At 71.6% G+C, this 111,845-nt stretch carries 105 protein-coding genes and 3 pseudogenes (1 of these 108 running past the window's edge); 41 read left to right on the top strand and 67 right to left on the bottom strand.

Annotated features, from left to right (window positions below):
* The 4 genes in view from AB0898_RS05375 to argC are tightly spaced (each overlapping or abutting the next) and all read right to left on the bottom strand, a layout consistent with a single transcriptional unit that may run on beyond the window.
* Positions 1 to 557, bottom strand: the beginning of a protein-coding gene (locus AB0898_RS05375; RefSeq protein WP_366801490.1) for an acetylornithine transaminase. It extends 658 nt beyond the left edge of the window; the window shows 557 of its 1,215 coding nt (coding positions 1–557); the start codon lies at positions 555 to 557; its stop codon lies beyond the left edge, outside the window.
* Positions 554 to 1,471 (bottom strand): acetylglutamate kinase, encoded by a 918-nt coding sequence (argB, locus tag AB0898_RS05370; RefSeq protein WP_366801489.1) that lies wholly within the window; start codon positions 1,469 to 1,471, stop codon positions 554 to 556. The genes AB0898_RS05375 and argB overlap by 4 nt, the downstream gene beginning before the upstream one ends.
* The gene (gene argJ / locus AB0898_RS05365; protein ID WP_366801487.1) at positions 1,468 to 2,619 is read right to left on the bottom strand and encodes a bifunctional glutamate N-acetyltransferase/amino-acid acetyltransferase ArgJ; all 1,152 of its coding nucleotides are present in this window, start codon (positions 2,617 to 2,619) and stop codon (positions 1,468 to 1,470) included. The genes argB and argJ overlap by 4 nt, the downstream gene beginning before the upstream one ends.
* Positions 2,616 to 3,644, bottom strand: coding sequence for an N-acetyl-gamma-glutamyl-phosphate reductase (gene argC / locus AB0898_RS05360; RefSeq protein WP_366801485.1), 1,029 nt, complete (start codon positions 3,642 to 3,644; stop codon positions 2,616 to 2,618). The genes argJ and argC overlap by 4 nt, the downstream gene beginning before the upstream one ends.
* Before the next feature lie 104 nt (positions 3,645 to 3,748).
* On the opposite strand from argC, the gene AB0898_RS05355 reads away from it, so the two are divergent.
* Both AB0898_RS05355 and AB0898_RS05350 read left to right on the top strand, forming a co-directional pair.
* The gene (locus AB0898_RS05355) at positions 3,749 to 4,285 is read left to right on the top strand and encodes a hypothetical protein (protein ID WP_366801484.1); all 537 of its coding nucleotides are present in this window, start codon (positions 3,749 to 3,751) and stop codon (positions 4,283 to 4,285) included.
* A 116-nt stretch (positions 4,286 to 4,401) separates the two neighbouring features.
* Positions 4,402 to 5,343, top strand: coding sequence for an RNA-binding protein (locus tag AB0898_RS05350; protein ID WP_366801483.1), 942 nt, complete (start codon positions 4,402 to 4,404; stop codon positions 5,341 to 5,343).
* Between the two features lie 320 nt (positions 5,344 to 5,663).
* On the opposite strand, the gene AB0898_RS05345 is transcribed toward AB0898_RS05350, so the two are convergent.
* Positions 5,664 to 6,206, bottom strand: a complete 543-nt coding sequence (locus AB0898_RS05345; RefSeq protein WP_366801482.1) for an XRE family transcriptional regulator — start codon at positions 6,204 to 6,206, stop codon at positions 5,664 to 5,666.
* Positions 6,207 to 6,326: 120 nt separating this feature from the next.
* On the opposite strand from AB0898_RS05345, the gene AB0898_RS05340 reads away from it, so the two are divergent.
* On the top strand, positions 6,327 to 6,818 hold the full coding sequence (locus tag AB0898_RS05340; protein ID WP_366801481.1) for a YbaK/EbsC family protein: 492 nt from the start codon (positions 6,327 to 6,329) through the stop codon (positions 6,816 to 6,818).
* 61 nt (positions 6,819 to 6,879) lie between these two features.
* Here the strand turns inward: AB0898_RS05340 and AB0898_RS05335 are convergent, their stop codons facing one another.
* Positions 6,880 to 7,494 carry a hypothetical protein gene (locus tag AB0898_RS05335; protein WP_366801480.1) on the bottom strand — a complete coding sequence of 205 codons (615 nt, stop codon included), beginning with the start codon at positions 7,492 to 7,494 and terminating at the stop codon, positions 6,880 to 6,882.
* A 532-nt stretch (positions 7,495 to 8,026) separates the two neighbouring features.
* Between AB0898_RS05335 and AB0898_RS05330 the strand changes: the two genes are divergently transcribed.
* Positions 8,027 to 8,914: an AraC family transcriptional regulator gene (locus AB0898_RS05330; protein WP_366801671.1), complete on the top strand. Its 888-nt coding sequence runs from the start codon at positions 8,027 to 8,029 to the stop codon at positions 8,912 to 8,914.
* 9 nt (positions 8,915 to 8,923) lie between these two features.
* Positions 8,924 to 9,409, top strand: coding sequence for a DUF6314 family protein (locus tag AB0898_RS05325; protein WP_366801479.1), 486 nt, complete (start codon positions 8,924 to 8,926; stop codon positions 9,407 to 9,409).
* Here the strand turns inward: AB0898_RS05325 and AB0898_RS05320 are convergent.
* On the bottom strand, positions 9,391 to 9,984 hold the full coding sequence (locus AB0898_RS05320; RefSeq protein ID WP_366801478.1) for a histidine phosphatase family protein: 594 nt from the start codon (positions 9,982 to 9,984) through the stop codon (positions 9,391 to 9,393). The two genes, AB0898_RS05325 and AB0898_RS05320, sit on opposite strands and share 19 nt — an antisense overlap.
* A 146-nt stretch (positions 9,985 to 10,130) precedes the next feature.
* Positions 10,131 to 11,564, bottom strand: a complete 1,434-nt coding sequence (locus AB0898_RS05315) for a PLP-dependent aminotransferase family protein (protein ID WP_366801477.1) — start codon at positions 11,562 to 11,564, stop codon at positions 10,131 to 10,133.
* Here AB0898_RS05315 and AB0898_RS05310 point away from each other — a divergent pair.
* Together AB0898_RS05310 and AB0898_RS05305 are read left to right on the top strand one after the other, a co-directional pair.
* Positions 11,563 to 12,480: a DMT family transporter gene (locus tag AB0898_RS05310; RefSeq protein ID WP_366801476.1), complete on the top strand. Its 918-nt coding sequence runs from the start codon at positions 11,563 to 11,565 to the stop codon at positions 12,478 to 12,480. The genes AB0898_RS05315 and AB0898_RS05310 overlap by 2 nt on opposite strands.
* 20 nt (positions 12,481 to 12,500) lie before the next feature.
* Entirely contained in the window at positions 12,501 to 12,698 is a 198-nt protein-coding gene (locus AB0898_RS05305) for a DUF1918 domain-containing protein (RefSeq protein WP_161181674.1), read from the top strand.
* Positions 12,699 to 12,785: 87 nt separating this feature from the next.
* On the opposite strand, the gene AB0898_RS05300 is transcribed toward AB0898_RS05305, so the two are convergent.
* Entirely contained in the window at positions 12,786 to 14,141 is a 1,356-nt protein-coding gene (locus tag AB0898_RS05300; protein ID WP_366801475.1) for a family 10 glycosylhydrolase, read from the bottom strand.
* A 167-nt stretch (positions 14,142 to 14,308) separates the two neighbouring features.
* On the opposite strand from AB0898_RS05300, the gene AB0898_RS05295 reads away from it, so the two are divergent.
* Together AB0898_RS05295 and cutA are read left to right on the top strand one after the other, a co-directional pair.
* Entirely contained in the window at positions 14,309 to 15,184 is an 876-nt protein-coding gene (locus AB0898_RS05295; RefSeq protein WP_366801474.1) for a 3-hydroxybutyryl-CoA dehydrogenase, read from the top strand.
* Positions 15,185 to 15,355: 171 nt separating this feature from the next.
* Positions 15,356 to 15,679, top strand: a complete 324-nt coding sequence (gene cutA / locus AB0898_RS05290; RefSeq protein WP_366801473.1) for a divalent-cation tolerance protein CutA — start codon at positions 15,356 to 15,358, stop codon at positions 15,677 to 15,679.
* Here the strand turns inward: cutA and AB0898_RS05285 are convergent.
* Positions 15,676 to 15,963: a hypothetical protein gene (locus AB0898_RS05285; RefSeq protein WP_366801472.1), complete on the bottom strand. Its 288-nt coding sequence runs from the start codon at positions 15,961 to 15,963 to the stop codon at positions 15,676 to 15,678. The genes cutA and AB0898_RS05285 overlap by 4 nt on opposite strands.
* A 214-nt stretch (positions 15,964 to 16,177) precedes the next feature.
* On the opposite strand from AB0898_RS05285, the gene AB0898_RS05280 reads away from it, so the two are divergent.
* The 4 genes from AB0898_RS05280 (at position 16,178) to AB0898_RS05265 (ending at position 19,597) form a co-directional block, all read left to right on the top strand.
* Positions 16,178 to 17,425: a helix-turn-helix transcriptional regulator gene (locus AB0898_RS05280; protein ID WP_366801471.1), complete on the top strand. Its 1,248-nt coding sequence runs from the start codon at positions 16,178 to 16,180 to the stop codon at positions 17,423 to 17,425.
* A 123-nt stretch (positions 17,426 to 17,548) separates the two neighbouring features.
* Entirely contained in the window at positions 17,549 to 18,088 is a 540-nt protein-coding gene (locus AB0898_RS05275; protein ID WP_366801470.1) for a hypothetical protein, read from the top strand.
* A 188-nt stretch (positions 18,089 to 18,276) separates the two neighbouring features.
* Positions 18,277 to 18,405: a hypothetical protein gene (locus AB0898_RS05270; RefSeq protein WP_366801469.1), complete on the top strand. Its 129-nt coding sequence runs from the start codon at positions 18,277 to 18,279 to the stop codon at positions 18,403 to 18,405.
* Between the two features lies 1 nt (position 18,406).
* The gene (locus AB0898_RS05265) at positions 18,407 to 19,597 is read left to right on the top strand and encodes a methyltransferase domain-containing protein (RefSeq protein WP_366801468.1); all 1,191 of its coding nucleotides are present in this window, start codon (positions 18,407 to 18,409) and stop codon (positions 19,595 to 19,597) included.
* A 64-nt stretch (positions 19,598 to 19,661) separates the two neighbouring features.
* Here the strand turns inward: AB0898_RS05265 and AB0898_RS05260 are convergent.
* A pseudogene (locus AB0898_RS05260) lies at positions 19,662 to 19,793 on the bottom strand (helix-turn-helix domain-containing protein); the annotation flags it as partial.
* 294 nt (positions 19,794 to 20,087) lie between these two features.
* Here AB0898_RS05260 and AB0898_RS05255 point away from each other — a divergent pair.
* Positions 20,088 to 20,417 carry a hypothetical protein gene (locus AB0898_RS05255; RefSeq protein WP_366801467.1) on the top strand — a complete coding sequence of 110 codons (330 nt, stop codon included), beginning with the start codon at positions 20,088 to 20,090 and terminating at the stop codon, positions 20,415 to 20,417.
* A 213-nt stretch (positions 20,418 to 20,630) separates the two neighbouring features.
* Positions 20,631 to 20,876 (top strand): hypothetical protein, encoded by a 246-nt coding sequence (locus tag AB0898_RS05250; RefSeq protein WP_366801466.1) that lies wholly within the window; start codon positions 20,631 to 20,633, stop codon positions 20,874 to 20,876.
* Here AB0898_RS05250 and AB0898_RS05245 read toward each other — a convergent pair.
* Positions 20,828 to 21,657 (bottom strand): annotated as a pseudogene (locus AB0898_RS05245) (IS5 family transposase). The gene AB0898_RS05250 and the pseudogene AB0898_RS05245 sit on opposite strands and share 49 nt — an antisense overlap.
* A 56-nt stretch (positions 21,658 to 21,713) precedes the next feature.
* On the opposite strand from AB0898_RS05245, the gene AB0898_RS05240 reads away from it, so the two are divergent.
* From AB0898_RS05240 to AB0898_RS05225, 4 genes and pseudogenes are all read left to right on the top strand, one after another.
* Positions 21,714 to 22,811 (top strand): XRE family transcriptional regulator, encoded by a 1,098-nt coding sequence (locus AB0898_RS05240; protein ID WP_366801670.1) that lies wholly within the window; start codon positions 21,714 to 21,716, stop codon positions 22,809 to 22,811.
* A 110-nt stretch (positions 22,812 to 22,921) separates the two neighbouring features.
* Positions 22,922 to 23,062, top strand: a pseudogene (locus AB0898_RS05235) (ATP-grasp ribosomal peptide maturase); the annotation flags it as partial.
* A complete protein-coding gene (gene tgmC / locus AB0898_RS05230) occupies positions 23,059 to 24,183 on the top strand; it encodes an ATP-grasp peptide maturase system methyltransferase (RefSeq protein ID WP_366801465.1) in 1,125 nt (374 codons plus the stop codon). The pseudogene AB0898_RS05235 and the gene tgmC, both read left to right, overlap by 4 nt.
* Positions 24,184 to 24,361: 178 nt before the next feature.
* Entirely contained in the window at positions 24,362 to 25,495 is a 1,134-nt protein-coding gene (locus AB0898_RS05225; protein WP_366801464.1) for a protein-L-isoaspartate(D-aspartate) O-methyltransferase, read from the top strand.
* Positions 25,496 to 26,103: 608 nt separating this feature from the next.
* On the opposite strand, the gene AB0898_RS05220 is transcribed toward AB0898_RS05225, so the two are convergent.
* The 3 genes from AB0898_RS05220 to AB0898_RS05210 all read right to left on the bottom strand — a co-directional run bounded on the left by AB0898_RS05220 (position 26,104) and on the right by AB0898_RS05210 (position 28,451).
* The gene (locus AB0898_RS05220; protein WP_366801463.1) at positions 26,104 to 26,784 is read right to left on the bottom strand and encodes a hypothetical protein; all 681 of its coding nucleotides are present in this window, start codon (positions 26,782 to 26,784) and stop codon (positions 26,104 to 26,106) included.
* Positions 26,781 to 27,407, bottom strand: coding sequence for a hypothetical protein (locus AB0898_RS05215; RefSeq protein WP_366801462.1), 627 nt, complete (start codon positions 27,405 to 27,407; stop codon positions 26,781 to 26,783). The genes AB0898_RS05220 and AB0898_RS05215 overlap by 4 nt, the downstream gene beginning before the upstream one ends.
* 192 nt (positions 27,408 to 27,599) lie before the next feature.
* On the bottom strand, positions 27,600 to 28,451 hold the full coding sequence (locus AB0898_RS05210) for an aminoglycoside phosphotransferase family protein (protein ID WP_366801461.1): 852 nt from the start codon (positions 28,449 to 28,451) through the stop codon (positions 27,600 to 27,602).
* Positions 28,452 to 28,725: 274 nt separating this feature from the next.
* Here AB0898_RS05210 and AB0898_RS05205 point away from each other — a divergent pair, with 274 nt between their 5' ends.
* The 4 genes from AB0898_RS05205 to AB0898_RS05190 are packed head-to-tail and all read left to right on the top strand — an operon-like array spanning position 28,726 to position 31,292.
* Positions 28,726 to 29,481 carry a GNAT family N-acetyltransferase gene (locus tag AB0898_RS05205; protein ID WP_366801460.1) on the top strand — a complete coding sequence of 252 codons (756 nt, stop codon included), beginning with the start codon at positions 28,726 to 28,728 and terminating at the stop codon, positions 29,479 to 29,481.
* A 50-nt stretch (positions 29,482 to 29,531) separates the two neighbouring features.
* Positions 29,532 to 29,756: a translation initiation factor IF-1 gene (gene infA, locus AB0898_RS05200; protein WP_161181672.1), complete on the top strand. Its 225-nt coding sequence runs from the start codon at positions 29,532 to 29,534 to the stop codon at positions 29,754 to 29,756.
* 46 nt (positions 29,757 to 29,802) lie between these two features.
* Positions 29,803 to 30,630: an ATP-binding cassette domain-containing protein gene (locus AB0898_RS05195; RefSeq protein WP_366801459.1), complete on the top strand. Its 828-nt coding sequence runs from the start codon at positions 29,803 to 29,805 to the stop codon at positions 30,628 to 30,630.
* Positions 30,627 to 31,292, top strand: a complete 666-nt coding sequence (locus tag AB0898_RS05190) for a hypothetical protein (protein WP_366801458.1) — start codon at positions 30,627 to 30,629, stop codon at positions 31,290 to 31,292. Before AB0898_RS05195 ends, AB0898_RS05190 begins: the two co-directional genes overlap by 4 nt.
* A gap of 39 nt (positions 31,293 to 31,331) precedes the next feature.
* On the opposite strand, the gene AB0898_RS05185 is transcribed toward AB0898_RS05190, so the two are convergent.
* The 9 genes from AB0898_RS05185 to infC all read right to left on the bottom strand — a co-directional run bounded on the left by AB0898_RS05185 (position 31,332) and on the right by infC (position 41,164).
* Positions 31,332 to 31,868 (bottom strand): NUDIX hydrolase, encoded by a 537-nt coding sequence (locus AB0898_RS05185; protein ID WP_366801457.1) that lies wholly within the window; start codon positions 31,866 to 31,868, stop codon positions 31,332 to 31,334.
* Positions 31,869 to 31,969: 101 nt separating this feature from the next.
* Entirely contained in the window at positions 31,970 to 33,310 is a 1,341-nt protein-coding gene (locus AB0898_RS05180; protein ID WP_366801456.1) for a transcriptional regulator, read from the bottom strand.
* Positions 33,311 to 33,657: 347 nt separating this feature from the next.
* Complete coding sequence (pheT, locus tag AB0898_RS05175; protein WP_366801455.1) at positions 33,658 to 36,171, bottom strand: phenylalanine--tRNA ligase subunit beta; 2,514 nt, start codon at positions 36,169 to 36,171, stop codon at positions 33,658 to 33,660.
* Positions 36,171 to 37,292 carry a phenylalanine--tRNA ligase subunit alpha gene (gene pheS, locus AB0898_RS05170; protein WP_366801453.1) on the bottom strand — a complete coding sequence of 374 codons (1,122 nt, stop codon included), beginning with the start codon at positions 37,290 to 37,292 and terminating at the stop codon, positions 36,171 to 36,173. Before pheS ends, pheT begins: the two co-directional genes overlap by 1 nt.
* 161 nt (positions 37,293 to 37,453) lie before the next feature.
* Positions 37,454 to 38,587, bottom strand: a complete 1,134-nt coding sequence (locus tag AB0898_RS05165; protein ID WP_366801452.1) for an ATP-binding protein — start codon at positions 38,585 to 38,587, stop codon at positions 37,454 to 37,456.
* A gap of 51 nt (positions 38,588 to 38,638) precedes the next feature.
* The gene (locus tag AB0898_RS05160) at positions 38,639 to 39,514 is read right to left on the bottom strand and encodes an RNA methyltransferase (protein WP_366801451.1); all 876 of its coding nucleotides are present in this window, start codon (positions 39,512 to 39,514) and stop codon (positions 38,639 to 38,641) included.
* A gap of 154 nt (positions 39,515 to 39,668) precedes the next feature.
* Complete coding sequence (gene rplT / locus AB0898_RS05155) at positions 39,669 to 40,052, bottom strand: 50S ribosomal protein L20 (protein ID WP_162469411.1); 384 nt, start codon at positions 40,050 to 40,052, stop codon at positions 39,669 to 39,671.
* A gap of 106 nt (positions 40,053 to 40,158) precedes the next feature.
* Positions 40,159 to 40,353: a 50S ribosomal protein L35 gene (rpmI, locus tag AB0898_RS05150; protein WP_018549118.1), complete on the bottom strand. Its 195-nt coding sequence runs from the start codon at positions 40,351 to 40,353 to the stop codon at positions 40,159 to 40,161.
* A gap of 109 nt (positions 40,354 to 40,462) precedes the next feature.
* The gene (infC, locus tag AB0898_RS05145) at positions 40,463 to 41,164 is read right to left on the bottom strand and encodes a translation initiation factor IF-3 (RefSeq protein ID WP_366801450.1); all 702 of its coding nucleotides are present in this window, start codon (positions 41,162 to 41,164) and stop codon (positions 40,463 to 40,465) included.
* Positions 41,165 to 41,567: 403 nt separating this feature from the next.
* Between infC and AB0898_RS05140 the strand changes: the two genes are divergently transcribed.
* The gene (locus AB0898_RS05140) at positions 41,568 to 41,924 is read left to right on the top strand and encodes a DUF1844 domain-containing protein (RefSeq protein WP_366801449.1); all 357 of its coding nucleotides are present in this window, start codon (positions 41,568 to 41,570) and stop codon (positions 41,922 to 41,924) included.
* Between the two features lie 3 nt (positions 41,925 to 41,927).
* On the opposite strand, the gene AB0898_RS05135 is transcribed toward AB0898_RS05140, so the two are convergent.
* Positions 41,928 to 42,707, bottom strand: a complete 780-nt coding sequence (locus AB0898_RS05135) for an SseB family protein (protein ID WP_366801448.1) — start codon at positions 42,705 to 42,707, stop codon at positions 41,928 to 41,930.
* Positions 42,708 to 42,865: 158 nt separating this feature from the next.
* On the opposite strand from AB0898_RS05135, the gene AB0898_RS05130 reads away from it, so the two are divergent.
* Positions 42,866 to 43,825: a serine hydrolase gene (locus AB0898_RS05130; protein ID WP_366801447.1), complete on the top strand. Its 960-nt coding sequence runs from the start codon at positions 42,866 to 42,868 to the stop codon at positions 43,823 to 43,825.
* On the opposite strand, the gene AB0898_RS05125 is transcribed toward AB0898_RS05130, so the two are convergent.
* The 3 genes from AB0898_RS05125 to AB0898_RS05115 form a co-directional block, all read right to left on the bottom strand.
* A complete protein-coding gene (locus AB0898_RS05125) occupies positions 43,809 to 44,663 on the bottom strand; it encodes an alpha/beta fold hydrolase (protein ID WP_366801446.1) in 855 nt (284 codons plus the stop codon). The two genes, AB0898_RS05130 and AB0898_RS05125, sit on opposite strands and share 17 nt — an antisense overlap.
* Before the next feature lie 101 nt (positions 44,664 to 44,764).
* Positions 44,765 to 46,027 carry a type VII secretion-associated serine protease mycosin gene (mycP, locus tag AB0898_RS05120; RefSeq protein WP_366801445.1) on the bottom strand — a complete coding sequence of 421 codons (1,263 nt, stop codon included), beginning with the start codon at positions 46,025 to 46,027 and terminating at the stop codon, positions 44,765 to 44,767.
* Positions 46,024 to 47,529 (bottom strand): hypothetical protein, encoded by a 1,506-nt coding sequence (locus AB0898_RS05115; protein ID WP_366801444.1) that lies wholly within the window; start codon positions 47,527 to 47,529, stop codon positions 46,024 to 46,026. The genes mycP and AB0898_RS05115 overlap by 4 nt, the downstream gene beginning before the upstream one ends.
* A gap of 273 nt (positions 47,530 to 47,802) precedes the next feature.
* Here AB0898_RS05115 and AB0898_RS05110 point away from each other — a divergent pair, with 273 nt between their 5' ends.
* Entirely contained in the window at positions 47,803 to 49,005 is a 1,203-nt protein-coding gene (locus AB0898_RS05110; RefSeq protein ID WP_366801443.1) for an amino acid deaminase/aldolase, read from the top strand.
* A 28-nt stretch (positions 49,006 to 49,033) separates the two neighbouring features.
* Here AB0898_RS05110 and AB0898_RS05105 read toward each other — a convergent pair whose 3' ends face one another.
* The 4 genes from AB0898_RS05105 to AB0898_RS05090 are packed head-to-tail and all read right to left on the bottom strand — an operon-like array spanning position 49,034 to position 53,863.
* The gene (locus AB0898_RS05105; protein ID WP_366801441.1) at positions 49,034 to 50,275 is read right to left on the bottom strand and encodes a haloacid dehalogenase-like hydrolase; all 1,242 of its coding nucleotides are present in this window, start codon (positions 50,273 to 50,275) and stop codon (positions 49,034 to 49,036) included.
* 25 nt (positions 50,276 to 50,300) lie between these two features.
* Positions 50,301 to 51,083: a 3-oxoacyl-ACP reductase gene (locus tag AB0898_RS05100; RefSeq protein WP_366801440.1), complete on the bottom strand. Its 783-nt coding sequence runs from the start codon at positions 51,081 to 51,083 to the stop codon at positions 50,301 to 50,303.
* Positions 51,080 to 52,453: an aldehyde dehydrogenase family protein gene (locus AB0898_RS05095; RefSeq protein WP_366801439.1), complete on the bottom strand. Its 1,374-nt coding sequence runs from the start codon at positions 52,451 to 52,453 to the stop codon at positions 51,080 to 51,082. Before AB0898_RS05095 ends, AB0898_RS05100 begins: the two co-directional genes overlap by 4 nt.
* 48 nt (positions 52,454 to 52,501) lie before the next feature.
* Positions 52,502 to 53,863, bottom strand: coding sequence for a glutamine synthetase family protein (locus AB0898_RS05090; RefSeq protein ID WP_366801438.1), 1,362 nt, complete (start codon positions 53,861 to 53,863; stop codon positions 52,502 to 52,504).
* A gap of 95 nt (positions 53,864 to 53,958) precedes the next feature.
* Between AB0898_RS05090 and AB0898_RS05085 the strand changes: the two genes are divergently transcribed.
* Both AB0898_RS05085 and AB0898_RS05080 read left to right on the top strand, forming a co-directional pair.
* Positions 53,959 to 54,756: an FCD domain-containing protein gene (locus tag AB0898_RS05085; protein WP_366801437.1), complete on the top strand. Its 798-nt coding sequence runs from the start codon at positions 53,959 to 53,961 to the stop codon at positions 54,754 to 54,756.
* Between the two features lie 124 nt (positions 54,757 to 54,880).
* Positions 54,881 to 55,588 (top strand): gamma-glutamyl-gamma-aminobutyrate hydrolase family protein, encoded by a 708-nt coding sequence (locus AB0898_RS05080; protein WP_366801436.1) that lies wholly within the window; start codon positions 54,881 to 54,883, stop codon positions 55,586 to 55,588.
* A gap of 12 nt (positions 55,589 to 55,600) precedes the next feature.
* Here the strand turns inward: AB0898_RS05080 and AB0898_RS05075 are convergent, their stop codons facing one another.
* A complete protein-coding gene (locus AB0898_RS05075; protein WP_366801435.1) occupies positions 55,601 to 56,506 on the bottom strand; it encodes a LysR substrate-binding domain-containing protein in 906 nt (301 codons plus the stop codon).
* 70 nt (positions 56,507 to 56,576) lie between these two features.
* On the opposite strand from AB0898_RS05075, the gene AB0898_RS05070 reads away from it, so the two are divergent.
* Positions 56,577 to 57,734 (top strand): C4-dicarboxylate ABC transporter, encoded by a 1,158-nt coding sequence (locus AB0898_RS05070; RefSeq protein WP_366801434.1) that lies wholly within the window; start codon positions 56,577 to 56,579, stop codon positions 57,732 to 57,734.
* Here the strand turns inward: AB0898_RS05070 and AB0898_RS05065 are convergent.
* From AB0898_RS05065 to AB0898_RS05050, 4 genes are all read right to left on the bottom strand, one after another.
* Entirely contained in the window at positions 57,646 to 58,365 is a 720-nt protein-coding gene (locus tag AB0898_RS05065) for a helical backbone metal receptor (RefSeq protein WP_366801433.1), read from the bottom strand. The genes AB0898_RS05070 and AB0898_RS05065 overlap by 89 nt on opposite strands.
* Positions 58,365 to 58,937 carry an XRE family transcriptional regulator gene (locus AB0898_RS05060; protein WP_366801432.1) on the bottom strand — a complete coding sequence of 191 codons (573 nt, stop codon included), beginning with the start codon at positions 58,935 to 58,937 and terminating at the stop codon, positions 58,365 to 58,367. Before AB0898_RS05060 ends, AB0898_RS05065 begins: the two co-directional genes overlap by 1 nt.
* Positions 58,938 to 59,440: 503 nt before the next feature.
* Positions 59,441 to 62,056, bottom strand: coding sequence for an ABC transporter permease/substrate binding protein (locus tag AB0898_RS05055; protein WP_366801431.1), 2,616 nt, complete (start codon positions 62,054 to 62,056; stop codon positions 59,441 to 59,443).
* Positions 62,049 to 63,137, bottom strand: a complete 1,089-nt coding sequence (locus tag AB0898_RS05050; RefSeq protein ID WP_366801430.1) for a betaine/proline/choline family ABC transporter ATP-binding protein — start codon at positions 63,135 to 63,137, stop codon at positions 62,049 to 62,051. Before AB0898_RS05050 ends, AB0898_RS05055 begins: the two co-directional genes overlap by 8 nt.
* 176 nt (positions 63,138 to 63,313) lie before the next feature.
* On the opposite strand from AB0898_RS05050, the gene AB0898_RS05045 reads away from it, so the two are divergent.
* Positions 63,314 to 64,234 carry a 5'-3' exonuclease gene (locus AB0898_RS05045; RefSeq protein ID WP_366801429.1) on the top strand — a complete coding sequence of 307 codons (921 nt, stop codon included), beginning with the start codon at positions 63,314 to 63,316 and terminating at the stop codon, positions 64,232 to 64,234.
* Positions 64,235 to 64,368: 134 nt separating this feature from the next.
* Positions 64,369 to 65,217: a siderophore-interacting protein gene (locus AB0898_RS05040; protein ID WP_366801428.1), complete on the top strand. Its 849-nt coding sequence runs from the start codon at positions 64,369 to 64,371 to the stop codon at positions 65,215 to 65,217.
* 30 nt (positions 65,218 to 65,247) lie between these two features.
* Here the strand turns inward: AB0898_RS05040 and AB0898_RS05035 are convergent, their stop codons facing one another.
* Complete coding sequence (locus AB0898_RS05035) at positions 65,248 to 65,829, bottom strand: GNAT family N-acetyltransferase (RefSeq protein WP_366801427.1); 582 nt, start codon at positions 65,827 to 65,829, stop codon at positions 65,248 to 65,250.
* A 76-nt stretch (positions 65,830 to 65,905) separates the two neighbouring features.
* Between AB0898_RS05035 and AB0898_RS05030 the strand changes: the two genes are divergently transcribed.
* Entirely contained in the window at positions 65,906 to 66,862 is a 957-nt protein-coding gene (locus AB0898_RS05030; protein ID WP_366801426.1) for an RluA family pseudouridine synthase, read from the top strand.
* A gap of 36 nt (positions 66,863 to 66,898) precedes the next feature.
* Here the strand turns inward: AB0898_RS05030 and AB0898_RS05025 are convergent, their stop codons facing one another.
* The 16 genes from AB0898_RS05025 to AB0898_RS04950 form a co-directional block, all read right to left on the bottom strand.
* The gene (locus AB0898_RS05025) at positions 66,899 to 68,425 is read right to left on the bottom strand and encodes a cytochrome P450 (RefSeq protein ID WP_366801425.1); all 1,527 of its coding nucleotides are present in this window, start codon (positions 68,423 to 68,425) and stop codon (positions 66,899 to 66,901) included.
* 53 nt (positions 68,426 to 68,478) lie between these two features.
* Positions 68,479 to 69,111 (bottom strand): ATP/GTP-binding protein, encoded by a 633-nt coding sequence (locus AB0898_RS05020; protein WP_366801423.1) that lies wholly within the window; start codon positions 69,109 to 69,111, stop codon positions 68,479 to 68,481.
* Positions 69,092 to 69,517, bottom strand: a complete 426-nt coding sequence (locus AB0898_RS05015; RefSeq protein WP_366801422.1) for a DUF742 domain-containing protein — start codon at positions 69,515 to 69,517, stop codon at positions 69,092 to 69,094. The genes AB0898_RS05020 and AB0898_RS05015 overlap by 20 nt, the downstream gene beginning before the upstream one ends.
* Entirely contained in the window at positions 69,514 to 69,921 is a 408-nt protein-coding gene (locus AB0898_RS05010) for a roadblock/LC7 domain-containing protein (RefSeq protein ID WP_366801421.1), read from the bottom strand. The genes AB0898_RS05015 and AB0898_RS05010 overlap by 4 nt, the downstream gene beginning before the upstream one ends.
* On the bottom strand, positions 69,918 to 71,552 hold the full coding sequence (locus AB0898_RS05005; protein ID WP_366801420.1) for an ATP-binding protein: 1,635 nt from the start codon (positions 71,550 to 71,552) through the stop codon (positions 69,918 to 69,920). The genes AB0898_RS05010 and AB0898_RS05005 overlap by 4 nt, the downstream gene beginning before the upstream one ends.
* Positions 71,553 to 71,874: 322 nt before the next feature.
* On the bottom strand, positions 71,875 to 74,730 hold the full coding sequence (locus tag AB0898_RS05000; RefSeq protein ID WP_366801419.1) for a DEAD/DEAH box helicase: 2,856 nt from the start codon (positions 74,728 to 74,730) through the stop codon (positions 71,875 to 71,877).
* A gap of 133 nt (positions 74,731 to 74,863) precedes the next feature.
* Positions 74,864 to 75,811, bottom strand: coding sequence for a twin-arginine translocase subunit TatC (tatC, locus tag AB0898_RS04995; protein WP_366801418.1), 948 nt, complete (start codon positions 75,809 to 75,811; stop codon positions 74,864 to 74,866).
* Positions 75,812 to 75,856: 45 nt separating this feature from the next.
* Complete coding sequence (tatA, locus tag AB0898_RS04990; RefSeq protein WP_366801417.1) at positions 75,857 to 76,138, bottom strand: Sec-independent protein translocase subunit TatA; 282 nt, start codon at positions 76,136 to 76,138, stop codon at positions 75,857 to 75,859.
* 264 nt (positions 76,139 to 76,402) lie between these two features.
* On the bottom strand, positions 76,403 to 76,597 hold the full coding sequence (locus AB0898_RS04985) for a hypothetical protein (RefSeq protein WP_366801416.1): 195 nt from the start codon (positions 76,595 to 76,597) through the stop codon (positions 76,403 to 76,405).
* A gap of 75 nt (positions 76,598 to 76,672) precedes the next feature.
* Positions 76,673 to 76,942, bottom strand: coding sequence for a hypothetical protein (locus AB0898_RS04980; RefSeq protein ID WP_366801669.1), 270 nt, complete (start codon positions 76,940 to 76,942; stop codon positions 76,673 to 76,675).
* A 53-nt stretch (positions 76,943 to 76,995) separates the two neighbouring features.
* Entirely contained in the window at positions 76,996 to 78,063 is a 1,068-nt protein-coding gene (locus AB0898_RS04975) for a WYL domain-containing protein (RefSeq protein WP_366801415.1), read from the bottom strand.
* Between the two features lie 20 nt (positions 78,064 to 78,083).
* Positions 78,084 to 79,037 carry a WYL domain-containing protein gene (locus AB0898_RS04970; RefSeq protein WP_366801414.1) on the bottom strand — a complete coding sequence of 318 codons (954 nt, stop codon included), beginning with the start codon at positions 79,035 to 79,037 and terminating at the stop codon, positions 78,084 to 78,086.
* Positions 79,038 to 79,210: 173 nt separating this feature from the next.
* Positions 79,211 to 79,591, bottom strand: a complete 381-nt coding sequence (locus AB0898_RS04965; RefSeq protein ID WP_366801413.1) for an FKBP-type peptidyl-prolyl cis-trans isomerase — start codon at positions 79,589 to 79,591, stop codon at positions 79,211 to 79,213.
* 90 nt (positions 79,592 to 79,681) lie between these two features.
* Positions 79,682 to 80,683, bottom strand: a complete 1,002-nt coding sequence (locus tag AB0898_RS04960; protein WP_366801412.1) for an FKBP-type peptidyl-prolyl cis-trans isomerase — start codon at positions 80,681 to 80,683, stop codon at positions 79,682 to 79,684.
* Between the two features lie 144 nt (positions 80,684 to 80,827).
* Entirely contained in the window at positions 80,828 to 82,189 is a 1,362-nt protein-coding gene (gene pafA / locus AB0898_RS04955; protein ID WP_161182302.1) for a Pup--protein ligase, read from the bottom strand.
* A gap of 9 nt (positions 82,190 to 82,198) precedes the next feature.
* Positions 82,199 to 83,458 (bottom strand): MFS transporter, encoded by a 1,260-nt coding sequence (locus AB0898_RS04950; RefSeq protein WP_366801410.1) that lies wholly within the window; start codon positions 83,456 to 83,458, stop codon positions 82,199 to 82,201.
* An 81-nt stretch (positions 83,459 to 83,539) separates the two neighbouring features.
* Between AB0898_RS04950 and AB0898_RS04945 the strand changes: the two genes are divergently transcribed.
* Positions 83,540 to 84,601 (top strand): LacI family DNA-binding transcriptional regulator, encoded by a 1,062-nt coding sequence (locus tag AB0898_RS04945; protein ID WP_366801409.1) that lies wholly within the window; start codon positions 83,540 to 83,542, stop codon positions 84,599 to 84,601.
* 83 nt (positions 84,602 to 84,684) lie between these two features.
* Here AB0898_RS04945 and prcA read toward each other — a convergent pair whose 3' ends face one another.
* The 6 genes from prcA to arc all read right to left on the bottom strand — a co-directional run bounded on the left by prcA (position 84,685) and on the right by arc (position 90,870).
* Positions 84,685 to 85,437, bottom strand: coding sequence for a proteasome subunit alpha (gene prcA, locus AB0898_RS04940; protein WP_366801408.1), 753 nt, complete (start codon positions 85,435 to 85,437; stop codon positions 84,685 to 84,687).
* An 80-nt stretch (positions 85,438 to 85,517) separates the two neighbouring features.
* Positions 85,518 to 86,363: a proteasome subunit beta gene (gene prcB, locus AB0898_RS04935; RefSeq protein WP_366801407.1), complete on the bottom strand. Its 846-nt coding sequence runs from the start codon at positions 86,361 to 86,363 to the stop codon at positions 85,518 to 85,520.
* Entirely contained in the window at positions 86,315 to 86,803 is a 489-nt protein-coding gene (locus AB0898_RS04930) for an endonuclease VII domain-containing protein (RefSeq protein ID WP_407078288.1), read from the bottom strand. Before AB0898_RS04930 ends, prcB begins: the two co-directional genes overlap by 49 nt.
* Positions 86,804 to 86,969: 166 nt before the next feature.
* Complete coding sequence (locus AB0898_RS04925; protein ID WP_161182296.1) at positions 86,970 to 87,188, bottom strand: ubiquitin-like protein Pup; 219 nt, start codon at positions 87,186 to 87,188, stop codon at positions 86,970 to 86,972.
* A gap of 167 nt (positions 87,189 to 87,355) precedes the next feature.
* On the bottom strand, positions 87,356 to 88,867 hold the full coding sequence (gene dop / locus AB0898_RS04920) for a depupylase/deamidase Dop (RefSeq protein ID WP_366801405.1): 1,512 nt from the start codon (positions 88,865 to 88,867) through the stop codon (positions 87,356 to 87,358).
* A 236-nt stretch (positions 88,868 to 89,103) separates the two neighbouring features.
* Positions 89,104 to 90,870: a proteasome ATPase gene (gene arc / locus AB0898_RS04915; RefSeq protein WP_366801404.1), complete on the bottom strand. Its 1,767-nt coding sequence runs from the start codon at positions 90,868 to 90,870 to the stop codon at positions 89,104 to 89,106.
* A 533-nt stretch (positions 90,871 to 91,403) separates the two neighbouring features.
* Between arc and AB0898_RS04910 the strand changes: the two genes are divergently transcribed.
* A complete protein-coding gene (locus AB0898_RS04910; protein ID WP_366801403.1) occupies positions 91,404 to 91,706 on the top strand; it encodes a ferredoxin in 303 nt (100 codons plus the stop codon).
* Positions 91,707 to 91,816: 110 nt separating this feature from the next.
* On the opposite strand, the gene AB0898_RS04905 is transcribed toward AB0898_RS04910, so the two are convergent.
* From AB0898_RS04905 to AB0898_RS04895, 3 genes are all read right to left on the bottom strand, one after another.
* The gene (locus tag AB0898_RS04905; protein ID WP_366801402.1) at positions 91,817 to 92,401 is read right to left on the bottom strand and encodes a hypothetical protein; all 585 of its coding nucleotides are present in this window, start codon (positions 92,399 to 92,401) and stop codon (positions 91,817 to 91,819) included.
* A gap of 231 nt (positions 92,402 to 92,632) precedes the next feature.
* On the bottom strand, positions 92,633 to 93,535 hold the full coding sequence (locus AB0898_RS04900; protein ID WP_018549169.1) for a tRNA (adenine-N1)-methyltransferase: 903 nt from the start codon (positions 93,533 to 93,535) through the stop codon (positions 92,633 to 92,635).
* A 47-nt stretch (positions 93,536 to 93,582) separates the two neighbouring features.
* Positions 93,583 to 95,052, bottom strand: a complete 1,470-nt coding sequence (locus tag AB0898_RS04895; protein ID WP_366801401.1) for a site-2 protease family protein — start codon at positions 95,050 to 95,052, stop codon at positions 93,583 to 93,585.
* 175 nt (positions 95,053 to 95,227) lie between these two features.
* Here AB0898_RS04895 and AB0898_RS04890 point away from each other — a divergent pair, with 175 nt between their 5' ends.
* Entirely contained in the window at positions 95,228 to 96,184 is a 957-nt protein-coding gene (locus AB0898_RS04890) for a PD-(D/E)XK nuclease family protein (protein WP_366801400.1), read from the top strand.
* 15 nt (positions 96,185 to 96,199) lie between these two features.
* Positions 96,200 to 96,874, top strand: coding sequence for a response regulator transcription factor (locus AB0898_RS04885; protein ID WP_199585922.1), 675 nt, complete (start codon positions 96,200 to 96,202; stop codon positions 96,872 to 96,874).
* Positions 96,875 to 96,970: 96 nt separating this feature from the next.
* Here AB0898_RS04885 and AB0898_RS04880 read toward each other — a convergent pair whose 3' ends face one another.
* The 4 genes from AB0898_RS04880 to metH all read right to left on the bottom strand — a co-directional run bounded on the left by AB0898_RS04880 (position 96,971) and on the right by metH (position 105,023).
* Complete coding sequence (locus tag AB0898_RS04880) at positions 96,971 to 98,551, bottom strand: ABC transporter substrate-binding protein (RefSeq protein ID WP_366801399.1); 1,581 nt, start codon at positions 98,549 to 98,551, stop codon at positions 96,971 to 96,973.
* Positions 98,552 to 98,613: 62 nt separating this feature from the next.
* Positions 98,614 to 100,218, bottom strand: coding sequence for an ABC transporter substrate-binding protein (locus tag AB0898_RS04875; RefSeq protein WP_366801398.1), 1,605 nt, complete (start codon positions 100,216 to 100,218; stop codon positions 98,614 to 98,616).
* Positions 100,219 to 100,589: 371 nt separating this feature from the next.
* Entirely contained in the window at positions 100,590 to 101,312 is a 723-nt protein-coding gene (locus tag AB0898_RS04870) for an HAD family phosphatase (protein WP_366801397.1), read from the bottom strand.
* Positions 101,313 to 101,507: 195 nt separating this feature from the next.
* A complete protein-coding gene (gene metH, locus AB0898_RS04865) occupies positions 101,508 to 105,023 on the bottom strand; it encodes a methionine synthase (protein WP_366801396.1) in 3,516 nt (1,171 codons plus the stop codon).
* Positions 105,024 to 105,341: 318 nt separating this feature from the next.
* Here metH and AB0898_RS04860 point away from each other — a divergent pair, with 318 nt between their 5' ends.
* The 5 genes from AB0898_RS04860 to AB0898_RS04840 all read left to right on the top strand — a co-directional run bounded on the left by AB0898_RS04860 (position 105,342) and on the right by AB0898_RS04840 (position 111,727).
* Positions 105,342 to 106,106, top strand: coding sequence for an IclR family transcriptional regulator (locus AB0898_RS04860; RefSeq protein WP_366801395.1), 765 nt, complete (start codon positions 105,342 to 105,344; stop codon positions 106,104 to 106,106).
* A gap of 366 nt (positions 106,107 to 106,472) precedes the next feature.
* Positions 106,473 to 107,264 carry an MIP/aquaporin family protein gene (locus AB0898_RS04855; protein ID WP_366801394.1) on the top strand — a complete coding sequence of 264 codons (792 nt, stop codon included), beginning with the start codon at positions 106,473 to 106,475 and terminating at the stop codon, positions 107,262 to 107,264.
* Between the two features lie 97 nt (positions 107,265 to 107,361).
* Positions 107,362 to 108,900 (top strand): glycerol kinase GlpK, encoded by a 1,539-nt coding sequence (gene glpK / locus AB0898_RS04850; RefSeq protein WP_366801393.1) that lies wholly within the window; start codon positions 107,362 to 107,364, stop codon positions 108,898 to 108,900.
* Between the two features lie 52 nt (positions 108,901 to 108,952).
* On the top strand, positions 108,953 to 110,569 hold the full coding sequence (locus AB0898_RS04845; protein WP_366801391.1) for a glycerol-3-phosphate dehydrogenase/oxidase: 1,617 nt from the start codon (positions 108,953 to 108,955) through the stop codon (positions 110,567 to 110,569).
* A 162-nt stretch (positions 110,570 to 110,731) separates the two neighbouring features.
* Positions 110,732 to 111,727, top strand: a complete 996-nt coding sequence (locus tag AB0898_RS04840; RefSeq protein WP_366801390.1) for a PAC2 family protein — start codon at positions 110,732 to 110,734, stop codon at positions 111,725 to 111,727.
* Positions 111,728 to 111,845: the final 118 nt, after the last annotated feature.

The raw sequence follows: 111,845 nt of genomic DNA, 5'->3' as shown, positions 1-111,845 counted from the left end.
ATGGCGGTGTCGTCGGTGACGGCGTCGGCGAGCGCGCGGGCGTCGCCGTAGGGCACGTGGGTGACGTCGCCGGGCAGCGGCAGGAACGGCGTCTGCTTGGCGGGCTGGCCGGTCAGCGCGAGGGCGCCCATGGTGCGGCCGTGGAAGCCGCCGGTGGTCGCGACCATGTGGGTGCGTCCGGTCAGCCGGCCGATCTTGAGGGCGGCCTCGTTGGCCTCGGCGCCGGAGTTGCAGAAGAACACCTTGCCGTCCCGGCCGAACAGGCGCAGCAGGCGCTCGGCGAGGGCGACGGGCGGCTCGGCGACGAAGAGGTTGGAGACATGCCCGAGGGACGCGATCTGCGTGCTGACGGCCTCCACGATCGCGGGGTGGGCGTGGCCGAGGGCGTTGACCGCGATGCCGCCGACGAAGTCGAGGTACCGCTTGCCGTCGGCGTCCCACACGGCGGTGCCCGCGCCGCGCACCAGGGGCAGGCGCGGGGTGCCGTAGTTGTTCATGAGGGCGCCCTGCCAACGGGCGGTCAGGTCGGCGTTGTTGACGGTGCTCGTGTCGCTCATGACTCCCCCGGGGTGTCCGGCTCGTCGTCGGGCACGACCATGGTGCCGATGCCCTCGTCCGTGAAGATCTCCAGCAGGATCGAGTGCTGGACCCGGCCGTCGATGACGCGGGCGGTGTTCACGCCGTTGCGTACGGCGTGCAGGCAGCCCTCCATCTTGGGCACCATGCCCGAGGAGAGCTCGGGCAGCAGTTTCTCCAGCTGGGTGGCGGTGAGGCGGCTGATCACCTCGTCGGAGTGCGGCCAGTCCTCGTAGAGGCCCTCGACGTCGGTGAGGACCATGAGGGTTTCGGCGCCCAGCGCAGCAGCGAGTGCCGCAGCCGCCGTATCAGCATTGACGTTGTAGACATGACCGTCGTCCTCGGAGCGGGCGATGGAGGAGACGACCGGGATGCGGCCGTCCGCGAGCAGGGCCTCGATGGCGCCGGTGTCGATGTCGGTGATCTCGCCGACGCGTCCGATGTCCACGAGTTCGCCGTCGATACGGGGCTGGTGGCGGGTCGCGGTGATGGTGTGGGCGTCCTCGCCGGTGAGGCCGACGGCGAGCGGGCCGTGCGCGTTGAGCAGGCCGACCAGTTCGCGCTGGACCTGCCCGGCGAGCACCATCCGTACGACGTCCATGGCCTCCTCGGTGGTGACCCTGAGCCCTGCCTTGAATTCGCTGACGATGCCGTGCTTGTCGAGCGCGGCGCTGATCTGCGGGCCGCCGCCGTGCACGACGACCGGCCTGAGCCCGGCGTGCCGCAGGAAGACGACGTCCTGCGCGAAGGCGGCCTTCAGCTCCTCGTCCACCATGGCGTTGCCGCCGAACTTGATGACGACGGTCTTGCCGTGGTGCCGGGTGAGCCAGGGCAGCGCCTCCACGAGGATGCGGGCCTTGGGGAGCGCGGTGTGCTTCCGCGTCGGGCTGCTCATGAGCTGTACGCGCTGTTCTCGTGGACGTAGTCCGCGGTCAGGTCGTTGGTCCAGATGGTGGCGGTCTCGGTGCCCGCGGCGAGGTCGGCGACGATGTGGACCTCGCGGTAGCGCATGTCGACCAGGTCGCGGTCCTCGCCGACCGAGCCGTTCTTGCAGACCCAGACGTCGTTGATGGCGACGTTGAGCAGGTCGGGGTCGAAGGCGGCCTTCGTGGTGCCGATGGCGGACAGGACGCGGCCCCAGTTGGGGTCCTCCCCGTGGATGGCGCACTTGAGGAGGTTGTTGCGGGCGATGGAGCGGCCGACCTCGACGGCGTCCTCCTCGGTGGCCGCGTTGATCACCTCGACCTTGATGTCCTTGCTGGCGCCCTCGGCGTCGCCGATGAGCTGGCGGCCGAGGTCCTCGCAGACCTTGCGGACGGCCTCGGTGAACTCCTCCTGGCCGGGCGTGATCCCGGAGGCGCCGGAGGAGAGCAGCAGGACGGTGTCGTTGGTGGACATGCAGCCGTCGGAGTCGACCCGGTCGAAGGTGACCTTGGTGGCGGCGCGCAGGGCCGCATCGAGTCCCGCGGTGTCCACGTCGGCGTCGGTGGTGAGGACGACGAGCATGGTGGCGAGGCCGGGGGCGAGCATGCCGGCGCCCTTGGCCATGCCGCCGACCGTCCAGCCGTCGCCGCTGACCACGGCCGTCTTGTGGTGCGTGTCGGTGGTCTTGATGGCGATGGCGGCCTTCTCGCCGCCGTGCTCGCTCAGGGCGGCGGCGGCCGTCCCGATGCCGGGCAGCAGCTTGTCCATCGGGAGGTGCACGCCGATGAGCCCGGTGGAGCAGACGGCGACCTCGATCGCCCCGCGCCCGAGGACCTCGGCGGCCTTCTCGGCGGTGGCGTGGGTGTCCTGGAAGCCCTTCGGACCCGTACAGGCGTTGGCGCCACCGGAGTTGAGGACGACGACGGAGACCTCGCCGCTCTTGATCACCTGCTCGGACCAGAGCACCGGGGCGGCCTTCACGCGGTTGGCGGTGAAGACTCCGGCGGCGGCTCGGCGGGGGCCGGTGTTGACCACGAGGGCCAGGTCGGGGTTGCCGTTGCCCTTGATCCCGGCGGCGATGCCCGCCGCGGTGAATCCCTTGGCCGCTGTGACGCTCAAGGCGCGACTCCGATCGTGGAAAGCCCGGTGGTCTCGTCGAGCCCGAGGGCGATGTTCATGCTCTGTACGGCACCGCCCGCGGTGCCCTTGGTCAGGTTGTCGATGGCGCTGATCGCGATGACGCGGTGGGCGTCGGGGTCGTACGCGACCTGCATCTGGACGGCGTTGGAGCCGGTGACGGAGCCGGTCGCGGGCCACTGCCCCTCGGGGAGCAGGTGGACGAACGGCTCGTCGGCGTACGCCTTCTCGTAGGCGGCGCGCACCGCCTCGGCGTCCACACCCGGGCGCGCCTTCGCGCTGCACGTGGCGAGGATGCCGCGGGGCATGGGCGCGAGGGTGGGTGTGAACGAGACGGAGACGCGCTCGCCCGCCGCCGCGCTCAGGTTCTGGATCATCTCCGGGGTGTGCCGGTGGCCGCCGCCCACCCCGTACGGCGACATGGACCCCATGACCTCGCTGCCGAGCAGATGCGCCTTGGGCGCCTTGCCCGCGCCGGAGGTCCCGGAGGCGGCGACGATCACGGCCTCGGGCTCGGCGAGGCCGGCGGTGTACGCCGGGAAGAGCGCGAGGGAGACGGCGGTCGGGTAGCAACCGGGCACCGCGACGCGCTTGGACCCCTCCAACGCGGCGCGGGCACCCGGGAGTTCGGGGAGGCCGTACGGCCAGGTACCGGCGTGCGGGCTGCCGTAGAACCGCTCCCAGTCCCCGGCGTCCTTCAGCCGGAAGTCCGCGCCCATGTCGATCACGAGCACGTCGGGACCGAGCTGCTCGGCGACGGCGGCGGACTGTCCGTGGGGCAGCGCGAGAAAGACGACGTCGTGCCCGGCGAGGGTCCCGGCGCTGGTCTCTTCGAGCACCCGCCCGGCGAGCGGCACCAGCTGCGGCTGCAGCGCCCCCAGCCGCTGCCCGGCATTCCCGTGCGCGGTCACGGCCCCGACCTCGACCGCCGGGTGCCCGAGCAGCAGCCTCAGCACCTCTCCCCCGGCATACCCACTGGCACCGGCGACAGCTACGCGGACTGTCATGTCAGCCTCCTTCATTGGCATGACTATACGTAGTGCTGCACTTTTATGCAATGACGTGCTGGAGGGCCGACACCGACCGGGCCTGACCCCTCTAGACTCCGACGATGATCGAGATCCTCGAGAACCTGGACCTGCTGTCCCGGCCGAACCTCGACCTCGCCGGTGTCGAGGTGAACGGCATCGCCCTGGGGGCGCCGGCCACCGCCGTTCCACGGCAGCACATCGTGGAAGGCCTGTCCTCCGTCGTCGCCCGGTATCGCGGTGGGACCGACCTCGAAAGCGAGTACTACGACGCCGAGGGGCGGAGACTGACACTGGACGAGGTCATCGACGACGTCGTCCGGTCGGACGGATTCCTCTACGGCACTGACGAGATCAACTACAAGGTGCGCGCCGGAGCGGTGGTCGGCTTCGCGATCGGCGGCCCACATCTGTCCCACTTCGCACACCTGACCTCGTACGAGGAGTTCCTGACGGTGTTCGGCCGGCCTGACCGGATGCGCGAGAACGAGGCGTACGGCGACCTCATGAGCTACGAGACCTACTACTGGGGCGCTCGGAAGCATGTGACCTGGGACACCTGGGAGCACCGGGTGAGCTTCATCAACCTGGGCGACTTCGAGGGGAACAGCGGCCCCTGACCAGACGGGCCGGCTCAAGCGCTCAGTCACGCTGTGTGAAACTGAGCGTGACAGTTGGGCTCCTGAGTGCGATGGCCGGTACGCAGGGCGCCCCTTCCCCCTGCCCTTGGAGCAGTGTGCCGCCGTCTTTCGTCCACCGGATCACCAAGTACGACCCCGCCGACCGCGATGAGCACGGCCATTACACCGGCGACCAGGACACGGTCAGCGACCACGGGCCTGTCGAAGCGGCGTACCTGGAGGCGGTCGCCGCGTTCGCGAGGGCCTCGGGCGTCGACCGGCTGGAGATCCGCGAGCCCTCGGTCACCGGTTTCGTCCACTTCGGTGCGGAGCCGCCCGTCGAGGGGCACGGCCTCGGCGGGCTCTTCCCGCCCGACCTCACCGGCTACCACGACGGGGCCCAGGTCTCCCTCCCGGTCGCCCTGGAACTGGTCCGGGCCATGCTCCGCGACCAGGGCGCCTGGTGCCGGCTGGAGGTCGGGGACGCGTTCACCGTGCACGTCGGGTGGGACCAGTACGTGTACGTGGGCAGCGACCGGCCCTGCGCGGACGCCGTGGCCCGTACCCGGGAACTCGGCCTCTTCCCGGAACCGCTGACGGTCTCGCCCTACGCGGCCGAGTTCGACGAAGCGGAGGTCACGGAGCCGGCCGACGACGACTTCTGGACGCGCGTACACACCGCGCTCGCCTCACGGCGGACGCTGCTCCTTGAGGAGACCTACGTCCGCAACGCCGTACGCCGGCACCGCCTCACACCGGAGAACCTCGACACAGTGCGCGCCGCTCTCGGCCCCCGCGCCCTCCTCACCGTCTGGCCCGATCTGACCCCTGACATCGACGCGGTCCTCGCCGCACTCCCCGAGGAGGAATCCGTGGAGTTCCTCTGGGAGACCCGGGACGGAACGATCAGCCACGCGATCGTCGACGACACCGACTACCACCGACTCGCCCCCCAACTGACCGCCGCCCGAGCCGCCTACGCCCGCCCCCTCGACGAACCCCCGCTGCTCCGCGCCACGTTGCCGGACGGCGACGGGGTGCTGCGGGCCCGATGGTGAACGGATTCGCGCGCGCCGCGCGGAACAGCCGGGTGCCGTGTCACCCGGGTGTGGGGGCGTCGTGGGCCCAGGTGTGCAGGATGAGGGCTCGGTCTTTCCCTTCCACCTGTTCGGGCTCATCGTCGGTGGGGTGGAAGCCCAGGGCCCGTGCGACGGAGATGCTGGGGTGGTTGTCGGCCTCGATCTCCAGCAGGACTCGGGGGAGTTGCAGGACCTGGTGGGCGTAGTCGGTCAGGAGTCGCGCGGATCGAAGGGTGAGGCGAGCGGGATGCGGAGCCTCTTCGGGAGAGCCTGTCGGCGGACCGCTGGGCGGGGGGCTGTCATCGTAGCCCCGTCTCCTCGCCTCGCTGCGGGTGGCGTACGACCAGCAGGGCCTCGACGTCTCCGGCGGGTGCCTCGTACAGGTGCGGGACGTCGGCGGGCCAGGTGGCGTGCGCGCCCGGGCCGACCAGGACGGGGTCGGTGAGGCGGCCGACGCGTGCCGTGCCGGTGAGGACGATGAGGTGCTCGGTCGTACCCGGGGAATGGGCGGCGGACTCCTGCGCCGCTCCGGAGCGGAGGCGAACCCGGTAGGTCTCCGTGACGGAGGCGTCGGCCTCGAACCGCTCGACGAGGACGGCTTCGACGACGCGACCGGAGATCCTGGCCGGAGGCGCGAGATCCCGCAGCGCGGTGCTCAGAGGCACCTTGAGTGCCGCCGTGAGGGCGTAGAGCGTTTCCAGTGTGGGGTTGCGCCGGCCGCTCTCCAGTTCGGAGATCGTCCCCTTGCCGATCTTGGACCTGCGCGCCAGTTCGGACAGGGACATCCCCCGCGCCTCGCGCAGCTCCCGTACCCGCAGGCCGACGCCGGCGGCCAGATCCATGGAGCCCCTTCCCCTGTCCCGAAGCCGGTTGATCCGAGCCCTTCGCGGGCCCTATCGTTCCATACACAGAACGTTCCGTATACGGAACGAACGAGGGTTCACGCTGCACGAAGGAGTCACATGGCGCCCCAGGAAGGCACATCCCTGCCCGCCCGCAGCAAGGAGGTGGCCCGCGTCCTCGCCGAGGCCGGAATCGAGGGCCGGGTACGCGAGTTGGCCGCCTCCGCGCGTACGGCTGCCGAGGCCGCCGAGGCCCTCGGCTGCGAGGTGGGCGCGATCGCCAACAGCCTCGTGTTCATCTCCGACGACGAGCCCGTTCTGGTGCTGACCAGCGGCCGGCACAAGGTGGACACCACGGCGCTCGCCGACCGGTGGGGGCGCGGCAAGCTCCGGCGTGCCACTCCGGAGCAGGTGCGTGAGGCCACCGGGCAGGCGATCGGGGGCGTGGCTCCGGTGGGCCACCCCCGGACGCTTCCCACCGTGGTGGACGCGGCTCTCGGCGACTACCCCCGGCTGTGGGCCGCCGCCGGAACGCCCCACACGGTCTTCCCGACCACCGCAGGTGAACTCCTCCGGCTCACGGGCGGGCTCGTGCTTCCCGTCGGGCCGTGACTGGTCCGGCCAGGTCCGCGAAGCCCTTTCCGGTGCGGTCCGCGAAGCCCTCGTGCGCCCGTCAGGCGTGGGGCCGGCGGACGGGATGGCCGTCGGGGCCGGGGACGAGCCAGGAGCCGTCGCCCAGGGGGGTCAGGTCGTACGGGTCGGACACCTCGGTGGTGATCTCGCCGCCGATCGTGCCCGTGCGCACGTCGACCAGGTGGTGCCGGAACCACTCGTCCCCGTCCTCGGTCTCGCCGCCCAGGGTGACGACGGCCGTGTCCGGGGTGAGGTAGCCGCCGGACCATTCCACGAACGTCTCCTCCGGGTCGTAGCCGAAGTCCTCGACGGAGAGGGCCAGGAGGACGTCTCCGCCGGGGTGTGCGTGGAAGGCGACGTCCGTCTGGCCGTGTTCGACGGACATGAACCGCTCCCCGCCAGGCGCGAGGCCGATCAGGCAGCGGTCCGACCAGGGGTAGGTCGTGAACTCCGGTACGCCGTCGGCGCCGAGCGTCCCGCGCACGGTGACCACGCCGTCCTGGCCCTCGCCGATGTCGAGGTAGACGCTGCCGTCCAGGGGGTGTACGTGGTGGAAGGCGCCGTGCCCCACCGTCTCCAGCTGCCTGCGGGCGAGCACCTCCCCGCTGTCGGCGTCGTACACCACCCACTGGTCGCAGCCCCCGCGTCCCGCCATCGCGTCCGGCCGGTAGACCCATACCGTCCGGCCGTCCAGGAGAAGGCACAGCCGGGGCGGTGGCCATGGCGCTCCTCGGAGCGCGGCTCGAAGTCCGACGCCCACACCGGGTCACCGGCGCGGGTGAGGCAGACGACGCCGTTCAGGGTCGTGTAGACGGCTCGCGACAGATCGGGGCGCACCGCCGACTCCACGACCTCGTCGCCGGGCCGGGGCCGGAAGACCACCACGGGCTCCAGCGGCCCGAAGACGTCCGGGTCCGCCGTCGGACGGTAGGCGCGGATCTGTCCGTCGCGGTGGCGCGTGACGACCTTCGGAGGGGGCGTGGGAGTCATCCGGAGAGGCTAGCGCCCGTGGTCGCCGTCCGGCTCCGGCGGGACAGCCCGGCGCACACCTACGAGCTGCCGGCCGCCGCTTCCGCCCACACCCCCGAGCGGTCACCGGCGCCCCGACATCATCGGGCACCAAGAGTCGGGTCCGGGGTCGCCCGCCCCGCCTAGCGTCGTCCATGTCAAGAGGAAGGAACCGGGACGTGCTGGAGCGGCTCAATCAGGTGATGGACCGGATCGAGCGGGGGCTCGACGGGACCGTGGACGTCGAGGAGCTGGCGCGGATCGCGGCCACCTCCGTGTATCACCTGCGGCGGATGTTCTCCGCGCTGGCGGGGATGCCGTTGTCGGAGTACGTGCGGCGCAGGCGGCTCACGCTGGCGGGGGCCGAGGTGGTCGCGGGGCGGGAGACGCTGCTCGACATCGCCGTGCGGTACGGCTACGGCTCGGGTGAGGCGTTCGCGCGGGCGTTCCGCGCGATGCACGGCGTCGGGCCGGGTGAGGCCCGCCGCAGCGGAGCCACGCTCAGTTCGCAGCCCCGGATGTCCTTCCGCCTCGTGATCGAAGGGAGCGGCGGTATGCGGCATCGGATCGTGAAGAAGCCGGAGTTCGGCGTGGTCGGGTTCAAGGCGCGGGTGCCGTTGGTGCACCTGGGGCCGAACGAGGCGATCATCGACTTCGTCCGGGGGATCGACAAGGAGGAACTGGCGCGGCTGGCCAAGCTGTCGGACCAGGAGCCGGAGGGCGTCGTCGCGGTCTGCGACGACCTGGACCCGAGCCGGGCCGAGGGCACGGAGCTGGACTACTACCACGGGGTGGTCACCTCGGCCCCCGCGCCCGGTCACCTCGCGAGCCTGACCGTCCCGGCCGGCACCTGGGCGGTGTTCGGCGTCTCCGGGCCCATGCCGGACGCGGTGCAGCTGCTGTGGCGGGACGTGTTCACGCAGTGGTTCCCGTCCAACCCGTACGTGAGCCGTCCCGGACCGGAGATTCTGCGGGTCCGGCCCACCAAGGACGGCACCGGGGCCGACTGCGAGCTGTGGCTGCCGGTGGAGGAGGCGGGGCGGTACGCCGGGGGCGGGCGGCCGTAAGCTCGGGGCATGGATGCGGGAAGCGCCACGGCGGCGGAGCGAGCGGACGGCCACCACCTGCCCGTACCCGATGTGCTGGCCCACCTCGCCGGCCGCTGGCGCGTGACCCGTGAGGTGCGGGACCTCGCGAGCGGGGACACCGGCCGTTTCGAGGGCACCACCCTCTTCGCTCCCCTGCCGGACGGCGGACCCGGGCTGCTGCACGAGGAGTCCGGGGAGTTCACCTGGCAGGGCGTGACCCGGCCCGCGACGCGCACGCTGCGTTTTCTGCCGGGGCACGAGCCGGGTACGGCGGACGTACGGTTCGCCGACGGGCGGCCCTTCCACGAGCTGGATCTGCGGACGGGGCACTACCTCGCGGGCCACCCCTGCTCCGCCGACTTCTACCGGGGCGAGTTCACCGTCACGGACGCCGACCGCTGGCGTTCGGTGTGGCGGGTCGGCGGTCCGGCGAAGGATCTGGTGCTGACCACCGACTACGTGCGCGAGGGCTGAGCGGACACCCCGTCCAGGTGGAGGTTCCAGCGGCCCGAGCCGCCCAGGACGGTGGTGGCGGACAGCGGGCGTACGTCGATGTTCCAGTAGGTGGCGGGCGGCGCCTTCAGCGCGTACACCAGGGCCGCGCGGATCACGGCGGGCTCGGCGACGGCGACGATCCGGCCGTACTCGTCCACCGGGCGGGTGTCGAGCCAACCGCCGACGCGGGAGATGAACGCCAGCAGGGATTCGCCGCCGTGCGGTGAGGAGCGCGGGTCGGTCAGCCAGGCGTCCACCGCCTGCGGCTCGCGCGCCATCGCCTCGCCCAGGGTCAGCCCGCGCCAGCGGCCCATGTCGCAGTCGCGCAGGGCGAGTTGGACCAGCGGGGCGTACCCGAGGGCGTCGCCGGTGGCGCGGCTGCGCGGGGTCGGGGAGCAGTAGCGCAGCTCGGCGGCGGCCAGCGGGAGCAGGTGCCCGACCATCCGCTGCACCTCGTCCCACCCGGCCTGGTCGAGCGGCCGGTCGTCCCCGAAGCGCTCGGCGTACGAAGGGGAACCGGGGGCGGCCGCGACGAACGTCACCCGAAGTGGCATGGGCCGATGGTGGGCCCAGGACGGGTACCGGTCAAGGGCGATCAGGCCCCCGCCACGCGGAGTGACCGGAAAACACCGCCGCGCCGGGCGTCAGCCTCCCTTCACCAAAAGGGACTTGTGGGGTTCCAGCCCACTTCGTCGCGGCTTCAGCCCACTTCGTCGTACGCCGCCCGCAGCCGCCGTACCCCCTCCGCGATCTCCCCCGTCCCCGCGACCGCCGCGAAGCTCAGCCGGATGTGGGCCGCCGGGGGCTCCGCGCTGAAGTAGGCGCGTCCGGGGGTGACGGAGACGCCCGCGCGCAGGGCGGCGGCGGTCAGGGCCGGTTCCGTGACCCCCTCGGGCAGCCGGAGCCAGAGGTGGAAGCCGCCCAACGGGATGTGGGACACGGTGAGTTCGGGGAGCCGGAGCGCGAGCGCGCCGGTCATCGCCTCCCGTCGTGCCGCCAACTCGGCCGAGAGCGACCGCAGATGGCGCGGCCAGGCCGGGGAGCCGACGAGTTCGAGTGCCGCCTCCTGGAGCGGCCGGGGCACGAAGAAGCTGTCCACGATCTGGATGGCGCGCAGCCGTTCGAGGACCGGGCCGCGCGCGGCGAGCGCGGCGACCCGGAAGCTGGGCGAGGTGGCCTTGGTGAGCGAGCCGACGTGGACGACGACGCCGTCCGGGTCGTCGGCGGCGAGCGGGCGGGGCAGCGGGGGCGCGTCGGCGTGCGCGAGGCGGCGTACGTAGTCGTCCTCGATGACGAAGGCGCCCGACGCGCGGGCGATGCGCAGCACCTCGGCGCGGCGGTCGGGGGCGAGGACGGCGCCGGTGGGGTTCTGGAAGAGCGGCTGGCAGACGAACACCCGGGCGCCGGTGGCGCGGAAGGCGTCGGCGAGCAGGTCGGGGCGTACACCGTCGCGGTCGACCGGCACCGGTACGGGCCTGAGCCCGGCGGCGCGGGCGAGGTCCAGCATGCCGGGGTAGGTGGGCGACTCGACGAGGACGGGGGCGCCGGCCGGGGCGAGGGCGCGCAGCGCGGTGGCGAGCGCGGACTGGCCGCCCGCCGCGATCAGCACTTCGGCGGCGGTGACGGCGCCGCCGATGCCGCGCGCGAACCATTCGCGCAGCTCGGGCAGCCCCTCCAGGGGCGGGCGGCCCCAGGCGCCGGGGCGCCGTCCGGCGCGGGCGAGGGCGGCGGCCATGGCCTGCTCGGGCTGGAGGCCCGGGTGCGGGTAGCCGCCGCTCAGCTCCAGGACGCCGGGCGGCGGGGCGGGCAGCGAGATCATGACGCCGGAGGCGTCCACGGTGCGGGGGACGACGTCGCCGGTGCCGTCCGCGCTGAGCGCGACCTCCTGCCAGGAGGTGTCCCCTGCGGGCGCGGGTGTGGTGTGCGGCCGGGCGCGGAAGGCGCCGGCGCCGGGCCGGGTGACGACGAGCCCCTCGGCGGCGAGCTGGGCGAGCGCCCGCGAGACGGTCACCGGGCTGACCCGGAAGCGTTCGACCAGCGCCCGGCTGGACGGCAGCTTCTCGCCGGGCGAGTAGCGGTTCAGCTCCCGTCGCAGCTGTTCCGCCAGCTCACGCACACTGCTACGCTCGTTCATGAGAGCACAGAGTAGCGCTACCGCCACGACCCCGATAACGGTCACCACGCCCGCGCCGCGCGAGCCCCGGCTCATGGGCAGCGGCCTCGCGGCCCTCGGTGTCGTCGCCTTCTCCCTCACCTTCCCCGCCACCGCCTGGGGCCTGGAGAGCTTCGGCCCCTGGTCGCTCACGGCGGTCCGGGGCGTCCTCGCGGCGCTGGTCGCGGGCGGCTGTCTGCTGTTCCTGCGGGTGCCGCTGCCCGCCCGGCGCCATCTGCCGGGGCTCGCGGTGGTCGGGGCCGGTACGGTGCTCGGCTTCCCACTGCTGACCACGCTCGCGCTCCAGACCTCCACCACCGCGCACGCGGCCGTCGTCGTGGGCCTGCTGCCGCTGACGACCGCCGCGATGTCCGCGCTGCGCGTCGGGTCCCGGCCCTCGCGCCGCTTCTGGACGGCGGCGCTGGCGGGCGCGGCGGCGGTGGTCGCGTTCACGATCACCCAGAGCGGCGGCGCCCTGACCAGGGCGGACGCCTACCTTTTCGCGGCCCTGCTGGTGTGCGCGGCCGGTTACACCGAGGGCGGCAGGCTGGCCCGGGTCATGCCCGGCTGGCAGGTCATCGGCTGGGCGCTGGTGCTGTGCCTGCCGCTGAGCGCGCTGGGCGCGGCGCTGGCGCTCGGGCACGAGCCGGTACGGCTCACCGCGCACGGGGTGGCGGGCGTGCTGTGGGTCGCGCTGGGCTCGCAGTTCCTCGGCCTGGTGCTCTGGTACCGGGGCATGGCGGCCGTGGGCATCCCCCGGGCCAGCCAGTTGCAGTTGGCTCAGCCCCTGCTCACACTGGTGTGGTCGGCACTGCTACTGGGCGAGCACGTCACCGCGGCGGCTCCGCTGACCGCGCTCGCCGTGCTCGTGTGCATCGCCGTCACCCAACGGTCATGACCGTGAGGAGGGTTCCGAAGATGCGTGCGCACAAGGGGGATCACCTTGTCCAGCACGGGCGGGTGGTCGGACAGCACGACCAGGTCTCGGAAGTGGTGGAAGTGATCGGCGAGGAGGGCGCACCGCCCTACCGCGTCCGCTTCGAGGACGGCCACGAGGCCATCATGTCGCCCGGCCCGGACTGCCAGGTCCAGCACCCCGAGGACGAACAGAAGTAGAGCGGGACGCGGCGGGCGGACCCGGGCGGGTTCAGCGCGGCGGGCGGACCCGGGCGGGTTCAGCGCGGCGGGCGGACCCGGGTGGGTTCAGCGCGGGGGTCTCGCCGGCCGCCGGTAATGGTCGGCGACCACCCGTGCCATCGCCCCCAGGGGGTCGCGGGCCACGTCCTGGGCGGCGAAGAAGACATGGCCGCGCACCTGCGGATACCCCGCCGCCAGCGTGAGGTGCCGGGACAGCTCGGACGGGTCCTGCCAGGCCGGGGGCTGTCCGGCGGCGCCCGCCTTGTACAGCGCCTCGCCGATGTGGAGCCGGGTGCGGCTGCCGTCCGCCTGCCGGGCCCACCAGTCGACGAGCTTCGCGTAGTCGGCGGCCGCGAAGCCGATGTTCCAGTACACCTGCGGGACGATGTAGTCGATCCACCCCTCGCGCACCCATTTCCTGGTGTCCGCGCACAGGTCGTCGTACGTCTGCACGCCCGCCGTGGTGTCCGAGCCGCGCGGGTCGGTGGCCGCGTTGCGCCACACCCCGAAGGGGCTGATCCCGAAGCGGGCGGAGGGGCGTACGCGCCGGATGCCGGCGGCCATCTCGCGGATCAGCTTGTCGATGTTGGCGCGCCGCCAGTCGGCGCGGATGGGGAAGCCCGCGCCGTGTTCCGCGTACGCCGCGTCGTCGTCGAAGGTCTCGCCGGCCACCGGGTACGGGTAGAAGTAGTCGTCGAAGTGCACGGCGTCGACGGGGTAGCGGCGTACGGCGTCGAGCATGGCCCTCTGGACGAAGTGCCGTACCTCCGGCAGTCCGGGGTTGTAGTAGAGCTTCCCGCCGTAGGTGACGGTCCAGTCGGGGTGTCTGCGGGCCGGGTGCCAGGGGACCAGGCGGGTGGGGTCGGTGTGGTTGGCGACGCGGTACGGGTTGAACCACGCGTGCAGCTCCAGGCCGCGCGCGTGGGCCTCCTCCACCGCCGTGGCCAGCGGGTTCCAGCCGGGGTCGGCGCCCTGGGCGCCGGTCAGATATTCGGACCAGGGCTCGTACGGCGAGGGCCACAGCGCGTCGGCGGTGGGCCGTACCTGGAAGATCACGGTGTTCAGACGGTCCCGTACGGCCCGGTCGAGGTGGGCGGTCAGCTCCGCGCGCTGCTCGTCGGGCGGCAGACCCGGGCGGGAGGGCCAGTCGCGGTTGGCGACGGTGGCGAGCCAGACGCCGCGCATCTCGGTGCGGCGGGTGGGGTGCGGCGGCCGGGCGTGGGGTACGAGGGCCTGGGCCGACTGGACGCCCTGGGCCGCCGCGAGGGCGGTGACGGCGCCCAGCGTGAACGCTCTGCGCGAGACGGCGGAGGCCCGCGAGTGGCCCCCGGGGCCGGGCTCGGAACCGGCCCCGGAACCGGCCCCGGACTCGGGCCCGGAACCGGCCTCGGACCCGCGATCGGACTCCGTGCGAATCACCATGTCCACCCCCACACGCTCCGAATCCGCCCCATGACGGACCGTCCCGACGGTACGGCTTGCCCCTACCCCGTCGATCGATCATCGATACTTGGCGGTAACGTGCACGCTCGGAGCAGGCACCGATTCCGGAGGCCCTGCGAGAGTCAAGAACCAGCGAAGGGGACGATGTGACGGACTTCCGAGCCGGAGACATCTCGCGCGTCGGAGTCGTGGGCTGCGGCCAGATGGGCGCGGGCATCGCGGAGGTGTGCGCCCGGGCGGGCCTGGACGTGAAGGTCGCGGAGACCACGGGCGACGCCCTGGAGATCGGCCGGACCCGGCTGCACAACTCCCTGGCCAAGGCCGCCGAGCGGGGCAAGATCAGCGAGGAGGAGCGGGACGCGTCGCAGGCGCGGCTGAGCTTCACGACCGACCTCGGCGAGTTCGCGGACCGCGACCTCGTGATCGAGGCCGTCGTGGAGAACGAGCAGGTGAAGACGGAGATCTTCCGCGTGCTCGACCAGGTGGTGACCCGCCCGGACGCGATCCTCGCCTCCAACACCTCCTCGATCCCGCTGGTGAAGCTGGCGGTCGCCACGTCCCGCCCGGACCACGTGATCGGCATCCACTTCTTCAACCCCGCGCCCGTGCAGAGCCTGGTCGAACTGATCCCGGCGCTCACCACGTCCGAGGGCACCCTGAGCCGCGCCCAGCTCTTCGCCGAGAAGGTCCTCGGCAAGCACGCGATCCGCGCCCAGGACCGCTCCGGCTTCGTGGTCAACGCGCTCCTCGTGCCGTACCTCCTCTCCGCGATCCGCATGTTCGAGTCCGGCATCGCCAGCCGCGAGGACATCGACAACGGCATGGAGATGGGCTGCGCCCACCCCATGGGCCCCCTCAAGCTCTCCGACCTCATCGGCCTGGACACGATCGTCTCCATCGCCAACTCGATGTATACCGAATACAAGGAGCCCCTCTACGCCGCTCCCCCGCTGCTCCAGCGCATGGTCGAGGCGGGCCGCCTGGGCCGCAAGACGGGGTCGGGCTTCTACACGTACGCCTGACCTGGGCGTTCGCCCTCTGGCTTCACTGACGCCCGCAAGGATCGTCTGGGAGCTCAGGGAAGTCTCACTTGAAGCTGGAGTTGAGCCCCTGGCGGCTGTGAACTGGCCCCGCTCTCCACACCGGAGGGCGGGGCTTCTTTTCTGTCTCTGCAGGGCGGCTACGCTCGCGGAATGGCTGACTACGTACAGGTCTCGACAGCTACAGAAACCCGCGACCAGGCCGCCAAGTTGGCGGAGTCGGTGGTGCGTTCCCGGCTTGCCGCCGGTGCGCAGATCGTTGGCCCAGTTACCAGCGTGTTCTGGCACAACGGCGAGTTCGGCACTGGCGAGGAGTACAGGCTCCTGCTCACGACGACGGCCGCCCGGTACCCGGAGCTGGAGGCCCATCTGCTTGAGCACCATCCGTGGCAGAACCCGGAGGTGTGCGCCGTACCGATTGTCGCGGGAGCGGCCGCGTGCCTGGAGTGGATCGAGAAGTACACGGCCGCCGACTAGGTGGTGCGCTCGGCGAGTTCGGCGACCGCTGGGACGGCGGCGTGCTCGAGAGCGAGGGCGGACACGACGTGCCGGATCCGCTGTTGCGGCCGGACGGAAGCCACGCCGTCGGCGAGGTCTGCGGCCCGGGCCGCGACCCGGGCCGCCTCTTCGACTTCCCCGGCCGTCGCGTAGGCCTCCGCCAGCCATGTGGAGTAGAGAGCCTTGTCCCGCGCGTGCTCGTCATCGAACGCGGCAAGACCGCGCAGGGGGCGGCGGAGCTCCGTCCAGCAGCGGCACGCCATGATGTCCAGCTCGACGGGGGTGACCCACGACGACCAGTGTGGCTGCGGAGTGTCGGCGTCATCCGCCGCGAGCGCGCCGCAGGCTGCGGCGAGCGCCTCCTCGGTGGCGGCCGCGTCGCCCGCGACGGCATGCGCGTATGCGGCTCGCTCCCACAGAAAAGGGCCCCGCCCCTACTCTGGCAGTGCGAGCTGTTCAGAGTGGAGGGGCGAGACCTTGTCATCTGATGCCACCCCGGGCGAGACACTGACCGCTGATGTCCTGGCAACACTCCCATTCGGGAAACGTGTCCAGCGCGCCCGCGAGCGAACCGGCCGTACACGCGCCTACGTTGCCGACGTCATGGGGCACAGCGTGGAATGGGTCAAGGCGATTGAGACCGGCCGCATCGGGATGCCTGCACTGCCGAAGCTGCTGCGCCTGGCGCAGGTCCTCGGGGTTGATGACATCACCGAGTTGACCGGGGACGACCGGATCGCCGCCGCTTCGTACACCAAGCAGGAACACAAGGCGCTCCCCGTGATGAAGGCCGCCCTCACCCGGTATCAGATCACCCCCATCGACACGCCACCGGAGCCTGTCGCGGTGCTCAACGCCCGGCTGAGAAGCGCGTGGAGGCTGTGGCACGCGGCGGGGGAGAACCGCAGCCAGATCGTCGCGCTGCTGCCAGCGCTCCTGGCTGACTGCCAGCACGCCGCGCGCACCCTGGACGGCACCGACCGAAGGCGTGCTCTGGTGGCGCTCGCGGAGACCTACCATCTGGCCCAACTCTTCCTCGCCTTCCAGCCGGTCCCCAGCCTGGTCACGCTGACCGGGGACCGGGCGATGACAGCCGCTCAGGAAGCCGACAGCCCGCGCGCGATCGCGACGGCGGTCTGGTACCTCGGGCACATCCACCGGGACGCGGGGGATGCCGTGGAGGCCCGGGTGGAAGCCGCCGAGCAGGCGGTGTCTCTGCTGCCGGCAGACGATGACCCGGGACACATCGCCAGGCGCGGCCTGCTCCACCTGGCGGCCGCTCTGTCCTACGCGAAGACGGGACAGGCCGGAGACGCGAAACGCTACTGGGACAAGGCGGACAAGGCATCCAAGCAGCTCGGGGACTACACGCACCCGTGGCTGATCTTCGGGAAGGGCATCGTCCAGGGCTACGCGATCACCATGCACAACCATCTCGTCCAGCCCGTCGCCGCGCTTGAAGCCGCAAGCACCCTCGACCTCGCGTCGATCCCGTCCGCCACCCGGCGCTCCTACCACTTGATCGAAACAGCCCGCGCCCACAACCTCCTCGGGGAAGGCGCCGCCGCGCTGGGCTATCTGACGAAGGCATACCAGGAATCCCCGGAGACAGTGCAGTACAACCTGCACACGAGGGCCGTCCTGCCGGGACTCGCGAAGACCGGGCCCCGGATGATCCGCGAGGACGCCGCGGCCCTGGCCCGAGAGCTGAGCATCCCCGTGTGATCGCGTAAGGGGTAGGAACCGTACCCCCGGACGAGGGGGTACGGTTCCTACCCCTTGGACTGCACCAGCGGCCCTACGGTCACGGATGTGAGACGCGCCACCGTGACTAGGAGAGGCATCGCCGTGCCGCAGGAAACTGACGATCTGCCCGTGCCGCCGTTCCTGTCGCCGCTCGGCGGGGCGCCCTACGTCCGCTCTGAGCCTGACCCGCCCGAGGCGGTCATCTCCTGGCTGTCCGGCACGCACACGCAGCCGCACGGAGTGCTCGGCAACTGGGCCAAGTACGGTAGCGCGCTGCTGCCCCTGGGCGGGCGTATCGCGGCGGTGCGCATCCCCGCCGGCATCCTGCACGCCGCCGTGGACAGCGACGACGACCAGGTACTCGCCACCGTCGCCCGCGACACCCTGCGCGGCCCGCTCATCGCCGGAGCGTTCGCCCGCCGGCGGACCTACTGGGCGCTGGTCCCCTGGCGGCCGCTCACCTACTGGCCCGACTTCCTCACCAGCACCCCGTACCTGGGCCCGGGCCACTACCTGACCGTACCCGCCCTCACGAGAACCAGCCCACCCATCCCGTACTGGATCGCGCCACCGCGATACCGCTACGACCTCTGCTCCCGCGAGCACGTCTTCAACCTCATCCTGCGCGGCCGCCGGTCCTGACGGTCACCGTTGTGCCCCGTTGCCGGGAGGCCCCCCCGCGGCCGCTTCGGGGCGACGCCGCCCATGCTCCCCTCCGACGGGGGCTCACAGACTCCCGGTCCTCCGGCGACATCACCTGGAGGACCGGGGCGCCACCTTCCCAACCCGGGCTGGCGGCACGGACGATGAACACACCGAAGGAGAATGCGATGGAGGAAACGCTCACCTGGCGGATGGCCGGAGGCGGAGGCGACGGCGGGGACAGCCTGCCCGGCGAGCCGTGGCCGGGCCCGGAGGAGCCCCCGTCCCCCGACGGCGGCCCGCGGTACATCCGCTGAGATGACACTCACCGGAGTGGAGGAGGGGCGGTCCGAGCTGGGCCGCTCCCTTCTGGAACGCAAGCACATGTCGGCCGACTGGCTCCCGGCGTTCGCCGCCGTGCCCCGCTCGGCCTTCCTGCCCGACCTCATGTGGCCGCACGACATGGACACCGGGGCCACCGTCACCGTCGACCGGCGCGACGAACCGGACCGGTGGATGTCGTACGCCAACGCCGACGTGCCGATCGTCACCCAGTGGGACGACGGCGTGGGCGACGAGCAGGACAGCGTGCGCCGGGAACAGGGCACGGTGCCGACGTCGTCGGCGTCCATGCCCTCGGTCGTCTTCCGGATGCTGGCGGCCCTCGAGGTCGAACCCGGGCACCGGGTGCTGGAGATCGGCACCGGGACCGGCTGGAACGCGGGGCTCCTCGCCCACCGGCTCGGCACGGACAACGTGGTGAGCATCGAGGTCGACGCAACGGTGGCCGACGCCGCCCGTGAACGTCTGCGGGAGCAGGGGCTGCTCGGCCAGGTCCTCACCCGGGACGGCACGGAAGGCGACGAGGCAGGCGCCCCGTACGACCGGATCGTCTCCACCGCCGGGGTCCGGCAAATTCCCCGGGAGTGGCTCCTCCAGGCGCGGGAGGGCGGGATCATTTTCGCGCCGTGGGGGACGCACTTCGGCAACGGAGACGCCCTCGTACGGCTCCGCCGGAGCGAGGACGGCGGCCGCGCCGAGGGCCGCTTCCTGGGGCCCGTGGAGTTCATGAAGCTGCGGTCCCAGCGGTCCCCGTTCGTCGGTCACGCCGCCTACGTGCCCAACGGGGTGGGCGCCGCCGACCGCTCCACCACGGCCATCACCGAGGAGCAGCTGCTCGGCGACGGCCGGTTCGCCGTCACACGGTTCGCCGTGGGGCTGCGGGTGCGGAACTGCCACCACCAGGCGTCGGACAAGCGCGGCGGCGACAGGCCGGTGTGGTTCTACGGTCTGACCGACCGGTCCTGGGCCTGCGTCATGTTCCGTGACGGCGAGGCGGAGGCCACCGTGTGGCAGTCCGGGCCCCGCAGGCTGTGGGACGAGGTGGCGGACGCGATTGCCTGGTGGCGAGCGGCCGGCGAACCGGGCTACGAGCGGTTCGGGCTCACCGTCACCGTGTACGGCCAGGATGCGTGGCTGGATCGTCCGAAGAACTCCTGGGTCCTCTGACACCGGCGCCGCTCACGTGCTCCCCGTAGCACGCGAGCGGCGCCTCCCCGATCGAACCTGTGATTCAGCCGACCACCTCTGACAGAGGTACACCGACAGCCCGCGCGACACGTGGCAGCTTCTCCAGCCTGGGATTCTCGCGGCCGGCCTCCATGCCCTGGCAGTAGGTCCGGCTGATCGACGCAGCGAGGTAGACCTTCTCTCGCGTCCTCTGGCTTCACTGACGCCCTCAATGATCGTCTGGGAGCTCAGGGAAGTCTCACTTGAAGCTGGAGTTGAGCCCCTGGCGGCTGTGAACTGGCCCCGCCCTCCACACCGGAGGGCGGAGCTTTTTTTCTGTCTCTGCAGGGCGGCTACGCTCGCGGAATGGCTGACTACGTACAGGTCTCGACAGCTACAGAAACCCGCGACCAGGCCGCCCAGTTGGCGGAGTCGGTGGTGCGTTCCCGGCTTGCCGCCGGTGCGCAGATCGTTGGCGCATACTTCCCGAGTGGAGATGCAAGCCGAGGAGGCAGCGCGGCGTTGGCTGGCTGGCTGGCTGGCTGGCTGGCTGGCTGGCTGGCTGGCTGATCAGGGTGTCAGCCAGGTGCGTGACGGGTGGGTGAGCGACGAGAAGCCGGACGCGTTGCTCACCGCCAACGAGGTAGCGCACTCCTGGACCGCTGATGTGTTTGCCGAAGACCTGGATGCAGCCGACCAGGTGAGGTTGGCTTTCGGGCTGCTGGACCTCCTCGACGAGCACTGGGTCACGTGCGAGATCCGGTTCGCGAGCGCGGGGGCGGGGGGTCCCCTGCCGGCCGACGTGCTGTGGGACGGCTAGCGTCAGCGGCTGGAGGCGGACCGGGACGCTGAGGCCGTCACCTACTCGCTGTGGACGGACTGGTTCGAGGACTACGCCACGTCCGCGACGGCCTTCGCCGAGGTTCTCGGTAACGACATCGACCGGGGGGTATCTGAGCAATCGGAGTCCCTGCTCCGCCGAGCTCGTCGGGTTCTGGAGTGCTCGGGCCCGGTGCGCTGGACGGTGAAGGAGATGACGTATCGCACCGCCATGCGACTTTCCGCCCTGCACTCGGCCCTCTTCCGCAGCCTCCTGGCGAGCTTCCACGACGTCTACGGCGACCTGGAGCCGACTGCCGCACTAACCTTCCTCGCCCAGCTGGATCTCCCCACGAACACCCAGCACCTTGCCGAACTGCGCCACGTACTCGCCGCCGGGCACAAGAACCACTACCGCAGCCCTGGCGCCTGGGACGATGCGCTTCGCTCCTGCTCCTGAGCCGTTGGCCTGGCAGACCAAAGAAAGCTGCCCGCGACGTAGAGTCCGGCCGGTAGACGGTTGCGGTCTTCTCGTAACGGGTGGCGATGCCCCGCCACTGCTTCAGGCGGTTGATGCAGCGTTCAACGGTGTTGCGCTGCTTGTACGCCTCGCGGTCGAAGGCGGGCGGCTCACGGATCGCGCGTGAAGAGTACGCCTTGTCGGCCAGGACCACGTCCGGCCTGGTCCGGGGACGTCCTCGCTGCCGAGGGACGCGGAGGCGGCCCATGACGTGAGGGAAGACGGGCGCGTCGCCGGCCTGTCCGGCGGTGAGCACGAAGGCCAGCGGCCGACAGTGGGCATCGGAGGCGAAGTGGACCTTCGTAGTCAGTCCACCGCGAGACCGTCCGATGGAATCGTCATCGGGTTCGCCGGCCGGTGTCCTTTTTTACGGGCCCCGGCTGCGTGCTGGTGAGCGCGCACGATAGTGGAGTCGACCGAGACGGCCCGACCGAGATCCTCCTCGGCATCGGCCTGCGCGATCAGCGCGGTGAACACCCGCTCCCAGGTGCCGTCAAAGGCCCACATCCGCAACCGGTTGTAGACGCCCCCAGTTCCCGTACTTCTCGGGAAGGTGGACCCACTGCGATCCGGTCTGGAACTTCCAGGCAATCGCATCGATCACCTCACGGTGATCCCGCGACCGGCCGCCCCGCCGCGGCGTCCGGTCTGGCAACAATGGCTCGATCCGCGCCCACTGCACGTACGGCTCCGCCGGGGGAGGACAGAGCCGCTTCGTGATGTCCAGGTGGTGACGTGAAGCGGAAGGCACCCACAGAAAAGGGCCCCGCCCCTACTCTGGCAGTGCGAGCTGTTCAGAGTGGAGTGATGCGGATCGCGGAAGCGCTGCGAGTCCGTGACCTTGCCGACCTCACTGGACTACCGGACACGCACGTGGATCTCTTCGTCGGGCCCGGCCATCCCCGGCTCGCCGCCGTCAAGGCGGCCATCGACAGTCTCTCCGTCGGAACGAGCACGGAGCCGCCGCGCGTCCCCCATCTCGAGGCCCGGCTGCGAGCGGCCTGGAAGGCACGGCATCAGGCTCCCAACCACCGTGAAGTGATTGGTGCCTTGCTCCCCGGGCTGATCCGGGATGCTCAGGTCCTCGCCCGGCACGCCGATAGCACGGCGGACCGGCGTGCGGCGCAGGCGCTCCTTGCCCAGACTTACTCCCTGGCCCAGTTCTTCCTCTCTTACCAGCCCGACGCCGCCCTGCTGTGGCGGGTGGCTGAGCGCGGCATGATCGCTGCGCAGGGGTCCGACGACCCGCACGCCATTGGCGTCGCCGCGTGGCTCCCCGGGCAAGCACACCGTGATTCCGGGCGCCGCCACTTCGACGCCGCCGACGCCATCAACGAGCAGGCGCTCGGCTACCTGCGTCCCCTGCTTCCTGACGCAGACGATGACGTCCTCGCCATCGCAGGCGCCTTGGAGTTCGAGCTTGGCTACACCGCCGCCCGGCGTCGGGACACCGGGACTGCGTGGAGGCACTGGGACAAGGCCAACGATGTGGCCAAGCGTCTGCCCGCCGACTACTACCACCCCGTCACCTCGTTCTCGCGGGCGGTCATGGGCGCGCACGCTGTCACCACTGCTGTAGAGCTGCACCAGGGTGGCGAGGCCGTCCGGCAGGCTGCCCGCGCGGACGAGCTGACGATCCCCTCGCGGCCGCGTCAAGCACGTCACCGGATCGAGGAAGCGCGCGGCTACCAGCTCGACGGGCAACCGGACGTCGCGATCGCCACGCTGGAGGAGGCGTACAAGGCGGCGCTGGAGACGATCCGGTACAACGGCTACGCCCGCGCCCTCATCCGTGAAGAGGTCGAGTCGAAACAGGCGTCACGGCGGCGGCGCGCGGCCGAGCTGGCGGTGCAGGTGGGAGTCCTCACCGCGTAGGGACCGGATTCCGGTCCTCGGTACCGCGCCAGCGGCTCTACGATCACGGATGTGAGACGCGCCACCGTGACTGGGGGAGGCATCGCCGTACCGCAGGAAACTGACGATCTGCTTTGGACTTCTGCGTCGGCGAGGACGGGCGATGGTGGTTCCTGGAATGCAACCCGTCCGGCCAGTGGTACTGGCCGGAGGAAGCGACCGGCCTGCCCATGCTCTCGGCCTTGGCCGACCTCCTGGAGACGACATCGTGATCACACTCGACGCTCTGCAGCAGCAGCTCATCAACAGCATGACGCACAGCGGCGCCGTGCGAACGGAACCGTGGAAGAAGGCCGCCGCGGCCGTCCACCGTCACGAGTTCCTCCGCGGCGGGTACTTCCGGCCGGTCCCCGGCACCTCCCCGACGGCTTGGGCCCCCGTCTTGGAAACCGACGAGGAGTGGCTCGCCGGCTGCTACGCCGACCAGTCCCTCGTGACCCAGATCGCCGGCACCATCCGGCCCGAGGACGTCCAGGGCACGATCACGCGGCAGCCCACGAGCTCAAGCACGCTGCCCTCCCTGGTCCTGCGGATGCTCGAAGCCCTCCACGTCGGACCGGGAATGCGCGTCCTGGAGATCGGAACGGGCACCGGCTATTCCACCGCCGTCCTCGCCGCGCGCCTGGGCGAGGACAACGTGACCTCCGTGGAGTACGACGAGGACGTCGCTTCTCGGGCCCGTCGCGCCCTCGCGCAGCACGGCACTTGGCCCCTCCTGGTGACGGGCGACGGCCTTGAGGGATACGCCGCGTCCGCACCGTACGACCGGATCATCGCGACATGCGGAGTGCGCACGGTCCCCGCCGAGTGGCTCCGGCAGACACGGCCCGGCGGCGAGATCCTTACGACTGTCGGCGGTTGGCTCGGCGCCTCCGACCTGGTGCGCCTCACAGTTCACGACGACGGCACCGCGCAGGGCCCCGTCCTCGGCGGCCAGGTCGAGTTCATGCTCGCCCGCCCCCACACGCCCCCGCCGCTCGGCCTGCTCCCGGACCTCAGCGGGGGCGAAGAGCGGGAGGCGTTGGTCGGCGCGGATGTCCTGGCCGACTGGACGACGCGCTTCATCGCGCAGTTCGGTGCGCCCTCGGTCCAGCGCCTGGCCCTACAGGTCGACGGGCGCACCGAGGATGTCCTGCTCGACGTCGAGAGCGAGTCGTGGGCCTCTCTGTACCAGGACAGGGACCGGTGGATCGTCCGTCAGAGCGGACCCACCCGCCCGTGGGACGCGATCGAGGAACAGCTCGGCAGATGGCACGCCGCCGGAACACCCGCCATTGAGGACGCCACAGTCCGCGTCACGCCCGAAGGCCAGAGCCTCCACTGGCAGAAGTGAAAATAACGTGGCCGCCGGGATGGGCCGCCTCATGCGCCGACTCAAACCGGCTTACGGCGCGGCCGACTTCGTGGACGTTCCTGGAGGTCAACCCCTGCGGGCAATGGGACTGGATCCAGGCCGAGACCGGCCTGCCGATCGTCCAGGCGCTCGCCGACGAGCTGCAAGGAGTCAGCTGATGCACGTGGACTGGAAGCCGTACGCCGCCAACCTCGCGGCCGAGGCCGCCCATCCCTCCTCGCACTGGTGGGCACCGGTCACCGAGACCCCGCGCCACGTCTTCGTCCCGCGCTGGTTCGTGCCGGGTGGAGGCGGCTGGACCACCGTGGACGGTCCCGCCGACGAGGAGACGTGGGTGAAGGCCGTGTACTCGGACACCACGCTCGTCACCCGCGTCGGGCCCACGCACGCCGACCACATCCCCGGCGGGCACGTGACGACCGGACACCCTACGTCGTCGTCCACGCTGCCCGGTCTGGTCGTCTCGATGCTCGAACACGGCCGCGTCACGCCGGGCAACCGTCTGCTCGACCTGGCCACCGGCTCCGGCTACAGCGCCGCCCTCGCCTGCCACCTCATCGGTGACGAACGGGTGACCACCATGGACATCGACCCGTACCTCACCGAAGCCGCCGCCGACCGCCTCGACCACATCGGCCGGCACCCGGAGGTACGCACCGGTGACGCGACCGGTGAACTCCCCGGTGTCTTCGACCGGATCGTGTCCATGGTGTCCGTGCCCCGCATCCCCGCCACCTGGCTCCAGGCCCTCGCACCGGGCGGCCGCCTGGTGACCACTCTCGCGGACACCGGCCTGATCGTCACCGCCGACAAGACCCCGGACGGCGGCGCGTCCGGCCGGGTCGAATGGGACCGGGCGGCGTTCATGACCACCCGCACCGGCGCCGACTACCCGCCCCCGCTGAACGACCTGTTCACCACGGCGACTACCGACGACGGCGAGGTCACCACGTCGCCGTTCCCCGTCCTCGACGTGACGCAGGCCTGGGAGGTGTGGTCCATGCTCTCCCTGACCGCACCCGGCATCGAGCACCGCAACGGCACCGACGACGGCGCCCGCATGACCTGGATGCTGCACCCCGACGGCTCCTGGGCCCGCGCCCGCACCACCCCCGGCGAGCGCACGGCGACCGTTCACCAAGGCGGCCCGCGTCGCTTGTACGACATCCTCGACCAGATCCGCCGGCGTTGGGTGGAGACCGGCCAGCTTCCGGTCTACGGGGCGAAGGTCACCGTCACGCCCGACGACGAGACCACGCTGGCGCGGGACGGATGGACGGCCACGCTCTAAAAGCCGCCCTTCCCGCAGTCGAAAGACCCGCATGAGACTTCGACGACGGCTACGCACTCACCCGGCGACCGCCCTGACAAGCTGCTCTGTACGATCACCGAATACTGGGCGCTGGTCCGCCTGTCCTGTGCGGAGATCAGCAAGTGGTGCCCTGTCCGGACAGTTGAGGGAGTTGGCAGGTGTCCGTTTTGGACTTCTGCGCTCACGTCGCCGTGTGCGGTGAGGTCCTGGGAGTGGGACTCGGTGCCGACCCTGAAGCCTGGGAAGCCGCCCTGGGGGCGACATGCCTCGATGTTCCCGGTGGTGGCCTGCTGCGGCGGGACTACGGGCTCGTGGAGATCAACTTCTCGCCGGACCAGCCAGGGCGGCAAGGGCAGATGGACTGCTACCGCGTATCCGCGTCCGCCGCCCGCATCCACGTCGTCGCTGGCCCTGACCCGTACGGGTCAGGCGCCCCAGATCCAAGCGGACATCACAGGGGCGACGTCTGGTCCGTCGACGTGTGGTGACCAGCCGGCGACCTCCCAGCAGCGTGCGTGATATCTCTTCGCTACGAGCAGCGGCGGGCAACGGTCCGAAGAGCGCGCCACCCGGCTGATCGTCCGCACTCAAGCCCCCGTGCCGCATCCAACCGGCCAGCCCGCAGGCCAATGTGGGTTCGGCATGCCGTCATCGCCCATGTGTGCCCGCTGCCAGATCCCTTTCCAGTGGAACGGCGTCTCCGGGACGAACCGGTGCGGCTGTCCGCACGGGCATGGCGCCAGCACCCACGCGCACGCACGGCACAGCTCCACCCAGCCGTGCCCGGTCGAGTTCGACACCGGCGGTCTCTCGTCCCCGCAGGCGGGGCAGCCGGGGAGGTCGGCGCCGTCCAGAATCGCGTTCTGTCGCCGGACGTACTCAGGCAGCCGCAGCGACGGATGGCGAAACGGGTCTTCGTACCAGGCGCGGTTCGGGCCCTCCCACCAGCTCCGCAGCCACCATGGTCGCGGATTCACTACAGCCCGCCGCCCCGCCCGCTTCTCCGCCCGGCGTTGCGCGGCGTACTCCTCCGCTCGCGTGAGCCACAGCACCCGCGCCTCACGCAGTTCTTCCACCGCCCGCACCAGCGCGTCCGGGTCCGCCTCCAGTTGCCGGGGGATCGCGGCGCTGAGCGTGAGGTGGTGGTACGTCGCCCGGAAGCCGTACGGAGCGAAGAGGGTGACGCAGGTCCGCAGCGCGCTGTGGCGGCGGAGGAGGGGGAGCCGGTCGTCGTGCACGTGCGCTCGGTGGGTCAGGAAGCCGGTCATCGTGCGGGCGCCAGGTCCAGTGCCCGTGCCAGGGCGGCAGTGATGGCGGCGGCGTGTGCCGGCAGGTGTTGTTCAGCCCAGCTTCCGGCAAGACCGAGGAAGTCCTGCATATCCTGCCGGGCGCCTGCGACGAGCCGGCGTGCCTGGTCCACCGGCAGCTCGGTCACCGGGCTGCCGTCCGTCCCGTAAACGTCGAACGTCAGCCGGACAATGTCGCCAACGCGTTCGGCCACCGACGACGGATCGTGGCCGAAGTAGGAGCAGCCGGTGCCGTCGAGCACCTCCAGCCAGTCCCGCCAGGTCTCCAGGCCGTTGCAGCAGCCCGGCTCGACGAAGACGGTGTCGGTGGCGTTCTCGGTTACCCGGAACCCTCCGGCGGCGAACAGGTCCGGCATGGTGAGCAGCCCGTGCAGGAATGTGCCGAGCGGGTCGGTCGGGCACGGCCCGTGCTCCTCCTCCGGCTCAAAGGCGTTGCAGTCGGCGATCTGCCTGACCGCCGTGCCGACCTCCGCCGGGGTGAGTTCCCCGTTCAGCACGAGGTAGCGGTATGACTCGTGCTCGCCAACCGGCCAGAGCGCGAAGTCGTCAGCGGCGGAGATCTCCAGAACGGGTTGCATCACCATCACCTGGGGATGATGCCGGACCCCGCTGCTGCACCGCCATGGGCTTTCAGCCGGCATCGGGCTCGGAGCGGGCCCGCGGAAGATCTGGGTCGAGGGCGGTCTTCCGGCTGTTTCCCCAGCCTCACATCGAGGGCCGCTCACTGGAATCCCAGGGGCGGCCCTCAACGGCGTGCGGCAGTGGTGAAGCCGCACTCAGCCAAGCGTGTCCCTGCCGTCGCGGTCGAGTGCCGTCCTGATCCGGCCGAGCCACTCCGTGCCCAGTCGGGGGCCGTCCGGGAGCTGGTCGTCGCGGTCCCACCGCCAGGCGGTGACGATCGCCAGGACGAGAGTCCGGCACTGGCGCAGCAGTACGTGATCCACGCCGGGATACCGCTCCCCCACTTCCTCGGGCGCGTGGGCGAGGTCGAACTCGACGGGGCCGTGGCAGCACGTCTCGAAGTCGATGAACACGGGCCCGCTCTGCGTGGCGAGCACGTTGCCGGGGTGCGGTTCTCCGTGCAGGAGTTGCTCGGGCGCGCCACGGGCGGCGATCGCTCGGCCCAGGTCTCGTAGCGTGCCGGCGAGCAGTTCCCGGTCGGCGTCGGCGAGTGCCGGGGTGCGGTCGTGGTCCGCCACGAGTCGGCGGGCCTGCTCGACGCGGTCGGTGAACCGGGGGGCCGGTACGTCCAGGGCGCGCATGCCGGCGTGCAGCCGCTGGAGCGCGTCGGCGTAATCACAGAGCGGGAGTTCGTGGGGCGGCGCGGGGGCGTAGTACGTCCAGAGGGTGATCGCGAAGCCGTCGCGCTCGTGGACGCGCGGTTCCAGGCCCGGCGCGAGCGCGGCCACCGGGCTGCCGGACCGGGCGAGGCGCCGGGCGATCCCGACCTCGAACCGGGCGACTTGACGTGCCGGCGGGGCGACCCGGGCGACGACGTCGCAGGGCAGCAGTCGCAGGGTGAGTTTGTTGGAGTCGTGCAGGACGATCGCGTCGTCGGAGCGAAGACCGAGCGCCGAGGCGGTCGACAGGGCGGCGGCCGTCGCGCGCCGGCGCTCTGGTGCCCGCATCCCCTGCCCCCTCCCCCGGGCGCCGTCAGGACGATCCCGTCGACGCGGCTCCGGCACCGTACCAACACGTCGCGGAGGGCGCCGCCGGGAAAAGAGTTGGCCCCGGACCTGGTCGGGCTGGTAGCTTGCGGGGGACCGTGGCTTGGATTGAGGAGGTGAGACCCATGAACGCTGTAGTGAAGTGGGTGCTCCCTCTGTGTGTCACGGTGTGCGACTGATCCAGGTGTCGTCGGGAGCGTCTGTTCGACAAGGCATTCCTGAAAGGCGAACACCTATGGACACTGTGCACATCACGCGGGCCGACGAGGCGCGCTGGGAGGCCGTGGACGACGGCCGGACCGTCGGACACGGCGATGTCTCGCACCGCCCCGACGGGCGGGTCTTCATCAGCGTCGACGTATGGCAGGACGCGGTCTTCGACGAGCTCGCCGCCGCGATGCTGGCCGGTCTCACCGGACCGGTCCACACCCTGGCCGGCGAGGACGACCACGAGCTGACGGCGAAGTGGGAGCGACTCGGCTTCACCGTCGCACGCCGTGAGCGGGAGTACGTGCTGCCCACCGGCCCGGACCAGGACACACCGCCGCTTCCGGCGGGCGTGACCGTCCTGCCCGCGGGCCAGGCGGACGAAGCCCGGCTGCGCGCGCTGGACCGTGTGATCCGCGAGGAGGTCGAGGCCACCGTCGGCTGGCACACCATGCCCGCCGAGGTGCGCCCCCGCCCGGCCGGGGACACCCTGGTGGACCCGTCGAAGTACGCGGTGGCGGTCCGGGACGGCGAGTACGCCGGGCTGGTCCGGGTCGTGCCCGTCCGTACCCGTGCGAGGATCGGTCTGCTCGCCGTACGGTCCGGCCTGCGCCGCCACGGCATCGGGCGCGCCCTGCTGGCCCACGCGCTGGGCGCGCTGCACCGGGACGGCATCGGCTCCGCCTGGGCCGAGGTGGACGAGACCAACACCGCGGCGATCGTGCTGGCCGAGAGCGCCGGCGCCCGGCGATCGGGCGGCTATCTGGAACTGGTGCGCCGCTGACCCGAGCACGCACCGAGACAACAACCCCGACAAGAGAGAATCGAGCGACCTTGGCAAGAACACCGAAGGGCCTGGAACTTGAGGGCACCGTCCTCGAATGCCTGCGCAACGCCAACTTCAAGGTGGAGCTGCAGAACGGCCACCACGTACTCGCGCACATCAGCGGCAAGATCCGGAAGAACTACATCCGCATCCTCCCGTACGACCGCGTCCTCGTGGAACTCAGCCCGTACGACCTGACCCGCGGCCGTATCCTCTACCGCTACCGCAACTGACCGGCGGGAAACGCACCGGGCCCGCCGCCCTCCCTATGCTGACCCGATGAGGCTTGAGGAAGTCGGGCTGCGTTACGGGTGGCGTGGGCCCTGGGTGCTGCGTGATGTCCGACTGGACGTGCCCGCAGGTGAACTGATCCGCGTTCAAGGGATCAACGGCTGCGGGAAGTCCACCCTGCTGCGTGTCGTCGCGGGGGCCGTACGGCCCGCGCGGGGGCGCGTGGTGGGACGGGCCGGCCGGGCCGCGTACGTACCCGAGCGGTTCCCCGCCACGCTGCCGTTCACCTCCGTGCAGTACCTCCGGCTCATGGGCCAGGCTCACGGGCTGGCCCCGGCGGAGGCCGAACGGCGCGGGAGACGGCTCCTTGAGCGCTTCGGCGCCGGGGCGTACGCGGAACAGCCGCTCGCCCGGCTCTCCAAGGGGACCTGTCAGAAGGTGGCGGTCGCACAGGCGCTGCTCGGCGAGCCCGCGCTGCTGGTGCTGGACGAGGCGTGGACCGGCCTCGACGCGGAGTCGCGCGGTGAGCTGGACGAGGCCGTGGAACAGCGGGTGGCCGACGGCACGACCGTCGTCTACGTCGACCACGCCCCGGCCCGGCTCGCGGACCACACCCGTCTGCGGTGGGCGGTCGGCGACGGCACGGTGACCGCGACCCGGCAGGCCACCACCCCCGTGGTGTCGATCGAGTACACGGGCGGCCCCGACGACCCGGCCGCGCTGCCGGGCGTGCACGCGGTGACCGCCCTGCCGGACGGCGCCGTACGGCTGCGGACCGACGAGGACCACTCCGACGCCCTGCTCCGCGCACTGCTCACCGCCCCGCCGGGCGGCGACGGCACCCATATCCGCCGGGTGAGCGGCGGCCGGCGATGAGGGCCCTGCTCCGCTATCAGACCGCTCTTCTCGTGCGCTCCCAGCGCTGGCTGCCGCCCGTCCTGCTCTATCTGGGGCTCCTCGCGATCTCCCTGGACGGTCAGTCCTCGCTGGGCAGCCAGCTCGGCTGGAACGCGGCCGCGCTGGTGCCCGCCCTCGCCTGGCTCACCCGGGCGCTCCCGGCGGCGGAGCCGCCCGCCGCGCGGGCCTGTCTCGCCGCGGCGGCCGGTGCGCGCCGGCCGCAGTACGCCGCGCTGGCCGTCACGTTCGCGGTCGGTCTGCTGCTGGTGCTGGTCGCGGCGGGGGCCGCGCTGCCGGCCTGCCGGGTGCCCCGGGGCATGGCGGGCGTGACGGTGCTCGGTGACGGGCTGGCCGTGGGGCTGGTCTGTCTGCTGGCGGGCAGCGCGCTCGGCGCGGTCTGCACCCCGTCGCTGGTGCGTACGACGGCGGGCGCGGCGGGCGCGCTGATCGTCGGCTCGGTGCTGCTGCTGGTCCTCTCCGGTTCCCCGGCGAACGCCGCCGTCCGCGCGGCCTACTCCTCCGGCGCGCATTTCCCGGCGCTGCCCCTGCTGCTCGCGCTCCCCCTGGCCGCCGCCTGCTGGTGGGCCTCCGCCTGGGCGGCGGGGCGCGGGGCGGCCGCGGCCGACCGGGAATCGGGCTGAGGACCGCCGCCTACGACGGTCCCCCACCCCCGAGCGCCCTCACCCCTCCGTCAGCCGCAGATGGTGCAGCAGCAGTAACGCGGCCGCCATGTTCGCCGCCGGGACCTCGCCCCGGGCGATCAGGTCCGGGACGATTTTCAGGGGCACCCACTCGCGCCGGTCGGACTCGAAGTCGTCGACGGGCGGGCCGAGATACTCGCCCCGGTCGGACCAGTAGATGTGGTGCCGGGCGTCGGTGAGGCCGTTGGACGGCTCGACGCTCATGAGGTGGTGCAGCGGGCCGGGGCGCCAGCCCGTCTCCTCCTCCAGTTCCCGGGCGGCCGCGCCCGCGATGTCCTCGCCGTCCTCCACCACGCCGGCGGGCAGTTCCCAGCCCCAGCTGTCGGTGATGAAACGGTGCCGCCACAGCAGGAGGACCTCGTTGGCCTCGTTGACCACCGTGGCGACGGCGACCGGCCGCAGCCGGATCATGAAGTGATCGAGGTGCCTGCCGTCCGGCAGCTCCACGTCCGCCAGGTTGACGCTGAACCAGCGGTTTGCGTACACAGTCTGCTCGTTCTGTTTCGTCCACTGCACGGTTCTGCCACCTTCCGCCGAGTCAGTGGCAATATCGCAGCAGGGACAAGGACCGGCCTACCGTGCGCCCGGCCACCTGCATCCACACGCCCCGCCTGCTTCTACAGGGGCACGCGCAGCGCCCCGTCGATCAGTTCCGCCGCCTCCGCCGCCCCGGCCGAGCCGAAGCGCACCAGATGTTCGCGCACCTCTCTGAGTCTCTCCCGCAGCCGGCGCGACTCCATGCCACGCGCCTGCTCGGCCATCTGAACGGCGGTCGCGACGGCGTGCTCGGCATCGCCCTGGCGCAGCTCGATCGTGCTGAGCATGGCGAGTCGGTGCACGCGGCCCCGGTCGTGCGCCGGGTTGTCCACCGCGGCGGCGGCGTGCTCGCGCGCGGCGGCGAGTTCCCCGAGGCTGAGCAGCGCCTCGGCCACCTGGACGTTGACCAGACCGGGCTGGACGTACCCGGTCTCGTCGGGCTCGTGCCCGCGCCGGATGTGCTCGGCCGCCGTCTCCGCGCGCCGGATGCAGGACAACGCGCCCCCGGTGTCGCCGAGATGGGCGTACGCCTTGGCCTGCATCGCGTACAGGTCGGAAGCGAGCGCCGGGGTGATGTGCCGCCCCGCCGCCCGCAGCGCCGCCTCCGCGAAGGCGACCGCCTGCCGGAACTCCCGCATGTGCAGGGACTGGTTGACCAGCAGCGCTATGACGTAGGCCCCAAAGCCCCGGTCCCCGCTGGCCTTTGCGAGCCGCAGCGCCTGGTGGAAGTAGCGCTGGGCGAGTCCATGGGCGTCGGAGTCGTAGGCGCAGATGCCGGCGACGGCCACCAGTCCGCCGGTGGCGCGGTGGAGTTGGCGGCCGGTGGCGTCGGTGTAGCTGCCGCGCAGGAGCGGGGCCGCCTCGGCGTTGAGGAAGCCGATGATGCGGGTGCGGGTCGCGATGCCGCCCGCCTTGCGGTACATCTGCTCGTAGTGGGCGCGGGCCGCGCGCAGGGTGTCCAGGTCGGTCTGGGTGACCCGGTGGCGGCCGCCGCGCGAGACGTCGGTGTCCTCGGGCGGGTTCTCCCACTCCCACACCGGCATCACGGCGGGCGTGCCGGTCACGGCCGGCGCCCCCAGGACGTGCGGGCGCTGCTGTTCGTCCGAGCGCCACAGCGCGGTGGCGCGCTCCACGAACCCGGAGAGCGAACCGGCGTGCGCCACGGCCACCCCGCCGGGCACCCCGAGCCCGATGTCGTCCAGCGTGACCGGCCGCCGCAGCCGCAGGGCCAGCACCTCGCAGATCAGGTCGGGCACCTGGCCGCGCGGCCGCTGGCCCTTCAACCACCGTGCCACAGCGGTGTGTTCGTACCGCAGTACGAGGCCGCGGCCGCGGCCCGCCTGGTTGACGCGCACGGCGAGACCGGCGTGCGAGACGCCCGCCTCGTCCAGGATCGCGTCGAGCAGAGTGTTGGGCTGCATGGCATCGCCCCCCGGGGTGGCCTGGTGCCGTAAGCGTAGTGCGTTCGGCTTCACACGGGGTGTGAACGGAATACGTCCACCCATGCGGTGTGCGCGCTGTCGCCGGGTGGGGCGGAGCGGGTTCACTGGGTGCCTCGCGCGAGGCCGGCCGGGTCGCCCGCTCCCCCTCAAACGGCGGCGGCCCGGTCTTCTCGGCCCGCGCGAGAGCCGGGGCGCGGACCTGAGACCGGTTGCCGCGCGCCCGGCGAGACCGCCCCGAGGGGGCCGGAAACGGCGGCGGCCGGTCGTGGGACTTCCCACGACCGGCCGCCGCCGTCACATGCGCTCCGACGAAGCACCCCGAAAGGTCAGCCCCGCAGGACCGCCCCCGTGCGCTCGCCCGCGAGGGCGACCGCCGCGTCCCGCGCGGCCGACGCCTCGTCCACCGTCAGCGTGCGGTCGGCGGCGCGGAAGCGCAGCGCGTACGCGAGCGACTTGCGGCCGTCGCCGAGCTGCTCGGCGTTCTCGTAGACGTCGAACAGCCGGATGGACTCCAGGAGTTCACCCGCGCCGTCGCGCAGCGCGGCCTCGACCTCGGCGGCCGGCACGGGCTTGTCGACCACGAGGGCGACGTCCTGCGTGGCCACCGGGAAGGCGGAGATGCCCGGCGCCTGCGGGGTGTCGTCGCCGACCCGCTCCAGGGCATCGAGGTCCAGCTCCATCGCGGAGGTGCGCTCGGGCAGGCCGAGGGCCTTGAGCACGCGCGGGTGCAGCTCGCCCGCGTGACCGACGACCCGCTCGGCGCCGTCCTCGACGACGAGCAGCTCGGCGCAGCGGCCGGGGTGCCACGGGCCGTACTGGCCCTTGCGGATGACGAGTTCGGCGCCCGCCTCGCGGGCGACGGTCCGCGCGGCCTCGATCGCGTCGGCCCAGTCGGCCGGGCGGCCCTTGCCCCACCAGCCGGCCTGCTCGCGCGCCCCGGCGAGGACGGCGGCGACATGGCGCGGCTGCTCGGGCAGCGCGGCGTTCAGCTCGGCGAGCTGCTCGTCGGTGGGCCGGCGGTCGGCCGGCGGGTGCACGGCGGCGGCGCGCCCGGCGCGGGGCAGGAAGACCAGACCCGTCTCGAAGAGCGCCAGGTCGTGCGAGCCCCGGCCGTCGTTGCGGCGCAGCGCGCCGAGCAGACCCGGCAGCAGCGTGGTGCGCAGCACGGGCTCTTCGTCGTTCAGCGGGTTGGCGAGCCTCACGACCCGTCGGGCCGGGTCCTCGGCGTCCAGGCCCAGCTGGTCGAAGACCTGCTCGGAGACGAACGGGTAGTTCGGCGCCTCGACGTACCCGGCGCCGGCCAGCGCGCGGCCGGCCTTGCGGTGCAGCCGCTGGCGGTGCGTGAGACCGCGCCCGGAGGTGGGCCGGGGCAGCGTGGAGGGCAGGTTCTCGTAGCCCTCCAGGCGGATGACCTCCTCCGCGAGGTCGTTGGCCTCGGCGAGGTCGGGCCGCCAGGACGGGACGGTGACGATCAGCTCGTCCTGCCCGTACACGTCGCAGCCGATCTCCTGGAGCCGGCGGACGACGGTCTCGCGGCCGTACGTCACGCCCGCGACCTTGTCCGGGTGGTCGGCCGGGATGGTGATGCTGTGCGGCGCGGAGGGCGCGATGATCTCGGTGACCCCGGCCTCGGCCGTGCCGCCCGCGAGCAGCACGAGGAGGTCCACGGTCCGCTGCGCGGCGGCCGCGGTGGCCTGCGGGTCGACACCGCGCTCGAAGCGCCGGGACGCCTCGGAGGACAGCTTGTGGCGGCGGGCGGTGCGCGCGACCGAGACGGCGTTGAAGTGCGCGGCCTCGATGACCACGTCGGTGGTGGAGTGCGCCTCGTCGTCGTGGTCGGCGATCTCGGTGTTGCGGCCGCCCATGACACCGGCGAGGCCGATCGGGCCGCGCTCGTCGGTGATGACGAGGTCCTCGGCGTGCAGCGTGCGCTCGACGCCGTCGAGGGTGACGAGCTTCTCGCCCTCCTCGGCCCGGCGCACGCCGATGGTGCCCTGGACCAGCGAGCGGTCGTAGGCGTGCAGCGGCTGGCCCAGCTCGGTCATCACGTAGTTGGTGACGTCCACGGCGAGCGAGACCGGGCGGATGCCGACCTTCTGCAGCCGGCGGCGCAGCCAGATCGGGGAGCGGGCCTCGGGGCTCAGACCGGTGACGGTCCGGGCGGTGAAGCGGTCGCAGCCCATCGGCTCGGAGACCTTGACCGGGTAGCCGAAGGCGTTCGGCGCGGGCACGTCGATCAGGGCGGGGTCGCGCAGCGGCAGGCCGTAGGCGATGGCGGTCTCGCGGGCGACGCCCCGGATGGACAGGCAGTCGCCGCGGTTGGCGGTGACGGCGATGTCCAGGACCTCGTCGACCAGTTCCAGGAGCTCGATGGCGTCCTGGCCGGTCTCGGTCTCCGGCGGCAGCACGATGATGCCGTGGGTGCCGTCGTCGCCCATGCCCAGCTCGTCGGTGGAGCAGATCATGCCGTGGGAGGTCTTGCCGTACGTCTTGCGGGCGGCGATCGCGAAGTCGCCGGGCAGGACGGCGCCGGGCAGCACCACGACGACCTTGTCGCCGACGGAGAAGTTGCGGGCGCCGCAGACGATCTCCTGCGGCTCGCCGGTGCCGTTGGCGGTGCCGACGTCGACCGTGCAGAAGCGGATCGGCTTCTTGAAGCCCTCCAGCTCCTCGATGGTCAGCACCTGACCGACGACGAGAGGGCCCTTGAGGCCGGCGCCGAGCTGCTCGACGGTCTCGACCTCGAGGCCGGAGTCGATGAGCTTGGCCTGTACGTCACGGCCGGTCTCGGACTCCGGCAGGTCGACGTACTCCCGCAGCCAGGAAAGCGGGACACGCATCAGATCTCCATCCCGAACGGCCGGGTGAACCGGACGTCACCCTCGACCATGTCTCGCATGTCTTCGACGTTGTGGCGGAACATCAGCATCCGCTCGATGCCGAACCCGAAGGCGAACCCGCTGTACTTCTCGGGGTCGACGCCGCAGGCGGTCAGCACCTTGGGGTTGACCATGCCGCAGCCGCCCAGCTCGATCCAGCCCTCGCTGGAGCAGGTACGGCAGGGCCGGTCGGGGTTGCCGACGGAGGCGCCCCGGCAGACGTAGCAGACCATGTCCATCTCGGCGGACGGCTCGGTGAACGGGAAGAAGTTCGGCCGCAGCCGGGTCTTCATGTCCGGGCCGAAGAGCGCCTGGACCATGTGGTCCAGGGTGCCCTTGAGGTCGGCCATGGTCAGGCCCTCGTCGATGGCGAGCAGCTCGACCTGGTGGAAGACCGGGGTGTGGGTGGCGTCCAGCTCGTCGGTGCGGTAGACGCGGCCCGGGCAGATCACGTAGACCGGCGGCTCGCGGTCGAGCAGCGAACGGATCTGGACCGGCGAGGTGTGGGTGCGCAGGACGACGCCGGACTCGGCCTCGCCCTTCTCGCCCCGCACGAAGAACGTGTCCTGCTCACCTCGGGCCGGGTGGTCCGGGCCGATGTTGAGAGCGTCGAAGTTGAACCACTCGGCCTCGGCCTCGGGGCCCTCGGCGACCTCGTAGCCCATGGCCACGAAGACGTCCTCGATGCGCTCGGAGAGCGTGGTCAGCGGGTGGCGGGCACCGGCGGGGACGCGGTCGTACGGCAGCGTGACGTCGACGTCCTCCTCGACCAGCACGCGGGCGTCCCGCTCGGCCTCCAGCTCCACCTGGCGGCCGGCCAGCGCCTTGTTCACCGCGCCACGGGCCATGCCGACACGCTTGCCGGCCTCGGCCTTGGCGTGCGGGGGCAGGGCGCCGATCTCGCGGTTGGCCAGCGACAGCGGGGAGGCGGGGCCGGTGTGGGCGACCTTGGCCTCGTGCAGCGCGTCGAGGGAGTCCGCGGCACGGAAGGCGGCGAGCGCCTCGTCCCGCATACGCTCGATCTCTTCCGGTTTCAACGCCTCGACCTCGACCGGGTCGTACGACTTATTCGGTGCCGACATCTCTTCCTGTGCTTCCGATTGGCCCCCAGCTACGGCTGGGAGGTGCCCCGGCTGATGGTCCCCGTCACCGGCGCCGGGACTCGCCAGGGCCGCGTGCGGGACACAAAGGTGCCAGGGGCCGAGTCTAACGGGGACGGGGTGGGCGGATGGCCCGTGGGCGCCTAGGCCAGATAGGCCGGGGTGCTCACGGGCAACGTAAATCGGAACTGCGCGCCGCCGCCGGGGGCGCGGCCGACCGTGATGGAGCCGCCGTGGGCTTCGACGATGCCCTTGACGATGTAGAGCCCGAGGCCGGTGCCACCGCGCTTGCTGCCCCGCCAGAAGCGGGTGAAGACGCGGTTCATGGATTCCTCCGGGATGCCGGGCCCCTCGTCGCTCACCGTGACCGACGTGCCTGTCTCCTCGCCCTCGCGCGGGGAGGGCGCGGGCGTGACGTCGATTGTGACGGTTCCGGCGCCGTGGCGCACGGCGTTTTCCAGCAGGTTGCTCAGCACCTGGTCGACCTTGTCGGGGTCGGCCCACAGGCCGGGCAGCGGGTTCTCCACGCGCAGCAGGAACCGGTCGGCCGCCTGGCCCGCGGCCACATGGGCCTGGATGTGCCGTCCGACGGCGGCGCCTATGTCGACGGGCTGACGGCGCACCTCCAGGCGGCCGCTGTCGATGCGGGAGATGTCGAGCAGCTCGGCGATGAGCCGGGTGACCCGGTCGGCGTCGGCGTCGACGGTCTCCAGCATCAGCCGCTTCTGGTCGTCGGTGAACCGCTCCCACTTGGCGAGCAGGGTCGCGGTGAAGCCCTTGACGGAGGTCAGCGGGGAGCGCAGTTCGTGGGCGACGGTGGCGATCAGCTCGGCGTGGCTGCGCTCGGTGCGGTGCCGGGCCTCGGTGTCACGCAGGGTGACGACGAGGCGCTGGACGGGGCCGAGGGGCTCGGCGCGCACGTACCGTGCGGAGACCAGCACCTCGCGGCCGCCGGGCAGCAGCAGGTTGCGCTCGGGCTGGCGGACGCGGATGGCGAGGCCGCCGTACGGATCGGTGAGCTGCCACCAGCGCCTGCCCTCCAGGTCCTCCAGCGGCAGCGCCTTCTCCAGGGGCTCGCCGAGGGCGTCGGCGGCGCGTACGGCGGTGACGCGGGTGGCGGCGGCGTTGAAGCAGACGACCCGGCCGTGCTCGTCGGCGACCACCAGGCCGTCGGGCAGCTGGTCGGGGTCGATACCGGCCGGGGCCTGGAACGCGGCTCCGGGCGCGCGGCGCAGCTCACGCCCGTCCGGCGCGGTGCTCGTGCCGACCACACTCATCCCCGTACCCCACCTCTCAGGCTGCGCAGGGCCCCCGAGTGGGTCACCCTACTAGCTGTTGGTGACGGAACGGCACCCTCCGGGGGCGCGCTGTGCACGGGCCGACGCGTAGAGACATACGGCGGCGGCGGTGGCGAGGTTCAGGCTCTCGGCCTTTCCGTGGATGGGGACGCTGACCACGGCGTCGGCGAGCGCGCGGGTCTCCTCCGGGAGTCCCCACGCCTCGTTGCCGAACACCCAGGCGGTGGGGTCGCCCATCGCGCCCTTGTCCAGCTCCTCGTCCAGGTCGCGGTCTCCGGCGCCGTCGGCGGCGAGGATGCGCACCCCGGCGTCCTTCAGCCCCTGGACGGCCTGCTCGACGGGGACGCCCACGGCGACGGGCAGATGGAACAGGGAGCCGACGGAGGCGCGGACGGCCTTGGGGTTGTACAGGTCCACGGAGGCGTCGGTGAGGATCACGGCCTCGGCGCCCGCGGCGTCCGCGCAGCGCAGCACGGTGCCCGCGTTGCCGGGGTCGCGCACGTGGGCGAGGACGGCGACGAGCTTGGGCCGGGCGGCGAGGACGTCCTCGAACGGGGTGTCCAGGAACCGGCACACCCCGACCAGGCCCTGCGGGGTGACGGTGGTGGAGATGTCGGCGATGACCTCCTCGGAGGCCAGGTGCACCCGGGCTCCGGCGTCCCGCGCCTCGGCGACGATGTCGGCGTAGCGCTCCGCGGCCTCGACGGTGGCGAACAGCTCGACCAGCGTGGCCCCGCCGTCGGTCCCCCGGTGCGCGGCCCCCTCCCGCACGGCCTGCGGCCCCTCGGCGAGAAACAGCCGGTCCTTCCCCCGGAAGTTCCGCCGCGCGAGCCGCCGGGCGGCACTGACGCGTGAGGACCGGGGGGAGATCAGCTCGGGGGTGGCGTCGGGGGTTTCGGGGGCCATCAGAAATTTCACCTCGGGTTGTCCCGTCGCGACGGCGCTCGACCACGACGGCGGATTTCGACGGTGCCGAACCAGCTGCACCACACACAGAGAACGGACCCGCAGGCCGAAGCCCGCGGGTCCGTAGTCACGTCGGCTCAGAGCCAGCGCAGCGTCACGCAGCCTTGGGGGCGTTGACGTCGGCCGGGAGGGCCTTCTGCGCGACCTCGACGAGCGCGGCGAACGCGCCGGCGTCGTTGACGGCCAGCTCGGCCAGGATCTTGCGGTCGACCTCGACGTTCGCGGCCTTCAGACCCTGGATGAGGCGGTTGTACGTCATGCCGTTCTGGCGGGCCGCAGCGTTGATGCGCTGGATCCACAGCTGACGGAAGTCGCCCTTGCGCTTCTTGCGGTCGTTGTAGTTGTAGACCAGCGAGTGGGTGACCTGCTCCTTGGCCTTGCGGTACAGGCGCGAACGCTGACCGCGGTAGCCGGAGGCCGCCTCGAGGATCGCCCGGCGCTTCTTGTGGGCGTTGACTGCCCGCTTGACGCGTGCCACTTTTTTAACTCCTTGTAGCGGGGCCGTGGAGTGGACTCAGACTCGCACGACCCGGAAACGATTGGGTCCCGGTGAAGACGTACGGCGCTTGGTCAGCGCCGAGGCGTCACTTGCCGAGAAGCTTCTTGATCTTCGCGGCGTCGCCCGGGGCCATCTCGGCGGTGCCGGTCAGACGGCGCGTCACGCGGGACGACTTGTGCTCGAGCAGGTGGCGCTTGCCGGCGCGCTCACGGAGCACCTTGCCGGAGCCGGTGACCTTGAAGCGCTTGCTGGCACCGCTGTGCGACTTGTTCTTCGGCATAGCGCCGTTATCTCCTCGTCGGTGGCGCTCCGGTGCCCGGTCGTGAAACCGGGCACGGTGGAGCGTCGCTCTTGTGTGGGGTTGTTCCCCGGGGCTCGCGCCCCCGGGATCACGCCTCGGCGGGGGCCTCGGCGGCGTCCTCGGCAGGAGCCTCGACGCTCTCGGCGTCCTCGACGCTGTCGGCGTCCGCGGCGTTCTGCGACTTGCCGGGGTTGGCCTTCGCGTCCGCCTTGCGGGCTTCCTGAGCCTGGCGGGCCTCGGCCATCGCCTCGGTCTTCTTCTTGTGCGGACCGAGGACCATGATCATGTTTCGGCCGTCCTGCTTCGGGTTCGACTCGACGAACCCGAGGTCCTGGACGTCCTCCGCGAGGCGCTGCAGCAGTCGGTAGCCCAGCTCGGGGCGGGACTGCTCACGGCCACGGAACATGATCGTGATCTTGACCTTGTCGCCCTGCTTGAGGAACCGGACGACGTGACCCTTCTTGGTGTCGTAGTCGTGCGGGTCGATCTTCGGCCGGAGCTTCATCTCCTTGATGACCGTGTGCGCCTGGTTCTTGCGCGCCTCACGGGCCTTCATGGCCGACTCGTACTTGAACTTCCCGTAGTCCATGAGCTTGCACACGGGCGGACGGGCGTTCGCCGCGACCTCGACCAGGTCCAGGTCGTACTCCTGCGCAAGCTCCAGTGCCTTGGCCAGCGGGACAATGCCCACCTGCTCGCCACTGGGACCGACAAGTCGCACCTCGGGAACGCGAATCCGGTCGTTGATGCGGGGCTCGGCGCTGATGGATCCTCCTCGGTAGCACCACACGGCGGTCTGGCGGACAGCCGCGTAACGTCTGTGTTCGTAAGACCTAACCGCGCCGAAGCACAAAAAATGCCCCGGACGATCACAGGCGGGTTCCTCGAACTACCGGAACACCGCCGCGATGGTCGCGGGGCGCGCTTCGGACGGACGCCGTCGGCAGAGCCGCGGTCCGTCTGACCGGTGACCCGCCGCCCCAGGGGCGGTCAGGTGGGAGTTCGAAGCCTCCACTTGTGGGCCGGATCGCTCGCCGCAGGGCGTGCTTGTCCGGCCGGTCGGATACCAGGTTAGCAGGCTTGCTTTGCCGGCACTAATCCTGGCTTTGCCGACACTGACCGGGGAACGCCCGGCCGGCCGTAATCGTGCCCGGCCCGAAGCCCGCGCGACCCCGCCGCCTATCGTGTGGGGTATGAGTGAGACCCCTCCTGAGAACACCGACTTCGACGCGATGACGCGCGACATCGCCGAGGTCCCCGCCGTCGAGGTGATTGTCACGGTCGCCGTCAACCTGATGAGCGCCGCCGCCGTGAAGCTCGGGCTGAGCGAGGAGGGCGAGCAGTACAAGGACCTGGACGAGGCCCGCAAGCTGATCACCGCGCTCGCCGGTCTGCTCGACGCCAGCACCACCGAGGTCAGCTCCTTCCACGCGGCCCCGCTGCGCGACGGCCTGAAGTCGCTCCAGCTGGCGTTCCGCGAGGCGTCCCTGGTCCCGGACGACCCGGGCCAGGGTCCCGGCGAGAAGTACACCGGTCCGGTGTACGGCTAGCCGTCAGTCGCGTACATACAAGGGCTCGCCCGGAGGCGTCGTCCCGGCCGGCAGCAGTGCCAGGTCGAGGCCGCGCACCAGGCGGGCCCTCAGTGTGTCGTCACCGGCGAGCCGCTCGGCGACCGCGCGGGCGGCCTCGGCGGGAGCGGCGGCGGGGTCGAGCACGAGGGCCAGGGTGCCGTCGGCCTGCCCGGGACCGAGGTGGGCGCGCAGCACGGCGGGCTCGGCGGCCACGGCGGCGCGTACCGCGTCCCGTACGGCCGGGTCGGCGAGCGGATCGACGCTGGTACGGCCCTCCGCCAGCGCGAGCAGCGCGGGTCCGGTCAGCTCGAAGGGCACAGGGCCGGCCAGGTCCAGCACGACCGTGTCGGCTTTCTCGTGCGCGGCGGCCTGGAGCGCCTGGTGCAGCGGTACGGCGACGGGCCGGGCGGCGGCGTCCCAGCGGGCGAGCGAGTCCGTGGAGGTGAAGGCGGGCAGCGCGGTGCGGCCCTGCGCCTTCAGCGTGGGCACGGCCATGTCGCTGGTCTTCTCCCGGCGCAGCCCGCCGCCCCGGCGCTCACCACCGCCCTTCCGAGGAGCTTCGTGCCCCTCCTCACTGTCCTCCTCGACCTCGCCCAGCACGGCGACGACGGGCACGAGCAGCCGGGCGCCCTTCAGGGCCTCCAGTACGGGTCCGACGGCGGTTCGGTCCTCGGCCCAGGCCGCGAGCGCGGCGGTCAGCCGGGGGTCGGCGGAGCCGTCGTCGTCGGAGAAACCGGGGTCGGGAATGTTCTTGTTCGCCACGGTGCCCGAGCCTAGCGGGGGCGGGGCCGGGGGAAGTCGGTGGGTTTGCGCCGCGCGGTAACCCGTTCGTCACCGGGCTCACAGGAAGCCGGGATTCGCTGACCTGGCTCTCACGTCCGCCTAACGGAACGCACAGTCCGCGCCCCCAGCATCGCGGCATGGAGTCCTCCCGGGGCGGCACGGGCCGCCGTCGCCGCCGTGCCCGCCGCCGTCCGCTGCTGTACGCCGCGCTGGTGGCCGTCGTGATCGGCGGGGTGACGGCGGGCGGCACGGTCTATGTGAAGGCGCGGGCGCACGACGGCGGGCGGGCCGTATCGTCGTCGGCGTCGCCGTCGGCCTCGTCCCCGGCGGTCGAGGAGGAGGCTTCGGTGGAACCCGTGACGCAGCCCGCCGTGGACCGTACGGCGCTGCTCGCCCAGGCGATGAAGGCGGTGGACGTGCCCTCGGGCGCGGCCGTGTCGGCGGCGGTGCTCGACCTGGACTCGGGGCAGAGCGCGGTGTACGGCGAGGCGGACTTCGCCACCGCCAGCATCGTCAAGGTGGACATCCTCGCCGCGCTGCTGCTCCGGGCGCAGGACGAGGACCGGCGTCTGACGGCGGCGGAGAAGGCGTACGCCGTGCAGATGATCGAGGCCAGCGACAACGCCTCCGCGAGCGCGCTGTGGCACGTCATCGGCGGGGCGGACGGGCTCGACACGGCCAACAAGCGCTTCGGGATGGCGGAGACCTCGGCCGGCGCGGACGGGCTGTGGGGGTTGACCCGCACGACGGCGGCGGACCAACTCACCCTCCTTCAGCAGGTGTTCGGCACCGACTCGCTGCTGAGCGCCGCCTCTCGGGCGTACCTCCGCGAGCTGATGGAGTCCGTGCACGCCGATCAGCGCTGGGGCGTCTCGGCGGCCGCCTCCGGCGGTACCACGGCCCTGAAGAACGGCTGGCTGCCCCGCAGCACGACGGGCCTGTGGGTGGTGAACAGCATCGGCCGGATACGGGCGTCCGACGGCACCTTCTGCCTGGTCGCGGTGCTGTCCAGTGGGACGGCCAGCCAGGCGAAGGGGATCTCGCTGGTGGAGTCGGCGGCGGGGGCGGCGGTGTCGGCGTTCACCACGGACACGTAGCGGCCTGGGTGTTCCGCTGGAGGAAGTCGGCGAGCAGGGACGTGAGTTCGGCGGGGGCGTCCTCCTGGACGAGGTGTCCGGCCCCGGCGATGGGTTCGAGCCGCGCGCCCGGGACGCGGGCGACGAGTTCCCGTCCCTTCGCCACGGGGATCCAGGTGTCGTCCTCGCCCCAGCACACCAGCGTCGGGATGCCGATCTCCCCGTACCGGTCCTGGATCTCGTCGGTGTGGCGCTGGTCGGCCTGGGCGATCTGGCGGTAGAAGGCGGCCTGGCCTGGGTCGCCGAGCCAGGGTTCGACGAGCCGTTCGAGGACGGCGGGGTGCAGGCCCGGGCTGCTGGCCGAGCTCACGTACTCACGGACCAGCGCCCGGTGCAGGGCGGGCGGCAACTGCTCGAAGACCTCGGGGTGCCCGCCCACGAGCCGGAAGAACGGGGACCCCCAGGGGGCCAGCGCGACCGGGTCGACCAGGGCGAGCGCGCGGTAGCGGGCGCCGTGCAGCAGATGCGCCCGCAGGGAGACGGCGCCCCCGAAGTCGTGGGCGACCACTAGGGGCTCAGCGAGGCCCCAGTGCGCCAGCAGCTCGGTGAAGACTTTGCCCTGGGCGGCCAGGGAGACGTCCTGCCCGGGGGCCTTCTCCGACGTCCCGTAACCGGGCATGTCCCACACGAACACCTCGTGGCGGCGGGCGAGCGCGCGGGCGACACCGCGCCAGACGTACGACGAGAAGGGGGTGCCGTGCAGGAGCACGACCGGGTTCCGGCCGGGGTCTCCGAGGCGCCCCCAGCGGACATCGCCCGACGTGCTGGGGAACGTCTCGGGAAGCTGCCATTCGGTCACGGGGCCGTCCTCTCCGTGGTCTCCGTCGTCGCCGGCGGTCCGGCACCGGCAGCGACTCCTACCCCGGAGACGCCCGGAAGCACGTGGGACATGGAAACCCCCTAGGGGATCAGGCTCCCGGTGTTGTTCTCGCGGCGGGTGCGCCACAGCACCGCCGCCGCCACCAGGAGGACCCCGCCCGTGCCGCCCGCGAGCGGGGCCGCCCAGTCGGTCGCGCTGGTCGCGGACTTGGGGGTGTCGGGGCCGGCGCCGAAGTACTTGCCGCCGTACGCCGTCGAGTTGAGGCCCTGGGCCTTGAGGCCGGTCGCGGACTTGAGGGCGGCGGCCGGGTCGATCATGCCGAAGCCGCGTGAGTCGTCGCGGCCGCCGGCCGGGGCGTTGCGGGCGGTGTCCTCCAGGAGGTTCTTGACCTGGGCGGGGGTGAGGTCGGGGTGGGCCGCCTTGATCAGGGCCGCCGCGCCGGAGACGAAGGCGGAGGCGGCCGAGGTGCCCCAGCCCTCGTAGTAACGGTGATCGGGGTCGGCGATCACGACGTCCACACCGGGCGCGCTGACCGTGGCGTACCAGCGGCGGGTCGAGAAGGAGGCGCGGGTGCCGTAGCGGTCCACGGCGGTGGCGACGACGACGCCGGGGTAGGCGGCCGGGTAGGAGACGTGGTCGCCCTTCTCGCCGCCGTTGCCCGCGGAGGCGACGACGACCACGTTCTTACCGAGGGCGTACTGCACGGCCTCGTCCTCGGTGGGCTCGGGGTGCGCGGAGTCGGAGTCGTCGCCGAGGGAGAGGTTGATGACGTCGGCGCCGTGGTCGGCGGCCCAGCGGATGCCCTCGGCCAGCGCGTTGGCGCGGGTGGTGCGGGCCTTGGCGCGGGCGGGGTCGCCGTCCTCCAGGATGACCCGTACGGGGAGGATCTTGGCCTTGGGCGCGACGCCCATGACCCCGGCCGCGTTCCCGGGTCCGTGGCCGTGCCCGGCGATGATGCCCGCCATCGCGGTGCCGTGCCGGGCCCAGGCGCGGTCACCGGGTCCGGCGCCGAAGCCGATCATGTCCTTGCCGGTCAGCACGTTCCCGGCGAGGTCCGGGTGGTCGTCCTCCACCCCGGTGTCCAGGACGGCGACGGTGACGCCCTGCCCCTGGGTCGTACGCCACGCCTCGTCCAGGTGCATCGCGTCCAGGCCCCACTGCTGGGCCCGGATGCCGTCCGCGTGGGCGGCGGTCGCCGGGAGCAGGACGAGGGAGGCGGCGGCGAGCAGGCTCAGCGCGGGACGGGTGACGGCACGGGCGGCGCGCAGGGTTCGGGCGGCGCGCGGGGAGCGGCCCGGGTGCGCGGGGCTGACGGTTTCGGCGGTGCGGGTGGGGCGCCTCATGCGGGTTTCTCCGTGGCCGGTCCGACTTTCTGCCGCAGCCGCCGCTCGACGCGGTCGGCCAGGCCCTGTGCCTCGTTGCCGAGGCCCGCCTGGGCCGGTGCGGTGGTGGCACCGGCGCGTACGGCGTCCGCCGCGGGCTGGGGCGCGTCGACGGTGCGGCCGTCGGCCCAGCCGGAGACGGCGAAGGCGATGGCCGGGGCGTCGGTGAGCACGTCGATGGTCCAGCTGGCGCGCTGCGGATCGCCGAACTCCGCCGCCGCGGTGCCCTTGGCGGCGTACGGGCGGGGCAGCAGGTCGGTGCGCCGGTCCAGGTGCTCGCCGCGGAAGCGGTTGGCGAGCGAGGTCATGGCGGCGGGGTCGGCCTTGGTGAAGAGGAGGCCGACGGTGGTGACGTAGCTCTGGGTGGCGTCGGTGTAGGTGGCGCGCAGCAGTCTGCGGCAGCCGACGGGGGCGAGGGCCTTGCGCAGCAGCGGGTCGAAGGCGTCGGCGCAGCCGCTGTCGGGGGCGACGGCGACGCGGGTCCAGGTGCGGTCGGCGCCGCCGGGTCCGGCGCCCTTGCCGTCGAGGGTGGGCGGGAAGAGCGTGTCCACGGGCACACTGTGCCAGAGGCCGCCGGCGGCTTCATAGGCGCTCGCGGGCGCGGGCACGCTCTCCTCCCCGGTGAGCCAACTACCCACGGCCGCACCGCCGATGAGCCCGAGCCCGAGGACGACGCAGACGGCGGCGCCTACGACACGGCCCCGCATCCAGGACATCGCCCCGGAGGTCTTCGTCCCGTCGAACGGCTCCGGCTCCCCGAACGTCCCGAGCGACCACGTGGGCGCTCCGGCGGTCCAGGAGTAGGCGGGGTCGGGCGAGGGGGCGGGGGCGGTGGGGCTCCACGCGGTACGGGAGTCGGGGGCGGTGAAGGCGGGGGGCGCGGGGGCAGCAGGGGCCGTGGGGGCTGCCTGCGCCCTAGCGGCTGCGGCAACTCCGTTACCAAAGACGGGAGTTGACACCTCGCGCACCTTGGGGGCGGGCGGCACGGGACGCAGCCGGGTCGTGGTCTCCTCGGGCGTCTCGGCGGGAGCGACGGGCTGCCGGACGGGAGGCGGCGACGCGGCGGGACGCGGCGAGGCAACGGGGGGCGGCGAGGCGGGGGCCGTGGGTGCGGCAGAGGCCGTCGGCGTGGCAGGGGCCGTCGGCGCGGCAGCCCGCGCGGCGGGGCGCGCCTGGCCACCGGCCCGCTCGGCCGGGCGCGAGGGCGCCCTCTCCCCCACCCGGTTCGCGCCGGGCGGCGCATCGGGGAAGCGGGCCGAGGCCGGCGGCGGAGGCGGGCTCGCCGGCGCGTCCGGGGCGGGCACGGTGGCCGTCGGCTTCCTCTCCGCGCGCGGGCGCGGGGTGAACACGGAGCGCTCGGCCTCGGCGCGCTCCCGCACCACACCGCTCTCGGTCGTACCCGTGGACGCACTGCCGGAGTCGTCGGCCTCGGAGGACGGGGCGCGACGCGCTTCCGTGCTCATGCACCCCCCGTTTCCTGTTGCCCGGGCCGACTGCTCGTGCGCGGGCCGTTCTGAATGGTCGGCCGGCCCGGCGGGCGAGTTCCGTCCGGGCACGCATACCCGTACGGCCGGACGGGCATCCCTGTTCAGCCGAGGCGACCGGGGGCGTTCCGCCGTACGTGCCCGTCACTCTACGGGCTGCCCCGGCTTCGGACGGAACCAGTCGGCGCCCCGGAGGCATCTGCCCGGAACGTCCCCCTACCCTGTGGTAATCGCGTCTGGCAGGCTGCCGTCATGACTGCGCGTGCCGCCGACCGGGCCCGGTACGACCGGGCCACCGCCGCTCTCGACGCCCCCTTCGCCCTCGTGGATCTGGACGCCTTCGACGCCAACGCGGAGGACCTGCTGCGCCGGGCTCAGGGGAAACCCGTACGGGTCGCCAGCAAGTCGGTCCGCTGCCGGGCGCTCCTTGAGCGGGTGCTCGCGCGGGACGGCTTCCAGGGGATCATGTCGTTCACGCTGGCGGAGTCGCTGTGGCTCGCGCGCTCCGGGTTCGACGACGTGCTGCTGGCCTATCCGTCCGCCGACCGCGCGGGGTACGCGGAGCTGGCGTCCGACCCGAAGGCGGCCGCCGCCGTCACGGTGATGGTGGACGACGTGGCACAGCTGGACCTCATCGACGCGGCCCGCGAGGGCGGTCGCGAAGTCATACGTGTCTGCCTGGAGTTGGACACCTCGCTGCAGCTGCTGGGCGGCCGCGTGCGCGTCGGCGCCCGCCGCTCCCCGCTGCACTCCCCCGCCCAACTGGCCGAGCTGGCACGGTCGGTGGCGCGGCGGCCGGGGTTCCGGCTGGTGGGGATCATGGCGTACGAGGGTCATGTCGCCGGGGTCGGGGACGCGTTGGCCGGGCGGCCGCTGCGTTCGCGGGCGATCCGGCTGATGCAGGCGGCGGCGCGCCGCGAGCTGGCCGAGCGGCGCGGGGCTGCGGTGCGTGCCGTGCGGGCGGTGGCGCCGGAGCTGGAGTTCGTCAACGGCGGCGGCACGGGCAGTGTGCAGTACACGGCCGCCGAGGACGCGGTCACCGAGATCGCGGCCGGTTCGGGGCTGTACGTGCCCCGCCTCTTCGACAACTACACGTCTTTCAGGGGCCGTCCGGCCGCCCTGTTCGCGCTGCCCGTCGTACGGCGGCCGGGCGTCGGGGTCGTCACGGTGCTGGGCGGCGGCTATCCGGCGTCCGGCGCGGCGGGCCGGGACCGGCTACCGGAGCCGTATCTGCCGGAGGGGCTGCGCTACGACCCGCAGGAGGGCGCCGGCGAGGTGCAGACCCCGCTGCTCGGCTCGCCCGCCGACGATCTGCTGATCGGCGACAAGGTGTGGTTCCGGCACGCGAAGGCGGGCGAGCTGTGCGAACGGTTCGACGTACTGCACCTGTTGGAGGGGGACACGGTCACGGCGACCGTGCCCACCTACCGGGGCGAGGGGCACACCTTCCTCTGACGCTCCCTCAATAGGCCTTGTTCATACGTCAGTAGACGGTGTCCGCCTGGTCCGGCACCACCGAGCCGTCCGGCCGCAGCACCGGAGTGCGGCTGCCGTCAGGGGCGTTGTAGGCGGTGGTGGAGCAGGGGTACGGGTCGGTCTTGCGGGGCAGCGGGTCGATGAACATGGGGTTGACGACCCAGCGGCCGTCGGCGTTGTCGTAGGCCCGGCACATCACCTCGGCCTTGTTGCGGTTGAGCACGAGGTGGGCGCCGGTGGCGTCGCCGACGAAGGTGACGTCGGTGTCGGCGTCGCCGCCGCCGATCGCGATGCGCTTCGCCGCGGGCTGCTTCTTCCAGGCGTCGGGGCCGTGGATGCCGTAGATGTCCTGGTTGATCCAGCAGCGCTTGCCGTCGATGTACGGGATCGCGGTGCCCTTGCCGGCCGGGACGCCGCCGCAGCCCTCGTTGGCGTAGGTGATGCGGCCGTGGCGGTCGAGGACCGAGCGGATGGCGATGGTGTGCGCGGCGTCGATACCGATGGGGCGTGACCAGACCTCGGTGACGGGTTCGGAGCCGGCCGAGACGATGTAGACGCGGAATCCGGCCCGTTGGAGGGTGCGGACGAGGTCGCGCTGCTGGTCGTAGTAGCGGACGTAGGCGGGGACGGTGTGGGTGCCGAGCGTGCGGGTGGCGCCGATGGGGGCGGCGAGGGCCTCGCGGCGGGCGGCGCTCGCGTAGGAGGTGAGCCGGCCGACGGTGCGGCCCGCGAAGAGCTGGGGCACCCAGGCGTACTGCGGGACGGTGTGCCGGTGGTTCCAGGTGCCCGCGAAGGCGGGGGCACCGCTCATCGTCTTGGCGTTCTCGCGGATTTCCAGGATCTCGTCGGTGCAGCGGGGAAGCTTCGAGGTCCGCAGGGGGACGCCCGCGCCGGTGCCGCAGGCCGCCGTGAGCGCGCGGTCGGCGGCGTCGGTCATCCAGGCGCTGGTGTCCTTCCAGCGGGCCGGGCGGAGCAGGACGTCGTGACGCAGCGCCCAGGAGATGGTCGCGTCGGTGACGTCGTTCTTGGTGACGGTGTTGTCCCAGTCGAACGCGGCGACCGCGCCCCGGTGTCCGGAGCAGGTGCCGTACGTGTCGATGACGTGTTGCAGTCGAGCGCGGTTGTCGCCGTACCAACTGGTGCTCAGTCTCGGGCAGTTGGAGTCGGCTGCCGCGGCGGTGGGGGCGAGGGGCGGGGCGGCCGCCAGGGCGGCGGCCGCGGCCAGGGTCCAGGCGAGAAGCTGTCGCATAGGACGGGGACCGTACACCCTTGTGCTACAGCGGTGTTACGTACGCGCCGGAGATTCCTCCGTCCACCAGGAAGTCGCTCGCGTTGACGAAGGAGGAGTCGTCGCTGGCCAGGAAGGCCACGGCGGCGGCGATCTCCTCGGCCTCCGCGAACCGGCCGAGCGGAATGTGGACGAGCCGGCGGGCGGCCCGCTCGGGGTCCTTGGCGAACAGCTCCCGCAGCAGCGGGGTGTTGACCGGTCCGGGGCACAGCGCGTTGACCCGGATGCCCTCGCGGGCGAACTGCACGCCGAGTTCACGGGACATGGCGAGCACGCCGCCCTTGGAGGCGGTGTACGAGATCTGGGAGGTGGCCGCGCCCATCCGGGCCACGAAGGAGGCCGTGTTGATGATGGAGCCCTTGCCCTGGCGGCGCATGTAGGGGATGGCGGCCTTGCAACACAGGTACACGGAGGTGAGGTTGACCTCCTGGACCCGCTTCCACGCCTCAAGTCCCGTGTCGAGGATGGAGTCGTCGTCGGGCGGCGAGATGCCCGCGTTGTTGAAGGCGATGTCGACGCTGCCGTAGGTGTCGAAGGCGGCCTGGAAGAGCGCCTCGACCTGCTCGGGGTCGGTGACGTCGGTCTTGACGAAGAGTCCGCGGGTCTCCTCGGCGGCGGCCTTTCCGGCGGCCTCGTCGATGTCGGCGCAGACGACGTGCGCGCCCTCGGAGGCCAGCCGGCGGGCGGTGGCGAGGCCGATGCCGCTGCCGGCTCCGGTGACGACGGCGGTACGGCCGACCAGGCGGCGGCAGACGGGGTTCTCGGTCACTGTGCGGGGCCCTCCGTACTGATGAAGACGTTCTTGGTCTCGGTGAAGGCGGTCAGGGCGTCGGGGCCGAGTTCCCGGCCGAGCCCGGACTGCTTGAAGCCGCCGAACGGGGTCCAATAGCGGACACTGGAGTGGGAGTTGACGGACAGGTTGCCCGCGCGGACGGCCTGCGTCACCCGCAGGGCGCGGCCGAGGTCGCGGGTCCAGACGGACCCGGAGAGCCCGTAGGGGGTGTCGTTGGCGAGCCGGACCGCGTCCCGCTCGTCGGTGAAGGGCAGCAGGACGGCGACGGGCCCGAAGATCTCCTCGCGGGCGGCCGGACCGTCCGGCGGTACGTCGGTGAGGACGGTCGGCGGAAACCAGAACCCGGGCCCGTCCGGCGCGGTGCCGCGCAGCGCGGGGGCGTCGTCGGGGACGTAGGAGCGGACGCGGTCCAGCTGGGCGCGGGAGATGAGCGGGCCCATCTGCGTCTTCTCGTCGGCGGGGTCGCCCACGACCACGGCGGCGAGCGCGTCGGCGAGGAAGGCGCGGGCCTCGTCGTAGATCTCCTCCTGCACGAGGATGCGCGTGCGGGCGCAGCAGTCCTGGCCGGAGTTGTCGAGGAAGGAGAAGGGGTCGAGGGCGGTCTTGAGGTCGGCGTCGGCGAAGACGACGTTGGGGCTCTTGCCGCCCAGCTCCAGGGTGACCGGCTTGACCTGCCGGGCACAGCGTTCCATGACCTCGCGGCCGGTGCGGGTGGACCCGGTGAACACGATCTTGGCGACACCGGGGTGCTCAACGAGAGCCCGTCCGGCGGTCCCGCCGTACCCCGGCAGCACCTGGAAGAGATGCTCGGGCAGGCCCGCCTCCAGGGCGAGTTCGGCCAGGCGGAGCGCGGTGAGCGGGGTGGTCTCGGCGGGCTTGAGGACGACCGCGTTGCCTGCCGCGAGGGCCGGGAAGGAGCCCCAGGCCGCGATGGGCATGGGGAAGTTCCAGGGGGCGATGACGCCGACCACGCCGAGGGGCTCGTGGAAGGTGATGTCCCAGCCGCCGGGTACCGGGATCTGCTTGCCGAGGAGCCGTTCGATGCCGCCGGCCGCGTAGAGGAGGAGGTCACGGGCGTTGCCGGCCTCCCAGCGGGCGTTGCCGATCGTATGACCGGCCTCGCGGACCTCAAGGCGGGCCAGCTCCTCGGTGTGCGCGTCGACGGCGTCGGCGAACCGGCGCAGCAGCCGGGCGCGGTCGGCGGGGGCGAGGGCGGCCCAGCTCTCCTGGGCGCGGGCGGCGCGGGCTACGGCGGCGGCCACGTCGTCCTCGCTCGCGGCGGGGACGGTGGTGAGGAGTTCCTCCGTGGCGGGGTTGACCACCTGGAGTTCGTGCGGGTCCGTCAAGGGGTGACCTTTCGCGGGTCCGGTTCACGGGGGTCGGGGATGTGCGGTTCAGAGCCGTTCGAACGATCGCCGCAGCTCCCAGTCCGTCACCGCCGCGTCGAAGGCGGCCAGTTCGACGCGTGCCATGTTCAGGTAGTGCGCGACGACCTCCTCCCCGAACGCCTCCTTGGCGAGCGGACTCGCGGCCCATACGTCGGCGGCCTCGCGCAGGGTCGCGGGTACGTGGTCGTACTCGGCGGCGTAGGCGTTCCCCGCGCAGGGCTCGGGCAGTTCGAGGCCCTGCTCGATGCCGTAGAGCCCGGCCGCGACGAGCCCGGCGACCGCGAGGTAGGGGTTCACGTCGCCGCCCGGGAGGCGGTTCTCGAAGCGGAGCGAGCGTCCGTGGCCGACGACGCGCAGCGCGCAGGTGCGGTTGTCGTGGCCCCAGGCGACGGCGGTGGGCGCGAAGGAGCCCGGCTGGAAACGCTTGTAGGAGTTGATGTTGGGCGCGTAGAGCAGGGAGAAGTCCCGCAGCGTGGCGAGCTGTCCGGCGAGGAAGTGCCGCATCACGTCGGACATGCCGCCGTCGGACCCGGCCATCGCGTTGCCGCCGGAGGCGTCCGCCAGCGAGAGGTGGATGTGACAGGAGTTGCCCTCGCGCTCGTTGAACTTCGCCATGAAGGTCAACGAGACGCCCTCCTGCGCGGCGATCTCCTTCGCGCCGGTCTTGTACAGCGCGTGCTGGTCGCAGGTGACCAGCGCCTCGTCGTAGCGGAAGGCGATCTCGTGCTGGCCGGGGTTGCACTCGCCCTTGGCGGACTCGACGGTGAGCCCGGCGCCCGCCATGTCGTTGCGCAGCCGGCGCAGCAGGGGCTCGACGCGGCCGGTGCCCAGGATGGAGTAGTCGACGTTGTACTGGTTGACCGGGGTCAGGCCCCGGTAGTCGGCGTCCCAGGCCTGCTCGTAGCTGTCCTTGAAGACGATGAACTCCAGCTCGGTGCCGACCTGGGCGGTGTAGCCGAGCGCGGCGAGCCGGTCGAGCTGGCGGCGCAGGATCTGGCGCGGGGCGGCGGTGACCGGGGAGCCGTCCTCCCAGGCGAGGTCGGCGAGAAGGAACGCGGTGCCGGGGTGCCAGGGCAGCCGGCGCAGGGTGGCGGGGTCGGGGCGCATGGCGAAGTCGCCGTAGCCCCGGTCCCAGGAGGACATCGCGTAGCCGTCGACGGTGTTCATCTCGGTGTCGACGGCGAGGAGGTAGTTGCAGCCCTCGGTGCCGTGGCCGAGTACCTCGTCGAGGAAGAAGCGCGCGGCGAACCGCTTGCCCTGGAGCCGCCCTTGCATGTCGGGGAAGGCGAGGACGACGGTGTCGATCTCGCCGCCGGCGACGAGCGCCCGCAGTTCCTCGACGGTCAGCGGGGGTGTGCGGTCTGCCACCAGAAAGCCTCCTTAGGCTCCTTCGCGCGGTGTGGCCGGGCAGGTGGCCATAAGGTATTGCCGGAGACCATTGCTTGGGAAGGGGGCGCGGCCGGATGCCGCGGGAGACCGACATACGGGAGACCCACGTACGGGAAGCGGGCGCACGGGAAACCGGCGTACGGGAAGCCGGCGCGCGCGAGCCCGCCGACCGCCTCGGCGCGGTGCTGCGCCCCGTCCGCGCGGGCAACGGCTTCGAGGAGGCCCTGGAGCAGATCCTCCAGGTGGTCCGCCTCGGACTGGTGCCCGGCGGTGAACGGCTGCCCGCTGAGCGGGAGTTAGCCGAACGTCTCGGGATCAGCCGGGTGACCCTGCGCGAGGTCCTGAAGGTGCTGCACGACCAGGGCCTGGTCGAATCGCGGCGCGGCCGCTACGGCGGCACGTTCGTACGGCCCCGCGCGGACGCGGGCGGCGAGGACGAGCTGCGGCGCCGGATCGCCGAGGTGGACATCGAGGACGTCCTGCGCTTCCGTGAGGTGCTGGAGACCGGCGCGGCCGGGCTGTGCGCGGCACACGGGCTCACCGAGGAGGGCGCGGCCCGGCTGCGCCACGCCCTGGAGCGCACCCACGACGCGCCCCTCGCCGACTACCGCCGCCTGGACACCCTGCTGCATCTGACCCTGGCCGAGCTGTGCGGCTCGCCCTCGCTGGCCGCGCAGTACGCGGCGGTGCGCGCGGGCGTGAACGAACTCCTGGACTGCATCCCCCTGTTGGTCCGCAACCTTGAGCACTCCCAGCGCCAGCACGCCGCCCTGGTCGAGGCGGTGCTCGCCGGGGACGCGGAGGCCGCGCGGGAGATCGCGCGCGAGCACTGCGCGGGCACGGCGGCCCTGCTGCGGGGCTTCCTGGCGTGAGCCGCCCTCCGCACCCGAGCCGCCTTCTGGACGCGAGCTGCCCGCTGTACGTGAGCCGCCTTCGGCACGCGAGCCGCCTTCTGCAAAGGTAGGAGGGGATACCTTTGCACGACGGGAGCGCAGTGTGACTGTACGACGGGTGACCGGACAGCCGCCCTTGATCGGCGTGAGCACCTATCTGGAGGGCGCCGCCCGCTGGGGCGTGTGGGAGCTGCCCGCGGCCCTGCTGCCCGCCGCCTACCCCCGCCTCGTCCAGCGCGCCGGAGGCATCGCGGCCATGCTCCCGCCGGACACCCCCGACCGCGCCGCCGCCACCGTGGCCCGCCTCGACGGGCTGGTGATCGCGGGCGGCCCCGACGTGGACCCGGCCCGCTACGGCGCGGAGCGCTCCCCCCGCACCGGCCCGCCCGCCCCCGAGCGGGACGCCTGGGAACTGGCCCTGATCGAGGCGGCGTTGGCGGCACGCGTACCGCTCCTCGGCATCTGCCGGGGCATGCAGCTCCTGAACGTCGCCCTGGGCGGCACCCTCGTGCAGCACCTGGACGGCCACGTGGTGGAGACCGGCGTCTTCGGCACGCACCCGGTGACCCCGGTGCCGGGCACGCTGTACGCCAAGATCGCCCCGGAGGAGACGGCACACGTGCCGACGTACCACCACCAGTGCGTGGACCGCCTGGGCCGGGGCCTGGTCCCCGCCGCCCACGCGGCCGACGGCACGGTGGAGGCCGTCGAACTCCCGTCGGCCGAGGGGTGGGTGCTCGCCGTGCAGTGGCACCCCGAGATGGGCGAGGACGTGCGGGTCGTGCGGGAACTGGTGGAGGCGGCCTCCTGAGCCCGGTGCGGCTCAACTCCGCGTGAGCGCCAGCAGTTCACGCGCCGGACCCGTCGGCCGGTGCCCGGTCGGCCACACCGCCCGCAGCTCGCGGCGCAGGGCGAGGCCCGCCACCGGAATCCCCACCAGCCGCCGGGTCGCCAGCTCCTCCCCCACGGCCAGCTCGCTGAGCACGGAGGGCCCCGCCCCGCCGACGGCCGCCGCCTTCACCGCCGTGGTGGAGGACAGCTCGATCAGCGGGCGGGCGAGGCCGCCGAGGGCCGCGTGCAGGACCTGCCGGGTGCCGGAGCCGCGCTCGCGCAGGATGAGCGGGGTGGCGGCCAGTTCCCCGGGGTCGAGCGGGCGGCTCCGGCGGGCCCACGGGTGGGTCGGCGCGGTGACGACGACCAGACGGTCCCGGGCGACGACCGCCGAGTCCAGCGCCGGCGGCACGGTCAGCCCCTCCACGAAACCGAGGTCCGCCTCGCCCGCGAGGAGCAGTTCCGCGACCCGCGCCGAGTTGCCCGCGAGCAGCGACACCGCCGTACCCGGGCGTCCGGCGTGCAGGGCGAGCAGCCAGCCGGGCAGCAGATACTCCGCGATGGTCATGCTGGCCGCCACCCGCAGCCGCGAGTCCCGCCGGTCGCGCAGCGCCCGCGCCCCCGCGTCGAACGCCTCGGCCGCCTCCACCACCCGCCGCGCCCAGTCGGTGACCAGCGCGCCCGCGTCGGTCAGGCGCGAGCCGCGCGGCGAGCGGTCCACCAGGGCCACCCCGAGCTGCCGTTCCATGGACCGCAGCCGGCTGCTGGCGGCGGGCTGGGTGATGCCCAGCTCCCGCGCCGCCGCGCCGAGACTCCCGAGCCGCGCGACGGCGAGCAGCAGCTCCAGCGCGCCCAGGTCGGGCACCCGGTGCGCCAGCGGAACCTCGCGCTCACTCATAAACCCAGCTTATGTGCCGATAGAGACAAGGTCCCTGGTCGGGCCGGTTCCGGGCGGGAAAGCTGGCCCCATGGTCACCCCCGCCCTCTGTCCGCCGGCCCCACGCGCGACCCGCGTACGGCACCTCGGCCCCCACTGGTACTCCGCCGTCATGGGCACCGCCGCCCTCGCCGGAGCGGGCGCCGCACTGCCCGCGCACGTCCGCCCTCCGCAGGCCGTCCTCGCCACCGCGTGGACGCTGTCCCTCGCGCTCCTGGCCGCCCTCCTCGCCGCCCGCGCCCTGCACTGGACCCACCACCGCGACCAGGCCCGCGCCCACCTCCTCGACCCCGCGACGGCCCCGTTCCACGGCTGTCTGTCGATGGCGCTCCTCGCGGTCGGCGGGGGCGCCCTCACGGCGGGCCGGTACCTGCTCGGCCCGGGTACGGCGGTCGCGCTCGACGCCGTGCTCTTCACGGCGGGTACGGCGGTCGGGCTCGCGGCGGCGGTCGCGGTGCCGTATCTGATGGTCGTACGGCACCGGATCGAGCCCGGTCAGGCCACCCCGGTCTGGCTGCTGCCGCTGGTCGCCCCGATGGTGTCGGCCGCGCTGGGCCCGGCCCTCGTACCGTGGCTGCCGCCGGGCCAGCCGCGCGCAACCCTGCTGCTCGGCTGCTTCGCGCTGTTCGGGCTCAGCCTGCTCGCCACCCTGCTGATGCTGCCGCTGATCCTCGGACGCCTCCTCCTCATGGGCCCGCTGCCGCTCGCACTCACCCCGACCCTGTTCCTGGTGCTCGGCCCGCTGGGGCAGTCCACCACCGCGACCGGCGCCGTCGCGGACCTGGCGCCCGGGGTCGTTCCGGAGCCGTACGCGCACGGGCTCGCGGTGTTCGCGGTGCTCTACGGCGTGCCGGTCATGGGCTTCGCGCTGCTGTGGCTGGCGTTCGCCGCCGCGCAGGTGGTCCGGGCGCGGCGGCTCGGGATGGGGTTCTCGCTGACGTGGTGGGCGTTCACCTTCCCAGTGGGCACGTGTGTCACGGGTGCGGCCTCGCTCGCCCGGCACACGGGGCTGACGGTGTACGCGGTCCTGGCGGGCGCGCTGTACGTCCTGCTGCTGGCCGGCTGGGCCGCCGCCGCGTCCGGCACCCTGCGCGCTCTGCTCAGTGGACGGCTGCCCGCAGCGCCCGCGCCAGTGCGCCCGGAGCCTCGGCCAGTGAGGGTCCGTACCAGGTCAGATGCCGTCCGCTGACCAGGGCGCAGGGCAGTCCGGGGAAGGACTCGGGGCCGTCGTCGGGGGTGAAGCGGTAGGGCTCGTCGGGGAGGACGACGAGGTCGGGCGCGGTCGCGCACAGCTCGGGCAGCGGGATACGCGGATAGCGCTCGGGGTGGCCGGCGTAGGCGTTGCGGACGCCGAGGCGGGCCAGGACGTCACCGGCGAAGGTGTCGCGGCCGAGGACCATCCAGGGGCGGCGCCAGATCGGTACGACGGCGGTGGCGGGCGTCTCCGGCGCGGGAAGCCCGGTCCAGGCGGCCTCGGCCTCGTCCAGCCAGCGGGGGCGGCTGCGGGCGCCGCAGGCGGTGAGCACGCGGTCCAGTTCGCGGAGCGCCTGCGGGAGGGTGCGCACCTCGGTGACCAGCACCTCCAGGCCCGCCGCGCGCAGGGCGGCCAGGTCGGCGGCGCGGTTCTCCTCCTCGTTGGCGATCACCAGGTCGGGGGCGAGGGCGGTGATCCGCGCGACGTCCGGGTTCTTGGTGCCGCCGATGCGGGTGACGGCCAGGTCCGCCGGGTGGGTGCACCAGTCGGTGGCGCCGACGAGCACGCCCGGCAGCGTCGTGGCCACCGCCTCCGTGAGGGACGGGACCAGGGAGACCACCCGCACTAGCGGGACCGGTCCTTGACCGCCTCGATGTGCTCGGCGACGGCCACCACGATCACCCGGGTGTCCGGCACGGTGGCCCGCCAGCGGTGCCGTACCCCGCCGGTCAGGTAGAGGGTGTCGCCCTTGCCGAGGCGGTAGGCGCGGCCCTCGGCCTCGATCTCCACGGCGCCGTCGGCGACGTACATCAGCTCGTCGTTGCGGTGCCGGAACTCGCGGCCCGCGTCGTGGTCGCCGATGAATTCGGAGGCGTGCAGCTGATGGTGTCCGCGCACCAGCGGGCGGGTGCGCGGCGCGAAGTCGCCGTCCTCGACGTGCTCGGCGCGTACGACGTCGACGCTGCACGCGGGGTCGGCGGCGGCGAGGAGTTCCACGGCGGTGGTGCGCAGCGCGTCGGCCAGCTTCTCCAGGGAGGTGCGGCTCGGGCGGGCCCGGTCGTTCTCCACCTGGCTGAGGAAGGGCACCGACAGGCCGCTGCGCTCCGACACGACCGCGAGGGTGAGTTCGAGCGCGCGACGACGCCGCCGGACGGCCGCGCCGACCCGCACGGGCTGTCGCTCTTTGTGGTCGCCCATCGCTGCGGCTCCCTCCTTCAGGCGTCGCGCGGCTGCCCGGGTACCCATTCGGAGGCACCCCTGTCCAAAAACGTTGTCCGCAAGGTTGTCTGCACCCTACGCATGTTCGGCAAACCGTTTCGCGCGTCTGTCGCATCGATGTCATACCGGTCACGGCCAACACAACGGTTCACGCCACCGGGTCCGGTCTCGCGGGCGTGGGGCCCGTGACCACGGGTCCGTTGTCCGGTGACCGGTGTCCGGCCGGTCCTTCCACCGGGCCCGCCGGACAGCCCCGGCCTACCGTTCAATGCCTTCGCGGCCCGTGGTGTTCCCTGGTACACGCCGTCCGCCCGGCACCTGGGACGGTGCCGGGCGGACGGGTGGTGTGCGGTGCCCTGGGCTCCGCGTCGCGCTGTGTGGTTGGCCGGATTCCTACCGTGCACGGGCTCGGGAGGGGGCGCGCGCTCAGCGCGGTGCGCGGGCCCCGCTCACTGCGGGGCCCATGTCACCTCGGGCCCCGGTCACTGCGGGGTCATGCGGCGTACGACCTCCGGGTGGTCCTTCACCCAGGCGGCCACGGCCTGCTCGGTCTTGCCCTGGCCCGCCTTGGTGATCCGCGCCTCCAGGCTGCCCAGCTCGCCCTCGCTCATCTTGAAGCCCTTGATCCACTTGGTGAGCTGCGGGTACCGCTCCGGGAACTTCTCGCTGGAGATCGTACGGATGGTGTTGCCCACGCCGAACGCCTTCTTCGGGTCGGCCAGCTTGGTCAGGTCGTACTCGCTGTACGCCCAGTGCGGCGACCACAGCACCACGGCCACGGGCTCCTTCTTGGCGTAGGACCGCTTCAGCTCGGCCAGCATCGCCGGGGTGGAGCCGTCGACGACCTTGTACTCCTTGTCCAGGCCGTAGCCGGGCAGCACCTTGGTCTTGAGCAGGTTCATCTCACCGGTGCCGGGCTCGATGCCGATGATCTTCCCGTGGAACTGGGAGGACTTGCCCTTGAGGTCGGCCAGGGACTTCACGCCCTTGACGTAGGAGGGCACGGCCACTTCCAGGGAGGTGGGCTTGTACCAGGTGCCGAGGTCCTTGAGCCGGTCCTTGCTCTTGTCCCAGAAGTTCTTCTGGGCGTACGGCAGCCAGGCGTCGAAGTTGACGTCGAGGTCGCCGGAGGCGAGGCCGGTGTAGACCGGGCCGACGTCCATCTGCTTCAGGTTCAGCTGATAGCCGCGCCGCTCCAGGGCGTTCTTCCACAGGTAGGTGACGGCGACGTCCTCGTCCCAGGGGAACCAGGCGACGTTGACCGGGCGCTTGGCCTCGGCGGGCGTGGCGCCGCCGGCGTCCTTCACCGGGGCGAGCTTGTCGACGACGCCGGGGTTCTTCTTGAGCCAGGCGCGGACGGCGTCCTGCTGCTTGCCCTTGCCGGCCTTGTTGATCTCGGCTTCCAGGCCGGTGAGCTGCTTCTCGCTCATGGTGAAGTTCTTCAGCCACTCGCCGACGACGGGGTTGTCTGCCGCGAAGCCCTTGCGGCTGAGGGTGTGCACGCCGTCGCCCTTGCCCCAGGCGCCCTTGGGGTCCTTGAGCTTCTTCAGGTCGTAGTCGCTGTAGGCCCAGTGCGGCGACCAGAGCGTGACGACGATCGGCTGCTTCTTGGCGTAGGCCCGCTTCAGCTCGGCGAGCATCGCCGGGGTGGAGCTGTCGACGACCTTGTACTTCTTGTCGAGGCCGTAGGCGGGCAGGATCTTGGACTTGAGCAGGGCCATCTCGCCGGCGCTGGACTCGATGCCGGTGATCTTCCCGCCGAACTGCGACGCCCGGCCCTTGAGGTCGGCGAGGGAGTCGACGCCTTTCAGGTAGGAGGGCACCGCGAGCTCCAGGGAGGTCTGGTCGTACCAGGAGCCGAGGTCGTCGAGCTGCTTGCCGTACTTCTTCCAGTACTGCGCGTGGGTGGTGGGCAGCCAGGAGTCGGTCTCGAAGTCGACGTCGCCCTGGGCGAGCGAGGTGTAGAGCGGTCCGGCGTCGAACTGCTTGGCGTCCACCTCGTAGCCGCGCCGCTCCAGGATCTCCTTCCAGAGGAAGGTGGAGGCGACGCCCTCGTCCCAGGGGATGTAGCCGATGCTGATCTTCTTGCCCTGGCCGACGTTCCCGGCGTCCGCAGTGGTGGTGGAGCCGCCGCTGCCGCCGAAGATCCCCATGCCGCCCGCGACCAGCGCGAGGACGACGATGCCGATCACGGCGACGGCCGGACGCGGCCGGTAGGAGCCGATGCGCACCCCGCGCGCGGCGCGCAGCTTGGCGGCGGCGCGGCGGCCCATCGGGGAGACCTGGGTGCCAAGGGCGCTGGTCATCCGGTCGAGGTAGATCGCGAGGATGACGATGGCGATGCCCGCCTCGGAGCCGAGGCCGACGTCGAGCTGGCCGATGGCCTCGTTGACGTCGCCGCCGAGGCCGCCGGTGCCGACCATGCCGGCGATCGCGGCCATGGACAGGCCGAGCATGATGACCTGGTTGACGCCGGCCATCACGGTCGGCAGGGCCAGCGGGAGCTGGACGCGCAGCAGGGTGTCGCGGGGCGTGGTGCCGAACGCGTCGGCCGCCTCGACCAGTTCCTTGTCGACCTGGCGGATGCCCAGCTCGGTCATGCGCACGCCGGGGGCGAGCGCGAAGATCAGGGTGGCGACGATGCCGGCCGGGGCTCCGGTGCCGAAGAACAGGATGGCCGGGATGAGGTAGATCATCGCGGGCAGCGTCTGCATGAAGTCCAGCACGGGCCGGATCAGCCCGCTGACGCGGTCGGAGCGGGCCGCCCACACGCCGAGGGGTACCGAGATCACCAGGGCGATGATCGTGGCGACGAGGACCAGCGCCAGGGTGACCATCGCGTCGTCCCACAGCCCGAGGGAGTCGATGAAGGCGAATCCCGCGAAGGTGAGGACACCGGCGACGGTGCCGCGCAGCCAGAAGGCGACGATCGCGAGGATGCCGGCGAGGATCAGTGGCGGGGGCGCCTGGAGGACGGTGTCGATGCCGTCGTAGGTGCCCTGGAAGACGGTCTTGAAGAAGTCGAACAGCCACGCCATGTGGCCGGTGAGCCAGTCGACGACGTCGTTGACCCAGCTGCCGAGCGGAATCCTAGGCATGGGCGGTCACCTTCTTCCCGCCCTGGTCGCGCCGGTTGTCGCAGGGTTCGGGGCCGCCCTCCTCCTCGCCGAGGAAGCCGACGAGCCGCTGCCGGGGCACGACCCCGACGAGCCCGCGCGAGCCGTCCACGACGGCCACGGGGTGCGAGAGGCGGGCGCTGATCGCGCACAGGTCGGTGAACGGCGTGTCCGGCGTGGCCGTCTCGCAGTCGCAGTCGGCCTCGTCGCCGCGCACGTCGGTGTCCATCACGGCCCCGGCGGTCAGCACCCGGGCCCGGTCGACGTCCTGGGTGAAGGAGGCGACGTAGTCGTCCGCGGGGCGCAGCAGGATGTCCTCGGCGGTGCCGGTCTGGACGACGCGCCCGTCCCGCATGACGGCGATGCGGTCGCCCAGGCGCATGGCCTCGTTGAGGTCGTGGGTGATGAAGACGATGGTCTTGCGCAGCGTCTTCTGCAGTTCCAGGAGCTGGTCCTGCATGTCACGGCGGATCAGCGGGTCGAGGGCGCTGAAGGATTCGTCCATGAGGAGCAGGTCGGCGTCGGTGGCCAGCGCCCGGGCGAGGCCGACGCGCTGCTGCATTCCGCCGGACAGCTCGTCGGGCCAGGAGTCCTCCCAGCCGGCCAGTCCGCACAGGGCGAGGGCCTCGTCGGCGCGGCGCTCGCGCTCGGCGCGGGGTACGCCCTGGACTTCGAGGCCGTAGGCGGCGTTGGCGCGGACGCTGCGGTGCGGGAAGAGCGCGAAGTGCTGGAACACCATGCTGATCTTGCGGGCGCGGACCTCGCGCAGCTGGGACGCGGTGAGCGCGGTGAGGTCCTGGCCGTCGAAGGAGACCTGACCCGACGTCGGCTCCAGCAGGCCGTTGAGCATCCGCAGCAGAGTGGACTTGCCGGAGCCGGACAGGCCCATGACGACGAAGATCTCTCCCGGCTCGACGGAGAAGGAGGCGTCGATGACGGCGGCGGTGACGCCCTCCGCCCTCAACTCCTCGCGGTCTGCTCCCTGTTCGAGTCGTTGTACTGCCTGGTCCGGTTCCGGTCCGAACACCTTGTACAGATGCTCGGCGGCAAGTCTGGCGGACATGCATACCTCTCGTCTCGGCGGCAAGATGGGGAGACGAGCGGTCGTTCTGTTGTTTACATGAGCAACTACTCCACTCCGTGGCGGCGCCTGCCCGGACGCTTACGCGACAAACACAAGAGTGATCCAGGTCACATGACGGGCGTCGCGTTGTCGGTGCCGTACGGCATGATGCGAGCGTGACCGGACGACTCATGCTCCTCGACACCGCCTCGCTCTACTTCCGCGCCTACTTCGGCGTGCCGGACTCGGTCCGGGCACCGGACGGCACGCCGGTGAACGCCGTGCGCGGACTGCTCGACTTCATCGACCGGCTGGTGAAGGACCACCGCCCGGACCGGCTCGTCGCCTGCATGGACGCCGACTGGCGCCCGGCCTGGCGGGTGGAGCTGATCCCCTCCTACAAGGCGCACCGGGTCGCCGAGGAGCAGCCGTCCGGCCCGGACACCGAGGAGGTGCCGGACACCCTGACGCCCCAGGTCCCGGTCATCGAGGAGGTCCTTGACGCACTCGGCATCGCACGCGTCGGCGTCCCCGGCTACGAGGCCGACGACGTGATCGGCACCTTCACCGCGCACGCGGACGGCCCGGTCGACATCGTCACCGGCGACCGTGACCTCTACCAACTGGTGGACGACGCGCGGGAGATCCGCGTGCTGTACCCGATCAAGGGCGTCGGCACCCTCCAGCTCACCGACGAGGCGGTGCTGCGCGAGAAGTACGGCGTCGACGGGCGCGGTTACGCCGATCTGGCGCTGCTGCGCGGCGACCCGAGCGACGGTCTGCCGGGCGTGCCCGGGGTCGGCGAGAAGACGGCGGCCAAGCTGCTCGCGGAGTACGGCGACCTGGCCGGGATCGTCGCGGCGGCCGAGGACCCCGCCTCGCGGCTCACCCCGGCCCAGCGCAGACGGCTGACCGAGGCGCGCGGCTATCTGGAGGTGGCGCCGAAGGTGGTCCGGGTGGCCGGTGACGTCCCGCTGCCCGCCGTGGACACCGCGCTGCCGCGCACCCCGCGCGACCCGGCGGCACTGGAGGCGCTGGCGGCCCGCTGGGGTCTGGGAGGTTCCCTGCAGCGGCTGCTGGGCACACTCGGCGAGTGACGGCGCACGGCGCGGGGCGAGCGGCGGGAGCCGGGGATTCCCCGGACGAATCCGGCCGGCCTCGCGCCCGGAGCGTGTCCCTTGAATCGGGATGCTAAGTTAGGTAAACCTAACCAAGGCAGCAGGAGGCCGTCATGGCAGAGCGTCCGGGGCGAAAGCCGCGCAAGCTCCATACCGCCCAGGTGGTGCGCACCGAGCGGCTGAGCCCGCACGTACAGCGCGTCGTGGTCGGCGGCGACGGCCTCGCCGACTTCTCGGCCGACACCTGCACCGATCACTACGTGAAGCTGCTGTTCGCCCCCGACCCCGGGATCGGCTACCCCGAGCCCTTCGACCTGGACCGCATCCGCGCCGAACTCCCGCGCGAGCGCTGGCCGGTGACGCGTACGTACACCGTCCGCGACTGGGACGCCGAACAGCGCCTGCTCACGCTGGACTTCGTCATCCACGGCGACGAGGGCCTGGCCGGTCCGTGGGCCATCCGGGTGCGCCCCGGCGACACCCTGCGCTTCATGGGCCCCGGCGGCGCCTACGCCCCCGACCCCAGCGCCGACTGGCATCTGCTCGCCGGCGACGAGAGCGCGCTGCCCGCGATCGCCCGCTCCCTGGAGGCCCTGGCGCCGGGCACGCGCGCGCACGCCTTCGTGGAGGTGTCCGGGCCCGAGGAGGAGCAGAAGATCGACTCCGACGTGGAGGTCGTCTGGCTGCACCGGGGCGAGCGGCCCGTGGGCGAGGCCCTGGTGGAGGCCGTCACGGGGCTGGAGTTCCCCGAGGGCCGGCCGCACGTCTTCGTGCACGGCGAGGCGTCCTTCGTGAAGGAGCTGCGCCGGGTGCTGCGCGTCGAGCGGCAGCTCCCGCGCGAGGACCTGTCCATCTCCGGGTACTGGCGCCTGGGCCACAACGAGGACGGCTGGCAGGCCTCCAAGCCGGAGTGGAACGCGCGCATCGAGGCCGAGCAGGAGAGCGACGGCACCCCGGCCTGACCCCTCCCCCGGCCCGCCGTCAGGGCCGGGTCAGCCCTCGTTCACGCGCGCGTGCAGATGCATGTCGTGCCAGCCGTCCTGGTGCAGGACGAAGCTGCGCCGGGTGCCCTCCAGGTCGAACCCCGACTTCGTGGCGACCCGGCAGGACGCCTCGTTGGCGGTGGAGTGCGTGAGTTCCAGACGGTGGAAGCCGATCTCCTCGAACGCCCAGCGGGTGAGCGCCCGCGTGGCCGTCACCGCGACGCCCCGCCCGCGCGAGCGCGCCACCGTCCAGTAGGCGACCTCCGCGCAGCCGTCCTCCAGATGGATCTCGCGCAGCGCTACCCGGCCCACCACCTCGCCGGTGTCCGCGTCGGCCACGGCCCAGTTGGCCCGGCTCTCCCCCGGCCAGTCCCGCCGCCAGCGCTCGATCCACTCCGCGGCCTCGCCCTCGGACGCGGTGAACCTGCCGTGCCACTGGCGCTGCACCGGGTCCTGGAAGGCCGCGTGCACACCGGGGGCGTCCTCCTCGCGCCAGGGACGCAGGAGCAGACCGTCATCGGCCGGGATCACGGGCTGCGCAAGACGCGCGAGGGTTCCGGCGGGCAGTACCGGGGGTACGAGAATCGGCATGCGGGGCATCCTGCCAACGCCGCGCCCGCGGCGCACCGGGATTTCACCGGCGGCCGCCCCCGTACCCTTGGACCCGATGAGACGCCGTACCCCGCCCCCGCCCGCCCCGCTCCCCCAGCGCGGGGGAATCGACCCGGTGCGGGTGCGGCTGCCGGCCGGCGGGGCCTGGGCCACCGTGCGGGAACACCTGGTGGAACGGCTGACGGGCGCCGGGCCCGGGACGGTCGCCGCGATGTTCGAGGCCGGGCTGATCGTGGGGGCCGACGGACGCCCGGTCGCGCCCGACGCGCCGTACGAGCCGGGGATGTACGTGTGGTTCCACCGCGAGCATCCGCCGGAGGTGCCGGTGCCCTTCGCGGTGGAGGTGGTGTACCGGGACGAGCACATCGTGGTCGCCGACAAGCCGCACTTCCTCGCCACCACCCCGCGCGGCAGCCATGTCACCGAGACCGTGCTCGCCCGGCTCCGCCGTGACCTCGCACTGCCCGCGCTGAGCGCCGCGCACCGCCTGGACCGGCTCACCGCCGGACTGGTGCTGTTCACGGTGCGGCCCGGCGAACGGGGCGCCTACCAGACGCTGTTCCGCGACCGCCTGGTGCGCAAGGAGTACGAGGCGATCGCCCCGTACGATCCGGGGCTCGCCCTGCCCCGGACCGTACGCAGCCGGATCGTGAAGGAGCGCGGCACGCTGGCCGCGTTCGAGGTGCCCGGCGAGCCGAACGCCGAGACGCTGGTGGAGTGCGCCGAACACCGCGGGCGGGACGGCCTGGCGCGCTACCGGCTGCTGCCGCGCACCGGCCAGACCCACCAGCTGCGGGTCCATCTGAACACCCTCGGCGTCCCCATCCTCGGCGACCCGCTGTACCCGGAGGTGGCCGCCCCCGAGGTACCCGGTGCCTTCCGGCGCCCGCTGCAACTGCTCGCGCGCGAGCTGGAGTTCACCGACCCGGTGACGGGGGCGCGGCACGCGTTCACCAGCGGCCGCACGCTCCAGGCGTGGTCCGCACCCGACGCGTGGGCCGGGGCGGACTGACCCGGACCGGGCCCGCCCGCCCCCGCGCCGCCGGTGTCACTCGCCGACCCACCAGCGCATCAGCCGCCGCCACACGCTCTCCCGCCCGGACCCGGCGGCACCGGCCGGCTCCGGAACCCGGGCCGGCTCCGGGACCCGGGCGGACTCCGGGACCCGCGCGGACTCCCGTACGGGCACCGTCTCCCGCCGCGGCTCCGGCACCGCCGCCCTGACCGGCGCCGAGACCTGCCACTCCTCGCGCCGGCGCGGGACCGGGGACTGGCTGGGCGGCAGACTGACGTCCTGCTGGAGCGCGGGCTCGAACCGCACCGGCAGCGAGACCAGATGCCGGGAGGCGATGGAGGAGCGCCATCGCAGCTCCTCCTCCGGACAGTCCAGCCGGATGTCGGGCAGCCGGGTCAGCAGGGCGTCCACGCCGACGTCGGCGATGGCACGGCCGATGTCCTGCCCCGGGCACTCGTGCGGGCCGCCGCCGAAGGCCAGATGGGAGCGGTTGCCCTTCATCTGGGCCCGGGGATCGGACCGTACCCGGGGATCGACGTTTCCGGGGGCGGGTGCGAACAGCAGCCCGTCGCCCCTGCGGATGCGCTGGCCGCCCAGCTCGGTGTCCTGCTTGGCGTAGTAGCCGAGGACGGTGGAGAACGGCGGCTCGTCCCACAGGGACTGCTCGATGGCCTCGGCCACCGTCATCTGACCGCCGTTGAGCCGGGCGCGGAAGCCGGGCTCGGTGAGCACCATGCGCAGGGCGTTGGCGAGCAGGTTGGCGGTGGCCTCGTAGGCGGCGAAGAGGACGAGCCGCAGATGTTCGCGGACCTCGTCGTCGGTCAGGCCCGCCTCGTGGGTGACGAGGTGGCTGGTGAAGTCGTTCTCGGGGCGGGCGCGGCGGCGCAGGGTGAGCCGGCCGAGCGCCTCCATGACGTAGGCGTGGCTCTGGATGGCGGTGTCGGTGCCCTTGAGCGCGTCGCGGGCGGCCTGCACCATCCGGTCGTTGTACTCCTCGGGCATGCCGAGGATCGCGCACAGCGTGGCCATCGGCAGATGCTCGGCGAACTGCGGGACGAGGTCGGCGTGGCCGCGCTCGCAGAAGGCGTTGACCAGGCCCTGGGTGTAGCGGCCGATGGTACGGCGCATCTCACGGTGGTCGATGGTGGCCATCGCCGCGGTGACCGCGTCGCGCAGCCGCTGGTGCTCGGCGCCCTCGGCGTGCGAGCAGATGGGCTGCCAGGCGATGTGCGGCATCAGCGGGTGGTCGGACTTGACCTGGCCGTCGAGCAGCGGGGTCCAGATGCGGCTGTCGCGGCTGTACTGCGAGGGGCTGCGCACCATCTGGAGGTTCTCGGCGTGTCCGAGGACGACCCACATCGGCACGTCCTCGTGGAGGAGCGCGGGGGCCACCGGGCCGTACTGCTCGCGCAGGCATGCGTAGAGGTCGTCCAGGTCCTCGGCGCCGGGGCCGTGGAGCCGGTGCAGGGCGCCGGGCCCGAGGCCGTGCGCGGGGCAGCCGGGCGGCGGCCCGGCGGCCGGATCGTGGGTGCCGGTCGGGGGGTGGGGTTCAGGCGTCACAGTGTCGCTCCGGGACGGATGCGGATTACGGATGCGGGTCGGTGGGACGCGGGTCAGACCAGGGCTCCGGAGAGCGCGAGCGAGTGCAGGAACCGCATGAGGGTCAGCAGCACCTCCTTGCTGGAGGCCCGCCGTCGTACGTCGCACTCGACGATCGGGATGTTCTCGGCCAGGTCGAGCGCGGTGCGCAGCTCCTCGACGGGGTGCCGGGGCGCGTCCGGGAAGGAGTTGACGGCGACCACGAAGGGCACGCCGCGCTCCTCCAGCCGGCCCATGACGTCGAAGCTGACCTCGAGTCGGCGGGTGTCCACCAGGACGACCGCGCCGAGGGCGCCCTCGAAGAGCCGGTTCCACAGGAACCAGAAGCGCTCCTGGCCGGGGGTGCCGAAGAGGTAGAGCACCAGCTGCTCGGTGATGCCGATGCGGCCGAAGTCCATGGCCACGGTGGTGGCCGTCTTGGTGTCGGAGCCGTAGTCGTCGTCCACGCCGATGCCGGCCTGGGTCATGGTCTCCTCGGTGGTCAGCGGCCGGATGTCGCTGACGGAGCCGACCATGGTCGTCTTGCCGACGCCGAAGCCGCCCACGATCACGATCTTCACGGCGGCCTGCGCCGTGTGCGGGAGCCGGTCCTCGGTGCGCGGGCCGGGGATCGGGGCGCTCCGGGAGTCAGAGCCGTTGAAGTCCATGCATCACCGCTTCGAGGATGGAACGGTCGGGCCTCGCCTGCCGCACGATCGGGGCGCGCACCTGCACCAGTTCGGCCGTGATCAGTTCGGTGATCAGTACAGTCATCGCGCTGAACGGCAGTTTCAGATAGGCCGACAGTTCGGCCACGGACAAGGGGCTGCCGCAGAGCCGGAGCACGGCCGCCTGCTCGGGGGTGCCCGAGCGCGGCGGGGCGGAGCGCGCCACGACCAGGGTGACCAGGTCGAGGTGCATCCGTCCGCCGTCGCTGAGCCCGGTGAGGGCGTACAGCCGCTCCGGGTTGCCGGGGTTCTCCTCGCCCTCCGCGGGCGCGGCCGGCGTGGCGGCCACGGGCGGCGGGGAGGGCGGTTCCTTCGGCGCCCGCCGGGTGCGTCGCGGTGGAGTCATACGGTCTGCCCGTCCCGCCGGGGCGGACTGGTGAGGTGGGCACCGATCCGGACGACGAGGTCGCGCATCATGCCGCTCATCCGGCCCGGTTCGCACACCACGTCGGCGAGCACCGCGAGGTAGGCGTTGTCGCCGGCGGCCATGAGGTAGAAGTAGCCGCCGTCGATCTCGATGACGACGAGCTTCATCTCCCCGCTGCTGCCGGGCAGTTCCTGGGCGACGGCCCCGGCCAGGCTCTGAACTCCCGCGCAGGCGGCGGCCATCCGGTCGGCGGCGTCCGGGTCGCCGCCGTAGCGGGCGATGCGCAGTCCGTCCGCGGAGAGGACCACGATCATCTCGATGCCCGGCACACCGTCGTGCAGCTGCTTGAGCATCCAGTCGAAGTTCGCGCGCTGCTGGATCACTTGAGGTCCCCCTCGTCGCCGGCTTCCGTGTCGGCCGAGTCGTTGATCAGATGCAGATAGGCGGTCGGGTTCCGCGTGAAGTCGGTCGGGTGAACCCCCGGGTTGTCCTTCTTCAGCCCCTCCCAGAAGGCGTCGACCCACAGACCGGGCTCCCGGTCGAGCAGCTTCTGCCGCTCGGGGTCGATCTCGGGCTCCGGCTCCGGCTTGGGCTGGGACCAGATGGTGGGCCTGCCCTCGGCCTCGGCGCGCTCGATGGCCTCCTGCTCGGCGTACCGCTGGGCGAGCGGGGTCTTCACCCGGCTGCGGCGCTGCGGCAGCCCGCCCGCCGTCCACTCGGTGACCTCGGGGACGTCGTCCTCCAGGGAGACACCGGCGGGGATGCGGGGGCTGGTGGGGCGGCGCTTCTTGGGCGGCCGCTTGGGGCCTTCCAGGGCGCCGAGTTCGGGCATGGGTACGGCGGTGGCGCCGATGCCGTGGGCGACGCCCACACCGGGTTCGGTGGTGGTCATGTTGCGCGGCACCATGAGGATGGCGCGGACGCCGCCGTACGCGGAGGCGCGCAGCGAGACGTCCATGTGGAACGAGGTGCACAGCCGGCCGACGACCGCGAGGCCGAGCCGGGGGTTCTCACCGAGGGAGTCGGCGTCGTCCGCCTGCTTGGCGTCGTCGATCATCTTCTCGATGCGGGCCCGGGACTCCTCGCTGAGGCTGACGCCCGCGTCCTCGATCTCGATGACGACACCGCTCTGCACCTCCACGGCGGTGACGTGCACCTTGGCCGTGGGCGGCGAGTAGCGCGTGGCGTTGTCGAGGAGTTCGGCGGCCGCGTGGATGATCGGCTCGACCGAGGTGCCCTTGATGTTGATGTTGACGATCGAACTCAGGTTGATGCGCGGGAACTCCAGGATGCGGGACATCGCACCGCGCAGCACGCTGTACAGCGACACGGGCTTGGGCCACTGACGCCCGGGGCGGCCGCCGCCGATGACGGAGATGGTGTCGGCGAGGCGGCCGATCAGCGCGGTGCCGTGGTCGATGCGCAGCAGGTCGTCGAAGACCTCGGGGCTGCGGCCGTGGTCCTCCTCCATCTCCCTGAGTTCCTTGGCCTGTTGGTGCACGATGGCCTGGACGCGGCGGGCGATGGTGACGAACGCGCGCTCGGAGGCGTCGCGCATCGAGATCTCGCGGTCCACGGCGCGCAGGGTCGCGCGGAGCAGATCGCGCTGCGAGCGGGGCATGTCGCGCAGTTCAGGGCTGTTGAGGACTCTGGGCATGACCTCGTGGTAGATGTCGCCGCCGCGCAGCCGCCGTACCGCCTCCGGCAGCACCTCGTTGGTCAGCCGGTCGAGCTGTGCGTCATGGCCGGCGACGCGCTGCTCCAAGTAGGCGGTGTGCCGGGCATGTTCGGCCCGCACCGCCCGCAACTCCCGCGCGCGCCGCACGGCTTCACCGGCCGTGACGAGCACCAGCAGCGTGGCCACGGCCCCGCAGCAGGCGACGGCGATGCGGGCGGCGGCCGGCACCAGGGCGACGGCCCCGGCGGTCACGGCGATCATCAGCAGACCGGGTGGCAACAACACGCGTGCGTAAGGACGTTCACGGACACCGGGAGGTTTCTGAACACTCACCATGGATGCCTTCTGGGACGAACCGTATGTTTGGGTACAGGCACCCGAATTCATCTCAACCGGGTGCGCCGCGGGCGAGCTTAGTCCGACCGGATCATCGCGGTGTCATATTCGGCAAGCACCTGAAATCGCCCCGGTACCGGGAGTAACCTCAACCCCATTTACACGCAGGGAAGTTAATCGAACACACTAGGTAGTGACGTTCGGGCATGCGAAAGGCCAACCGCCACATCTCAAGACAGAGAAGGACAGTTGGCCTTTCTTTTTCAGGGGCGCGGGGAACTGCGCGACAAGCCGCACACAACCCGCACCCTCCCGACGACGATCACCCCACGGACGAGTAGGCCACCACACCCCGCAGCAACTGATCAACAGCCTTACGCGCGTTCTTGGCCACCGTCGATCCCTCCGAAGGAGGAGCCGCCGCGGAGATCTGACCCAGCACGTCGATCACCTGCTTGGTCCACCGCACGAAGTCCCCCGCTGGCATCTCCGCCTCCCGCAGCACCTCGTCGAGCCCCTTCCCCGAGGCCCACTGATGGGCGACCCACGCGAACCCGAGATCCGGCTCCCGCTGCCCCACACCCTCCGTCTGGCTGATCCCGAAGTCCTCTTCGAGCGCGTCGAGCCGCCCCCAGATCCGCACCATCTCGCCGAGCGCCGCCTTCGCGTTGCCCGAGGGCAGCTTGGGTGCCATCGCATCGTCCGCGACACGCGACTCGTACACCAACGCCGAGACGCACGCGGCGAGTTCGGCCGGGCTGAGCCCCTCCCAGACGCCCTCGCGCAGACACTCGCTGGCGAGCAGGTCGAGTTCGCCGTAGAGCCGGGCGAGCCGGCGCCCGTGCTCGGTGACCTCGTCGCCGCGCAGATAGTCCAGCTCGGTCAGCAGCGCCACGATCCGGTCGAAGGTGCGCGCGATGGTGTTCGTACGGCCCTCGATGCGCCGCTCCAGCTGCGAGGTGTCGCGCTGCAGCCGGTGGTGGCGCTCGGCCCAGCGGGCGTGGTCCTCGCGGTCGTCGCAGCCGTGGCAGGGGTGGGCGCGGATGGCCGTGCGCAGCCGGGCGATCTCCCGGTCGTCGGCGGCCTGCGAACGCTTCTTGCGGGCCCGCTCCGGCGGGATGTGCCCGGCCTTGGTGCGCAGCGCGGAGGCGAGGTCCCGGCGGGACTGCGGGGAGCGCGCGTTGAACGTCTTCGGGATGCGCATCCGGTCCAGCGCCTCCACCGGGACGGGGAAGTCGATGGACGCCAGCCGCTTGACCTGCCGTTCGGCGGTGAGCACCAGCGGGCGGGGCCCGTCGTGGTGGTCGAAGCCGCGGTGGCCGCCGGTGCGTCCGGCGGGCAGGCCGGGGTCGAGGACCAGGGCGAGGCCCGCGTACTTTCCGGTGGGCACGTGGATGATGTCGCCCGGCTTGAGCTTCTCCAGCGCGACGGCGGCCTCCGCGCGCCGCTGGTTGGCGCCCTGCCGGGCCAGCTCGGTCTCGCGGTCCTTCAGCTCGCGGCGCAGTCGCGCGTACTCGTCGAAGTCGCCGAGGTGGCAGGTCATGGACTCCTTGTAGCCCTCCAGACCCTCCTCGTTGCGCTGCACCTGCCGGGAGATCCCGACCACCGACTTGTCGGCCTGGAACTGCGCGAACGACGTCTCCAGGAGCTCGCGCGAGCGGTGCCGCCCGAACTGCTCGACCAGGTTGACCGCCATGTTGTACGACGGCTTGAAGCTGGAGCGCAGCGGATAGGTGCGGGTGCCCGCGAGCCCGGCCAGGTGCTCGGGGCTCATCCCCCGCTGCCACAGCACCACGGCATGGCCCTCGACGTCGATGCCGCGCCGTCCCGCACGGCCGGTGAGCTGGGTGTACTCGCCCGGGGTGATGTCGGCGTGCTGTTCGCCGTTCCACTTGACGAGCTTCTCCAGCACGACCGAACGCGCGGGCATGTTGATGCCGAGCGCCAGGGTCTCGGTGGCGAAGACGGCCTTGACCAGGCCGCGCACGAACAGCTCCTCCACGACCTCCTTGAAGGTCGGCAGCATGCCCGCGTGGTGGGCGGCGATGCCCCGCTCCAGGCCCTCCAGCCACTCGTAGTAGCCGAGGACGTGCAGGTCCTCCGGCGGGATGTTGGCGGTGCGCTCCTCGACCAGGGCGCGGACCTGTTCCCGCTCCTCCTCGTCGTTGAGCCGGAGCCCCGCGTACAGACACTGCTGGACGGCGGCCTCGCAGGCCGCGCGGCTGAAGATGAAGGTGATGGCGGGCAGCAGGCCCTCGGCGTCGAGGCGCTCGATGACCTCCGGCCGGCTCGGCGTCCACACCCGCGAGCGCTGCCTGCGCTCGCGCTCCCGGTCGGCCTCGCGCATGGCACGGCCGCGCCTGCGGTCCTGGTACGAGGGCCGGGTGGCCTCCATGCGGGCGAGGCGGGCGAGGTCGGGGTTGACGGCCTTCTTGTGGCCCTCGCCCTCCTCGAACAGGTCGTACATCCGCCGTCCGGCGAGCACGTGCTGGAACAGCGGCACGGGCCGGTGCTCGGAGACGATCACCTCGGTGTCGCCGCGCACGGTGTCCAGCCAGTCGCCGAACTCCTCGGCGTTGGACACGGTCGCCGACAGCGAGACCAGCGTGACCGACTCGGGCAGATGGATGATCACCTCTTCCCAGACGGCGCCCCGGAAGCGGTCGGAGAGGTAGTGCACCTCGTCCATGACCACATATCCGAGGCCGAGGAGGGTCTGGGAACCAGCGTACAGCATGTTCCGCAGCACCTCGGTCGTCATGACGACGATCGGGGCGTCGGAGTTGACGCTGTTGTCACCGGTGAGGAGGCCGACCTTGTCGGCGCCGTAGCGGCGGCACAGGTCGGCGTACTTCTGGTTCGACAGCGCCTTGATGGGTGTCGTGTAGAAGCACTTCTTGCCCTGCTCCAGGGCGAGGTGGACGGCGAACTCGCCGACGATCGTCTTGCCGGAGCCGGTGGGTGCGGCCACCAGCACGCCCTTGCCGCCTTCGAGTGCCTGACAGGCCTCGATCTGGAAGGGGTCGAGGCCGAAGTCGTACATCTCGCGGAAGTCCGCGAGCGCGGTGGCCTGCTCGGCGGCCCGCACTCGGGATGCCGCGTACCGCTCGGCCGGTGAGAGGTCCTCTGTCATCGTGCTTTCGAGCGTACCGGGCCACACCGACAACAGGACGATCATTATCCGGAAGTCGGGGGATCCATGCGGATCCGGGGAGCTCCGGGGGCCGGCCGGAAACGCGGATGCCCCCGTCCCAGGTGGGAGGGGGGCATCCGGTGAAAGTGCCGTAGCCGCGTTCCATGCGCGGCGGCGCTCAGGTCACGTCGTCGTAGTCGCCCGACCGCTCCCCGCTCGCCTGCTCGGGCAGCGCGCGGCCGGTGCGGAGGGGCTCGACCTCTCCTATGGCCTCGGGGGTGAGGTCCAGCTCGGAGGCCTCGTCGTCGGCCGGTCCGGCGGCCAGGCGGCGGGCCTTGCGGCGGTCGTTGAGCAGCGAGAAGGCGACCGCGCCGAAGTACAGCACCCAGATCGGGGCGGCGAGCGCCAGCATCGTCAGCGGGTCGGTGCTGGGGGTGGCGACGGCGGCGAACACGGTGATGCCGAGGATCATCCCGCGCCACCAGCCGAGCATCCGCTTGCCGGTGAGCACGCCGGTCAGGTTGAGCAGGATCAGCAGCAGCGGCAGTTCGAAAGAGAGCCCGAAGACGAGCACCATGCGCATGACGACGCCGAGCAGCTCGTCCAGGGGCAGCAGGTTGTCGGCGCCCTCCGGAGTGAACCCGATCAGGACCTTCGCGGAGGTGGGCAGCACCTTGTACGCGAAGTAGGCGCCGGCGAAGAAGAGGGGCGCGCCGGTGGCGACGAAGCCGAGCGCGTACTTCCTCTCGTGCCGGTGCAGACCCGGCGAGATGAAGGCCCACAGCTGGTACAGCCACACCGGGGAGGCACCCACGACACCGGCCATGAGGGAGACCTTCAGCGCCAGCGTGAACGGTCCGAGCAGACCGCTGACCGTGATCCGCGCACAGGACTGGTTCTTGTGCGCCGTGGCCATTTCGGCGAAAGACTTGGTGCAGCCGACCGAATCCATGATCGGCCTGGTGACGACATTGACGATGTCGTCGTAGTAGAAGGCGGCGAAACACGTCACCACGGCGACGGCCAGCAGCGCCTTCGCAAGCCGGTTGCGCAGCTCACGCAGGTGGTCCGCCAGGGGCATCCGCCCCTCGGGGTCCTTCTCCTGCTTGCGGGCAGACTTGAGCAACCCACGTCCTCATCTCGTGCGGCAGGCCGGGGGTCCGGCCGCGGGTCAGCGCTGGGTGGTGTCCGTCGGCTCGTTGACCGGACGCGAGCTGTTCACGTCGCCCGGGGCGGCCTGGATGGTGCGCTGCGCGGGGGGCTGCTCGCCGGTGTCCGCCGGACCGGCCTGGCTGTTGCCGCCGTCTTCCTTCATGGCCTTGGCCTCGCTCTTGAGGATGCGCGCGGACTTGCCGAGCGAGCGGGCCATGTCCGGAAGCTTCTTCGCGCCGAACAGCAGGATGATGACGACGAGGAGGAGAATGATCTCGGGGGCTCCGAGCCTTCCGAACATAAGTCTTTACCTTCTCACCGAGGCGGCTGGGTGGGGGCTTGTCCGACCAGTCGGGCAGGCGTCCGAGCGATCGTGGTCGCGGCGATCGTAACGCTCAGAGGTGAACGCGAAGCGATCCCCGCGCATCGTCCCGGTCCGCGATGCGAGCCTCGTTTCGCGCACCGCGAGAAGCAGCGTACCTGGCCGCCCCGGTCGTCCGACAGGGAGGAGGGGCGCCCCGCCCTTGGTACGGCCGGGGCCCGGGGTGTCCGGGGATGGCGGACGTCACAGCGTGTCGGCGGCCCGTGCCGCGCTCACCGCGGCCCGCTCCAGGTCCTCCGCCGCCCGGCCGATGCGGTCGGCGGACCGCGCGACCTGCTCCCCGAGGCCCCGCGCCGCCAGGAACACCCGGACGGCGAGCACCCCCAGGACGAGAAGACCCAGGAAACCCACGGCTACCGCGAACATCGGCCAGAACATGCCGAAGAGCCTAGACGGTTCCGGACGGCCGGCAGCTCACGGTCACGGTCTACGCGGTGGAGTGCGGCCTCCGGTCTACGCGGTGGAGTGCAGCCGCAGCGTCCGCACCCCGCCGCCGGTCAGCAGCTCCACGATCCGCTCGCCGGCCGGCTTGCGCACCGCCGCCCCGCAGCCGGGGCAGGTGAAGGCGTAGAAGGTGGTGCGGCTGGAGGCCCCGATGGCCAGGCGCAGCGCGCTCGCGGCGAGTTCGAAGCGGCCCCGGCAGTCCGGGCAGCCCGCCTTGAACACGACCGGTACCACGCGCCGCATCCCGGCGAAGGCGGCGGCCACCGTCATCCCCCGCATCCCCGTCCCCCGGCCGCCGCCCGCCGTCCGGGCCTCCGGCACCGAAACCTCGCTCACAGCCCCCGCTCCCCCCGCTGGTCCGTCCCGTCCGCGCCGCCGGACACCCCCTCCGGCCGGCCGTCGGCGCGGTCACCGGTGTCGTACGACTCGTACGCGGCCAGCGCCTCGCGGGCCGCCCGGCGGGCGCTGTCGGCCAGTTCGGGCGGCGAGACGATCCGGCCGTCGCGGCCGAGCCGCAGGGCGAGCCGCCTGAGCGAGGCCGGATCGGGGGTGCGCAGAGTGATACGCAGCCCGCCGTCGGGAAGCTCATCGGCGCTGTCGTGCGGGTAGTACTCGGCGACCCAGCGGCCGCCCGGGCCGACCTCGACGACGACCTCGGGGTCCTCGGCGGCCGGCTGCACCAGCGCCTCGGAGAGGTCGCGGGGTGCTATCTCGGGCGGCGCGGACGGCTCGTCCAGGATGCGGATCTCGGCCACCCGGTCGAGGCGGAAGGTGCGGCGCGCCTCGGAGCGGCGGCACCACGCCTCGACGTAGGTGTGGCCGACGCTGACGAGCCGGATGGGGTCGATCTCCCGCTCGGTCAGCTCGTCGCGGGCCGGGGAGTAGTAGCGGATCCAGAGTCTGCGGCGCTCGGAGATGGCCCGGTCCACGTCGGCGAAGACGCCGCCCTCGGACTCGAAGGTCACCGAAAGGCGTGAGCTGGCCCCGGCCGCGTCGCCCGCCGCGGTCTCCACCTTGGCGGTGGCGCGCACCAGCGCCTGCCGGTCGCTCTCGCGCAGTCCGGGCAGGGTGGCCACCGCGCGGGCGGCCACCAGGAGCGCGGTCGCCTCGTCGGCGGCCAGCCGCAGCGGCTCGGCGGCGTCCGCGCCGAGGGCGGCGGGGTTGTGCCACCAGATGCGCTCGCCGTCGGTGTCGATGTCGAGGAGGTCGCCGCCCCGGAAGCTGGTGCCGCACATGGGCAGCACGTCGAGGTCGGAGACCAGTTCGTCCTCGGTGATGCCGAAGGCGCGCGCCACGTCCGCGATCCGGGCGCCGGGGCGCTCACGCAGATACGTCACCAGGGACAGCATCCGCCGGGTCTGGTCGATGGCGCTCGCGGGCCTGACCGCTTTTCCTGCCATGGTTGTGCTCCGCTCCCCCATCAGCCCTTGGCCACGGCACGCAGCCGGTCCACCACGTCCGCGCGCAGCTCGGCCGGTTCCAGCACCACCACGTCGGGCCCGAACTCCACCAGCCAGGCGTCGAGCCCGTGCCCGTACGGAATCTCCAGCTCGTCCCAGCCGTCGCCCAGGTCGCGGACCTTGACGGCCTTCGCGCGCAGCGGGTATCCGGCGCCCGAGCGCAGCCGGATCAGCGCGGAGCGGTCGGCGCTCTCGCCCGCCCAGCCGGCCACGGTCTCGCGCACGGTGACGACGTCGGGCACGGGCGCGGTGAAGCCGGTGCCGCGCGCGCGGACCTTGCCGGTGATCCGGGAGAGCCGGAAGACGCGCTCGGCGCCCCGGTCGCGGTCCCAGCCCGCGAGGTACCAGTGGCCGCGCCAGCACTCCAGGGCCCACGGCTCGACGTGCCGGGGCTCGGGGTGGGCGGCGGAGGCCTTGCGGTAGTCGAAGAGCACCGGGCGGCGGTCGCGGCAGGCCAGCATCAGCGGCTCGAAGGCGGCCTCGTGCACCGGGATGCGCGGCTCCAGGGCGCTGTGCGCGCCGTAGGGGTCGACGTCCTCGGGCAGTCCGGCCGCGCGCAGCTTCTGCAGGGCGCCGCTGGCGGCGCCGGCGAGCCGGGCCTGCTGCCAGACCTTGGCGGCGAGCCCGAGGGCGGCGGCCTCCTCGGCGTCCAGGGTGATGGGCGGCAGCCGGTTGCTGTCGCTGCGGGCGAGGTAGCCGACCTCGCCCTCGATGTTCTCGACGGTCTCGATGACGAGACCCAGCTCGCGCAGATCGTCCTTGTCCCGCTCGAACATACGGTTGAAGGCGTCGTCCGAGCCCGCTTCCAGGTACGCCTCGATGGACTCGCGCAGCTCGCGCTTGCTGAGCGGCCGCCGTGTGCCGAGCAGGCACAGCGCGAGATTCATCAGCCGCTCGGCCTTGGCAATGGCCATCGACGCCCTTCGCCTTCCTCTGGTGCTTCCGATCGTCGACCGTACCGCTCAGCGGTGGCGCGGCAAAAGCCAGAACAAAGAACAAGGGCCATTACGGACAGCAAAGGTCAAAAAAGAAGGGCCCGTACCCACGGTACGAGCCCTTCCTCGATCAGATCCGGTCAGTCACCGGGTCAGCGCTTGCCCACGCCCACCAGGTCGCAGACGAAGATCAGCGTCTCGCCCGGGGCGATCGCGCCACCGGCACCGCGGTCGCCGTAGGCCAGGTGCGCCGGGATGATCAGCTGGCGGCGGCCGCCGACCTTCATGCCCTGCACGCCCTTGTCCCAGCCCTGGATGACCTGGCCGACACCGAGCTGGAACTCCAGCGGCGTACCGCGGTTCCAGGAGGCGTCGAACTCCTCACCGGTGGAGAACGCGACACCCACGTAGTGGACCTTGACGAAGTCGCCCGCCTGAGCGACCTCGCCGTCGCCCTCCCAGATCTCCTTGATGTCGAGGTCGGCCGGCGGCTCGCCGCCCGGGAAGTCGATCTCCGGCTTGTCGATGTTCACGTCAAAAGCTCCTGCTTGTGTACGACACGTAACACGGACAGTCTTTCATTCCCCCCGGCTCCGCCACCCCGCACGGGGCACCCCGCCGACCTACATCGCGGCCAGGATGTCCACCGTGAAGACCAGCGTGGAACCCTTCTTGATGTCCCCGCCGGCGGGCGGGTTGTCGCCGTAGGCCAGGTCCGGCGGCACCACGACGAGGACGCGGCTGCCGACCTTCTTGCCCGTGATCCCCTGCGCCAGCCCCTTGACGACCTGCTCCATCTGCTCCACCGAGAACTGGCTCAGCCGCCCGGTGCCGTACGTCTGCTGGAACACCTTGCCCGTGTCCCACACCAGGCCCTGGAACTGGCACAGCACCGTCTGGTCCTTCTTGACCGGCTTCCCGTCGCCCTCCAGCACGTAGTTCGACACCAGCTTCTTCGGCGGCGCCGACTTCGGGATGGTCACCTTCGGCGTGGCGCCGTCGGTGTTCGTGGCCACCTTCGGCAGCGCCGCGTCGTTCTGCGGGACCGCGTCGCCCTTCGCCGAACTCTTGGAGTTGAAGGAGTCGATCACGTCGATGACGAACACCAGCGTGTCCGTGCCCTTGATCCCCGCCTGCGAGTTTCCCGACTCGCCGTACCCCCACGTCGGCGGCACCGCGATCTCCACCCGGCTGCCGGTCTTCTTCCCCGTCAGCGCGTACCGCCAGCCGTCGATGATGCTGCCCTGCGCCAGCTGGATCACCAGCGGCTGCCGGTCGTAGGAGTTGTCGAAGACCTTGCCCGAGCTCCAGATCTGCCCCAGGTAGTTCGCCTCGACGAAGTCGTTCTCCGCGACCGTACGGCCGTTGCCCGCGATGACCGTGCGCACCGCCAGGTTCTTCGACGGCTCCCCCTCGCCCTTCGCCACCGTCGGCTTCTGGCCGAACTCCTTGCCCGCCGTGATCGCCGGCACCGGCCCGTCCACGATCTTCGGCGGCGGCGCGGACGACGCCGACGGAGACGGAGACGCGCTCGCCTTGCTGGACTTCGAATCCCCGTCGCCGCACCCGGCGAGCGTGACCAGTCCTGCGGGAACGGCGGCAAGGAGCAGTGAACGTCGGCGCACGGAGATGCCTCGTAATCGGTCGATCTTGCGGTTGGCGTGCGCGCAACTCTACGGCGTGAGAAGGGCGCCGTACGGTAAACGTACGGCGCCCGTGTGGCGATCCGTCAGACGGCCACGGAAAAACCACCCCTCACGCGGACAGGGCTACATTCCCGCGATCAGCTTCTCCACCCGGTCGTCCACCGAACGGAACGGGTCCTTGCACAACACCGTGCGCTGCGCCTGGTCGTTGAGCTTCAGATGCACCCAGTCGACCGTGAAGTCCCGGCGCTGCTCCTGCGCCCGCCGGATGAAGTCACCGCGAAGCCGCGCCCGAGTCGTCTGCGGGGGCACCGACTTGCCCTCGAAAATCTTCAGGTCGTTGCAGATCCGCGCCGCCTGCCCCTTCCTCTCCAGCAGGTAGTACAGCCCACGACGACGGTGAATGTCGTGATACGCGAGGTCTATCTGCGCGACCCGCGGATGCGACATCGTCATGTTGTGCTTCTCGCGGTACCGCTCGATGAGCTTGTACTTCATCACCCAGTCGATCTCGGTACCGATCCGGTCCAGCTCCTCGGTCTCGATCGCGTCCAGCGTGCGGCCCCACAGCTCCAGGACCTGCGCCACCGTGCCCGTACGGATACCCCGGCGGTCGCAGAAGTCCACGGCCTTGTCGAAGTACTCGCGCTGCACCTCCAGCGCGGACGCCTCGCGGCCACTGGCCAGGCGCACCTTGCGGCGCCCGGTGATGTCGTGACTCACCTCGCGAATCGCCCGGATCGGGTTCTCCAGCGTGAGGTCCCGCATCACGGTGCCCGCCTCGATCATGCGCAGCACCAGGTCCGTCGCGCCCACCTTCAGCAGCATGGTCGTCTCGGACATGTTCGAGTCACCCACGATGACGTGCAGCCGCCGGTAACGCTCGGCATCCGCGTGCGGCTCGTCACGGGTGTTGATGATGGGCCGCGAACGCGTCGTCGCCGACGACACGCCCTCCCAGATGTGCTCCGCCCGCTGACTGACGCAGTACACCGCACCCCGCGGCGTCTGGAGCACCTTGCCCGCGCCGCACAGCAACTGCCTCGTCACCAGGAACGGGATGAGAATGTCCGCGAGGCGGGAGAACTCCCCGTGCCGGGCCACCAGATAGTTCTCGTGGCACCCGTACGAATTGCCCGCCGAGTCGGTGTTGTTCTTGAAAAGGTAGACGTCGCCCGCGATTCCCTCCTCATGCAGGCGTCGTTCCGCGTCCACCAGGAGTCCTTCGAGAATGCGCTCGCCGGCCTTGTCGTGAGTGACCAACTCAGTCACATTGTCACACTCGGGTGTCGCGTATTCCGGATGTGAACCCACGTCGAGATACAGCCGGGCGCCGTTTCGCAGAAAGACATTGCTGCTGCGGCCCCATGACACGACACGGCGGAAGAGGTACCGCGCCACCTCGTCAGGAGACAGGCGCCGCTGTCCCCTGAACGTGCACGTGACGCCGTACTCGTTCTCCAGCCCGAAAATGCGGCGGTCCATGCATGAACATTACGCCCGATCCCCTGAACTGAAACGGGGTTGGGCAGCACGATTCGGATCATTTTCCGAGGACACCACCACAACCCCGCCCACCGCGGGGGCCGTCAGCACCCGCCCCGTAGCCAGCAGGACCAGCAACGACACGGCCCCCGCCACACCCGGCACCGCGAAACCCCACAGGGCGCCGCCCGCCTCCACGACCGGACCCGCCACCCCCGTACCCACCGACGCGCCCACCACGAACGTCGTCACCAGCCACGAGAACGCCTCCGTGACCGTCCCCGCCGGAGCATGCCGGTCCACGATGACGAACGCACACGCGATGCACGGCGCCAGGAACACACCCGCCAGCACCGACAGCACCACCATCGGCACCGGACCCGGCATCAGCGTGAGCGGCACGTAACAGACCGCCAGCAGCGCCACCAGCACCCGCAGCCGCCGCTCCGGCGCCCCCGCCCAGCGCCGCGCCCCGTACACCGTGCCACCCACCAGCGCGCCCAGACCGACCGCCGCCATCATCCAGCCGTACACCGCGTCACCACCGTGACCGTCCGCGTACGACACCGCCGCCACCGCGATCGACCCCATCGCGATCCCCACGAACAGGAACGCCGCCAGCAGCGCCAGCAGCCCCGGCGAACGCAGCGCACCCAGCCAGTGCGCCTCCCTCGGCTCCGAACGCCACTCCCGCGAAGGCCGCGAGAGCACCACCGACAGCGCCCCGAGCACGCCCAGCGCGTTCAGCACCAGCAGCGCCGCCCGCTCCGACCACAGCGACACGCACAGCGTCACCAGCAGCGGCCCCGCCGTGAACATGACCTCCTGCGCCACCGCGTCCAGCGCGTACGCCGTGTGCACCTGGTCCTCCCGGCGCAGCACCGCCGGCCACAGCGCCCGCAGCCCGCCCTCCAGCGGCGGCGTGAACAGCCCCGACGCCGCCACCAGGACGTACGCCAGCGGCAGCGGGCCGATCCCCGCGAACGCGAACCCCGCCATGGCCAGCGCCGACAGGACCGCCGCCGGAAGCTGCACCCGGGGCTGCCCGTGGACGTCCACCAGACGGCCCAGCAGCGGCTGCCCCACCGCGTTCGCCACGCCGTACACCGCCGCCAGCGCCCCCGCCAGGCTGTACGAACCCCCCTCGGCCCGCACGAACAGCAGCAGCGCGATCGACGCCACCGCGTTGGGCAGCCGACCCACCAGCGTGCCCGTGAGCAGCCTCACCGCGTGTTTCGCCCGCAGGATCTCCAGATACCCCGTCGCCATGTGCAGCCCTTCGCCCAAGCCCCTCCGGGCCGCCTCGACGCCTCCGAAGTGTTACGTATAACTAACGCATTCATACGTACCATGAGCGCTGTTCACCCGTCCACACGAAGGAGCAGGCCCACGGTGGCACGCAGCAGCAGCACGCGCCCGACCAGCCGTGACGTGGCCCAGGCCGCCGGAGTCTCCCAGGCCGCCGTCTCCCTCGTCCTCGGCGACAAATGGCGCGGCCGCGTCTCCGAGACCACCGCCGAACGCGTCCGCGAAGCCGCCCGCACCCTCGGCTACCGCCCCAACCTCGCCGCCCGCAACCTCCGCCTCGGCAGCACCCGCACCATCCTCCTCGTCGTCCCCGCCCTCACCACCGAATTCTTCGCCGGCGTCTACACCGGCGCCGCCCGCGTCGCCGCCCGCCACGGCTTCGGCGTCGTGCTCTACCCCTCCCCCGAAGGCGTCGGCCCCGCCCGCGACCCCTTCGCCTCCGCCGAAGCCGCCCTCGACGGCGTCATCGCCTCCTCCATGGCCGCCGACGCCCTCACCGCCATCCGCGGCGACCAGCTCCCCCTCGTCATGCTCGACAGCGACCCCCACGGCAGCCTCGGCGCCGCCACCGTCAACCTCGACATCGCCGACGGCGTCCGCCAGGTCACCGAACACCTCCTCGGCCTCGGCCACCGCCACCTCCTCCACCTCGCCGCCGACATCCCCTCCTGGACCTTCCGCGCCCGCGCCCGCGAACTCGCCGACCGCCTCGCCGCCGTACCCGGCACCCGCCTGCGCACCACCACCGCCCCCATCACCATCGACGACGCCCGCGCCGCCACCGAAGCCGCCCTCACCGCGCCCGGACCCCGCCCCACCGCCGTCGTCTGCGACGACGACAAACTCGCCGCCGGCGCCTACAAAGCCCTGCGCCGCCTCGGCCTGCGCGTCCCCGACGACATCTCCGTCACCGGACTCGACGACCTCGCCCTCGCCACCGCCATCGACCCCGAACTCACCACCGTCCGCCTCGACGCCGAACTCTTCGGCGAACGCGGCATGGAAGCCCTCCTCGCCGTCCTGGACGGCCGCGCACCCACGAACGGGGACATCCCCGTCCAACTCGTCGTACGGGGCTCCACAGGCCCGGCCAGGGCCGTCTGAGGACGTCCGGGCGCCACCGTGCCCGGACACGCGGAAGCCCCGGCCGGAGAACCGGCCGGGGCTTCACCAGAGTCCGGGAAGGATCACTCCTCCTCGGAGCCCTCCTCCACGGAACTCTCCGCCTCCGTCGCCGCACCGTCCGCCGCCAGCAGACGGTCCAGCTGACGGCCCACGATCCGCTTGAACTTCCGCTTCTGCGGACGCGTACGGTCCAGCACCGCCACCTCAAGACGCTCGGCCGGGATCTCCCGCTCACTGCCGTTGGTGTCCCGCGACAGCGCCTGCACCGCCAGCTTCAGCGCCTCCGCCAGCGTCATCCCGTCCCGGTGCCGCTGATCCAGGAACGTGCTGATCTGCTCCGCGTTGCCGCCCACCGCGACCGAACCGTGCTCGTCCACGATCGAACCGTCGTGCGGCAGCCGGTAGATCTGATCACCCTCCGGCGTCTCACCGACCTCCGCCACCACCAGCTCCACCTCGTACGGCTTCTCGGCCGCCGAGGAGAAGATCGTGCCCAGCGTCTGCGCGTACACGTTCGCCAGACCACGCGCGGTCACGTCGTCCCGGTCGTAGGTGTAACCCCGCAGGTCCGCGTACCGCACACCACCGATGCGCAGGTTCTCGTACTCGTTGTACTTGCCGGCGGCCGCGAAGCCGATCCGGTCGTAGATCTCGCTGAACTTGTGCAGCGCACGGGACGGGTTCTCGCCGACGAACACGATGCCGTCGGCGTACTGCATGACCACCAGGCTGCGACCGCGCGCGATGCCCTTGCGGGCGTACTCGGCGCGGTCCGCCATGGCCTGCTGGGGTGAGACATAGAACGGCGTCGACACCGGTTATCCGTCCCTTTCTGTCATGGTCACTGGATCACCTCGGATGAAGAGGACCGGCCGGGACGAAGCCCGGCCCGCCCTCAGAGCAGCGCGGCCCGCGGGCCGTCCGGCTCCTCCATGCGCCGCTGGAGCACCGCGCGGGAGATCTCGGACGCCTCGTCCTCGGTCAGCCGGCGGAAGCCGTCCTCGGTGATCACGGTGATGATGGGGTAGATCCGGCGGGCTACATCGGGACCACCGGTCGCCGAGTCGTCGTCGGCCGCGTCGTACAGCGCCTGCACGACCAGGGTGGTGGCCTGGTCCTCGCTCAGGTCGTCCCGGAACAGCTTCTTCATCGCACCCCGCGCGAAGACCGAGCCGGAGCCCGTCGCCGCGAAGTTGTGCTCCTCGGAGCGGCCGCCGGTGACGTCGTAGGAGAAGATGCGGCCCTTGTCGCGGTCCACGTCGTACCCCGCGAACAGCGGCACCACGGCCAGGCCCTGCATGGCCATGCCGAGGTTGGAGCGGATCATGGTCGACAGGCGGTTCGCCTTGCCCTCCAGCGACAGCTGGGCGCCCTCGACCTTCTCGAAGTGCTCCAGCTCCAGCTGGAAGAGCTTCACCATCTCCACGGCGAGACCGGCGGTGCCGGCGATACCGACGGCCGAGTACTCGTCCGCCGGGAACACCTTCTCGATGTCCCGCTGCGCGATGACATTGCCCATGGTGGCCCGGCGGTCACCGGCGAGCACGACGCCCCCGGGGAACGTGACGGCCACGATGGTCGTGCCGTGCGGGGCCTCGATCACACCCTGCGTCGGCGGCAACGTCCGCTTCCCGGGCAGCAGCTCGGGCTGGTGGTCGGACAAGAAGTCCATGAAGGAGGACGACCCAGGCGTCAGGAAGGCAGCCGGTAGACGCCCGGTGCTACGAGTGTTGGCTTCCACGCGTTTCCTTCCACGTATTCGGCAGCCCGCCTTATGACATCGGGCCGATCCTTGAACTGCCCCAGCGCGGCATTGCAACTGAAGCACAGTACGCCTCGGACCCTACCCGTCTCATGGCAGTGATCCACATGCGCCGGCGGAGCGGAAAGACAGATGCAGCAGACGCCGCCCTGCGAGGCGGCCAGGGCATCCCGCTCGGGCTCGCTGAGACCGTAATTGCGCTTGAGATGGTCCTGCCGCCCTCGGGTGGCCCGGCAGGACCGGCACCGGGTGGACAGGCCGTCGGACGCGGTCGCGTTGCGATGCCATTCGCTGTGCGGCTTGACCTCACCGCACGCCCGGCAGAGCTTGTGACCGGGCGGCACGTCCACGTTTTCCCGGACCGGTTTCCCCATGGCCTCCCGGCGGCGCCGGTAATGCGCGGCGCTGTACCTCGCCACGCACTCCCGACAGTACGCCTGCAGGCCGTCGCGTCGGTTGCGGTCCCGCGCGAACGCTGCGGGAGTCAGCTCCCGCTCACACTTCCCGCAGCGTTTCGCGTTCGGTTCCTCAACCACCCGATTCCCCCGCACCCTTCACATCGAAGGCGAATTGACCAATCGGCCTTTACTCGCCACCCTTTTGCACGAAGGAGCGCACGAAATCCTCGGCGTTTTCCTCGAGGACATCGTCGATTTCGTCCAGGACCGAGTCCACGTCGTCGCTCAGCTTTTCCTGGCGCTCCTTGAGGTCCTCGGAGCCCTGTGCGTCCTGTGTCTGCTCTTCGACTTCTTCGGTGGAGCGTGTGGCCTTCTGCTGGCCGCCGCCGGTGTCCTTGGTCGCCATAACCCTCACCCCGCTCAGTTCGCCGTTCGGTGATGATCAGACCCTACAAGCCGGGTCCGACATCGGCCCCGTAGTTCAGGGAACGTACGGGGACCATCTCGATGATTCCCTGGCGCCGGGTTTTCCACCCTGCGAAAGGAACCCAATCACAGCCCCTGCCAGGGGTTTCAATTGCCGGAGAGCACCCTGACCAGCTCGTCCGCCGTACGGCAGCGGTCCAGCAGCTCCTTGACGTGATTTCGCGTTCCGCGAAGCGGTTCCAGGGTCGGCACCCGCTGGAGCGAGTCACGGCCGGGCAGGTCGAAGATGACCGAGTCCCAGGACGCCGCGGCCACGTCGTCCGCGTACTGCTCCAGGCAGCGCCCGCGGAAGTACGCCCGGGTGTCCTCCGGCGGCTTGGTGCGCGCCCGCTCGACCTCGTCCTCGGTCAGGAGGCGCTTCATGCGTCCCCGGGCCGCCAGACGGTTGTAGAGGCCCTTCTCGGGGCGTACGTCGGCGTACTGGAGGTCGACCAGGTGCAGCCGGGCGGCGTCCCAGTCGAGGTTGTCGCGGCGGCGGTAGCCCTCCATGAGCTCCCGCTTGGCGACCCAGTCCAGCTCGCCGGCGAGGCTCATCGGGTCGTTCTCGAGCCGGGTGAGCGTGTCCTCCCAGCGGGCGAGGACGTCCTTGGTCTGGTCGTCGGCGTCGGCGCCGTAGCGCTCCTCCACGTACTTGCGCGACAGCTCGAAGTACTCCATCTGGAGCTGGACGGCGGTCAGTGTGCGGCCGCTGCGCAGGGTGACGAGGCGCTTGAGCGTGGGGTCGTGCGAGACCTGGTGGAGCGTGCGTACGGGCTGGTCGACCGCGAGGTCCACCGCGATGAATCCGTCCTCGATCATGGAGAGGACCAGCGCCGTGGTGCCGAGCTTGAGGTAGGTCGAGATCTCGGAGAGGTTGGCGTCGCCGATGATCACGTGCAGCCGGCGGTACTTCTCCGCGTCCGCGTGGGGTTCGTCGCGGGTGTTGATGATGGGCCGCTTGAGGGTGGTCTCCAGGCCGACCTCGACCTCGAAGTAGTCGGCGCGCTGGCTGAGCTGGAAGCCGTGTTCGTGGCCGTCCTGGCCGATGCCGACGCGTCCGGCGCCCGCGAAGACCTGACGGGAGACGAAGAAGGGCGTGAGGTGGCGCACGATGTCCGAGAAGGCGGTCTCCCGCTTCATCAGGTAGTTCTCGTGCGTGCCGTAGGAGGCGCCCTTGTTGTCGGTGTTGTTCTTGTAGAGGTGGATGGGCTGGGCGCCGGGCAGCGCGGCGGCGCGTTCGGCGGCCTCGGCCATGATGCGTTCGCCCGCCTTGTCCCAGAGGACGGCGTCGCGGGGGTTGGTGACCTCGGGGGCGCTGTACTCGGGGTGGGCGTGGTCGACGTAGAGGCGGGCGCCGTTGGTGAGGATGACGTTGGCGAGGCCGATGTCCTCGTCGGTGAGCTGGCTGGAGTCGGCGGCCTCCCGTGCGAGGTCGAAGCCGCGCGCGTCGCGCAGCGGGTTCTCCTCCTCGAAGTCCCAGCGGGCCCGGCGGGCCCGGTGCATCGCCGCCGCGTAGGCGTTGACGATCTGGGACGAGGTGAGCATGGCATTGGCGTTGGGGTGGCCGGGGACGGAGATGCCGTACTCCGTCTCGATGCCCATTACTCGCCGTACGGTCATGCGGCCCTCCTTGCCCGGCGGCACCCTCGGTGGTGGGCGCCGCTCGCGTACCGCTGGCGCTCCGGTGCGTGTGCGGTGCCCGTCCCCGCACTGCGCGACTCGGCGGTAGGAAAGAGCCTAGAACGCCTTTGCGCTGGTGTGGAGATCATTTGCGTCTTTGCCTGCTGCGGTGGCGGTCCGGAAAAAGCAGGCGGCTGCGGGTGCCCCGCCGGGGGCACCCGCAGCCGGCCGGCCTTTTACAGGTACTGACCGGTGTTCGCCACCGTGTCGATGGAGCGTCCGGTGTCCGCGCCCTGCTTTCCGGTGATGAGGGTGCGGATGTAGACGATCCGCTCGCCCTTCTTTCCGGAGATGCGGGCCCAGTCGTCCGGGTTGGTGGTGTTGGGCAGGTCCTCGTTCTCCTTGAACTCGTCCACGCAGGCCTGGAGGAGGTGGGAGACGCGGAGGCCCTTCTGGGTCTTTTCGAGGAAGTCCTTGATCGCCATCTTCTTGGCGCGGCCCACGATGTTCTCGATCATGGCGCCGGAATTGAAGTCCTTGAAGTAGAGGACTTCCTTGTCGCCGTTGGCGTAGGTGACTTCCAGGAAGCGGTTTTCCTCGGATTCGGCGTACATCTGCTCGACGGCCGTCTGGATCATGCTCTGGACGGTCATCGACTTGTCGCCGCCGTGCTCGCCGAGGTCGTCGGAGTGCAGCGGGAGGCGTTCGGTGAGGTACTTGCCGAAGATGTCCTTGGCGGCTTCGGCGTCCGGGCGCTCGATCTTGATCTTCACGTCGAGGCGGCCGGGGCGCAGGATGGCGGGGTCGATCATGTCCTCACGGTTGGAGGCGCCGATGACGACCACGTTCTGCAGGCCTTCCACGCCGTCGATCTCGGCGAGCAGCTGGGGGACGATGGTGTTCTCCACGTCCGAGCTGACGCCCGATCCACGGGTGCGGAAGAGGGATTCCATCTCGTCGAAGAAGACGATGACGGGGGTGCCCTCGCTGGCCTTCTCCCGGGCTCGCTGGAAGACGAGGCGGATCTGGCGCTCGGTCTCGCCGACGTACTTGTTGAGGAGTTCGGGGCCCTTGATGTTGAGGAAGAAGCTCTTGCCGGCGGCCTGGCCGGTGACTTCGGCGACCTTCTTGGCCAGCGAGTTGGCGACGGCCTTGGCGATGAGCGTCTTGCCGCATCCGGGGGGTCCGTAGAGGAGGACTCCCTTGGGCGGGCGGAGTTCGTGCTCCTTGAAGAGGTCGGGGTAGAGGTAGGGCAGTTCGACCGCGTCGCGGATGGCCTCGATCTGGCCGCCGAGGCCGCCGATCTGCTCGTACCCGATGTCGGGGACCTCTTCGAGGACGAGTTCCTCGACCTCGCTCTTGGGGACGACTTCGTAGACGTAGCCGGAGCGGGGTTCGAGCAGGAGGGCGTCGCCGGGGCGGATGGTGATGCCCCGCAGGGGTTCGGCGAGCCGGACCACCCGTTCCTCGTCGGTGTGGCCCAGTACCAGGGCGCGTTCGCCGTCCTCGAGGATCTCCTTGAGGGTGACGATGTCGCCGACGCTCTCGAACTCCATGGCCTCGACCACGTTGAGAGCTTCGTTGAGCATCAGCTCCTGGCCGCGCCTGAGTTCGTCGAGTTCGACGCTGGGGCTCACGTTCACGCGGAGCTTGCGGCCGCCGGTGAAGATGTCGGCGGTGCCGTCCTCGTTGGCCTGGAGGAAGACTCCGAAGCCTGCCGGGGGCTGGGCGAGCCGGTCGACCTCTTCCTTGAGGGCCACGATCTGGTCGCGGGCCTCACGGAGTGTGTTGGCCAGGCGTTCGTTCTGCGCGGAGACGCCGGCCAGGTTGGTCTGCAGCTCGACGATCCGCTCCTCGAGAATCCTCGTGTGCCGCGGAGAGTCGGCGAGCTTGCGTCGCAGGACGGCGATCTCCTGCTCAAGGTAGGCGATCTGCCCGGACGGGTCGTCGGACCCTCGTCCCGGGCGGATGCCGCGGTTCATGTCGTCGTCGTGGGCTGCCACGGTCCTCACCTCCTCCAAGGGGAGCTGGACGCTTCCAGACCCTACCTGGGTGGGTGTCGATTGAAACCCCTAGATCACAAAGACTGTCAAGGTGTGTCGTCGGTCACCCGGTGCGCTCCCTCTCGCACGGAGGGGATACCCACTCAACGTGATTCGGAAGCCGCTTGTTCCGTGCCGGGTGTGGTCAAGACCCTTCAGGAGTGGCTGGAGTTGTCCGGTGCGGGTCGCCGGGCCGGTTCCCGGGCAGGAGTACGAGAGTTCGTACGATGATCACACAGAGCGATGATGTGGGCGGCTGGGGTGATACGAGGGGCTTTCGGGGACCGCTCCCGGGCGGCTGGAATTCGCCGGTGCCTGGGGGCGCGCGACCGCGTGCCGACGGCCGGACCGCGCGCGGGGAGAAACCCCCGCACCCCGGCGCACAGGAGGGAAAAGCGGGCGGGAGGTAGGGTCGGGGTGTTCATGAGCGGCCGGTACCGACCGGGCCGGGGCGCGCCCCCGGGCCGTCGCCCGGCGAACCGACGGCAGGAGAGGTGACCGTGCAGCAGGAGGCCCCGGGCGGCGAGGCGCTGGAGGTCTGGATCGACCAGGACCTGTGTACCGGCGACGGCATCTGCGTCCAGTACGCGCCGGAGGTGTTCGAGCTGGACATCGACGGGCTGGCCTATGTGAAGAGCGCCGACGACGAGCTGCTCCAGGAGGTGGGGGCCACCACGGGTGTGCCGCTGCCGCTGCTGACGGACGTGGTGGACTCGGCGAAGGAGTGTCCGGGGGCGTGCATCCATGTACGCCGCGTTTCGGACAAGGTCGAGGTGTACGGCCCCGACGCGGACTGAGGTGACGGCCGGGAGGACCCGGCATCGTGGGGCGCGCGTGCGTACCGGTGGGAGCCGGCGGCACGCGCGCGCGTGTATGCGCGTACGGGCGGGGGCGGGAGGCGGCGCGGTCAGACGCTGTGGGACGCCGTCGGCGTCGAGCGTATGAACGCGTTGCCCTTCCACTGCCACTGGGCGGGCTTCTTCACGTCGGGGCAGCACCGGGGCACGTCGTCGGTGGAGTAGCCGAGCAGGGTGGCGGTCACGGCACGCGCGCGTACGGCGAGGTCGGTGACGGTGATGCGGTCCTTGGGGTCGACGAGGGTGGCGACGACGCGGGAGCCGGTGCCGTCGGGGTTCCGGGTGAGGACGTAGACGCCGTCGGGCGGGGTGCCCATGGGGGCGTCGCAGTGGACGACGGCGACGGTCTCGGGGTTGCCGTCGCCGTCGAGGTCGCCGGTGGCCTTCTTGGCGACGACGGATGTGACCGGGCCGCATTCCAGCGGGAAGGCCACGCCCTCGGTGGTGGGTGGCGCGGCGGTGGTGCGGGCGGGCGCGGGCGCGGGTGTCGCCGGGGTCGCCTGGGCGGCGGTGGCCGGGCCGGGCTGCACGAGGGAGCACAGCGCGATCACCCCGGCGACCGCGGTGGCGGTGCCGACCCAGTGGATGGGCTGGGGGTGGGCGTGGGCGAGCTCCGGGACGGCGGATTGCTGCACTAGGAGTGTCTCCTGTGAGGGCTGTGCCGAGGGGGTGGCCAGCATGGTGCCACAGGTCACTGTGCGGGGGGAACGGCGGGGTGGGGGCCGGTTTCCAGTGGTGGCGGACGTGGTGGGTCGCGGGGGCGGACTTTGTGGTGCGGGGTCAAGCGGAAGGCGCCGTGGCCGAGTTCCGTACGGGATCGTGGAACTCGGTCGCGGCGCCTTCGCGTTGGAGGGGGCGGGGGCCGGTCAGCGGCCGGAGCCGCCGTCGGCGTTGGGTCCGGCGTAGTCCTCGCCGTAGGCGCCCTTGGCGGGGCGGCGGCGGCGCATGGGGGGCTCGACGCCGTCGGCGAGGCGGCGGGCGGTGAGCAGGAAGCCGGTGTGGCCGATCATGCGGTGGTCCGGGCGGACGGCGAGGCCCTCGATGTGCCAGTTGCGGATCATCGTCTCCCAGGCGGTCGGCTCGTTGAAGCAGCCGATCTCGCGGATGGACTCGACGGTCCGGGCGAGCTGGGTGGTGGTGGCGACGTAGCAGCAGAGGATGCCGCCGGGGACGAGGGCCTTGGAGACGGCCTCCAGGCATTCCCAGGGGGCGAGCATGTCGAGGATGACGCGGTCGACGTCGGTGTCGGACAGGTTGTCCTGGAGGTCGCCGACGGTGAGCTGCCAGGCGGGGTGTTCGCCGCCGAAGTAGCGCTCGACGTTCTGCTTGGCGATCTCGGCGAAGTCCTCGCGGCGCTCGTAGGAGTGCAGCATGCCCTGGTCGCCGATGGCGCGCAGCAGGAAGCTGCTGAGCGAGCCGGAGCCGACGCCGGCCTCGACGACGCGGGCGCCGGGGAAGATGTCGGCGAAGGCGAGGATCTGTCCCGCGTCCTTCGGGTAGACGACGGCTGCCCCTCGGGGCATGGACAGGACGTAGTCGGGGAGCAGGGGGCGCAGCGCGAGGTAGGCGACGTTGCCGGTGGTGCGGACAACGCTGCCCTCGGGAGCGCCGATCAGTTCGTCGTGCGGGAAGGAACCCTTGTGGGTGTGGAAGTTCTTCCCGGCTTCGAGCGTGAACGTGTAGTGACGGCCCTTGGGGTCGGTCAGCTGAACCTGGTCCCCGACCTTGAAGGGCCCGCGCCTGCGGGCGGCACCGGTCGGTTCGGACATACGACCAGCCTACCGGCAGCGGGACGGCGTGCCGACCACACGCGAGGTCAGCTGGGGCGGGCCATCGCCTTCACGAAGGCCTTCTCCACGTCGGCCGCGGACAGGACGCCGTAGATCTCGCCCGTCTCCTCGACGACGAGGTATTCGGTGGCGGGGGCGGCGCGGAGGGTGTCGAGGAGTTCTTCGCCGGAGAGTTCGGCGGAGACGCGCATGCCGTCGGTGATGTCCTGGGCGAGGCCGCTGACGGCGACCCAGGGGCGGCGGTGTTCGGGGACGCCGACGATGGCGGACTCGCGGACGAGGGAGAGGGGGGTGCCGTCGGGGTCCACGACGACGAGGGCGCGGGCTCCGGCGGCGTTGGCGCGGCGCAGGGCCTCGGAGAGGGGGGTGTCGGTCTCGACGGGTACGGCGCGGCGGGTGAGGGTGCGGGCGCTGAGTTCGGGGAGGTGTTCGCGCAGCCGGGCCATGCGGAGGCTGTTTCCGGCGCCGGTCCAGATGATGGCGGCGAGGATCGCGGCGAGCAGGGCGTCGGTGAGGGTGTCCATGCTGCCGAGGTCGGCGTCGCCGCCGAAGAAGCGGGAGTGGTTGAGCAGGGGCAGCCCGATCAGGACGGTGAGGGCGAGGGCGCGGCCGACCCAGGCGGCGGCGACGGTGCCGGTCATGGGCTTGCCGGTGATCTTCCAGACGACGGCGCGGAGCATGCGGCCGCCGTCGAGGGGGAGGCCGGGGAGCAGGTTGAAGATGGCGACGATGAGGTTGGAGATCATCAGTCCGGCCAGCAGGACGCCGGGGACGGTGCCGGGCTCGACGGGTTTCATGGCGAGCCAGAAGAGCCCGGCGAGGATCAGGGAGAGCAGGGGTCCGACGAAGGCGAGGACGAACTCGCGTCCGGGGGTCTCGGCTTCCTTCTCGATCTCGGAGACGCCGCCGAAGAACTGGAGCTGGATGCGGCGGACCGGGAGTTTGAAGCGGAGGGCGGCGACGGTGTGGGCGAGTTCGTGGACGAGGACCGAGGCGTAGAAGGCGACGGCGAAGAAGAGGGAGACGAGGTAGCGGGCGGCGCCGAGTTCGGGCAGGACCTGGTCGAGCTGGCCGCCGAAGACCCAGGTGATGAGGGCGGCGACGAGGAACCAGCTGGGTGCGACGTAGACGGGTACGCCGAACGGGCGGCCCATGAGGATGCCGCCGCCGGGTTCGGCGGGGGGCTGGGGCGGTTCGCCCTTGCCGGGGCCGGGGCCGTTCTTGTCGCCGGTCGCGGGGGTGTGGGCGAGGGTGCGGTGGTCGTGGCCGGGGGTGTCGCCGGGGGCGGGGTCCTGGGGGGCCTGCCGGGGCGGTGCGGGGGCCGCGCCGTCCGCGCTGTCCGATGCGTCCGTGGCGTGGGTGTCGTGGTCCGGTTCCCGGCCGGGGTCCGGGTTTCCGGGGCCGGGGCTGGGGCTGGGGGTCGCAGGGCCTTGGCGGTGGCCGGCCGGCTCGTCGCTGCCGGACCCCGGCTGCCCGTTCCCGCCGCTCACGTCCACGGTGTCCCCTCGTTCGAAGCGTCCTCGCACCTGTGGGCACAAGGGTCTCGGGTCGATGGTATGCGGCCGGGGTGGCGCGGTACCCCTCGGCACCCCTTGTGTTTGCCCCGCCGGGCCGCCGGTGACGCCGGCGGGAGTGGGTCACTGTCAGTGGGGGGCCTTATGGTCTGTGGTCATGGACAGCAGCAGTGAGGACTCGGGGACGGCACCGGTGTGCGCGACGGTGCCCCTGCCGGCGCAGGCCGGTGACATCACGAACGCGGCGGGGGCCCGGCGTGCCCCGGCGGCGCCCTCGTCGCTGTCGCCGTCGCGGGCGAGTGACTTCATGCAGTGTCCGCTGCTGTACCGGTTCCGGGTGATCGACCGGCTGCCGGAGAAGCCGAGCGAGGCGGCGACGCGGGGCACGCTGGTGCACGCGGTGCTGGAGCGGCTCTTCGACGCTCCGGCGGTGGAGCGTACGGCGCCCCGGGCGAAGGCGCTGGTGCCGGGGCAGTGGGAGCGGCTGCGGGAGAGCCGGCCGGAGATCGGTGAGCTGTTCGCGGACGATCCGGAGGGCGAGCGGCTGGCGCGCTGGCTGGGCGAGGCGGAGCGGCTGGTGGAGCGCTGGTTCACGCTGGAGGATCCGACGCGTCTCGAGCCCGCCGAGCGGGAGATGTTCGTGGAGGCGGAGCTGGAGTCGGGGCTGCGGCTGCGCGGGATCATCGACCGGGTGGATGTGGCGCCGAGCGGTGATGTGCGGATCGTCGACTACAAGACGGGCAAGGCGCCCCGGCCGGAGTACGCCGAGGGCGCGCTGTTCCAGATGAAGTTCTACGCGCTGGTGGTGTGGCGGCTGAAGCAGGTCGTGCCGCGGCGGCTCCAGCTGGTGTATCTGGGCAGCGGGGACGTGCTGACGTACGACCCGGTGCCGGGGGATCTGGAGCGGATGGAGCGGCGGCTGCTGGCGCTGTGGGAGGCGATCTCGCGGGCGACGGAGACGGGTGAGTGGCGGCCGCGCCCGACGAAGCTGTGCGGCTGGTGCGACCACCAGGCGTGCTGTCCGGAGTTCGGTGGTACTCCCCCGCCGTATCCGCTGCCGGTGAGGGCGGCGGAGTCCGGGGCGGGGACGTTGGGCAGAATGGGGTCCGACTAGCGAAGGAGTTGTCACGTGGCGATCCGTGTCCTGCTGGTGGACGACCAGCCGCTGTTGCGTACGGGCTTCCGGATGATCCTGGAGGCCGAGCCGGACATCGCGGTCGTCGGTGAGGCCGGGGACGGTCTGCAGGCTCTCGACCAGGTGCGCGCGCTGCAGCCGGATGTGGTCCTGATGGACATCCGTATGCCCCGGATGGACGGGGTGGAGGCGACGCGTCAGATCACCGGTCCGGGCCGGGACGGTCCGGCGAAGGTGCTGGTGCTGACCACGTTCGATCTGGACGAGTACGTGGTGGAGGCGCTCAGGGCGGGGGCGAGCGGCTTTCTGCTGAAGGACGCCCCGGCGAACGAGCTGGTGCAGGCGATCCGGGTGGTGGCGGCGGGTGAGGCGATGCTGGCGCCGAGCATCACGCGCCGGCTGCTGGACAAGTACGCGACGCATCTGCCCTCGGGCGAGGAGCCGGTGCGGGACACGCTGCACACGCTGACGGACCGTGAGGTCGAGGTGCTGAAGCTGGTGGCGCGGGGGCTGTCGAACGCGGAGATCGCGGCGGATCTGTTCGTCAGCGAGACGACGGTGAAGACGCATGTGGGGCATGTGCTGACGAAGCTGGGGCTGCGCGACCGGGTGCAGGCGGCGGTGTACGCGTACGAGAGCGGGCTGGTGCGTCCGGGGGCGCAGCAGTAGCGGCGGCGGGTACGACGGCGAAGGGCGCCCTTCCTGGTGGAGGGGCGCCCTTGGTGTGTCCGGCGCGTGGTGGCCGGCGGGTCGTCAGGCGGGGCGTCAGCTCTTGCTGAGTTCCCAGAACCGGAAGACGGTGGAGGCGTCGAGGCAGTATTCGAGGCCGTAGACGCCGTCGCGGACGACGGCGTACTGCTTGCCCTGCCAGACGGGCAGGACGGGGATCTGCTGGGCGACGATGTCCTGGAGTTCCGCGAAGGAGTGGTCGGTGGCGGTGCGGTCGCTCTGGGCGGCGGTGCCGGGGATCAGGGTGCGGGTGATCCTGCTGTTGTCGTAGTGGTTGTCGAGGACGTTGCCCTTGCCGAAGAAGGGTGCGGTGAAGTTGTCGGCGTCGGGGTAGTCGGGCACCCAGCCCTTGACGTAGACGCCGTACTTTCCGGCGGCTATGTCCTTCTCGTACTGGTCGTAGGCGACGGACTTGACGTCGGCTTCGAAGAGGCCGCTGGCGTTGAGCTGGGCGGCAAGCGCCTTGAGTTCGGCGTCGGTGGCGGGGCCGTAGCGGACCGGGGTGGACCAGAGGGTGAGCTTGACCTTGCCGGTGATGCCGTCGGCGCGCAGGGCCTGGGCGGCCTTGGCCTTGGAGGGGCGCTCGCCGTAGCTGTCGAAGAAGGCGGTGTTGTGGCCCATGATGCCGGCCGGGATGATCGAGTAGAGCGGGGTGGCGGTGTTCTTGTAGACGTCGCGCATGAGGGCGTCGCGGTCGATGAGGTACGCCATGGCCTTGCGGACGCCGAGCTTTCCGGCGACGGGGTTCTTCATGTTGAAGACGAGGTGCTGGACCTCGGCGCTGCTGCCCTCGACGACGTCGATGCCCTTGGTGCCGTCCTGCTTGTCGATGCCGTCGATGTCGGCGGCGCTCAGGCCGCGGTAGGCGATGTCGACGGAGCCGCCGAGGAGGGCCTTCTTCAGCTCGGCCTGGTTGCCGTGGAAGAACTTGAGGGTGACGCCCGCGTTCTTGACGTCGGCGGTGCCCTTGTAGCGGGAGTTGACGGAGAAGACCGCCTGGCCCTTGTCGAAGGAGTCGAGCGTGTAGGGGCCGGAGCCGATGGCCTTGTGGTCGCCGCGCAGCCGGTCCGCCGGGTACTGGCGGTGGTCGACGATGGATCCGGCGCCGGAGGCCACCTTGCTGGGGAAGGTGGCGTCGGGGACGGTGAGGTGGAAGACGACGGTGTGCTCGTCGGGGGTCTCGATCTTGCCGAGCGAGGGGAACATGACGGCGGGGCCGCCCGCGTCGTTGATCTTCAGCATCCGGTCGAAGGAGAACTTGACGTCCTCGGAGGTGAGCGAGTCGCCGTTGCTGAACTTCAGGCCGTCCTTCAGCTCGCACTTGAAGACGGTGGCCCGGGTGTCGCTGAACCCGCAGGACTTGGCGAGTTCGGGCTCGGGCAGGGTGCCTCCCTTGGGGAAGCTCAGGAGGGACTGGAAGACATTGTCGAACAACAGCCACGAGCCGGGGTCGTAGCCGGAGGCCGGGTCGGTGGCGAGGACGTCGTCGGACATCCCCATCACCACGCGGTGGCCTTCGGTCCCGGAGCCGTCGCCGTTCGTGCCGCAGCCGGTCAACAGGCCGCAGGCCAGCCCCGCCGCGATGGGCAGGACTGGCCAGTGGGTGCGCATGTTCACAGCATGTGCCTTCTCGTCGGGGTCCTCCCGGGGCCGCCGTCCCGGCCCCGGGGAGGGAGCCGTCAGCCGCTCACGCCACGGCCGAGCTCCCACAGCTGAAGCGTCGAGGAGGAGTTCAGGGCGTAGGAGACGCCCGTGATGTCGTCCCGTGCGGCAACGTACTGCTTGCCCTGCCACAGGGGCAGCACGGGGACGTCCTCCGCGACGGTGTCCTGAATGGTCGTCAGGGTCTTGGCCGCGTCCAGCCGGTCCGCCTCGCGGCGGCTCTGCGGGATCAGAGTGCGCTGGATGGTGCTGTTCGTGTAGGGCGAGCCGAGGAAGTTGTCCTTGTCGAGGAAGGGCGCGACGTAGTTGTCGGCGTCGGGGAAGTCGGGGAACCAGCCCATGCCGTAGACGTCGTAGGCGCCCTTCTGCTCCGCGGGGCGGAAGGTGGCCCAGGGGTGGCCCTGGATGCTCACGTCGAACAGGCCGCTGTTGTTGAGCTGCTTCTGCAGGATCTCGAACTCCTGCTTGGTCACCGAGCCGTAGTGGTCGGTGGTGTAGTGCAGCGTCAGCTTGATGGGGGCGGTGACGCCGGCCTTGGTGAGCAGCTCCTTGGCCTTCGGGACGCTCGGGTCGCCGTACTTGTTGAAGAACGAGTTGGAGTGGCCCGCGAGGGTGGCCGGGACGAGCGAGTACAGCGGCTCGGCCTGGGTGCCGTAGACCTTGGAGACGAGCTCGCCGCGGTCGATGACCTGGGCCATGGCCTGGCGGACGGCCTTGTCCTTGACGCTGGTGGCGTTGGTGTTGAACGCCAGGTAGCGGATTTCCAGACCGGGCATGTCGACGAGCTCGGCGTTCTGGTCGGAGCCGGCGTCGAGCTTCTGGATCTGCGACGGCGTCATGGTGCGGGTCATGACGTCGATGTCGCCGTGGTCGAGGGCGACGCCCATGGCCTGCGCGCTGGCGAAGGACCGGATCTCGACCTTGTCGTTGTTGAGGGTGGTGCTGCCCTTGTAGTTCGGGTTCTTCGTGTACGTGGCGCTGACGACCGCGTTGTTCTTGATCTCGGCCTTGAAGGTGTACGGGCCGGAGCCGTCCACCTGGAAGCCGTTGCGCAGCTTGTCGGCGGAGTAGATCTTCGGGTCGACGATGCCCGCGACCGGGGTGGAGAGCTTGTACGGGAAGGTCGCGTCGGCCGTCTTCAGGTGGAAGATGACGTCGCGGTCGCCCTGGGTCTCCACCGTGTCGACGGTGTTGAGCAGGGCGGAGACGCCACTCTCCGCCTTGAGGTGGATGGCGCGGTCGATGGAGAACTTCACGTCCGCGGCGGTGACCGGGTCGCCGTTGGCGAACTTCAGGCCGTCCCGCAGCTTGCAGGCGTAGCGCTCGTTGCCGGAGTCGGTGAAACCGCAGCTCTCGGCGGCCTCCGGGACCGGGTTGCCCTCGCCCTTGGGCTGGGTCATGAGGGTCTGGACGGTCTGGCGGAGGACGTTCCAGGTGCCGACGTCGTACGCGTAGGCGGGGTCGAGCGGCGCGGGGGCGTCCGAGGTGGCCGTGAACTGGTCCGTGGTACCGACGACGATGGGCTTGCCGCCCTGGCTCCCGCTGTCCGATCCACCGCACGCGGCGAGCACCGGCGTAAGCAGGCCGGCCACTGCCGGCAGCACCAGAGTCTTGCGGTTCATGCGGGACTTTCTCCAGAACGTTCGGTTCCGTGGACCCGGCAACGGGGGTGGCGCGGCGGTTCACGGGAGTTGCTGCGATGTTGTCGCGACGACATTAGTCCGCGCCTGCGGAACGGCCGACGAGTGCCCGAGTTGAGGGCTCATCACGCAGTGAAACCGGGTGTGGACGCACCGAAAAACCGACAGCGGCAGGATTGGTGCAATGGATCATCAACTGGGACACAAAGACCGGCCGACCACCCCGCTTTCGGGGTGGTCGGCACACCGGCTCCGTGATGTCCAGACCCTTCGGAGTGGCGAACCTCACAATTCAACTCCGGTGGCCGTCACCGGAATTCGCCGGGTGACGGCCGGGTCGCCGGATCCGCCCGCTACCGACGGTCCGCCAGCAGCCCGCGCAGGAAGGCCAGGTCGACGGCTTCCAGGGAGGTGACGACGGTGCGCCGGTGGGCGGGGGCGATGGGGGCGATGGAGGGCACGGCCACGACGTGGCAGCCCGCGGCCTCGGCGGCGGCGACGCCGGTGGCGGTGTCCTCGACGACCGCGCAGCGGGCCGGGTCGGCGCCGAGTCCGGCGGCGGCCAGGAGGTAGGGATCGGGGTGCGGCTTGGTGCGGGAGACCTCGTCGCCGCCGATGGACAGGCTGAAGTGGTGCGGGCCGAGGACGGTCAGCACACGGTCGATGATGCGCCGGTGGGAGGCGGAGACCAGGGCGGTGGGGACGCGGTGCCGGTGGAGTTCGGCGAGGAGGTCGGCGGCGCCGGGCATCAGCGGCAGGGAGCGGCCGATGCGCCGCTCGAAGCCGTCGTTGAGCAGGACGGAGACCTCTTCGAGGGTGATGTCGGCGCCGGTGGCCTCGATGAGGAATCCGGCGCTGCGGGTCATGGGGCCGCCGACGACGACATGTCGCCAGGAGTCGTCGAGGGCGTGGCCGAGGGCGGCGAAGACCTCGACCTCCACGTCCCACCAGAAGCCCTCCGTGTCCACCAGGGTGCCGTCCATGTCCAGCAGGACCGCCTGTAGGGCGTAGTCCTCGGCCGTGGTGGTCTGCGTTGCCCGAGCGGCGGGGCCGGGCACGGGGACTGTACTGGTCATCCGGGCGCACCTCCTTGAGGGACGCGCAGGCCGGCCCCCGGACAGGGAGCCGGCCTGCGATGGACCGACCAGTGTACGACTCCGCGCGGCGAATCGCCTCGTTTATCCGGGGCGCGCCGGGGTACACCGGAAAAGCCCGCGCCGCAGGCCAGGGGGCGTTCCGGCGTGCCCGTCAGCGTCGTCCCGCCCCGTCCGTCAGCGTGCGTTGAAGTACTTCGCCTCAGGGTGGTGGATCACGATCGCGTCCGTGGACTGCTCGGGGTGGAGCTGGAACTCCTCGCTCAGGTGGACACCGATGCGCTCGGGTTCGAGCAGTGTGGCGATCTTGGCGCGGTCGGCGAGTTCGGGGCAGGCGCCGTAGCCGAGGGAGAAGCGGGCGCCGCGGTACTTGAGGGCGAACATGTCTTCGATCTCGTTCGGGTCCTCGCCCGCGAAGCCCAGCTCCGAACGCACGCGCGCGTGCCAGTACTCGGCCAGCGCTTCGGCCAACTGCACGGACAGGCCGTGGAGTTCGAGGTACTCGCGGTAGGCGTCGGCGGCGAAGAGGCGGGCGGTCTCCTCGCCGATGCGGGAGCCGACGGTGACGACCTGGAGGCCGACGACGTCGGTCTCCCCCGACTCCTCCGGGCGGAAGAAGTCGGCGAGGCAGAGCCTGCGGCCCCGGCGCTGGCGCGGGAAGGTGAAGCGGGTGCGTTCGTTGCCGCGCTCGTCCAGGATGATGAGGTCGTCGTCCTTGGAGACGCAGGGGAAGTAGCCGTACACCACGGCGGCTTCGAGCAGGTTCTCGGTCTGGAGCCGGTCGAGGAGGCCGCGCAGCCGGGGGCGGCCCTCGGTCTCCACCAGCTCCTCGTAGGTCGGGCCGTCTCCGGCGCGGGCCTGCTTCAGGCCCCACTGGCCCTTGAAGAGGGCGCCCTCGTCCAGCCAGGACGCGTACTCCTTGAGCTGGATGCCCTTGACGACGCGGGTGCCCCAGAAGGGCGGAGCGGGGACGGGGTTGTCGGTGGCGACGTCGGAGCGGACGTGGCCCTCCTCGGGCCGCTCCTCGACCTCCACGGCGGCCGTGGCCCGGACCCGGCGCTGCTTCAGCTCGGGCAGCTTGGCGCCGGGGACGCCGCGCTTGACGCCGATCAGGGCGTCCATGAGGCGCAGTCCCTCGAAGGCGTCGCGGGCGTAGCGGACCTCGCCCTCGTAGATCTCGTGCAGGTCCTGTTCGACGTAGGCGCGGGTGAGGGCGGCGCCGCCGAGGATGACGGGGTAGTCGGCGGCGAGGCCGCGCTGGTTCAGCTCCTCCAGGTTCTCCTTCATGATCACGGTGGACTTGACCAGGAGGCCGGACATGCCGATGACGTCGGCGCGGTGTTCCGCGGCGGCGTCCAGGATCGCGGAGACGGGCTGCTTGATGCCGAGGTTGACGACGTTGTAGCCGTTGTTGGACAGGATGATGTCGACGAGGTTCTTGCCGATGTCGTGGACGTCGCCGCGGACGGTGGCGAGCACGATGGTGCCCTTGCCCTCGGCGTCCGACTTCTCCATGTGCGGTTCCAGATGGGCGACCGCGGTCTTCATGACCTCGGCGGACTGGAGGACGAACGGCAGCTGCATCTGGCCGGAGCCGAACAGCTCGCCGACGACCTTCATGCCGTCCAGGAGGGTGTCGTTGACGATGTCGAGGGCGGGGCGGTCCTGGAGTGCCGCGTCCAGGTCCTGTTCCAGACCGTTGCGTTCGCCGTCGATGATGCGGCGCTTGAGGCGCTCCTCCAGCGGCAGGGCGGCCAGTTCCTCGGCCTTGCCGGCCTTGAGGGACTTGGCGGTGGCGCCCTCGAACAGCGCCATCAGCTTCTGGAGGGGGTCGTAGCCCTCGGCGCGGCGGTCGTGGATGAGGTCGAGGGCGGTCCGCACCTCTTCCTCGCTGAAGCGGGCGATGGGCAGGATCTTGGAGGCGTGGACGATGGCGGAGTCCAGGCCGGCCTTGACGCACTCGTCCAGGAAGACGGAGTTGAGCAGGATGCGGGCGGCCGGGTTGAGGCCGAAGGAGATGTTGGACAGGCCGAGGGTGGTCTGCACGTCCGGGTGACGCCGCTTCAGTTCGCGGATGGCCTCGATGGTGGCGATGCCGTCTCCGCGGGACTCCTCCTGGCCGGTGCAGATGGTGAAGGTGAGGGTGTCGACGAGGATGTCCTCCTCGCGGATGCCCCAGTTCCCGGTGAGGTCGTCGATGAGCCGTTCGGCGATCTCGACCTTCTTCTCGGGGGTGCGGGCCTGGCCCTCCTCGTCGATGGTGAGCGCGATCAGTGCGGCGCCGTGCTCCCGGGCGAGCCGGGTGACCTTGGCGAAGCGGGACTCGGGGCCGTCGCCGTCCTCGTAGTTGACGGAGTTGATGACCGCGCGGCCGCCGAGCTTCTCCAGGCCGGCCTGGAGGACGTCGACCTCGGTGGAGTCGAGGACGATCGGCAGGGTGGAGGCGGTGGCGAAGCGTCCGGCCAGTTCGGCCATGTCGGTGACGCCGTCGCGGCCGACGTAGTCCACGCACAGGTCGAGCATGTGGGCGCCCTCGCGGATCTGCTCGCGCGCCAGCTCCACGCAGTCGTCCCAGCGGCCCTCCAGCATGGCCTCGCGGAACTTCTTGGAGCCGTTGGCGTTGGTGCGCTCGCCGATGGCCAGGTAGGAGGTGTCCTGACGGAACGGCACCGACTGGTAGAGCGAGGCGGCGCCGGGCTCGGGGCGCGGGCTGCGCTCGGTGGGGGTGAGGTCCCGGACGCGCTCGACGACCTGGCGCAGATGCTCGGGGGTGGTGCCGCAGCAGCCGCCGACGAGCGAGAGGCCGTACTCGCGGACGAAGGTCTCCTGGGCGTCGGCCAGTTCCGGCGCGGTGAGCGGGTAGTGGGCGCCGTCCTTGCCGAGGACGGGCAGGCCCGCGTTGGGCATGCAGGACAGCGGGATGCGGGCGTTGCGGGCGAGGTGGCGCAGGTGCTCGCTCATCTCGGCGGGGCCGGTGGCGCAGTTCAGCCCGATCATGTCGATGCCGAGCGGTTCGAGCGCGGTGAGCGCGGCGCCGATCTCGGAGCCGAGCAGCATGGTGCCGGTGGTCTCGACGGTGACGGAGACGATGACGGGCAGGTCCAGGCCGAGGGCGTCCAGGCCGCGCCGGGCGCCGAGGACGGCGGCCTTGGTCTGGAGGAGGTCCTGGGTGGTCTCGATCAGCAGGGCGTCGGCGCCGCCGGTGACCAGACCCTCGGCGTTGCGCTGGTAGGCGTCGCGCAGGGTGGTGTACGGGGCGTGGCCGAGGGTGGGCAGCTTGGTGCCGGGGCCGATGGAGCCGAGGACCCAGCGGGGGCGCCCGTCGCTCGCGGTGTACTCGTCGGCGACCTCGCGGGCGACGCGGGCGCCGGACTCGGACAGTTCGTGGACGCGCTCGGGGATGTCGTACTCGCCGAGGGCGGAGTGGTTGGCGCCGAAGGTGTTGGTCTCGACGCAGTCGACGCCGACGGCGAAGTAGGCGTCGTGGACCGAACGGACGATGTCGGGGCGGGTGAGATTGAGGATCTCGTTGCAGCCTTCGAGCTGCTGGAAGTCGTCGAGCGTGGGCTCCTGGGCCTGGAGCATGGTGCCCATCGCTCCGTCGGCGACCACCACGCGGGTGGCGAGTGCCTCTCGGAGCGCGGACACACGGGTCCGGAGGTCGGCGTGCGGGGACGTCGGCGACGAGGCCATGAAGGGGCTCCCTGGGATGCGACGGCTGTCGGCTATGCGCCCTGCGCCGGCGAGCCGGGCGAGGGGCACGGCGTCAGACTAACCGCCGGTGGGCTTGGATGGGCACCGGCGTCCACCACACGGACGCGGACGGCGGAACCGGTCCCTCCGGGAAGCGCGACCGGGTCCGCGCGCCGTGCCGGTACGGCGCGGTCATTGGCGGGAGGTCGGCATGGACCGGTAGTGTTCGGCATTGTCGAACGATGCCTGAGGTGTCACCCGCAGAGTCACCCGAGGTGTCGCCCGACGGCGGCCGGAGCGGACGGAGGTAGGACGGGGATGGCACGGAACATCCAGTCGCTCGAACGGGCGGCCGCGATGCTGCGGCTGCTCGCGGGCGGCGAGCGGCGGCTCGGCCTGTCGGACATCGCCTCGTCGCTGGGCCTGGCCAAGGGCACGGCGCACGGCATCCTGCGCACCCTCCAGCACGAGGGCTTCGTCGAGCAGGACGAGGCGTCGGGGCGCTACCAGCTGGGCGCGGAGCTGCTGCGGCTGGGCACCACCTATCTGGACGTGCACGAGCTGCGGGCCCGCGCGCTGGTGTGGACCGACGATCTGGCCCGCTCCAGCGGCGAGAGCGTCCACCTGGGCGTGCTGCACCAGCAGGGCGTGCTGATCGTGCACCACGTCTTCCGGCCCGACGACAGCCGGCAGGTGCTGGAGATCGGCGCCATGCAGCCGCTGCACTCCACGGCGCTCGGCAAGGTGCTCGCCGCGTACGACCCGGTGGCCCACAGCGAGGCCCTGGAGGCCCCGCGCAAGTCCTTCACCGACCGTACGGTGTGCGGCGCCGGGGACTTCGAGCACATCCTCGACCTCACGCGCGCCCGGGGTTACGCGGCCGACGTGGAGGAGACCTGGGAGGGCATGGCGTCCATCGCCGCCCCCATCCACGACCGCCGCCGTATGCCGGTCGGCGCGGTCGGCATCACCGGCGCCGTGGAGCGCCTGTGCCGCGAGGGCGAGCTGCGCCCCGAACTGATCGCGGCGGTGCGCGACTGCGCCCGCGCGGTCTCCCGGGACCTGGGCGCGGCCCGCTTCTGAGGCGGGCCCGCGCCCGCCCTGCCGTAGATCACCGCCCGGGCGCGACGGCGCCCAGGGCGGTCACACGCATGCGCGCACGCTCGCGGACGCTCGCGGACGCGCCCTCACGCCCCGCTCCGGCCGCTCCGGGCGATAACCCCCGCCGATCAATAACGATCGCGTTTTCGATTACAGAACCCTTGACGCATGGACGACCCCAAAGCGAGACTCCCGTCCATCGGTCGGCATTGTCGAACACTTACCGGTAATGCGCGTTAGGGTGTGACAGCGCCCAGGACCGACACCGCTCTCACCCCCGAGGGCACGAGAACCCCCGAAGGGACGCGGGGTTCGGCTTTCCCTGGACGAAGGACAAAGGAGTCGCGGGTGTCCAGCTCCGACATCTTCATCGGCGAGACCATCGGTACCGCCATACTCATCCTGCTCGGCGGCGGTGTGTGTGCCGCCGTGACGCTGAAGGCCTCCAAGGCGCGCGGGGCCGGCTGGCTCGCCATCGCCTTCGGGTGGGGTTTCGCCGTTCTGACGGCGGTCTACACCTCCGCGCCCCTCTCCGGCGCACACCTGAACCCGGCGGTGACGCTCGCGCTCGCCATCAAGGACAAGGACTTCGGCAACCTCCCCGTGTACTGGGGCGGTCAGCTGCTCGGCGCGATGATCGGCGCGACGCTGGTCTGGGTGGCGTACTACGGCCAGTTCCACGCCCACCTCACCGACCGGGAGATCGTCGGCGGGCCCGGCGCGCAGGACACGCTCAAGGCGGTCGAGGCCGAGGAGGCGGCCGCGGGGCCGGTCCTGGGCATCTTCTCCACCGGCCCGGAGATCCGGAACGCCGTGCAGAACCTCCTCACGGAGATCATCGGCACCCTGGTGCTGGTGCTCGCGGTCCTCACCCAGGGCCTGAACGAGAAGGGCAACGGTCTCGGCGCCCTGGGCGCCCTGATCACCGCGCTGGTGGTCGTCGGTATCGGTCTCTCGCTCGGCGGCCCGACGGGGTACGCGATCAACCCGGCCCGCGACCTGGGCCCGCGCATCGTGCACGCCCTGCTGCCGCTGCCCAACAAGGGCGGTTCGGACTGGAGCTACGCGTGGATCCCGGTCGTCGGTCCACTGATCGGCGGCGCGATCGCTGCGGGCATCTACAACGTCGCTTTTGCTTGATGAGTAACGGTTTGCCGCAAAAGCGCCGATCATTCGAGTACGCGCCGTACACACCGCACGCACCGCACCCTCACCTCGGATCTCCCAGGAGCACACAGTGACCGACGCCCACACCGCAGGCCCGTTCATCGCGGCGATCGACCAGGGAACGACCTCCTCGCGCTGCATCGTCTTCGACCGGGACGGCCGGATCGTCTCCGTCGACCAGAAGGAGCACGAGCAGATCTTCCCCAAGCCGGGCTGGGTCGAACACGACGCGAACGAGATCTGGACCAACGTCCAGGAGGTCGTCGCCGGAGCCGTCGAGAAGGCCGGCATCACCCGCGACGACATCAAGGCCATCGGCATCACCAACCAGCGCGAGACCACCGTGCTGTGGGACAAGAACACCGGTGAGCCCGTCCACAACGCCATCGTCTGGCAGGACACCCGCACCGACGCCCTCTGCCGGGAGCTGGGCCGCAACGTCGGCCAGGACCGCTTCCGCCGCGAGACCGGGCTGCCGCTGGCCTCCTACTTCGCCGGGCCCAAGGCCCGCTGGCTGCTCGACAACGTCGAGGGCCTGCGCGAGCGCGCCGAGGCCGGCGACATCCTCTTCGGCACCATGGACAGCTGGGTCATCTGGAACCTGACCGGCGGCACGGACGGCGGCAAGCACGTCACCGACGTCACCAACGCCTCGCGCACCATGCTGATGAACCTGCACACCATGGAGTGGGACCCGAAGATCGCCGAGTCCATCGGCGTGCCGCTGGCGATCCTGCCCGAGATCCGCTCCTCCGCCGAGGTCTACGGCGAGGTGACCGGCGGCAGCCTCGGCGAGCTGCTCGGCGGCATCCCGGTGGCCTCCGCGCTCGGCGACCAGCAGGCGGCCCTGTTCGGCCAGACCTGCTTCTCCGAGGGCGAGACCAAGTCCACGTACGGCACCGGCACCTTCATGGTGATGAACACCGGTGAGAAGATCATCAACTCCTACGCCGGTCTGCTGACCACCGTCGGCTACAAGATCGGCGACCAGCCGACGGTGTACGCCCTGGAGGGCTCCATCGCCGTCACCGGCTCGCTGGTGCAGTGGATGCGCGACCAGATGGGCCTCATCTCCACCGCCGCCGAGATCGAGACGCTCGCGCTCTCGGTCGAGGACAACGGCGGCGCCTACTTCGTACCGGCCTTCTCCGGCCTGTTCGCCCCGCACTGGCGCTCCGACGCGCGCGGTGTGATCGCGGGCCTGACCCGGTACGTCACCAAGGCGCACCTCGCGCGCGCCGTCCTGGAGGCCACGGCCTGGCAGACGCGGGAGATCGCGGACGCCATGACCAAGGACTCCGGCGTGGAGCTGACCACGCTCAAGGTGGACGGCGGCATGACCGCGAACAACCTGCTGATGCAGCAGCTCGCGGACGTGCTCGACGCCCCCGTGGTGCGCCCCATGGTCGCCGAGACCACGTGTCTCGGAGCCGCCTACGCCGCCGGTCTCGCCGTCGGCTTCTGGGCCGGCACCGACGAACTGCGCGCCAACTGGCGCCGGGCCGCCGAGTGGACCCCCCGCATGGACGCGGAGACCCGCGACCGTGAGTACAAGAGCTGGCTCAAGGCCGTGGAGCGGACCATGGGCTGGCTCGAAGACGAGAGCTGAGCGGCCTTCAAGGACCGCCCATCCGGCTCTGACGAGGAGTGAAGTACCCGACATGACCAGTCCCACCACCCTGCCGCCCGTACCCACCCTGGGCACGCGCCCCGCCTCCGGGTCCAACCCGAGCCGGGCCGAGACCAGGGAGCAGCTCTCCAGGGCGTCCTACGACCTCCTGGTGATCGGCGGCGGCATCCTCGGCATCTCCACCGCCTGGCACGCCGCGCAGTCCGGGCTCAGGGTGGCGCTGGTCGACGCCGGTGACTTCGCCGGCGCCACCTCCTCCGCCTCCTCCAAGCTGCTCCACGGCGGCCTGCGGTATCTGCAGACCGGCGCGGTGAAGCTGGTGGCGGAGAACCACTTCGAGCGCCGTGCGGTCTCCCGCCAGGTGGCCCCTCACCTGGCGAACCCGCTCACCTTCTACCTCCCGGTGTACAAGGGCGGGCCGCACGGCGCGGCGAAGCTCGGCGCGGGCGTGTTCGCGTACTCGGCGCTCTCCGCGTTCGGGGACGGCGTGGGGCATCTGCTCTCGCCGTCCCGGGCCGCGCGGGACGTGCCCGAGCTGCGCACCGAGAACCTGAAGGCCGTGGCCGTGTACGGCGACGACCAGATGAACGACGCGCGCATGGCGCTCATGACGGTCCGCGCGGCCGTCGATTCGGGCGCGGTCGTCCTCAACCACGCCGAGGTGACGGGGCTGCGCTTCACGCGTGGCCGGGTCACCGGTGCCGAGCTGCGGGACCGGGTGTCGGGCGAGGAGTTCGGGGTGAACGCCCGGCTGGTGCTCAACGCCACCGGGCCCTGGGTCGATCATCTGCGCCGCCTTGAGGACCCGGGTGCGGCGCCGTCGATCCGGCTGTCCAAGGGCGCGCACCTGGTGCTCAAGCGCACCGCGCCCTGGAAGGCCGCGCTGGCGACGCCCATCGACAAGTACCGGATCACCTTCGCCCTCCCCTGGGAGGACATGCTGCTGCTCGGCACGACCGACGAGGAGTACGAGGGCGACCCGGGCGAGGTGTCCGTCACCGAGAAGGACATCGCCCAGATCCTGGACGAGGCCGCGTTCTCGGTGCGGGACAACCAGCTCCGGCGTGAGCTGATGACGTACGCCTTCGCGGGCCTTCGGGTGCTGCCCGGCGGGCCCGGGGACACCGCCAAGGCGAAGCGGGAGACGGTGGTCACCGAGGGCCGGGGCGGGATGCTGTCCGTCGCGGGCGGCAAGTGGACGACGTTCCGGCACATCGGCCGTACGGTCATGAGGAAGCTTCAGGAACTGCCGGGCCATCCGCTCGGCGACGACTTCGAGCCGGTCTCCACGCTGCCCAAGCGGCTGCCGCTGCCCGGTGTGGCCAACCCGCGCGCGGTCGCCCACCGGCTCCTGGTGGACCGTCCGGCGCCGGGGCCGCGCATGGCCGCCGACACCGCCCGGCATCTGGCCACGCACTACGGCTCGCTCGCCTTCGACATCGCCCGCCTCGCCAACGAGCACCCCGAACTCGCCGAGCGCGTCCACCCCGACGCCCCGGAGATCTGGGCGCAGGTGGTGTGGGCCCGCGACCACGAGTGGGCCGAGACGGCGGACGACGTGCTGCGCCGCCGTACCACCCTGACGATCCGCGGCCTGGACACCGAGGAGATACGCGCCGGGGTGCGGGGCCTGCTCGACCAGCGGTAGCCCGCCGGCTCCCCCGGCCCGGCTCACCGCGCGTGCGGGGTGTTCCGGGCCGGGGTTCGGGGCAGTGATCCGTTCAACCCCCGTCCAGGGGGCTGCGGGCGCTCCGGCCGGACGCCGTAAGGTTGGGTGGTCAGGCGAGAGCACGTCGGAAGGAGGCACTGGGTGATCGAGCTGGAGGGTGTTCCCGAGCTGATCGACCCAGTCATGGTGGCCGCGTTCGAGGGCTGGAACGATGCCGGTGACGCCGCCTCCACGGCGGTCGCGCATCTGGAACGCGAGTGGAAGGGCGACGTCTTCGCCGCGCTGGACGCCGAGGACTACTACGACTTCCAGGTCAACCGGCCCACGGTCTTCATGGAGGGCGGCGTACGCAAGATCACCTGGCCGACCACACGGCTGTCGGTGGTCCGGGTCGGCGGTGACAAGCCCCGTGACCTGGTGCTGGTGCGCGGTATCGAGCCGTCGATGCGCTGGCGCTCGTTCTGCAACGAACTCCTCGGTTTCGCCCATGAGCTGGGCGTGGAGCTGGTGGTGATCCTGGGCGCGCTGCTCGGCGACACCCCGCACACCCGGCCGGTCCCGGTCAGCGGGGTGACCTCGGACGGGGAGCTGGCGCGCCGGATGGACCTGGAGGAGACGAAGTACGAGGGTCCGACGGGCATCGTCGGTGTCCTCCAGGAGGCCTGCACGCACGCCGGGGTGCCGGCGGTGTCGCTGTGGGCGGCGGTGCCGCACTACGTGTCGCAGCCGCCCAACCCGAAGGCGACCCTGGCGCTGCTCAACCGTCTTGAGGATCTGCTGGACCTGCGCATCCCGCAGGGTGAGCTGCCCGAGGACGCGCGTGCCTGGCAGGTGGGCGTGGACCAGCTGGCGGCCGAGGACAGCGAGGTCTCGGAGTACGTGCAGACGCTGGAGCAGGCGCGGGACACCGCCGAGCTGCCGGAGGCGTCCGGCGAGGCGATCGCCCGCGAGTTCGAGCGCTATCTGCGCCGGCGCGACGTCCCGCCGGGCGGGCACGCCACGGCGGACGGCTCGGACGGCGGGCCCTTCCGGCGGGACGCGCCGAGCGGCCGGACCCGGCCGCCCAAGCCGCCGAAGCCGGAGGCGCCGGGCGCGTCGTCGGAGGGCGGCGAGGACGCGGACGGCTCGGAGGACTGAGCGCCTTCGCTTCGTGGAGGCGGTCATGCCAGTGGGGGGGGGGCCGGCCGGGGGGGGGGCCCCGGTAGTGTTGGTTTGGCTGGGCGGGGGGTTGGGCGCGCCCCACCGCGCCGGGGAC

It is taken from the genome of Streptomyces sp. NPDC005435 (assembly GCF_040703155.1).
GTDB lineage: Bacteria > Actinomycetota > Actinomycetes > Streptomycetales > Streptomycetaceae > Streptomyces.
The sequence above is the reverse complement of the archived record's forward strand: the minus strand, read 5'-3'. Positions and strand labels throughout refer to the sequence as shown.

What these genes read in the sequence shown, in the direction of transcription:
- argB (WP_366801489.1), bottom strand. Translation starts at nt 1,471, where the DNA reads ATGAGCAGCCCGACGCGGAAGCACACCGCGCTCCCCAAGGCCCGCATC.
- argC (WP_366801485.1), bottom strand. Translation starts at nt 3,644, where the DNA reads ATGACAGTCCGCGTAGCTGTCGCCGGTGCCAGTGGGTATGCCGGGGGA.
- AB0898_RS05355 (WP_366801484.1), top strand. Translation starts at nt 3,749, where the DNA reads ATGATCGAGATCCTCGAGAACCTGGACCTGCTGTCCCGGCCGAACCTC.
- AB0898_RS05345 (WP_366801482.1), bottom strand. Translation starts at nt 6,206, where the DNA reads ATGGATCTGGCCGCCGGCGTCGGCCTGCGGGTACGGGAGCTGCGCGAG.
- AB0898_RS05340 (WP_366801481.1), top strand. Translation starts at nt 6,327, where the DNA reads ATGGCGCCCCAGGAAGGCACATCCCTGCCCGCCCGCAGCAAGGAGGTG.
- AB0898_RS05335 (WP_366801480.1), bottom strand. Translation starts at nt 7,494, where the DNA reads ATGGCGGGACGCGGGGGCTGCGACCAGTGGGTGGTGTACGACGCCGAC.
- AB0898_RS05325 (WP_366801479.1), top strand. Translation starts at nt 8,924, where the DNA reads ATGGATGCGGGAAGCGCCACGGCGGCGGAGCGAGCGGACGGCCACCAC.
- AB0898_RS05320 (WP_366801478.1), bottom strand. Translation starts at nt 9,984, where the DNA reads ATGCCACTTCGGGTGACGTTCGTCGCGGCCGCCCCCGGTTCCCCTTCG.
- AB0898_RS05310 (WP_366801476.1), top strand. Translation starts at nt 11,563, where the DNA reads ATGAGAGCACAGAGTAGCGCTACCGCCACGACCCCGATAACGGTCACC.
- AB0898_RS05315 (WP_366801477.1), bottom strand. Translation starts at nt 11,564, where the DNA reads ATGAACGAGCGTAGCAGTGTGCGTGAGCTGGCGGAACAGCTGCGACGG.
- AB0898_RS05305 (WP_161181674.1), top strand. Translation starts at nt 12,501, where the DNA reads ATGCGTGCGCACAAGGGGGATCACCTTGTCCAGCACGGGCGGGTGGTC.
- AB0898_RS05300 (WP_366801475.1), bottom strand. Translation starts at nt 14,141, where the DNA reads ATGGTGATTCGCACGGAGTCCGATCGCGGGTCCGAGGCCGGTTCCGGG.
- cutA (WP_366801473.1), top strand. Translation starts at nt 15,356, where the DNA reads ATGGCTGACTACGTACAGGTCTCGACAGCTACAGAAACCCGCGACCAG.
- AB0898_RS05285 (WP_366801472.1), bottom strand. Translation starts at nt 15,963, where the DNA reads ATGGCGTGCCGCTGCTGGACGGAGCTCCGCCGCCCCCTGCGCGGTCTT.
- AB0898_RS05270 (WP_366801469.1), top strand. Translation starts at nt 18,277, where the DNA reads ATGGAGGAAACGCTCACCTGGCGGATGGCCGGAGGCGGAGGCGACGGC.
- AB0898_RS05265 (WP_366801468.1), top strand. Translation starts at nt 18,407, where the DNA reads ATGACACTCACCGGAGTGGAGGAGGGGCGGTCCGAGCTGGGCCGCTCC.
- AB0898_RS05250 (WP_366801466.1), top strand. Translation starts at nt 20,631, where the DNA reads ATGACGTATCGCACCGCCATGCGACTTTCCGCCCTGCACTCGGCCCTC.
- AB0898_RS05225 (WP_366801464.1), top strand. Translation starts at nt 24,362, where the DNA reads ATGCACGTGGACTGGAAGCCGTACGCCGCCAACCTCGCGGCCGAGGCC.
- AB0898_RS05220 (WP_366801463.1), bottom strand. Translation starts at nt 26,784, where the DNA reads ATGACCGGCTTCCTGACCCACCGAGCGCACGTGCACGACGACCGGCTC.
- AB0898_RS05215 (WP_366801462.1), bottom strand. Translation starts at nt 27,407, where the DNA reads ATGGTGATGCAACCCGTTCTGGAGATCTCCGCCGCTGACGACTTCGCG.
- AB0898_RS05210 (WP_366801461.1), bottom strand. Translation starts at nt 28,451, where the DNA reads ATGCGGGCACCAGAGCGCCGGCGCGCGACGGCCGCCGCCCTGTCGACC.
- AB0898_RS05205 (WP_366801460.1), top strand. Translation starts at nt 28,726, where the DNA reads ATGGACACTGTGCACATCACGCGGGCCGACGAGGCGCGCTGGGAGGCC.
- AB0898_RS05195 (WP_366801459.1), top strand. Translation starts at nt 29,803, where the DNA reads ATGAGGCTTGAGGAAGTCGGGCTGCGTTACGGGTGGCGTGGGCCCTGG.
- AB0898_RS05190 (WP_366801458.1), top strand. Translation starts at nt 30,627, where the DNA reads ATGAGGGCCCTGCTCCGCTATCAGACCGCTCTTCTCGTGCGCTCCCAG.
- AB0898_RS05180 (WP_366801456.1), bottom strand. Translation starts at nt 33,310, where the DNA reads ATGCAGCCCAACACTCTGCTCGACGCGATCCTGGACGAGGCGGGCGTC.
- pheT (WP_366801455.1), bottom strand. Translation starts at nt 36,171, where the DNA reads ATGCGTGTCCCGCTTTCCTGGCTGCGGGAGTACGTCGACCTGCCGGAG.
- pheS (WP_366801453.1), bottom strand. Translation starts at nt 37,292, where the DNA reads ATGTCGGCACCGAATAAGTCGTACGACCCGGTCGAGGTCGAGGCGTTG.
- AB0898_RS05165 (WP_366801452.1), bottom strand. Translation starts at nt 38,587, where the DNA reads ATGAGTGTGGTCGGCACGAGCACCGCGCCGGACGGGCGTGAGCTGCGC.
- AB0898_RS05160 (WP_366801451.1), bottom strand. Translation starts at nt 39,514, where the DNA reads ATGGCCCCCGAAACCCCCGACGCCACCCCCGAGCTGATCTCCCCCCGG.
- rpmI (WP_018549118.1), bottom strand. Translation starts at nt 40,353, where the DNA reads ATGCCGAAGAACAAGTCGCACAGCGGTGCCAGCAAGCGCTTCAAGGTC.
- AB0898_RS05140 (WP_366801449.1), top strand. Translation starts at nt 41,568, where the DNA reads ATGAGTGAGACCCCTCCTGAGAACACCGACTTCGACGCGATGACGCGC.
- AB0898_RS05130 (WP_366801447.1), top strand. Translation starts at nt 42,866, where the DNA reads ATGGAGTCCTCCCGGGGCGGCACGGGCCGCCGTCGCCGCCGTGCCCGC.
- mycP (WP_366801445.1), bottom strand. Translation starts at nt 46,027, where the DNA reads ATGAGGCGCCCCACCCGCACCGCCGAAACCGTCAGCCCCGCGCACCCG.
- AB0898_RS05115 (WP_366801444.1), bottom strand. Translation starts at nt 47,529, where the DNA reads ATGAGCACGGAAGCGCGTCGCGCCCCGTCCTCCGAGGCCGACGACTCC.
- AB0898_RS05110 (WP_366801443.1), top strand. Translation starts at nt 47,803, where the DNA reads ATGACTGCGCGTGCCGCCGACCGGGCCCGGTACGACCGGGCCACCGCC.
- AB0898_RS05105 (WP_366801441.1), bottom strand. Translation starts at nt 50,275, where the DNA reads ATGCGACAGCTTCTCGCCTGGACCCTGGCCGCGGCCGCCGCCCTGGCG.
- AB0898_RS05085 (WP_366801437.1), top strand. Translation starts at nt 53,959, where the DNA reads ATGCCGCGGGAGACCGACATACGGGAGACCCACGTACGGGAAGCGGGC.
- AB0898_RS05075 (WP_366801435.1), bottom strand. Translation starts at nt 56,506, where the DNA reads ATGAGTGAGCGCGAGGTTCCGCTGGCGCACCGGGTGCCCGACCTGGGC.
- AB0898_RS05070 (WP_366801434.1), top strand. Translation starts at nt 56,577, where the DNA reads ATGGTCACCCCCGCCCTCTGTCCGCCGGCCCCACGCGCGACCCGCGTA.
- AB0898_RS05060 (WP_366801432.1), bottom strand. Translation starts at nt 58,937, where the DNA reads ATGGGCGACCACAAAGAGCGACAGCCCGTGCGGGTCGGCGCGGCCGTC.
- AB0898_RS05055 (WP_366801431.1), bottom strand. Translation starts at nt 62,056, where the DNA reads ATGCCTAGGATTCCGCTCGGCAGCTGGGTCAACGACGTCGTCGACTGG.
- AB0898_RS05050 (WP_366801430.1), bottom strand. Translation starts at nt 63,137, where the DNA reads ATGTCCGCCAGACTTGCCGCCGAGCATCTGTACAAGGTGTTCGGACCG.
- AB0898_RS05040 (WP_366801428.1), top strand. Translation starts at nt 64,369, where the DNA reads ATGGCAGAGCGTCCGGGGCGAAAGCCGCGCAAGCTCCATACCGCCCAG.
- AB0898_RS05035 (WP_366801427.1), bottom strand. Translation starts at nt 65,829, where the DNA reads ATGCCGATTCTCGTACCCCCGGTACTGCCCGCCGGAACCCTCGCGCGT.
- AB0898_RS05030 (WP_366801426.1), top strand. Translation starts at nt 65,906, where the DNA reads ATGAGACGCCGTACCCCGCCCCCGCCCGCCCCGCTCCCCCAGCGCGGG.
- AB0898_RS05020 (WP_366801423.1), bottom strand. Translation starts at nt 69,111, where the DNA reads ATGGACTTCAACGGCTCTGACTCCCGGAGCGCCCCGATCCCCGGCCCG.
- AB0898_RS05015 (WP_366801422.1), bottom strand. Translation starts at nt 69,517, where the DNA reads ATGACTCCACCGCGACGCACCCGGCGGGCGCCGAAGGAACCGCCCTCC.
- AB0898_RS05005 (WP_366801420.1), bottom strand. Translation starts at nt 71,552, where the DNA reads ATGGTGAGTGTTCAGAAACCTCCCGGTGTCCGTGAACGTCCTTACGCA.
- AB0898_RS05000 (WP_366801419.1), bottom strand. Translation starts at nt 74,730, where the DNA reads ATGATCGTCCTGTTGTCGGTGTGGCCCGGTACGCTCGAAAGCACGATG.
- tatA (WP_366801417.1), bottom strand. Translation starts at nt 76,138, where the DNA reads ATGTTCGGAAGGCTCGGAGCCCCCGAGATCATTCTCCTCCTCGTCGTC.
- AB0898_RS04985 (WP_366801416.1), bottom strand. Translation starts at nt 76,597, where the DNA reads ATGTTCTGGCCGATGTTCGCGGTAGCCGTGGGTTTCCTGGGTCTTCTC.
- AB0898_RS04980 (WP_366801669.1), bottom strand. Translation starts at nt 76,942, where the DNA reads ATGCGGGGGATGACGGTGGCCGCCGCCTTCGCCGGGATGCGGCGCGTG.
- AB0898_RS04975 (WP_366801415.1), bottom strand. Translation starts at nt 78,063, where the DNA reads ATGGCAGGAAAAGCGGTCAGGCCCGCGAGCGCCATCGACCAGACCCGG.
- AB0898_RS04970 (WP_366801414.1), bottom strand. Translation starts at nt 79,037, where the DNA reads ATGGCCATTGCCAAGGCCGAGCGGCTGATGAATCTCGCGCTGTGCCTG.
- pafA (WP_161182302.1), bottom strand. Translation starts at nt 82,189, where the DNA reads ATGGACCGCCGCATTTTCGGGCTGGAGAACGAGTACGGCGTCACGTGC.
- AB0898_RS04950 (WP_366801410.1), bottom strand. Translation starts at nt 83,458, where the DNA reads ATGGCGACGGGGTATCTGGAGATCCTGCGGGCGAAACACGCGGTGAGG.
- AB0898_RS04945 (WP_366801409.1), top strand. Translation starts at nt 83,540, where the DNA reads ATGAGCGCTGTTCACCCGTCCACACGAAGGAGCAGGCCCACGGTGGCA.
- AB0898_RS04925 (WP_161182296.1), bottom strand. Translation starts at nt 87,188, where the DNA reads ATGGCGACCAAGGACACCGGCGGCGGCCAGCAGAAGGCCACACGCTCC.
- dop (WP_366801405.1), bottom strand. Translation starts at nt 88,867, where the DNA reads ATGACCGTACGGCGAGTAATGGGCATCGAGACGGAGTACGGCATCTCC.
- AB0898_RS04900 (WP_018549169.1), bottom strand. Translation starts at nt 93,535, where the DNA reads ATGTCCGAACCGACCGGTGCCGCCCGCAGGCGCGGGCCCTTCAAGGTC.
- AB0898_RS04890 (WP_366801400.1), top strand. Translation starts at nt 95,228, where the DNA reads ATGGACAGCAGCAGTGAGGACTCGGGGACGGCACCGGTGTGCGCGACG.
- AB0898_RS04875 (WP_366801398.1), bottom strand. Translation starts at nt 100,218, where the DNA reads ATGAACCGCAAGACTCTGGTGCTGCCGGCAGTGGCCGGCCTGCTTACG.
- AB0898_RS04870 (WP_366801397.1), bottom strand. Translation starts at nt 101,312, where the DNA reads ATGACCAGTACAGTCCCCGTGCCCGGCCCCGCCGCTCGGGCAACGCAG.
- metH (WP_366801396.1), bottom strand. Translation starts at nt 105,023, where the DNA reads ATGGCCTCGTCGCCGACGTCCCCGCACGCCGACCTCCGGACCCGTGTG.
- AB0898_RS04860 (WP_366801395.1), top strand. Translation starts at nt 105,342, where the DNA reads ATGGCACGGAACATCCAGTCGCTCGAACGGGCGGCCGCGATGCTGCGG.
- AB0898_RS04845 (WP_366801391.1), top strand. Translation starts at nt 108,953, where the DNA reads ATGACCAGTCCCACCACCCTGCCGCCCGTACCCACCCTGGGCACGCGC.